Here is a 111851-nt window from a genome sequence, read left to right on the forward strand (position 1 = left end):
GGGCTCGAGCGCGGCGCGCTGGCGCTGCCGCTGCTCGGCTTCAACCTCGGCGTCGAGCTGGGCCAGTTGCTCGTCGTCGCGCTGCTGCTGCCGCTCGCCTTCCTTCTGCGCGAGACGCGCGCGTACCGGCTGGGCGCGGTGCGGCTGGGCTCGACGGCGATCGCGGCGCTGGCGGCGCTGTGGCTGGTGGAGCGGGCCTTCGACGTGAGCCTGCTGCCCGCCTGAGCCGCTGCGGCACGGTGGAACGGATGCGGCGCCCCGGTGACGAGCCCGGAGGCGGCGCGAGAGGCGCGTGCGAGGGCTGCACCGCTCGAGGGCAGCACCTGCTGGAAGCCCCGGCTCGGCCGGGAGCAGCGACGCGCGGATTCTTGCCTCGGAACAAGGTCAGGCCGTCCGGAAGTTCCTATCGTGGGTGCGGGCCTCGTCACCTTCGAAAACGGAACCCTCCATGACCGAACCCCTGCTGCCCCTCGTGTTCTCCTGCTCCGGCTGCTCGAACGTCGCGCAACTCGCCAACCGGTTCGCCGTGCGGCTCGACCGCGCGGGACTCGCCGAGATGTCCTGCATCGCCGGCATCGGCGGCGACGTGCCGAGCATCGTGCGCAAGGCCTTGCAGGCCGCCGAAGAAGGCCGGCCGGTGCTCGCGCTCGACGGCTGCGTGCTCGAGTGCACGCGCAACTGCCTGCTGCAGTCGGGCCTGCGGCCCACCGTGCATGTGCGGCTGCACGAGTGGGGCGTGCGCAAGGCCTACCACACCGACGTGCCGCCGGAGCAGGCGGAGCCGCTCTACGAGCGGCTCGTCGCCCAGGTGAGCTCGATGAGGACGACAGCCGGCGCCGCGCCGGCGGCCTCCCCGGGCTGCGGCAGCGCCGCGGACCGGCCCGCGGATCGCCGCTGCGCCGCCGGCGCCTGAGGCTCCCCAGCGGCGCGCCCCCCGCCCTGCCGGGGGGCTTGCACCGCGCTCAGCCGCACTGCCCCACGTAGCCGCAGGCGGTGCAGAAGTCGCAGCCGTCCTTCTGGATCATCGTGTCGTTGCCGCAGTCGGGGCAGCGCGCGCCCTGCATCAGTTGCGGCTGCGTCGTCGCGGCGGCGCGCTCGCGCGGGCGCTCGAGGATGCCCATCTCGCGCAGCGGGTAGCCCTTTTCGTCCAGCACGCCGAGCATCGCGTAGCGGTGGATGATCAGCCGCGCGAGGTAGGCCACCGTCGACGGCCAGGTCTGCTGGCGGCGCTCGCCGCGCTCGATGTCCGGCACGAAGGCCATGAAGTCACCGAGCGGCTCGGCGTAGTTCAGCAGCTTGCGCAGCTTCATGCCGATCCAGGCCGGGTCCATCACGCGCATGTCGAGCGACAGCAGCCGCGCCAGGCCGTCGAGCGCGCGCGGGTAGTTGCCCGACAGCCCCATCGAGTACGGGCGCGTGACGCTGCCGCCCTCGCCCCAGCCGTCGACGCCCTGCAGCGTGATCTCCTTGAGCGTGAGCGTGAAGCTCTCGCCGGTGCCGGGGTTCTCGACATCGACCGCCCACGCGAGCGTGCCGTCGGTGCCGGTGGTGGGCTCGTGCGGGCTGAACATCGCGTCGAGCACCGGGGTCGGGCCGCCCGCGTCGAGCGCGCCGAGCTGCTCGCATCGCCAGCGCACGACCTGCGCCAGCGCCGCGACCGCCCCGGGCACGCGGCGGCGCTCGCCGTGCGGCGGGAAGGGCATCTCGAAGCCGCGCTCCTCCGCCACCGTGGACAGGACCTCGAGCTTGCGGCGCAGCCAGGCGCTGTCGTTGGCGCGCATGTCCATCGACAGCGTCTTGGCCACCGCGCCGAGCCCGCGCGGCTGCTCGGTGCCGTTGACCCAGACCTCGAAGGGCAGCGGACGGCCCGGGCGCGGCGCGTCGCTCGCGAGGTCCATCGGCAGCTCGCCGACGAAGAGCGCGAAGGCGCCCGCCGGGTGCTCGACCATGAAGCTCCAGGCCATGTTGCCGCCGGGCAGCTCCGGGCGGCCCGGCCAGCGCAGCGAGGCCATCACCGGCGCGGGCAGCTGCGCGATCTCGAGCCGGCGGTTGAACTGCGGCAGCTCGAGCTGCTGCGGCTGCACGGCCGCGGCGGGCGTCGCCGGCGCCACCGACAGCACCGAGCCGAGCACGGTGTTGGGCCGGTAGGTCGCGAGGCCCTTGAGCCCGGCCTTCCAGGCCTCGGTGTAGAGCTCGCGGAAGTCCTCGAAGGGGTAGTCCGCCGGCACGTTGACGGTCTTGGAGATCGAGGTGTCGATGTACGGGGCGACCGCGGCGACCATGTCCTTGTGCGCGGCGGCGCTCATCTCGAGCGCGGTGACGAAGGCCGGCGGCAGCGGCGCGTCCGGCCCCTTCAGGTGGCGCCACAGCCGCCACGCGTGGTCCTCGACCGCGTGCTCCCGGAAGGTGCCGTCGGCCATGCGCTTCTTGCGCGTGTAGGTCCAGCTGAAGGCGGGCTCGATGCCGTTGGAGGCGTTGTCCGCGAAGGCGAGGCTGATCGTGCCGGTGGGCGCGATCGACAGCAGGTGCGAGTTGCGCAGGCCGTGCGCGCGGATGCGCTCCTTGAGCTCGGCCGGCAGGCGCGACGCGAAGCTGTTGCCGGCGAGGTACAGGTCGGCGTTGAAGAGCGGGAAGGCGCCGCGCTCGACGGCGAGGTCGACCGAGGCGTGGTAGGCCGCGTCGCGCATCGCCGCCGACAGGCGCGCCGCCATCGCGCGCGCCTCGGGCGTGTCGTAGCGCAGGTTCAGCATCACCAGCGCGTCGCCGAGGCCGGTGAAGCCGAGGCCGACGCGGCGCTTGCTGCGCGCCTCGTCCTGCTGCTGCGGCAGCGGCCAGTGCGTCACGTCGAGCACGTTGTCGAGCATGCGCACCGCGACCTTGCAGACCTCGGCGAAGCCCTCGAAGTCGAAGCCGGCGTCGGGCTCGAAGGGGCGCGTGACGAAGCGCGTCAGGTCCACCGAGCCGAGGCAGCAGCAGCCGTAGGGCGGCAGCGGCTGCTCGGCACAGTTGTGCACCACCAGGCCGTTGGCGTCGAAGGCGTGCACCTCGGCCACCGTGACGTCGTAGACCGGCTCGACGCCGCAGGGCTCGAGCGACGCGACGGTGGCGGTGAAGCGCTCGCGCGGCCCGGCCTCGCCGCTGCGGCCGCCGCCGCCGAGCAGCGCCGCGAGCCGCGCGGCCTTCGTGCCGTCCTCGAAGCCGATGCGCTCGGCGAAGACGCGCAGGTTGTCGCCGCCGACGACGAGCTCGTGCAGCCGGTGCGCGCCACTCGCGCCCGGCCCCGCGAGCGGCACGATGCGCGACGCGATGCCGAGCCGCAGCAGCAGGCGCTGCATCGCGCGCAGCAACTCCGTGTCGGTGCGCGCGAAGCGCACGCAGGCGCAGGAAGCGTCCCCGGGGCCCTGCACGCTGCCGTCCGCGTCGAACAGGCCGCGCAGCAGCCCGCTGCAGAAGTCGGACGAGGCCCCCTCCATCGCCGGCGTGATGGCGCGGCGCTCCGCGCGCAGGCCGAGCGCGAGCGCGAGCCGCCGAAGCGCCGCCGACTCCAGGCGGAACCCGGCGTGCCCGGCGCCGGCGTGTCGCCAGCCGGCGGCCTCGCCGCGGTGCGGCAGCAGCGCGAGCGCCTGCTCGGCCGCCTGCATCACGCCGTGCAGGCCCTCGTCGTCGTGGGCCGGCGCGCCGTTGGCGACCAGTCGCAGGCCCGGCGCGCGCAGCGACAGCACCGCCGCCTCGCCCCCGAGCCGGCCCTCGGCGAGCAGCAGCCCGAGCAGGTAGCCCTCGGCCTCGGTCAGCATGCCGTCCCAGCCGGCGAGTGCGCGGTGGTCGTGCAGAACGATCTCGTCGCCGGGACGCAGCTCGCCGGCCGGCGTCCAGGCGCTCTCGACCCGGTGGCGGGTCTTGCGCGTGACGCGCCGCACCGGGTGGTCGGCGGTCAGGCGCAGGCGCTGGCCCTCGTGCAGGCGCAGCTCGAACACCGGCTTCTCGCCGGTGGCGAAGAAGCCGTCGGACTCGGTCGGATAGGGCTTGCCGTCGACGATCGCCGTGAAGCGCCGCCCGACGAGCGAGGCCACCTGCCGCGCGCCGTCGGCCGTCATCACCCAGGTGTCGGCGGTGACGCAGGGGTTGGTGGCCTCGATCGTCTCGCAGTAGGAGAGGTTGTTGTCGCGGTTGATGCGGTCGAGGAACAGCACGCCGGGCTCGGCGTGGCCGTAGGTGGAGCGCATGATCTGGTCCCACAGCTCGCGTGCGCGCACGCGGCGGTAGACCCACAGGCCCGCGTCCTTGCCGCTGCCGCCCTTGCGGTAGGCGCCGGCCGCCTTCTGCCGCTCGCCCGGCTCGGCGCGGTGCACCAGCTCGATCTCGGCATCGGTCTCGACCGCGGCCATGAACGCATCGCTCACGCCCACCGAGATGTTGAAGTTGCTCAGCGCGCCGCTGTCCTTGGCGTGGATGAACTCCTCGATGTCCGGGTGGTCGCAGCGCAGCACGCCCATCTGCGCGCCGCGGCGCGCACCGGCGGACTCGACCGTCTCGCAGGAGCAGTCGAACACCTTCATGTAGCTCACCGGGCCGCTCGCGTGCGACTGCGTGCTGCGCACCCAGGCGCCGCGCGGGCGGATCGCGGAGAAGTCGTAGCCGACCCCGCCGCCGCGGCGCATCGTCTCGGCGGCCTCGCTGAGCGCGGTGTAGATGCCGGGGCGGCCGTCCTCGGGCAGCGCGATCGAGTCGCCCACCGGCTGCACGAAGCAGTTGATCAGCGTCGCGCTCAGCTCGGTCCCGGCCGCCGAGTTAATGCGCCCGGCCGGCACGAAACCGCGCTGCTGCGCGTCGAGGAAGCGCGCCTCCCACGCGGCACGCTGCGCCGGCGGCTCGGCGGCGGCGAGCGCGCGCGCGACGCGGCGGCGCACGTCGGTGACGCTGCCCTCCTCCCCCTTGGCGTATTTCTCGAGCAGCACCTCGCCGCTGATGGGCTGCGCAGGCAGCGTGGCCGCGCTCGCGTCACGGGCCGGATGCAGGGTTTCCTGGGTCATGCGTACTCCTCTCGGCGCCTTCGCGACGCCTGTGCATTGCATCGAAGGCGACAGGCTAGGCATCTGCCGGGAACGTGGGTTTGAGCGGCATCAGCCGCTCCCCCGGCATGAGCAGGGACCGTACCACGCGGCGGCAAGCGCCGCGCATCGGCCGGCCTCCGCGCGAGGAATCGGCGAGGCGGCACGGCACGGACGGCCGCGAGGAGGACGGGGCGCGGGCCGCGCCCCGCTCAGCGCCGCTGCAGCAGGACGCTGACGCGGCGCCAGAGCTGCCAGGCGCTGACCGCGCGCAGCAGCAGCTTGCCCATCGAGCGGCGCTGGCGCCAGGCGCCGGCGAGCAGCCCGCCGGCGGCGAGCCCGCCCGCCACGCGCGTGCCCTGCGGATGGCCGCGTGCCCAGTCCCGGAAGCCCGCGAACAGCGCGCGGGCGCGCTGCCAGCGCTGCCGCGCCCGCTGCACCGGCACGGCGGCGTCCGCGCACTGGCGCAGCAGCGTCTCGCGCAACTCGGCGCTGCGCAGGCGCAGGCGCTGCTTGCGCAGCGCGAGCTCGGTCTCACGGGCGCTCATGCAACCTCCGCAACGCCTCGGCGTCGGCGGCGAGCTCGGCGAGGCTGCCCGCCAGCAGCGGCGGCGCGTCCGCGAGCGGCCGGCGCGCCAGCCACAGCGCCGCGAGGCCGCCGGCGAGGAACAGCGAGCTCATCACGCCGAGCACCAGCAGCCGGTGGCTGTCCCACAGCAGCACCGTCAGGAACACCGCGAGGAAACCGAGCCCCATGCACAGCAGCAGCACCGCGGCCGTGCCCCAGCCGAGCACGGCCAGCAGCCGCAGCCGCCCCTCGTCGAGCTCGGTCGCGAGCAGCTCGAGGCGGGTGTGCAGCAGATCCAGCAGCGTGGCGCCGGCACCGCGCAGCGAAGCCCAGAAGCCGTCGCGCGGCGGCGCGGCGCCCTCGGCACGAGGCATCGGAGCGCGCCGTTCAGCGACGGCCGATCACCAGCCCGAGCAGCAGGCCGATGCCCGCGGCCGCGCCGATCGCCTTCCAGGGATGGTCGTGCACGTAGTCGTCGGTCACGTGCGCGGCGGCCTTCGCCTTGTGGACCACCGCGTCCTGCGCGTCGAGCAGGTTGTGCTTGGCCTGCGACAGCGTGGACTGCAGCTTGAAGCGCAGCTCGCTCATCTCGTCGCTCGCGCCGGACGCGGTGGCGCTGAGCAGCGCCTCGGCGTCGGACACCACGCGCTTGAGGTCGCCGACCAGGTTGTGGCGCTGTTCCATGCTCAAGTCAGACATTGCGTTCCCCTCTCCGTTTGAAAAATCTACACATGGCATAGGTTAGGCCCTGTGCCCCCGCTTCCGCCGGAAGTCCAGGGAAATCCAGGGTCTTCGGCGGCGTCGCCGCTGCAGGAGGCGAGTGCAGTGCAGCATCGCGAGGAAGCTGCGTCGCGCCTGCTGCCGGCGCAGCCGCCCTTCCGTGCCGGGAAGCCGCAGGCGGCAGGACACCCGGCCGGCCGGCAGGGCTCGCGGACCGCGAGGCCCGCCGGGACTCGTCCGTGCGGCTGTGCGGCGCGGCGCTGCGCCTCAGGACGCCGCGACGCGGCCGAGTTGCTCCACGTCAAGGATACGCACCGTGTAGCCCCTGACTTCGATCAAGTCCTTGTCGCTCAGGTGGCGCAGCACGCGCGAGAAGGTTTCCGGCGTGATCGCGAGCTGCGACGCGATCGAGCGCTTGCGCTCGCGCATCTCGACGACGGCGGTGCTGTGACCCGCAGACTCTCGGCGCAGCTCGGCGTGCTGCAGCAGCCAGGTGGCGCAGCGCGCCTCGGCGTCCTTCTGCATCAGTCCGAGCGTGCCCTCGGTCAGGTCTCGCACCCGGCCGGCGAGCACCGTCATCAGGCCGTGCGACAGCGTCGGGTGCGCCGCGACGCAGGGCAGCAGCCGCTCGAGCGGGAAGGCCCACAGCAGCGTCTCGCCCTTGGTCACCGCGTCCTCGATGTGCCCGCCGTGCAGCAGCGCGCTGGCCGCGTCGAGCCACTGCCCGGGCTCGGCCAGCCGGGTCTGCTGCGTCATGCGGCCGTCGTTGAGCGTGCCGAGCGCGACCTGCCCCGAGGCCACGAGCCACAGGTGCTGGGCCGTCTCGCGACGCTGGAACACCGGCGTGTTCGGCGGCAGCGCATGCTCGGTCGCCAGCAGCGCCAGCGCGTGCGCGGCGTCGCGCGGCACCCGCACCGGGCTCAGCGCGGCCTGCACGAGCGCGGTGCGGGCGTCCAGTGGAATGCTGCGTTCGGTCGCGGCATGCGCTGCCGGGCCCGACGGCCTTACCAATGGTCTGTCCAATACCGAGTTCAAGATCAGGTCTCCTCGCTGCGTTCCGGGGGGTTGGGGCCCTGCGACTCTCTCAGTCCGGGGCGAGCCGCGTATTGCGCTTTCTCAAAAATTGCAAAAGGTCAAGATTGACCTGCGTCAAGCAGGACGAAGCCCGCCGCCGGAAAATCGGCGCCGATGAGTTACGCCGCCTGGAAACACCTGCACGTGAGCGCCGTCGTGCTCAGCCTCGCGGGCTTCGTGCTGCGCGGCTGGTGGATGGCGAGCGGCTCGCCGATGCTCGGGCGGCGCTGGGTGCGCATCGTGCCGCACGTCGTCGACACGCTGCTGCTGGCGAGCGCGCTCGTGCTGCTGTCCTATTTCCTCGCCGCCGGGCTGCCGGCCTGGATCGTCGCGAAGATCGTCGGCCTGCTCGCCTACATCGCGCTCGGCACCGTCGCGCTCAGGCGCGGCCGCACGCGCGGGCTGCGCCTCGCCGCCTTCGCCGGCGCGCTGCTGGCGGCGGCCTACGTCGTCGGCGTGGCGCTGAGCAAGCACGTCGCCGGCCCGTTCGCGTTCGCGTTCGGCGCGGCATCCTGATGCTGCCGGGCTTCACCTCCCCGGCGGTCGGCTTCGACCAGCCCTTCGAGATGCTCGGCGCCTGCCACGAGCGGGTGCAGCGCAGCCTGCGGCTGCTCGCGCGGCTGATCGCGCACCTGCGCGAGAAGGGCTGCGACGCGGCGGCGCGCGATGCGGCGGCCGACGTGCTGCGCTACTTCGACGTGGCCGCGCCCCACCACCACGAGGACGAGGAGCGGCACGTGTTCCCGGTGCTGCTGGCGGCCGGCGACGCGGCGCTCGCCGACGCGGTGCGCCGCCTGCAGGCCGACCACGTCGAGATGACGCGGGCCTGGGCCGCGGCGCGCGAGCCGCTGCGGGCGCTCGCGTGCGGCGAAGCGACGGCCCTGGACGCCGACGAGGTGCGACGGCTGGAGCATTTCGGCGGCCTGTACGCGCAGCACATCCGCACCGAGGACGAGCAGGTCTATCCGGCCGCGCGCGCCCGGCTTGACGCCGCCGCGCTCGCCGCGATGGGCGGGGAGATGGCCGGGCGGCGCGGCGTGCGCCCTCCCGCACCGAAGCCCTGAGCACCGTCCCCGGCGCGGCGCCACGGCCTCACTGCAGCGGCGCGCCCGCCTCGAACCAGCGCCCGATCAGCCGGCGCTCCTCGTCCGTCATCTGCGTCGCGTTGTTCAGCGGCATCAGCTTCAGCACCACCGCCTGCTGGTGGATCGCCTGCGCTTGCCGGCCGATCAGCTCGGGCGTGTGCAGCGCGACGTTCTTGCTCTGCACCTGCGCGTTGTGACAGAGGGCGCAGCGCTGCTCGATCACCGCGCGCACCTCGGCGAAGGCCGGCGGCGCGACAGTCCCGGCAGCGGCACCGGCCGCACGGGGCGCGGGCGCGAGCCAGACCGCGACGCCGACCAGCAGCGCGACGCCCGCCAGCGCCCAGCCCCAGGGCGCCGGACGGCCGGCCACCGCGGTCTTGTGGCGCGCGACGAAGAAGTGCCGGATCAGCGCGCCCGCGAGCATCAGCAGCACCAGCACCAGCCAGTTGTGCGGCGCCTGGTAGAGGAAGCCGTAGTGGTTCGAGATCATCGTGAACAGCACCGGCAGCGTGAAGTAGGTGTTGTGCACGCTGCGCTGCTTGCCGCGGCGGCCGTGCACCGGGTCGACCGGCTGGCCCGCCTTCATCTGCGCGATCACCTTGCGCTGGCCCGGGATGATCCAGAAGAACACGTTGGCGCTCATCGCGGTGGCCATCATCGCGCCGACGAGCAGGAAGGCGGCGCGCCCGGCGAAGAGCTGGCAGGCGAGCCAGGACGAGAACACCACCACGGCGAACACCAGCGCGCCGACGATGGCATCGCCGTTCTTCCTCTCGCCGAGGAAGCGGCAGATCGCGTCGTAGACGAGCCAGAACGCGACGAGGAAGCCGAGCGCGGCATGCACGGCGGCGACCGGTGGCCAGTCGAACACGCTGCGGTCGACCAGGAAGCTGCCGGCCTGGAACAGGTAGAGCACCGTGAACAGCGCGAAGCCGGTCAGCCAGGTCGAGTAGCTCTCCCAGTAGAACCAGTGCAGGTGCGCCGGCAGCTTCGGCGGCGCGCCGAGGTACTTGGTCGGGTGGTAGAAGCCGCCGCCGTGCACCGCCCACAGCTCGCCCCCGACGCCGCGCGTGCGCAGGGCCGGGTCCTCGGGCGGCGTGAGGCTGTTGTCGAGCCAGACGAAGTAGAAGGAAGAGCCGATCCACGCGATCGCGACGATCACGTGCGCCCAGCGCAGCAGCAGGTTGGCCCAGTCGAGCAGGTAGTCCATCGCGGGTTCCGGGGCGCGGCGGCGGCGCCGCGCCAAGCAAGACACCCCTTACCACGGCGGGCTCTGTAAGGAGGGGACATCGCAGACCGGGGCGAGGCGCATCCCGGGCACCGCGGCGACGTGGAGAGAAAGTGTATACAGATTCACAGCGCGGTAGTGCGCGAGCGCCCTGCCGAAGCGGGGAAGCAACTCCGAGAGCCTTCGGGCCTCCCCCTCCAGGACTCACAGGAAAGCCCCAAATCGGTGCGTCGCCTGCACAATATTTGTGCACAACTGGCCCGCCTATGAGCCGATCTGCAACAGATTGAACGAATTGCCGGAAGTTGTCTGCAAAGCCGCGGGGCTTGGCGCAGGAAGGAAGGTACGCTGCCGGGCAGGACCGCGGCAGGAGGTCACGGCAGCGAGCACCTGCGGGGACAGCTGGCATGCAAAGTGTATACACCGCCGCATCTGCCCGATCCCGAATAACGAAAGGACTCCCGATGAACAAGCGCTCCCTCCTGAAAGCCGTCGCCGCGCTCGCCGCGGGTGCCGCGCTGGGCACCGCCCACGCGCAGGAAACCCCGATCCGATTCCAGCTCGACTGGCGCTTCGAGGGCCCGAGCGCCTTCTTCCTGCAGCCGGCCGCCAAGGGCTACTACAAGGCCGAGAAGCTCAACGTCACGATCGACGCCGGCAACGGCTCGGGCAACGCGGTCAACCGCGTCGCGTCCGGCACCTACGACATGGGCTTCGCGGACCTCGCGGCGCTGATGGAGTTCCACGCCAACAACCCGACCGCGCCGAACAAGCCCGTGGCGGTGATGATGGTCTACAACAACACGCCGGCGGCCGTGTTCTCGCTGAAGAAGACCGGCATCAAGAGCCCGGCGGACCTCGCCGGCAAGAAGCTCGGCGCGCCGGTGTTCGACGCCGGCCGCCGCGCCTTCCCCGTCTTCGCCAAGGCCAACAAGGTCGGCGACGTGACCTGGACCAGCATGGACCCGCCGCTGCGCGAGACGATGCTGATGCGCGGCGACGTCGACGCGATCACCGGCTTCTACTTCACGTCGCTGCTGAACCTCGAGGCGCGCGGCGTCAAGCCCGAGGACGTCAACGTGATGCTCTACCCGCAGCACGGCGTCAAGTTCTACGGCAACGCGATCATCGTCTCCGAGGACTTCCTGAAGAAGAACCCGGAGGCGGTGCGCGGCTTCCTGCGCGCCTTCACGAAGGGCGCCAAGGAGGTGATGGCCGACCCGAAGGGCGTGATCGCGGTGGTCAAGGAGCGTGACGGCCTCGTCAACGCCGCGCTCGAGGAGCGCCGCCTGCGGCTGTCGATCGACTCGGCCATCGCCACGGCCGACGCGCGCAGCGAGGGCTTCGGCAACGTCAGCGCGCCGCGCCTGGCGCTGATGGCGAGCCAGGTGGCCGACGCCTACGCGACCAAGGGCCGCGTCGACCCGGCGGCGATCTGGAACGGCAGCTTCCTGCCGACTGCCGCCGAGCGCAACGTGCTGCCCGCAGCGCGCCCCTGAGCGCGCCCGGCGCCGCCCCCGCGGGGGCGGCGGCCCGCCCGCCGCCCGCCCCCGCCTGCAGTACCCCAACCCCGAACCGCCTCGCCCGCACGGCGGGCGGTCAAGCCCACGCCATGTCAGCTTTCGTCGATTTCGACCGCGTCTGGCTCGCCTACAACGACGAGCTGCTCGCGAACAACCAGTTTGCGGTGGAGGACATCAGCCTGAAGGTCCAGGAGGGCGAGTTCATCGCCATCGTCGGTCCCTCGGGCTGCGGCAAGTCCACCTTCATGAAGCTCGCCACCGGCCTGAAGAAGCCCAGCCGGGGCACCGTCATCATCGGCGGCCAGGAGGTCACCGGGCCGCTCAAGATCACCGGCATGGCCTTCCAGGCGCCGTCGCTGCTGCCGTGGCGCACCACGCTCGACAACGTGCTGCTGCCGCTGGAGATCGTCGAGCCCTACCGCTCGAGCTTCAAGGCCAGGAAGGCCGAGTACCGCGACAAGGCGCGCGCGCTGCTCGCCAGCGTCGGCCTCGGCGGCTACGAGGACAAGTACCCCTGGCAGCTCTCGGGCGGCATGCAGCAGCGCGCCAGCATCTGCCGCGCGCTGATCCACGAGCCCAGGATGCTGCTGCTCGACGAGCCCTTCGGCGCGCTCGACGCCTTCACGCGCGAGGAGCTGTGGTGCACGCTGCGCGACCTGCAGGCGGCGCAGAAGTTCAACGTCATCCTCGTCACGCACGACCTGCGCGAGAGCGTCTTCCTCGCCGACACGGTCTACGTGATGAGCCGCAGCCCCGGCCGCTTCGTGGTGCGGCGCGAGATCGACCTGCCGCGCCCGCGCGACCTGGAAGTCACCTACACCCCCGCCTTCAGCGACATCGTGCACGAGCTGCGCGGCCACATCGGCGCGATTCGCAAGACCGGCAACGCGGAGATCGCGCAATGACGAAGAACAAGCAGATGGAGCGCTGGTCGCCGTGGCTGCTGCTGCTGGCGATCCTCGCGGTCTGGCAGGCGGTGTGCAGCGGCTTCGGCGTCTCGGAGTTCATCTTCCCGAGCCCGCTGCGCATCTGGGAGCAGTTCCTCGAGTACCGCGGCGAGATCCTCAAGCACTCCTGGCGCACCTTCTGGGTGACGATGCTCGGCTTCGGCCTGGCGATCGTCGTCGGCGTGCTGCTCGGCTTCGTCGTCGGCAGCTCGCGGCTCGCCTACGCGGCGATGTACCCGCTGATGACCGGCTTCAACGCGCTGCCCAAGGCCGCCTTCGTGCCGATCCTCGTCGTGTGGTTCGGCATCGGCGCCGGCCCGGCGGTGCTGACCGCCTTCCTGATCTCCTTCTTCCCGATCACGGTCAACATCGCCACGGGCCTCGCGACGCTCGAGCCCGAGCTCGAGGACGTGCTGCGCGTGCTGGGCGCGCGCCGCTGGGACGTGCTGATGAAGGTCGGCCTGCCACGCTCGATGCCGCACTTCTACGGCTCGCTGAAGGTCGCGATCACGCTCGCCTTCGTCGGCACCACCGTCTCCGAGATGAACGCCTCCAACGAGGGCATCGGCTACCTGCTGGTGTCGGCGGGCTCGTCGATGCAGATGGGCCTGGCCTTCGCCGGGCTGGTGGCGGTGGGCATCATGGCGATGGCGATGTACGAGTTCTTCGCGCTCGTCGAGAAGCGCACCACCGCCTGGGCGCACCGCGGCTCGCAGGCCGCCTGAAGCCGCCGCAAGCCCCCCGCTGCCGGCGGGCACCGCGTCCGCCACCGAGAATGGGGCGGCGGACGCGGGCGCGGAACTTGCCCGCGCGAACCGGAGGGGAGGCTTCAGGATGAGGTGGCGCAACGAGCACGAATGCCGGGATCGACCGGCCGGCGATCGCCGTCACCCGGGCCTGTCGACACGGCGAGGCCGATGAAGCCGGTCGGGACCTGGCTCGCCGAGGAGCCGGTGGTCGGCCCGGTGCAGCGCGGGCTCGCCACCATCCTGTGCGCGGTGCTGCTGCTGTCGGCGGCCTTCCTGACGCCGCACGCCGACCGGCCGCTGCCGCCGCTGCCGGGCTACATGACCGCCTTCTGCGCGGCGATGCTGGTGACCAACCTGCTGCTGGCCCTGCTGCTCTACAGCCGCGGCCACACCGAGGAGGACCCGGCCACGGTGCAGCTCGGCAGCGCCTACTTCTTCGTCGCGGCGATCTTCCTGCCGCTGGCGGCGGTGTTCCCGGACGCGATCGTGAACGGCTCGCTGCTCGGCACGCCGGCGAGCGCGGTCTGGGTCTGGTCGTTCTGGCACGCGGGCTTCGGGCTGGCGATCCTGCGCTATGCGCTGCGCGTGCGCCAGCCGCGCGGCGGCCCGACGCGGCTCGGGCGCGAGGTGCTCGCGGTGCTCGTGCTGGTCGCGCTGGCCACCGCGCTGTCGACGGTCTGGATGGAGCTGCTGCCGCCGGTGTTCGTCAACGGCCGCACCTTCTTCTCCGGTCCCGTCGAAGCGCTGCCCTGGGTGCTGCTGCTAATCGACGTGATTGCGCTGCTCGCCGTGGCGCGGCTGAAGGACCCGACGCCCGAGCAGCTCTGGCTCACCGTCGGCATGGCGGCCGCCTGCTTCGACGTCTGGCTCACCTTTCTCGGCAGCGACCGCTTCTCCCTCGGCTGGTACGTGGCCAAGCAGGGCAGCCTGTTCACGACGATGGCGGTGCTGCTGTCCTTCCTGCATGCGCTGGCGGTGCTCTACCGCCGGGTCTCGACCGCCAACCTGCTGCTCGCGCGCCTGGTCAACCAGGACGGGCTGACCGGCCTCGCCAACCGGCGCCGCTTCGATGAGGCGCTGGAGAACGAGTGGCGGCGCGCGCGGCGCGAGCGCCGCCCGCTGTCGCTGCTGATGCTCGACGTGGACCTGTTCAAGCGCTACAACGACCGCTACGGCCACCTCGGCGGCGACGAGTGCCTGAAGACGGTGGCCGAGGTGATCGCGCACTGCGTGCACCGGCCGGCCGACGTCGCGGCGCGCTACGGCGGCGAGGAGTTCGCGGTGATCCTGCCCGGCACGCCGCTGGCCGGCGCCTTCGAGCTCGCGCACCGCATCCGCGAGCGGCTGGCCGCCCAGGCCCTCCCGCATGCCGACGCGCCGCTCGGCCGCGTGACGGTGAGCATCGGCGTCGCGAGCCTGGTGCCGACCGGGCAGGACGCCGAGCAGCTGGTGCGGCTCGCGGACGCGGCGCTCTACCGCGCCAAGGCCGAGGGGCGCGACCGCGTGTGCGGCTCCGACCGCGCGAGCCCGGCGGCGCAATCGGCCTGAGAAGACGTGCGCGACCGCCCTGCCGGGCCGACAATCCGTGCAAGGTCCGGGCCAGGGGGCCCGCCACCTCCCGGGACACGACCGCCATGACCTCCGACACCTCCGCCCTGCTGATCCGCAACGCCGCGGCCCTCGTCACCGGCCTGCCCGGCGCCGCGATGCGCCACGACGTCGCCGCCCTTGGCGGCGACCTCCGCATCCGCGCGGGCAGCATCGAGGCCATCGGCCGGCTCGCGCCGCAGGCGGGCGAGCGCGTGATCGACGCGAGCGACTGCGTCGTGATGCCGGGCTGGGTCAACACCCACCACCACCTGTTCCAGAGCCTGCTCAAGGGCATCCCGGCCGGCATCGACCAGCCGCTGCCGGGCTGGCTCGCGGCGGTGCCCGACACCTTCCGGCGGCATTTCGACCAGGAGGCGCTGCTGCGGCTGGCGGCGCGCGTCGGCCTGGTCGAGCTGCTGCTGTCGGGCTGCACCACCGTCGCCGACCACCAGTACCACTACGGCCCGGGCCTGCCCTTCGACGTCTCGGCGGCGCTGTTCGACGAGGCCGCTCGGCTCGGCCTGCGCCTCGTGCTGTGCCGTGGCACGCAGACGCGGCGCGAGGACGAAGTCGAGGCGGCCGACACGCCGCCCGCCTGCCGGCCCGAGACGCTGGATCAGTTCCTCGCCTCGCTGGAGCACGACGTGCGGCGCTTCCACGACCCCGCGCCGCGCGCGATGCGGCGGCTGGTGAGCGCGCCCACCACGCCGAACTGGTCGGTGCCCAAGGAGCACCTGAAGCCGATCGCGCGCGAGGCGCGGCGCCTCGGGCTGCGGCTGCACAGTCACCTGTCGGAGACGGCCGACTACGTGAAGTGGGCGCGCGAGGTCCACGGCTGCACGCCGCTGGAGTTCGTCGAGCGCCACGAATGGGTCGGCCCGGACGTCTGGTACGCGCACATGGTGCACCTGAGCGACGCGGAGATCGCGCGCTGCGCCGAGACCGGCACCGGCACCGCGCACTGCCCGCAGAGCAACGCGCGGCTCGGCTCGGGCGTCGCGCCGGTGCCCAGGCTGCTCGCCGCCGGCGCGCCGGTGTCGCTGGCGGTGGACGGCGCGGCGTCGAACGAGGCGGCCGACATGCTCAGCGAGGCACATGCCGCCTGGCTCGTGCACCGAGCGGTCGGCGGCGCGGGCGCCATCACGGCCGAGCAGGTGATCGGCATCGGCACCGCCGGCGGCGGCCGCATGCTGGGGCTCGACGTCGGCACGCTCGCGCCCGGGGCGGCCGCCGACCTCGCGATCTACCGGCTCGACCGCCCGGGCCATTTCGGCCTGCACGACCCGGCGATGGCGCCAGTGCTCACGGGCGCCGCCACCCGCGTGCAGACCGTCGTCGTGCAGGGCCGCGTCGTGGTCGACGGCGGCGCGATCCCCGGGCTGGATCTGGACGAGCTGCGCCGCGACGCGGCGCGGGCGGTGCGGGCGCTGCAGGCGGCCGCCCGGACGTGAACGCGCCCCCGCCGCCCTGCCCTCCCTCCACCGGACACGAAGAGGACCTCCCGATGAGCTTCCGCCACCCCGACCCGACGCCCGCGCAGATGCAGCGCCTGCTGCGCCGCGCCAACGAGGTCGCGCGCCGCGCGATGTCGCTCGGCCGCCATCCCTTCGGCGCGATCCTGGTCGCGCCGGACCACGAGACGGTGCTCGCCGAGCAGGGCAACGTGGACAGCGTCAACCACGCCGAGGCGGTGCTGGCGCGCAACGCGGTGTCGAACCACGGCGCCGACTTCCTGTGGGACTGCACGCTCGTCACGACGGTCGAGCCCTGCTGCATGTGCGCCGGCACCCAGTACTGGGCGCACATCGGGCGGCTGGTCTACGGCATGAGCGAGCGGCGGCTGCTCGAGCTCACCGGCAACCACGCCGAGAACCCGACGCTCGACCTGCCCTGCCGCGAGGTGTTCGCGCGCGGCCAGAAGGCGGTGCGCGTCTGGGGACCGGTGAGCGAGGTCGAGGACGAGATCGCCGCGCTGCACCGCGACTTCTGGCGCACGCGCTGATCCGCCAGGAAGCGCGGCGCGCACGGCCGCCGGCTCAGCCCTTCTTCTGCGGCAGCTCGCGGCCTTCCCGCAGCGTCCAGACGACGAGCTGCGGGATCAGCACGCTCAGCGCGTGCTCGAAGGCCGGCAGCGCGGCCTGCGCCGTCTCGCCGAGCGCCGGCACCTCGACCACGAAGGGCTGGGCGTCGAGCACGCGGCCGCTGCGCGGGTCGAGCAGCCGGGCATGCAGCCGGACCGCGGCGCGCGCGGCGCCTCCGGCGTTCTCGATCTGGAAGTCGTGCAGGTCCATCGCCAGCGCGACGTCCGGGCTCAGCCCGGACGCGGGCGTGCCGACACCGATGATGCGCCCCGAGTTCTCGAAGCCGCGCACCACCAGGCTGCGCAGCAGCAGCGGCACCGGCTCGGGCCAGCGCGCATCCGGGTAGACCTTCACCACTCCCGCGACCGGCATCACCGCGATGTGCGTGCTGTCGAGCAGGTCGCTGGCCGAGGGCGTGTCCACCATCAGCTGCCAGCGCACCGGCGCCCCGGAGATCGCCGGCAGCACCGGCCGCGGCTGCAGCACCGCGAAAGGCTGGCGGCCGAGCGCCTGGCAGCCGCCGAGCGCGGCGAGCGGCAGCAGCGCGAGCGCGCCCGCCAGCCGGCGGCGCGTCGGCGCGGGACGGCTCGCCGCATTCCCGAAAGTCCTTGTCGTCATCGTCTCAGGCCCTCCTTGCCCGCACATCGACCGCCGCGGCCCGTCCTGGCGCATGCGTCGGCATGTCTCCTCTTCTCGCTCATTTGGGTCGGTACTCCTCCGGCCGGTCGCGGCCGAACAGCAGGTTGTCCGAGGCGCTGAGCCGGTCGCCCAGCTGGCGCACCACGCGCATCGTGTCGCGCAACTCGGACATCGCCGGCCCGAGCTGCCGCAGCCCCTGCTGCGCGGCGCTGTCGATCGCCCCGCGATTGTTCTCGATCAGCTGCTCGGCGGACGCCGCGACGCGCTCGAGCGAGGCCACCGAGCGCTCGGTGGTCGCCACGAGCCGCGTGATGTCCTCGCGCAGCAGCCGGTCGGTGGTGCCGGTGATGCGGTTGAGCGTCGCGAGCGTGGTGCGCATCTCGGCGGTCGCCGCCGAGAGCTGGCGCATCGTGGCGCCGAGCTCGTCGCGCTCGCCGGCCACCGTCGACGCCACCGCCTCGACATGCTCGAGCGTGCGCGAGACGCGATCCACGTTCTCGCGCGACAGCAGCTCGCCCAGCCGCAGCAGCGCCTGGTTGACGCTCAGCGCGATGTCCTCGCCCGAGTTCAGCAGCTTCGACAGCGCCGACGGGTCGGCGACGATCACCGGCACCTCCTTGGGGCTGCGGGCGGCCAGCAGCGGGCTCTGCGGCGAGCCGCCGGTGAGCTGGATGAAGGCGACGCCGGTGACGCCGAGCAGCGCCAGCCGTGCGCGCGTGTCGGTCTTGACCGGCGTGTCGCCGTCGAGGCGCACGCGCGCGACCACCTTGCGCGGGTCGTCCGCGGCGAGCTTCAGGCCCTCGACCTCGCCGACGGTGATGCCGTTGTACTGGACCATGCCGCCCCTGGACAGGCCGGTGACCGCCTCGGTGAACACGACGTCGTAGTGGTCGAAGCCGCGGTCGGCGTAGGCGCGCGTCAGCCACAGCACGAAGCCGAGGGCGAGCACCGCCACGCCGAGCGCGAAGGCGCCGATCACGACATGGTGGGCGCGTGTTTCCATGCTCAGATTGTCCCTGCAGTGGCGGGCGCGCCGAGCGCGGACTGCGCTGCCGCACGCCCGCGGGGACCCTGGAAGTACTCGCGCACCCAGGGGTCGTCGTGACGCTCGACGCGCGCCACCGTGTCGGCCACGAGCATGCGCCGCTGCGCGAGCACCGCGACGCGGTCGCAGACGGTGTAGATCGTGTCGAGGTCGTGCGTGACGATGAAGACCGTGACGCCGAGGCTGTCGCGCAGCGTGCGCACGAGCCGGTCGAAGGCGGCCGCGCCGATCGGGTCGAGCCCGGCGGTGGGCTCGTCGAGGAACAGCAGCTCGGGGTCGAGCGCCAGCGCGCGCGCCAGCGCCGCGCGCTTGACCATGCCGCCCGACAGCTGCGAGGGCAGCTTGCCGGCGGCCGCGGCCGGCAGGCCTGCGAGCGCGATCTTCAGCCCCGCGAGCCGCTCCAGCCAGGCCTCGGACAGGCGGTGGTGCTCGCGCAGCGGCACCATCACGTTCTCGGCCACCGTCAGCGACGAGAACAGCGCGCCGTTCTGGAACAGCACGCCGCAGCGCCGCTGCAGCGCCGCGCGTTCCGCGTCGCGGCGGCCGAGCACCTCCTCGCCGAAGACGCGGATGCTGCCGCCCGCCGGCTCGTTGAGCCCGACGATCGAGCGCATCAGCACCGACTTGCCGGTGCCCGAGCCGCCGACGACGCCCAGGATCTCGCCGCGGCGCACGTCGAGGTCCAGCCCCTCGTGCACCACCTGCGAGCCGAAGCGGTTGTGCAGGCCCCGCACCTCGATGATGTGGTCCGCGGGCCCGCTCACGGCTGCCTCCCCCGGCGCGGCGCCCTCATATGTCGAGCTCCAGGTAGAAGAGCGCGGCGAGCGCGTCGACCAGGATCACCGTGAAGATCGACTGCACGACGCTCGAGGTGGTGTGCGCACCGACCGACTCGGCGCTGCCCGAGACCTTGAAGCCCTCCAGACAGCCGATCGACGCGATCAGGAAGGCGAACACCGGCGCCTTGCTCATGCCGACCCAGAAGTGGTCGATCACGGTGGTGGCCTGGAAGCGCGAGACGAACAGCGCCGGCGAGATGTCGAGCGCGAGCATGCCGACGATCGCGCCGCCGAACACGCCCGCCATCATCGCGATGAAGGTCAGCAGCGGCATCGCGACGAGCAGCGCGAGCACGCGCGGCAGCGCCAGCACCTCGATCGGCGACAGGCCGAGCGTGCGGATCGCGTCGACCTCCTCGCGCGCCTTCATCGAGCCGATCTGCGCGGTGAAGGCGCTGCCGGAGCGCCCCGCGACCATGATCGCGGTCAGCAGCACGCCGAACTCGCGCAGGAAGGAGATGCCGAGCAGCTCGACCGTGAACACGGTGGCGCCGAACTCGCGCAGCACCGTCGCGCCGAGGAAGGCCACCACCGCGCCGATCGAGAAGCTCAGCAGCGCGACGATCGGCACCGCGTCGAGCCCGGCCTGCTCGATGTGGAACACGAGCGAGGTCACGCGCCAGCGGCGCGGCCGCGGCAGCGTGCGCGCGAGCGCCGAGAGGATCAGCCCGACGAAGCCGAGCAGCGCGAGCGTGTCGCGCACGAAGGTCGCCACCGCGCGGCCGGCATGGGCCAGCACGTCGGCAAGGCCGTTGGTCGGCGCGGCATGCGCGGGCGGCGTTTCGCCGGCGCGCGCCACCGCCGCGAGCAGCGCGCGCTGCGGCTCGCTCCACGAGCCGTCGGCGCCCTCGGGCGAGGCGCCGAGCTCGAGCAGCAGGCTCGCGCCGGCGGTGTCGAGGCGGCCGAGGCCGCGCGCGTCGATCGCCCGCGCCCCCGCGTCGCCCGGGGCGAGCGCGCGTGCCGCGCCGAGCAGCCGCGGCAGGTGGTCGAGCGTCCAGTCGCCGGCGACCACGAGCCGGTCGCCCGCGGCGCCGCGCTCGAGGCGGAGACTTCCGGGTTCGGACATCCGGTTAGCCTACCGCATTCGGCGTGCCGGCTGCGGTGCAGGTGCCCGCGGCCTCCCCGCGCCCCGGTGGGGCGGCGTGGTAGCGCCGCAACGGCGCGGAGATCAGGCGCAGTTCGCAGCCCGGCCCGCGCGCCGCGCCGCGGCGACGCGCGAGGGCGGGCGCTGCAGCAAGCCGCCGATCCACGCCGCGCAGTCCACCAGCGCGTCGAGGTCGACGCCGGTGTCGGCGCCGAGCCCGTGCAGCAGGTACACCACCTCCTCGGTCGCGACGTTGCCCGAGGCGCCCTTCGCATAGGGGCAGCCCCCGAGGCCCGCGACCGAGCTGTCGAAGGTGCGCAGCCCGAACTGGAAGGAGGCGTGGATGTTCGCGATCGCCATGCCCCAGGTGTCGTGGTAGTGGCCGGCGAGTTTCTCGACGGGCACGCGCTTCGCGACCGCCTCCAGCATCGCGAGGATCGTGCGCGGGTTGCCGACGCCGATCGTGTCGCCGAGCGAGACCTCGTGGCAGCCCAGCTCGAAGAGCCGCTGCGCGACCTCGGCGGTCCTCCCTGGATCGATCGCGCCCTCGTAGGGACAGCCGACCACGCAGGACACGTAGCCGCGCACGCGCACGCCGCGCTGCCTCGCGTCGAGCAGGATCGGCTCGAAGCGCGTGATCGATTCCTCGATCGAGCAGTTGATGTTCTTCTGCGAGAAGGCCTCGGAGGCCGCCGCGAACACCGCCACCTCCTTCGCGCCCGCCGCCACCGCCGCCTCGTAGCCCTTCATGTTGGGCGCGAGCACCGGGTAGTTCACACCGGGGAAGCGCTCGGCCGAGGGCAGCCCGGCCATGACCTCGGCGTGGTCGCCCATCTGCGGCACCCAATTCGGCGACACGAAGGCGGTGGCCTCGATGTCCCTGAGCCCCGCGGCGGCGAGCCGTTCGATCAGCTCGAGCTTGACCGCCGTCGGCACCGGCTGCTTCTCGTTCTGCAGCCCGTCGCGCGGCCCGACCTCGACGATGCGGACCTTTTCAGCCGCCGCGCTCATGCCTGCACCTCGAAGTCCACGAGATCGACGCCGTCCGTCACCTGGTCGCCCGGCGCGAAGTGGAAGGCCTTCACGAGGCCCTTCGCGGGGGCAGTGATCGTGTGCTCCATCTTCATCGCCTCCAGCACCAGCAGCGGCGCGCCCTTCTCGACCGTGCTGCCGGCCGATGCGACCAGCGCGATCACCTTGCCGGGCATCGGCGCCTTCAGGCCGCCGGCCGGGTCGTCGCCGGCGCCGCCGGCATGCAGCGGGTTGACGAGCACCACGCCCCAGGCGCCGCCCTCGAAGAAGACGTGCCTCTTCTCGCCGCTGATGACGACCGCCGCGCTGACGCGCCGCTCGCCGAGCTGCGCGTGGATGCGGCCGTTCTCGCCGAGCGTGCCGCGCACGAACAGGCGCTGCCCGCCGATCGACAGCTCGTGGCCGTCCTTCAGGTAGCTCACGCCGACCTGCTGCTGCAGCTCGCCGAGCCGCATCGACAGCGTGCGCTGCGCGCGTGCATTCAGCCGCCAGCCGTCGAGCCGGTTCCAGGGCGAGGCGGGCTGCGCGCTGTGCCGCCCGGCCGCCTCGGCGACCCGGGCCTCGCGCTGCAGTTCCGCCAGCGCCGCGAGCGCCCAGACCTCCTGCGGCACCTCGCGCCCTTGCGGGAACAGCACCGCCTGCTCGCGCTCGATCAGTGCGGTGTCGAGGTCCGCATTGGCGAACGCGGGCGCCGTGACGAGCCTCGACAGGAACTCGACGTTGTTGGCCACGCCCACGACGCGGTACTGCGCCAGCGCCGCGCGCATGCGCGCCAGCGCCCGCTCGCGGTCGAGGTCCCAGACGATGAGCTTGGCGATCATCGGGTCGTAGTGCGGCGTGATCTCGTCGCCCTGCTCGACGCCGGTGTCCACCCGCACGTGGTCGCTCTCGGGCGGGGGAGCCAGGTGCAGCAGCTTTCCCGTGGAGGGCAGGAAGCCCTTGTCGGGGTCCTCGGCGTAGATGCGGGCCTCGAGCGCATGGCCGTGGATCGCGAGCTGCTCCTGGCGCAGCGGCAGCGGCTCGCCGGCGGCGACGCGCAGCTGCCACTCGACGAGGTCGAGCCCGGTGATCATCTCCGTCACCGGGTGCTCGACCTGCAGCCGCGTGTTCATCTCCATGAAGTAGAAGGACCCGTCCTGGTTCGCGATGAACTCGACGGTGCCGGCACCGACGTAGCCGACCGCCTTCGCGGCCTCCACCGCCGCCCGGCCCATCGCGGCACGGCGCTCGGGCGTCATGCCGGGCGCCGGGGCTTCCTCGAGCACCTTCTGGTGGCGGCGCTGCACCGAGCAGTCACGCTCGAACAGGTAGACGCAGTGGCCCTGCGTGTCGCCGAAGACCTGGATCTCGATGTGGCGCGGGCGCAGCACGTACTTCTCGACCAGCACGTGGTCGGAGCCGAAGGCGTTGGCCGCCTCGCGCTGGCACGAGGCCAGCGCCGCCTCGAACTCGGCCGGCCTGTCGACGCGCCGCATGCCCTTGCCGCCGCCGCCGGCGCTGGCCTTGATCAGGACGGGATAGCCGATGCGCTCGGCCTCGGCCGCGAGGAAGGCCGGGTCCTGGTTGTCGCCGTGGTAGCCGGGCGTCAGCGGCACGCCGGCCTTCTCCATCAGCGCCTTCGCAGCGGACTTGGAGCCCATCGCGCGGATCGCCGAGGCCGGCGGACCGATGAAGACGATGCCGGCGCGCTCGCAGGCCTCGGCGAAGTCCTCGTTCTCGGACAGGAAGCCGTAGCCGGGATGGACGGCCTGCGCGCCGGTCTGGCGCGCGACCTCCAGGATCTTGTCGGCGACGAGGTAGGACTCGCGCGCGGCGGCCGGGCCGATCAGCACCGCCTCGTCGGCGAGGCGCACGTGGCGCGCGTTGGCGTCGGCCTCGGAATAGACGGCCACCGTGGCGATGCCCATGCGGCGCGCGGTCTTGATGACGCGGCAGGCGATTTCACCCCGATTGGCGATCAGGATCTTGTCAAACATGGCTCGTCTCCATCGGGCTGAAATCGCCTTCATGCGCCGCGCGCATCAGGCAATCTGGCTTCGCCGCAAGACCGGCTGCGCCGGCCTTGTCACCGCGGTTGGCGATCAGGATCTTCGTGAACATGCTCTGGTCTCCTTCAGCCCATCCAGCCCGGCGAGCGCTTTTCCAGGAAGGCGGCCAGGCCCTCCTTCGCCTCGGGTGTCGCGCGCAGCCGCGCGATGCGCTCGGCGGTGTCGAGCACCACCTCGTCGCCGACCGGCCGGTTCGCGACCGCGCGGATCAGGTCGGTGGCCGCCGCCTGCGACAGCGGCCCGCCGGCGAGCAGCGCGTCGACGATCTGCTGCACCGCGGCGTCGAGCGCCTCGGGCTCGACCACCTCGTGCGCGAGGCCGAGCTCGCGCGCGCGCGCCGCCGGGATGCGCTCTGCCGTCTGGAAGTAGCGGTAGGCCTGGCGCTCGCCGATGGCGCGGATCACGTAGGGGCTGATTGCCGCCGGGATCAGGCCGAACTTCACTTCCGAGGTCGCGAACACCGCGCGCTCGGAGGCGACGCAGATGTCGCAGGCCGACGCCAGGCCCATGCCGCCGCCCAGCGCGGCGCCGTGCACGCGCGCGACGGTCGGCTTGCGGCATTCGGACAGCGTGCGGAACAGCCCGGCGAGGTGGCGCGCGTCCGCCAGGTTCTCCTCGAAGGACGCCGCGCCCTGGCGCTGCATCCAGTTCAGGTCCGCGCCGGCCGAGAAGCTTTTTCCCCGGCCCGCGAGCACCAGCACGCGCGTGCCGGCGTCGGCGTCGAGCGCGCGCAAGGCGCCCGTGAGCTCGGCGATCAGCTGCTCGTCGAAGGCGTTGTGCAACTCCGGCCGGTTCATCCACAGCCAGATCACGCCGTGCGGGCGCTGCTCGATCTCGATGGTCTTGAAGTGCAGGGTCATGGCCGGCTCCTCACATGCGGAACACGCCGAACTTCGTCGGCTCGATCGGCGCGTTGAGCGAGGCCGACAGCGACAGCCCCAGCATGCGCCGCGTCTGCGCCGGGTCCACCACGCCGTCGTCCCACAGCCGCGCGGTGGCGTAGTAGGGATGGCCCTGGGCCTCGTACTGCTCGCGGATCGGAGACTTGAAGGCTTCCTCGTCCTCGCGGCTCCACGCGCCGCCCTTGGCCTCGATGCCGTCGCGCCGCACGGTCGCGAGCACGCTCGCGGCCTGCTCGCCGCCCATCACCGAGATGCGGCTGTTGGGCCACATCCAGAGGAACCTGGGCGAGTAGGCCCGGCCGCACATGCCGTAGTTGCCGGCGCCGAAGGAGCCGCCGATCAGCACCGTGATCTTGGGCACCTGCGCGGTCGCGACCGCGGTGACCATCTTCGCGCCGTCCTTGGCGATGCCGCCGTTCTCGTACTTGCGCCCGACCATGAAGCCGGTGATGTTCTGCAGGAACAAGAGCGGGATGCCCCTTTGAGCGCACAGCTCGATGAAGTGCGCGCCCTTCTGCGCCGACTCGCCGAACAGGATGCCGTTGTTGGCGACGATGCCCACCGGCATGCCGTAGAGGTGCGCGAAGCCGGTGACGAGCGTGGTGCCGTAACGGGCCTTGAACTCGTCGAAGCGCGAGCCGTCCACCACGCGCGCGATGATCTCGCGCACGTCGTAGGGCTTGCGGGTGTCGAGCGGGATGACGCCGTAGATCTCCTCCGGGTCATAGAGCGGCTCTTCCACGGGCTGCAGCGCCAGCTGCGAGGGCTTGCGGCGGTTGAGGTTGGCGACGATGCGCCGCGCGATGAAGAGCGCGTGGCTGTCGTTCTCGGCCAGGTGGTCCGCCACGCCCGAGACGCGCGTGTGCACGTCGCCGCCGCCGAGGTCCTCGGCGCTGACCACCTCGCCGGTCGCGGCCTTCACCAGCGGCGGGCCGCCGAGGAAGATCGTGCCCTGGTTCTTGACGATGATGGTCTCGTCGCTCATCGCCGGCACGTAGGCGCCGCCCGCGGTGCACGATCCCATCACCACGGCGATCTGCGGGATGCCCATCGCCGACAGGTTGGCCTGGTTGTAGAAGATGCGGCCGAAGTGGTCGCGGTCGGGGAAGACCTCGTCCTGCTTCGGCAGGAAGGCCCCGCCCGAGTCGACCAGGTAGATGCACGGCAGGTGGTTCTGCATCGCGATCTCCTGCGCGCGCAGGTGTTTCTTCACGGTCATCGGGTAGTAGGTGCCGCCCTTCACGGTGGCGTCGTTGGCGACCACCATGCACTCGACCCCCTGCACGCGGCCGATGCCGGCGATCACGCCGGCGGCCGGCGCCTCGTCGCCGTACATGCCGAAGGCGGCCATCTGGCCGATCTCGAGGAAGGGCGTGCCGGGGTCGAGCAGGTGGTCCACGCGCTCGCGCGGCAGCAGCTTGCCGCGGGCGACGTGCTTGGCGCGCGCGGCCTCGCCGCCGCCGAGCGCGACCTGCGCCGCCTTCGTGCGCAGGTCGTCCACCAGCGCGCGCATCTGCGCGGCGTTGGCGCGGAATTCCTCGCTGCGCGTGTTGATCTTGCTGGTCAGGGCTTGCATCGCGCGGTCCTTCAGTTCGTCTCTGCAAAGAGCTCGCGGCCGATCAGCATGCGGCGGATCTCGCTGGTGCCCGCACCGATCTCGTAGAGCTTGGCGTCGCGCCACAGGCGGCCCACCGGGTACTCGTTGGTGTAGCCCACACCGCCGAGCGCCTGGATCGCCTCGCCGGCCATCCAGGTCGCCTTCTCGGCCGAATACAGGATCGCGCCCGCGGCGTCCTTGCGCAGCGTGCGCGCATGGTCCGCCCGGTCGCAGGCCTGGCCGACCGCGTAGACGTAGGCGCGGCAGGCCTGGAAGGTGGTGTACATGTCGGCGAGCTTGCCCTGCATCAACTGGAACTCGCCGATGCTCTGGCCGAACTGTTTTCTCTCGTGCAGGTAGGGCACGACCACGTCGAGGCAAGCGGCCATGATGCCGAGCGGCCCGCCCGACAGCACCGCGCGCTCGTAGTCCAGCCCGCTCATCAGCACCTTCGCGCCGTTGCCCACGCCGCCGAGCACGTTCTCCTCGGGCACCTCGCAGTCCTCGAAGAAGAGCGGGTAGGTGTTGGAGCCGCGCATGCCGAGCTTGTCGAGGTGGGTGCCGTGCGTGAAGCCCTGGAAGCCCTTCTCGACGATGAAGGCCGTCATGCCGCGCGCGCCGGCGTTGACGTCGGTCTTCGCGTAGACGATCAGCGTGTCGGCGTCGCCGCCGTTGGTGATCCACATCTTGCTGCCGTTGAGCACGTAGCGGTCGCCTTTTTTATCCGCGCGCAGCTTCATGCTCACCACGTCGGAGCCGGCGTTGGGCTCGCTCATCGCCAGCGCCCCGACATGCTCGCCGCTCACGAGCTTCGGCAGGTACTTCGCCTTCTGCGCGGCATTGCCGTTGCGGTGGATCTGGTTGACGCACAGGTTGGAGTGCGCGCCGTAGGACAGGCCCACCGAGGCGCTGGCGCGGCTGATCTCCTCCATCGCCACCATGTGCGCGAGGTAGCCCATGTTGGTGCCGCCGTATTCCTCGGAGACCGTCATGCCGAGCACGCCGATCTCGCCCATCTTGCGCCACAGGTCGGCCGGGAACTCGTTGACACGGTCGATCTCGGCCGCGCGCGGCGCGATGTCGTTCTGCGCGAAGTCGCGCACCGCGTCGCGCAGCGCGGCGATGTCCTCGCCGAGCGGGAAGGAAAAGGTGGATTCGAACATGGCGGTCTCCTGCGGTCTTTGTCGTGGAGGGGAGGCGGGTCCCCGGACGGACTTGAGAACTACTCAGAAATCAGGGAAAACACCGGGACCGGAAGCCTTTTCGAAGCCGCGCCGGATCCCGCCCGTTTCCTCGATGCAGGAGAGAGCATAGGAGATGCCGGCAGGTGCCGCAAGCCGGAATTGAGAGATCCTCAACTCCGCGGTCGGCACGGGTAAGATCGCGGGCATGAGTTCGATCCGAAGCGAAGCGGCCTCTCGCGGGCCGGATCCCGACGAGACGCCGGTGCGCCGCCGCGCGCCGGCGAGCGCGAAGTCCGAGCAGCGCGTGCGCGACATCCTGCGCGCGAGCCGCGAGGTGTTCTCCGAGCGCGGCTACGAGCGCGCGACGACCACCGAGATCGCGCAGCGCCTCGGCGTGTCGGAGGCGACCGTCTTCACCTACTTCCGCGGCAAGCGCGAGCTGTGCGTGCGCGTGATCGGCGACTGGTACGACGAGATCATCGCGGCGATGGAGGGCGGCCTGCCGCGCGAGGCGCCGCTGCGCGCGCAGTTCGAGTTCATCGTGCGCACGCACCTGCGGCTGTTCCTGACCCATGGAAAGGGCATGTGCGCGCTGGTGCTGTCGGAGGGCCGCGCCAAGGGGCAGGAGCTCGGCGAGGCGGTGCAGCCGCTGCAGCGGCGCTACACCGCGCCGCTGATGGACCTGCTCGCGCGCGGGCAGGCCAGCGGCGAGATCCGCCGCGACGTGCCGCTGCGCCTCTTGCGCACGCTCGTGTTCGGCCCGATGGAGCACGTGCTGTGGGACGCGGTCGCGAGCGACAAGCCGGTGGACCTCGACGCGACGGCCGACGCGCTCGTGGGCGTGCTGTGGTTCACCGTGCAGGCGCCGGACGCGGAGCTCGCCGCGCTGCGGCGGCTGCGCGGCGAGGTGGCCGACGCGCTGCGGCGTGCGGGGCCGCCGGCCTGAGGCACGCGGGCCGAAGGCGGGGTTGTTCCCCGCGCAGGCTCAGAACCGCGGGCCCTGCTCGCCGCGCTCGTGGATCACGCTGGCACGGCCGACGATCAGCGGGTCGAGCGCGCCGATGCGGTCGAGGTCCTTCTTCGCGTAGGGCAGCTTGTGCAGCACGTAGCGCATCGCGCTCAGGCGCGCGCGCTTCTTGCAGTCCGACTTGATCACCGTCCACGGCGCCTCGGCGGTGTCCGTGTGGAAGAACATCGCCTCCTTGGCACGGGTGTAGTCGTCCCACTTGTCGAGCGAGGCCAGGTCCACGGGGCTGAGCTTCCACTGCTTGAGCGGGTGGGTCTGGCGCTCCTTGAATCGGCGGCGCTGCTCCTCGCGGCTGACCGAGAACCAGAACTTGATCAGCTGCACGCCGCTGTGCGCCAGCTGGCGCTCGAACTCGGGCGCTTGGCGCATGAACTCGATGTATTCCTCGTTGCTGCAGAAGCCCATCACGCGCTCGACGCCGGCGCGGTTGTACCAGCTGCGGTCGAACAGCACGATCTCGCCGGCGGTGGGCAGATGCTGCACATAGCGCTGGAAGTACCACTGGCCGCGCTCGACCTCGCTGGGCTTCTCCAGCGCGACGACGCGCGCGCCGCGCGGGTTGAGGTGCTCCATGAAGCGCTTGATCGTGCCGCCCTTGCCCGCGGCGTCGCGGCCCTCGAACAGGATCACGACGCGCTGGCCGGTCCTCTTGACCCAGGCCTGCAGCTTGAGCAGCTCGACCTGGAGCTGGTACTTCTGCTTCTCGTAGCTCTTGCGCGAGAGCCGGTTCAGATACGGGTAGGCGCCCTCGCGCCAGCCCGGCGCCAGCGTCTCGTCCGCAGGGCGGCCCCTGCCGCGGCGCACCGCCACCGGCTGCTCCAGCGCGTGCCGCAGCAGCGCCGCGTCGTCGGGTGAAGCACCCTCGAGCAGCGCCCGCAACGACTGCGCCACGTCCTTCAGGCTCGCGCCGCACTCGCGCGCGCGATCCAGCACATCCTGCGTGGCACTCAGCAGCACCTGCCGCGCGGCGTCGGCGGCCTTGTCCGACTCGTGGCGGGCGAGATCCGCCTCGGTGCGCGGCGGCTCGACGCGGGCTTGCGGGGCGACACGGCGCGAGCCGCGCGTGCGTGCCGTCCTCGGCTCCGGCGCCACGGCGGCCTCCGCACCGGCCCCGGCCTGCGCCGGCGGGTTCACGGTTTCGCTCATCGTCATCCCCCCTCTTCCCTGTCGTGGAACCGGGGCCGCCTCCTGCCGCAAGCGGGCCTTCCGGACAGGAAACGATGGTACCCGCCGCCCGGACGCGACACCTACCGGGGAATCACGACCGCCGTGTGACGGGCGGCGCAGCCGGCGTCAGCGCGCCTTGCGCGGTGCGGGGCGCCCGGCCGGCGACCCTCGCCCGGATCGGGCCGCTGCCGTGCCGTGCGCCGGCTTGCCCGTCGCCGCGCCGGTCTCGCGCGGCGGCAGCCCAGTGTGCTGCGTCAGCAGCCGGCCCTTCTTCGGCGCGACACCGCTGCCGCCGCGCGGCGCGGCCTCGGCCTTCGCGACCGTCGGCTTGGCCGCCTTCGCACCCGCGAGCGTCGAGTTCTTGCGCCGTGCGCTCTCGTAGCCGCCATCGCTCATCGGCTGCCAGGTCGGGATCAGGTGATGTTTTCCATTCCCGATCAGGTCGGCGCGGCCCATCTCCTTCAAGGCCTCGCGCAGCAGCGGCCAGTTGTTCGGGTCGTGGTAGCGCAGGAAGGCCTTGTGCAGGCGCCGCCGGCGCTCGCCGCGCACGATGTCCACCGCCTCGCTGTCGCGCGTGACCTTGCGCAGCGGGTTCTTGCCCGAGTGGTACATCGCGGTGGCGGTGGCCATCGGGCTCGGGTAGAAGGTCTGCACCTGGTCGGCGCGGAAGCCGTTGCGCTTGAGCCAGATCGCGAGGTTCATCATGTCCTCGTCGGTGGTGCCCGGGTGCGCCGCGATGAAGTAGGGAATCAGGTACTGCTTCTTGCCCGCCTCGGCGCTGAACTTCTCGAACAGCTGCTTGAAGCGGTCGTAGGTGCCGATGCCCGGCTTCATCATCTTCGACAGCGGCCCGCCCTCGGTGTGCTCGGGCGCGATCTTCAGGTAGCCGCCGACGTGGTGCGTCACCAGCTCCTTGATGTACTCGGGCGACTTGATCGCCAGGTCGTAGCGCAGGCCCGAGCCGATCAAGATCTTCTTGACGCCGGGCAGCGCCCGCGCGCGCCGGTACATCTTGATCAGCGGCCCGTGGTCGGTCAGCAGGTTCTGGCACACATCCGGGTAGACGCAGCTCGGCTTGCGGCAGGCGGCCTCGATCTCGGGGCTCTTGCAGCCGATGCGGTACATGTTCGCGGTCGGTCCGCCCAGGTCCGAGATCACGCCGGTGAAGCCCTTGACCTTGTCGCGGATCTCCTCGATCTCGCGGATCACCGAGTCCTCGCTGCGGCTCTGGATGATGCGGCCCTCGTGCTCGGTGATCGAGCAGAAGGTGCAGCCGCCGAAGCAGCCGCGCATGATGTTCACGCTGAAGCGGATCATTTCCCACGCGGGGATCTTGGTCGCACCCTCATGGCTGCCGTTCTCGTCGGCATAGGACGGGTGCGGCGCGCGCGCATACGGCAGGTCGAAGACGTGGTCCATCTCCGCGGTCGTCAGCGGGATCGGCGGCGGGTTGATCCACACGTCGCGGTCGCCGTGGCGCTGCGCCAGCGCGCGCGCGTTGCCGGGGTTGGTCTCCAGGTGCAGCACGCGGTTGGCGTGCGCGTAGAGCACCGGGTCGCTTTTCACCTGCTCGTAGTCCGGCAGCCGGATCACGCTCTTCTCGCGCGGCGGCATCTTGATCTTGCCGCTGGGCTTCGGAGCCGCCACGAAGTGGATCTTCTGGTAGCCGTCGGCGTCGGCCTTGGCCTCGCCGCCCTGCTCCTTCGCGCAAGTCTCTCCCTGGGCCTCGGCCTGCTCGCTCGTGGTCTGGTAGGGGTTGATGTGCGCGTCGATGCGCCCCGGCAGGTCCACCGAGCTGGAGTCGATCTCGAACCAGCCCGCGGCGCTCGGATCGTCGGTGCGGCGCATGAAGGCGGTGCCGCGCACGTCGGTGATGTGCTCCACCGGCTCGCGGCGCGCGAGGCGGTGCGCCACCTCGACCAGCGCGCGCTCGGCGTTGCCGTAGAGCAGCAGGTCGGCTTTGGAGTCGACCAGGATCGAGCGGCGCACCTTGTCCTGCCAGTAGTCGTAGTGCGCGATGCGGCGCAGCGAGGCCTCGATGCCGCCGAGCACGATCGGCACCTCGCTCCAGGCCTCCTTGCAGCGCTGCGCGTAGACGAGCGAGGCGCGGTCCGGGCGCTTGCCGCCCTCGCCGCCCGGCGTGTAGGCGTCGTCGCTGCGGATCTTGCGGTCCGCGGTGTAGCGGTTGATCATCGAGTCCATGTTCCCGGCGGTGACGCCGAAGAACAGGTTGGGCTTGCCCAGCGCCTTGAAGGCCTCGGCGCTGTGCCAGTCGGGCTGCGCGATGATGCCGACGCGAAAGCCCTGCGCCTCGAGCGTGCGGCCGATCACCGCCATGCCGAAGCTCGGATGGTCGACGTAGGCGTCGCCGGTGACGAGGATGATGTCGCAGGAATCCCAGCCGAGCGCGTCCATCTCGGCGCGGCTCATCGGCAGGAACTTGGCCGTGCCGAAGCGCTTGGCCCAGTAGGGCCGGTAGCCGGTCAGCGGCTTCGGTGCCTTCGGGGCGGCAACGGCGGGGGAAACGGTCAGTTCGGACATGGCGTGGGGGATGGCGCGGACAGCGCAGGAAGAGGGCAAAGCAACCCGCCATTGTCCCAGCATGCGCCGCCCCCTGTCGCGGGATGGACACAGGGGACCGCCCCGCCCCCCGGCGAAGGGCAGTCCACAGGTGGCGCCGACGGCGGCGGCAGGCGAATTCCCGCAATTCCCCGCGCAACCCGACGCGGCGTCGGTGTATGCACCGCAGCAGTGACTTTCGCGCGTTTTGCCCGCAGACTGCGCGGCTTCCGCCGGGCGGTTTCCCGAGAACCCGTCCGGCTCCTCACCCCGACTGCCGCCCGCCCGCGATGCGCTCCTTCCTTCTCGTGCTGCTGTCCGCCCTCTTCCTGAACGCGCAGGCCGTGCCGCTGGCGGACGCCCCAGGGGCGGCGGAGCGCTGGGCCGAGAGCTTCGCGGGCTTCGACGAGGCCGACCGGCGCGCGCCGCCGCCGAGCGGCGGCGTGCTGTTCGTCGGCAGCTCGTCGATCCGGATGTGGGACGGGCTGGAGGCGAGCTTCGGCGACGGGCCGCCGGTGATCAAGCGCGGCTTCGGCGGCTCGCAGATGGCCGACTGCGCGCGGCACCTCGAGCGGCTCGTCACGCGCTACCGGCCGCAGCAGGTCTTCGTCTACGCGGGCGAGAACGACCTCGCCGAGGGCCGCACGCCGCAGCAGGTGCTGGAGAGCTTCGCGTCCTTCGCCGACGGCGTGCAGCGCGCGCTGCCCGGCACGCGCATCGTCTACCTGTCGATCAAGCCCAGCCCGCTGCGCGAGGCGCTGCTGCCGCAGGTGCGCGAGGCGAACCGGCTGATCGAGCGCCACGTGGCGGCACGCCCGCACCTCGCCTACATCGACCTGCACACGCCGATGCTCGGCGCCGACGGCCGCCCCCGCGCGGAACTCTTCGGCGCGGACCGGCTGCACCTGAACGCTCAGGGCTACCGGCTCTGGCAGCAGCTCATCGCGGCGCACCTGCTCTGAGCGGCTCGACTGCCGGCGGCGCAGGCACCCTGCCCGCCCGTTTCCTGCCGCCGCGGCCCGCCTCGCTGGCCCGCGCCACCGCCCACAGCAGCGGAAAGCCCAGCGCCAGCAGCAGCGCGTCGGCCATCCAGCCGTGGTGCCACACCTTGCCCACCGTCGCCAGCGCCGCCACCACCAGCACCACATGCGCGCAGAACACCGGCAGCGCGGCGCGGCCCAGGGTCTCCAGCACCGGCAGGCGCAGCCAGGGCGCCGCAGCCGACACGCGCGGGCCGTAGTGCAGCGCGAGCACCAGCAGCGCCGCGAGGTTCAGCAGGCGCAGCGGCCCGAGCGTCCACTTCGAGAACAGCAGGTTCAGCCCCGCCTGGCCCGGGAAGGGTTCCTGCCCGAGCGCATGGCGCCATGCGAGCCCGACCGTCGCGACCAGCAGCGCCGCGAGCACGACCGGGCGGGGGAAGGACCGCGGCACGAGGGCAGGCTGCACGACGCCGCGCGCTCCGAGCCACAGCCCGAGCACCCACAGCCCCTGCCACGCGAGCGGCGAGAACGGCCCGCTGGCGCGGTGCGGGACCGGCAGCCCGAGGCCCTGCACCAGCAGCGCGTGCAGCGCGGCGCCGAGGCCGAACTGGGCCAGCAGCCACAGCCCGGCGCTCGCGGTGAGCACGCCGGCCCAGCCCTCGCGCAGCGCGAACGACAGCAGCGGCGCGCTCGCCAGCATGAACAGCACGTACAGCGGCAGGATGTCGAGCAGCGGCGGCTGGTAGAGCAGCGCGAGCCCCGCCGGCAGCGCGATCGCCGGCTCCTCCAGGAACCAGGCCGCCAGGTGCACGAGCTCGACGTGGAAGCGCCGCCCCTCCATCAGCAGCGCCGCCGCGAACAACCCGAGCAGCAGCGCGACGTGGCAGGCATAGAGCACCGCGGCGCGGTGCAGGAAGGCCCGGCGCATCGCCGGCAGGCCGTCGCGCTGCGCGCGGCGCACGTAGACCCGGCCCGTCATCCAGGCCGACAGCAGCACGAAGCCCTCCGCCGCCGAGACATGGCCGAAGGGCTGGCCTACCGCATCGGCGAGATGCGTCGGCAGGTGGGTGAGCGCCATCAGCACGAGCATCAGCCCGCGCAGCACGTCGAGTTCCCAGCGCCTGTTGTCCATGCCCCGCTTGTACTGCCGGGACTTAACGCTACTGAGGGCATGTGTGCGGGGACGTAACTGTTCGTTCCGCAGACGCTACGGCACGTTTCCGGTATCACGCCCCGTAGCGGAAAGCGCCAAGCTGGTGCGGAAACGGGAGCGCTATTCGCCCTGCAGCCCGTACTTGCGGATCTTGTCGGCGAGCGTGGTCTTGGGGATGCGCAGCGCCTTGGCGCTGCGCGCGATGTTGCCGCCCTGGCGCTGCAGCTCGGCGCGGATCAGGCCGCGCTCGAAGCCCTCGACGCTGTCGACCAGCGAGACGCCCTCGTCGCCGCCGCCAAGCTCGTCCGGCCCGGGCGCCGCGCCCGTCACGTCGTGGCGCACGCCGAGCACCAGGCAGTCGGCGACGTTGCGCAGCTCGCGCACGTTGCCCGGCCAGTCGTGCGCCATCAGGCGGTGCATCTGCTGCGCCGTCACCTCCGGCTGCGCGCGGCCGTAGCGGCTCGCGGCGAGCAGCATGAAGTGCTCGAGCAGCAGCGGGATGTCCTCGCGTCGCTCGCGCAGCGGCGGCAGCTCGATCGTCACCACGTTGAGCCGGTAGTAGAGGTCGGCGCGGAAGCCCCCCTGCCTCGCGCGCGCGAGCAAGTCGTCCTTGGTCGCCGCGACCACGCGCACGTCCACCGGCTGCGGCCGGTTCGAGCCGAGCCGCTCGACCACGCGCTCCTGCAGCACGCGCAAGAGCTTCACCTGCATGCCCATCGGCATGCTCTCGAGCTCGTCGAGGAAGAGCGTGCCGCCGTGCGCGTGCTCGATCTTGCCGACGCGGCGCTTGCTCGCGCCGGTGAAGGCGCCGGCCTCGTGGCCGAACAGCTCGCTGTCGAGCAGGTTGTCGGGCAGGCCGCCGCAGTTGAGCGCGACGAAAGGGGCGGTGCGGCGGCGCGACAGCTCGTGCAGCGCCTGGGCCACCACCTCCTTGCCGGTGCCGGTCTCGCCGTGCACCAGCACGTCCACCGGCGAATCCGCCACCTCGGCGACGAGGCGGCGCACGCGCTCGATCTGCGGCGAGCGGCCGACGAGCTTGCCCTCGACGCCCTCGCGCAGCGACAGCGCGCGGCGCAGCGACGCGACCTCCAGCGTCAGCGCGCGCTTCTCCAGCGCGCGGCGCACCACCTCGACGAGCTGCTCGGACGAGAAGGGCTTGGGAATGAAGTCGTAGGCGCCGCTGCGCATCGCCTCGACCGCCAGGCTCACGTCGCCGTGGCCGGTGATCATGATCGCGGGCAGGTCGGCGTCGAGCTCGCGGCAGCGCCGCACCAGCGTCAGCCCGTCGGCGCCGGGCAGGCGCATGTCGGTGACGAGCACGCCGGCGAAGCCGGGTTCCAGCAGGCGCTGCGCCGCCTCGGCGCTCGCGACCGCCTCGACGGCGATGCCGGCGAGCTGCAGCGCCTGCACGCAGCCGAGTTGCATGTGGGGGTCGTCCTCGACCAGCAGGACCGTCAGTTCGCGACTCATGATGCTTCGGGATTGTCGGGGGCGGCGGGCAGCCGCACCGTCAGGCGCGCGCCGCCCTCGGCACGGTTGGCGGCCTCGAGCTCGCCGCGGAAGTCGCGCACGATGTCGCGCGAGATCACGAGGCCGAGGCCGAGGCCCGCCCCGGCCGCCTTGGTGGTGAAGAAGGGCTCGAACAGGCGCGCGAGCGTCTGCTCCGAGAAGCCGCTGCCGCTGTCGAGCACGTCGATGCGCACGCGCGGCGCGGCGGCGGCCCCGTCGCCGTCCGCCGCGGGCTCGAGGTCCGCGCGCAGCGTCAGCACCTTGGCCGGCGCGTCGCGCATCGCGTCGAGCGCGTTGCCGATCAGGTTGATCAGCACCTGCTGCAGCCGGTTCGGGTCGCACCAGGCGAAGACGCGGCCGGCCTCGCAGCCGTTGCGCAGCTCGACCCGCTCCTTGCGCAGCCGCTGCTCGAACAGGAACAGCGCGCTCGCGGCGGCGTGCGCGACATCGCAGCGCACCGGGGTGGCCTGCGACTTGCGGGCGAAGGCCTTGAGCGGCTGGATGATGCCGCCCATCTGGTCGACGAGCCGCGCGACGATGCCGAGGTTGCCCGCCACGGCCTTCAGCTCGCCGCGGCGCAGGAACTCCTCGGCGTTGCCCGACAGCGTGCGGATCGCGCCGAGCGGCTGCGTCAGCTCGTGCGTGATGCCGGTGGCGAGCTGCCCGAGCACCGCGAGCTTGGCGGCCTGCACCAGCTCGTCCTGCGCCGCGCGCAGCGTCTGCTCGGCCTGCTCGCGCTCGGCCACCTCGCGGCGCAGCCGCGCGTTGGTCTCGCTGAGCGCGCGGGTGCGGCGCGCCACCTTCTGCTCCAGCCCCGCGTTGGCCTGCTCCAGCATGCGCTGCGCCTCCAGCCGCTGGCGCACGATGCTGCGCCGCTGCGCGAGGAAGAGCGCGAGCAGCAGCAGGAAGCCCGCGGCCAGCCCGGACAGCATGCCGTGCGCGAGCGCCTGGTTGCGCACGCCGCGCAGGTCAGTGAAGGTCAGCAGCCGCCAGTCCATGCCGTCGAGCGTGCGGCCGAGCAGCAGCATGTCGTGGCGCTGCAGCCGCTCGCGCGGCGGCACGCCGCCGCGCATCACGCCCTCGATCACCTGGCTGTCCTCGTCGACGTGCAGCTGCACCGGCAGCGGGAAGGGCGGGATGCGCAGCCCGTTGTAGAGCCGGTTGAGCTGCAGGTCGACGCGCCGCTCCACCGGCAGCTCGGCCAGCGCCGTGTAGCGCCACTGCGGCTCCGACGACAGGATCACCACCTGGTTGAGGTCGGCGAGCAGCGCCGGCGCGCCGAGCATCGCCCAGGCTTGGTCGACCGGCTGCAGCCCGATCTTGATCGCCGCGACGCCGATCACGCGCGCGCCGTCGCGGATCGGGTGCGAGACGAAGTAGCCGGGCTCGCCGTGGCGCACGCCGATCGCGAAGTGGCGCCCGACCCGCCCGGAGAGCGCGTCGAGGAAATAGGGCCGGAAGGACAGGTCCTCGCCGACGAGGCTGTCGTCGCCCTGGTCGGCGTTGCTCGACGCGAGCACCACGCCGCGCTCGTTGAGCACGAACACCGAGATGCTGCCGAGGTGGGCGTTGAGGCGGCGCAGGTAGGTGTTGGCCTCCTGCACGCGCTGCGGCCGGCGCGGGTCGCGCAGCAACGCCTGGATGTCCTGGTTGAGCTGCACCGTGGCCGGCACGTGCTCGAGCCGCTTGACGATGCCCTCGACCGCGGCGGCGAACAGGTCGAGCCGGTAATTGGCCTCGACGCGCAGCGCCGCGGTGGCCTGACGCTCGCTGAACAGGTAGCCGAGCGAGCCGCAGGCCGCCACCACGGCCAGCGCCGCGAGGCCGAGCGCGAGCCGCCGCACGAGCGGCTGCGGGCGCGACGGGGACGCGGCGGGGGTCGGGAGCGGGGCCATGCCGGATTCTGCCGCCGCCCCGCCGGGCGGCGCCGCGTCCGTCGGCGACAGCGGCAGCGCCGGCGTGCTCAATGTTGCAGGATCTTCGACAGGAAGTCCTTTGCGCGCGGCGAGCGCGCGTCGGGACGGCCGAAGAACTCGTCCTTGCTGCAGTCCTCGATGATGCGGCCGTGGTCCATGAAGATGATGCGGTCGCTGACCTTGCGCGCGAAGCCCATCTCGTGCGTGACGCACATCATCGTCATGCCCTCGTTGGCGAGCTGCACCATCACGTCGAGCACCTCGCCCACCATCTCGGGGTCCAGCGCCGAGGTCGGCTCGTCGAACAGCATCACGATCGGGTCCATCGACAGCGCGCGCGCGATCGCCACGCGCTGCTGCTGGCCGCCCGAGAGCTGCCCGGGGAACTTGTCCTTGTGCGCCATCAGCCCGACGCGCTCGAGCATCTTCAGCCCGCGCGTGCGCGCCTCGTCCTTGTTGCGCCCGAGCACCTTGATCTGCGCGAGCGTCAGGTTCTCCGTCACCGACAGGTGCGGGAACAGCTCGAAGTGCTGGAACACCATGCCGACGCGCGAGCGCAGCTTCGGCAGGTTGGTCTTCGGGCTCGTCACCGAGATGCCGTCGACGACGATCTCGCCCTTCTGGACGGGTTCGAGCGCGTTGACGGTCTTGATCAGCGTGGACTTGCCCGAGCCCGAGGGCCCGCACACCACCACCACCTCGCCCTTGGCGATCGAGGTCGTGCAATCGGTCAGCACCTGGAAGCTGCCGTACCACTTGGAAACGTTCTGGATGTCGATCATGGCGTGTGCGTCCTCAGCGGACGATGGCGATCCTGGCCTGCAGGCGCTTGACCAGCAGGGACAGGCTGAAACAGATGACGAAGTAGAGCACCGCGGCGACGAGGTAGGTCTCGACCGGGCGGCCGAAGTTCTTGCCCGCGACCTCGAAGCCCTTGAGCAGGTCGTAGGCGCCGATCGCGTAGACGAGCGAGGTGTCCTGGAACAGGATGATGGTCTGCGTCAGCAGCAGTGGCAGCATGTTGCGGAAGGCCTGCGGCAGCACGACGAGCTGCATGCTCTGGCGGTAGCTCATGCCCATGGCCTGGCTGGCCTGCACCTGGCCGCGCGGCACGCTCTGGATGCCCGCGCGCATGATCTCCGAGTAGTAGGCGGCCTCGAAGAGCGTGAAGGTGATGATGGCCGAGAGCTCCGTGCCCATCGAGCGGCCGAGCAGCAGCGGCACGAGCAGGAAGAACCACAGGATCACCATCACGAGCGGGACCGATCGCATCGTGTTGACGTAGGCGGCGGCCGGCAGCGCGAGCCAGGGCTTGCCTGAGAGGCGCATCAGCGCGAGCACGGTGCCGAGCACGATGCCGCCCGCCATCGCCACCAGCGTGAGCTGGATCGAGAACAGGAAGCCGCGCGAGACGTAGTCCACCAGCACGGGGCCGGTGAGGAAGGAGAAGTCGAGATTCATGGGTCGAGCCTCATTTCACAGCGCCGCCGAGCGCCATGCCCGGCACGCGCAGGCGGTGCTCCAGGAAGCTGGCCACGCGGTTGACCACCAGCGCCGACAGGAAGTAGAGCGCCGTCACCGCGAGGTAGATCTCGACGCCGCGCGAGGTCTCCTCCTGCGCCTGCATCGCGAACATCGTCAGCTCCGCGATGCTCACCGCGAAGGCGACCGCGGAGTTCTTGATGATGTTCATCGACTCGCTCGTCAGCGGCGGCACGACGATGCGCAGCGCCATCGGCAGCAGCACGTGGCGGTAGGTCTGCGGCAGCGTCAGGCCCATCGCGAGGCCGGCCATGCGCTGGCCGCGCGGCAGCGTCTGGATGCCGGCCCTCACCTGCTCGGACACGCGCGCCGACGTGAAGAAGCCCAGGGCGAACACCACCAGCACGAAGCTGGAGAGGCCCTGCAGCGCGGGGAAGAGCTGCGGCAGCACGTGGTACCACAGGAAGATCTGCACCAGCAGCGGAATGTTGCGGAAGAGCTCCGTCCAGGCGTTGCCGAACAGCACCCAGCCCTTGGAGGGCAGCGTGCGCGCGATGCCCACGAGCGTGCCGAGCGCGAGCGCCACGAGCAGCGCCAGCGCCGACACCGACAGCGTCCAGCCCCAGGCCGACATCAGCCAGTCGAGGTAGGTGATGTCGCCGTCCAGGCCGAAGCAGCCGGCGACCACCTCGCCCTCGAGCGTGCTCTTGCAGAAGACTTGCCAATCCCAGTTCGCCAAGTCCCGTCTCCTAAAGAATCACGGCCGCACGGCGGCAGGCCGGCGGCGCGGAAAAACCGCGCGGCGCCCGTGGCGCCGCGCTCCGGCAGGGCCGCCCGCGGGCGGCCCTGCGACGATCACTTCGCGTAGGCCTCGGCCGGGCGGTCGTTCGGCTGCGCCCAGGCGGCGCGGGTGGCGTCGTTCGGCGGCAGGCCGACGCGGGCGTTGGCCGGCGGGATCGGCTGCTCGAACCACTTGTTCCAGATCTTCGCGACCTCGCCGGACTTCATCATCGCGACGAGGCTGTCGTCCACGGCCTTCTTGAAGGCGGGGTCGTCGCGGCGCAGCATGATGCCGATCGGCTCGACCGACAGCACCTCGCCGACGATCCTGAAATCGGCCGGGTTCTTGGCGCGGGCGATGTTGCCCGCGAGGATCGAGCCGTCCATCACGAAGGCGTCGGCGCGCCCGGACTCGAGCAGCAGGAAGCTGTCGGCGTGGTCCTTGCCGAAGATCTCGTCGAAGTTCACGCCGCCGGCGCGCTCGTGGCGGCGCAGCAGCTGCACCGAGGTCGTGCCGGTGGTGGTGGCGACCTTCTTGCCGTTGAGCTGGGCGATCGACGTGATGCCGGAATTGGCCTTCACCGCGATGCGCACCTCCTCGACGAAGGTGGTGACCGCGAAGGCCACGTCCTTCTGGCGCGTGGCGTTGTTGGTGGTCGAGCCGCACTCGATGTCCACCGTGCCGTTCTGCACCAGCGGGATGCGGTTCTGCGAGGTCACCGGCTGGTACTTCACGTTCAGCGAGGCGAGGCCGAGCTGGCGCTGCACGTCGGCGAGCACGCGCTCGCACAGCTCGACGTGGTAGCCCACGAACTTGCCGTTGCCCAGCGTGTAGGACAGCGCGCCGGACGATTCGCGCACGCCCATCGTCACGCTGCCGCTGTCCTTGATCTTCTTGAGCGTGTCGGCCTGCGCCGCCGTCGTGCCGAGCGCCATCAGCGCGGCCATCAGCCACATCGACTTCTTGTTCATGTCGTGTTCCTTGTGCGGAAAGGGAAAGGAAGGGAAAGAGGGAGAGCTCAGTACTCGAGGAAGATGCGCTGCATCTCGCGCGCGTCGGCGCCGCGGGCGAGCGCGAGCGCGGCGAGGATGCGGGCCTTCTGCGGGTTCAGGTCGTGAGCCACGACCCAGTCGTACTCGTCGTCGGGCTGCTCGGCGTTGCGCAGCACGAAGCCGCCGCCGGCCACGCGCGCCGAGCGCACGATCTGCACGCCCTGCGCGCGCAGCTCGCGCAGCGCCGGCACCACCTGGCGCGCCACCGAGCCGTTGCCGGTGCCGGCGTGGACCAGCGCCTTGGCGCCCTGCGCGGCGAGCGCGCGGTAGGCGGCGTCGCCGGCGTTGCCGTGGCCGTAGGCGATGCCCACCGGCGGCAGCGCCTTGATCGCGTCGATGCCGAACTCCGAGTTCAGCGTGTGGCGCTTGACCGGCGCGCGGAACCAGTAGGTGCGGCCTTCCACCACCATGCCGAGCGCGCCCCAGGGGCTCTTGAAGGCCTCGGTGCGGATGTTGACGGCCTTCGTGACGTCGCGGCCGGTGAAGATCTCGTCGTTCATCACCGCGAGCACGCCCTTGCCGCGCGCGCTCTTGTCGGCGGCGGTGGCCACCGCGTTGTAGAGGTTGAGCGCGCCGTCGGCCGACAGCGCGGTGCCCGGGCGCATCGAGCCGACCACCACCACCGGCTTGTCGGTCGGCACGACCAGGTTCAGGAAGAAGGCGGTCTCCTCCAGCGTGTCGGTGCCGTGCGTGACGACGATGCCGTCGACGTCGTCCTGCTTCGCCAGCGCCGCGACGCGGCGGCCGAGCTGCAGCAGGTGCTCGTCGGTGAAGCTCTCCGACGCGATCTGGAACACCTGCTCGCCGCGCACCGCGGCGAGCTTGCCGATCTCGGGGATGCCGGCGATCAGCTTGTCCACCGGCACCTTGGCGGCCTGGTAGGTGGCGCTGTTGGCGGCGGTGGCGCCGGCGCCGGCGATCGTGCCGCCGGTGGCGAGGATCACCACCTTCGGCAGGGATTGCGCGTGGACCGCGCAGGCCAGCGCCAGGCCGGCCATCGCGGCGGCCAGCGTTCGGGCGAGTTTCATCATCTCGGTTCTACTTTCCGTTGTCTTCGGAGGGAAGGGGACCGGCGCCGTCGCGCGGCCCGGCAGCTTGCGGCGCCGCGCCGTCCCCGTCGGGCGGCGCGGCGCGGTGCTTCACGCGGCGCGCTTCATCCGAGCGGCCTGTCGTTGGGCTTGCGGTAGAGCTCGAGCAGCGCCTCGGAGGGCGGCCAGTTCAGGTTCAGGCCCTTCGGGGGGATCGGCCGCTGGAACCACTTCGCGTAGATCCTCTGCGCCTCGCCCGAGCGCATCAGGCGCTCGAGGCCGCGGTCCACCACCTGCTTGAAGGCCGTGTCGCCGCGGCGCATCATGCAGCCGTAGACCTCGGAGGACATCGGCGTGCCGACCACCACCCAGTCCTCGGGTCGGCTCGCCTTGGCGCGCTCGCCGTAGAGCAGCGCGTCGTCCATCATGAAGGCCTGCGCGCGGCCGGCCTCGAGCAGCTTGAAGGACTCGCCGTGGTCGCGTGCCGTGACGATCTGCAGACGGCCGCCCTGCCGCTCGTCGAAGGTGCGCAGCAGCCGCTCGGAGGTGGTGCCGGCGGTCACGACGACGGTCTTGCCGCCGAGGTCGGCGAAGTCGCGGATGCCGGAGTCGCGGCGCACCAGCAGCCGCGTGCCGACGACGAAGATCGAGGTCGAGAAGGCCACCTGGCGGGCGCGCTCGGCGTTGTGCGTGGTCGAGCCGCACTCCAGGTCCACGGTGCCGTTCTGCACCAGCGGGATGCGGTTCTGCGCCGTCACCGGCACGAGCCGGATGGTGAGCGCCGGCAGCTTCAACTCGGCCTTGACCGTGTCGAGCACGCGCAGCATCAGCTCGTGCGAGTAGCCCACCACCTGGTTCTTCTGGTCGTAGTAGGAGAAGGGCACCGACTGCTCGCGGTGGCCGAGATTGATCGTGCCGGTCTGCGCGATGCGATCGAGCGTGCCGATGTCCTGCGCGCAGGCGAGCGGCGCGGCCAGCAGGCCGAGGCCGGCCAGCAGCCACTCGCGGACACGGTTGATCATGGCGTCTTCTCCTGATGCGACGGGGGAGCTGCCCGGACCGCGCATCGAGGGGCGCCGGGCGGCAGGCTCCCCCCTATTGCAGGGGGCGTGCCAGGCATCCGCCTTGCCGGGGCCGCTCGCAAGTCCTTGATTCCACTCAAGCCCCCCGGCAGCGCCGGGCCGCAAGGGACGGAAAACCGACGCCCGCCGGCAGGGGAACGGACGGATTTCCGTCCGCGGCCGGGATCCCGCGCGGGGGGAGCGCCGCGTGCCGGCGGCCCGATACACTGCGCGCTTCGCCGTATCCGGGGCCGGGCGCCCCCTGAAAAACGATGGGCTGGCACGGTCACCTGCATCTCCACTACCGCCGCGACGAGGCGCGCACCGTCGCGCGCCACCGCCACGACGGGCCGCTGCGCGTGCTCGCGAGCCTCTACCCCGAGGCGCCCGAGGTCTGCCACCAGGTGCTGGTGCACCCGCCCGGCGGCATCGTCGGCGGCGACCGGCTCGACATCGACGTGGCGCTCGACGCCGGCAGCCATGCGCTCGTCACGACGCCGGGCGCGACGCGCTTCTACCGCAGCGCCGGCAGCGACGCGCTGCAGCAGCTCGCGGCGCGCGTCGGCGACGGCGCGCGGCTCGAATGGCTGCCGCTCGAGAACATCGTCTACCGCGGCGCGCAGGCCGAGAACCGCATGCGCTTCGAGCTGGCGCCGGGCGGGGAGATGATCGGCTGGGACGTGCTCGCGCTCGGCCTGCCGGCCTCGGGCGAGGCCTTCGACCGCGGCCGCTTCGTGCAGCAGCTGGAGATCCCCGGGCGCTGGCTCGAGCGCGGCGTGATCGACGGGGCGGACGGCGCGCTGCTCGACTCGCCGCTCGGCTGGGCCGGGCACCGGGTGCTGGCGACGCTGTGGTTCGCGGCCGGCGGGCCGCTTGCGCGCGAGCGCCGCGACGCGCTGCTCGACACGGCGCGCGAGCTGGCGCAGGCGCACCCGCTCGCGGCGACGGCCGGCGTCACGGCGCCTCACGACGGCATCGTCGTGCTGCGCGCACTCGCGCCGCGCGTCGAGCCGGTGATGGAGTTGCTGACGCAGGTCTGGGCGCGCTGGCGCGAGACGGCCTGGCAGTTGCCGGCCTGCGCGCCGCGCGTGTGGCGCACCTGAGAACGCACCGGGGGCGGGCGCCCCGCGCATCGCGCGGGCCGCACCGCCCCCGTCAGTCAGATCCGGCGTCGCGACGCCGGCGCCCTGCTCACTCCGGCGTGATGCCAGCGGACTTGACTGCCTTGGCCCACTTCAGCGTCTCCTTGGCCGCGAACAGCCCCAGCTCGTCCGGCGAGCCGGTGCCGAGCTCGAAGCCGGAAGGCGCGAGCTTCTCGCGTGCCGCGGGTTCGGCCAGCGCGCGCTGCACGCTGCGGTTGAGGCGCTGGATGATCTCGGGCGGCGTGCCGGCAGGCGCGTAGAGCGCGAACCAGGCGGTCATCTCGAAGCCCGGCACGACGGTGGACATCGGCGGCACGCCCGGCAGCATCGGGTGCTCGCGCGACGAGGTCACTGCCAGCGCCTTGAGCTTGCCGGCCTTCACCTGCGGCACCGCGTTCGCGGTGTCGGCGAAGACCAGCTGGATCGTGTTGCCGATCGTGTCCATGATCGCCGGCGGCACGCCCTTGTAGGGCACGTGCACCATGTCGAGCTTGTTGGCCGAGACCAGCGCGTGGCCCGGGATCAGGCTGCCGCTCGAGCCCGAGCCCCAGGAGTACTTGCCGGGGTTCTTCTGGATGAGCGCGACCAGCTCCTGCGGCTTCGCCGCCGGCAGCTGCGGGTTCACGAGCATCACGAAGGGAATCTGCGCCAGGCGCGAGACCGGTGCGAAGTCCTTGATCGGATCGTAGGGCAGGCGCCGGTACAGGGAGGCGTTGGCGGCGTGCGTGGTGCTCGTGGCCACCAGCAGCGTGTAGCCGTCGGGCGCGGCCTTGGCGGCGGCGGCGGTGCCGATCGAGCCGTTGGCGCCCGCCTTGTTGTCGATCACGAAGGGCTGCTTCAGCTCCTTCTGCAACTGCTCGCCGAGCACGCGCGCGAGCTGGTCGGTCGCGCTGCCCGCCGGGAAGGGCACGACCAGCGTCACGCTCTTCTGCGGCCAGGCCTCGCCGGCCGGTGCGGCGCCGACGGCGCTCATCGCGCCGCCGAGCAGCGCGGGAAGAAGGAGTCGCGCGAAGCGGCGCAGCGGGTTCGGGGTCAAGGTCGTCTCCTCGAAGGTTCGGGTGGGGCGCCATTCTAGGAAGCGGCGGAGGCTTCTGTCGGCGCGGGCCGAATCCGGCCCGGCCCCGCCGATCCGTCCGCTTCAGGCCGCCCGGCTCCCCGCGGACGGCGCAAGCGTCGGGCGCGCCCACGCGGGCGCCGGACGAGGCGCCTGCTCGCGCCCCTCCGCGAAGGCCGCGGAAAGCGAATGCACCGCCGCGGCCGGGTCTGGCGCCTGCGTGATCGCGGTGATCACCGCCGCGCTGGCCGCGCCGCAGCGCGCCGCCTCGCGCACGCGCGCCTCGTTCATGCCGGCGATGCCGACCACCGGCACCGGCAGCAGCCGGGACCAGTAGGCGAGGTTGCCCTCGCCCTGCGGAATCCACGGCATGTCCTTGCTGGCGGTCGCATGGATCGGGCCGCAGGCGAGGTAGCTCGGCCGCAAGGCCCAGGCGCGGCAAACCTCCCAGTAGCTGTGCGTGCTGACGCCCAGCCGCAGCCCGGCGTCGCGGATCGCGGCGAGGTCGGCCGTCGCGAGGTCTTCCTGGCCGAGGTGCACGCCGTAGGCGCCGTGCTCGATCGCGAGCCGCCAGTGGTCGTTGACGAAGAACTGCGCGCCCGCCGCGCGGCTGGCCTCGACGCAGCGGCGGATGTCCTCCGACAGCCCCGCCGCGTCGGGCGACTTCACGCGCAGCTGCAGCGTGCGCACGCCCAGCTCCAGCAATCTGAACACCCAGTCGGCGCTGTCGACCACCGCGTAGAGCCCGAGCGCCGGGTCGGCGAGCGGCGCGAAGCCGCAGGGCGCCGCCGCGCCGCCGGGCAGGTCGAGATGGGGCAGGTTCTCCAGCCGCTGCGCGAAGCCCGCGGCCGCGCGAACCGGCCCGGCGCCCTGCCCCGCCGCGTCGCCGCGGCGCAGCGCCTCGGCGGTGCCCATCTTCGCCAGCACCAGCGCCTCGGCCGCGACGAAGCCGTGCGCGAGCGCCGCCGCCGCCAGCGCCGCGAAGGTGCAGCCGCTGCCGTGGTGGTGCGGCGTGTCGATGCGCGGCAGGCGCAGGGCGCCGCTGGCGTGCCGCGTGACGATCCAGTCCGCCGACTCCGTCCCGCCCGCGTCACCGCCGGTGACGGCGACCGCCGCGCCGCACGAGCGGTGCAGCACGTCGGCCGCATCGCGCGGCGACAGCACGGCGCCGCCGAGCAACGCGGCCGCCTCGGCCTGGTTGGGCGTGAGCAGCGTGGCGCGCGGCAGCAGCCACTCGCGGTAGGCGGCGACCAGCGCCTCGTCGGCGAAGGCCGCACCGGTGGTGGAGCGCAGCACCGGGTCGACCACCAGCGCCACGGGGCCGCGCTCGCGCAGCGCGTCCACGTGGCGTGCGAGCGTGCGGACGTTCTCGACGCTGCCGAGCAGCCCGGTCTTGATCGCGCGCGGCGGCAGGTCCCCGGCGAGCGCCGCGAGCTGCGCATCGAGCAGCTCCGCCGAGACCGGCTCCACCCGCGTCACCGCCACCGAGTTCTGCGCGGTGATGGCCGCGACCGCGGTGCAGCCGTGGGTGTGAAAAGCGTCGAAGGCGCGCAGGTCGGCCTGCAGGCCGGCGCCGCCGCCGCTGTCGGAGCCGGCCACGCTCCAGACGATCGGCCGGTTTTCAGAAGCGCTCACAGCACGAAGGGCCGGCCGGTCACCGGCGTGCTGGCCACGGCCATGTCCTGCGGTGCGAGCAACCCGGCCTCGAAGCCGAGCCGCCCGGCCTCGATCGCAAGCCCGAAGGCGCGCGCCATCTTCACCGGGTCCGCCGACTGCGCCACCGCCGAATTCAGCAGCACCGCGTCGAAGCCGAGCTCCATCGCCTGCGCCGCGTGCGAGGGCGCGCCGATGCCGGCGTCCACCACCAGCGGCACGCCGGGCAGCCGCGCGCGCAGCGTGCGCAGCGCCCAGGGATTGATCAGGCCCTGGCCCGAGCCGATCGGCGCTCCCCAGGGCATCAGGATGCGGCACCCGGCGTCGAGCAGCCGCTGGCAGCTCACGAGATCGTCGGTGCAGTAGGGGAAGACCTCGAAGCCGTCCTTGACGAGCTGCGACGCCGCATCGAGCAGCTCGAAGGGGTCGGGCTGCAGCGTCTGCTCGTCGCCCACCACCTCGAGCTTGATCCAGTTCGTGCCGAGCAGCTCGCGCGCCATGTGCGCGAGCGTGACCGCCTCGCGCGCGCTGCGGCAGCCGGCGGTGTTGGGCAGCAGCCTCGCGCCGCTGGCCCGGATGATGCCGATGAAGCCGTTGTCGCCGCTGGCCGAGGCGAGCTGGCGGCGCAGGCCGACGGTGACGACCTCGGCGCCCGAGGCGGCGATCGCGTCGGCCAGCACCTGCGGCGAGGGATAGCCGGCAGTGCCGAGGAAGAAGCGGCTGGAGAGCACCGCGTCCGCGATCTGGAAAGAGGACATCTCAGCCTCCGACGATGGGTTGGAAACACAGCACCTGGTCGCCCTCGGCGAGCAGGCGCGCGCCGCGCTGGCCGCGCGGCACGAACTCGCCATTGACGGCGGTGGCCTGCGCCTCGGGCGGCTGGCCGAGCGCGGCGATCAGGTCGGCGAGCGTGCTGCCGGCCGGCATCGCGCGCGGCTCGCCGTTGACGTGGACGGTGACGAGCGATTCGATGGTGGCGCTCATGAAGCGAGCTCCTCGGACGGATGAAGATCCTGCAGCCCGGCGAGCGCGCGCTCGACCAGCGCCGGCGCGATCAGCCAGCCGTGGCGGAACAGGCCGTTGATGCGCAGCAGGCCCGGCGCGCGCTCGACGCGCGGCAGGTTGTCGGGCAGCGCGGGGCGCAGGTTGCTCTCGCTGTGCACGACGCGCGCCTCGGCGAGCGCCGGCAGCACGCTGTGCGCGGCGGCAAGCAGCTCCACGGTCGTGCGCAAGCTCACCGGCGAGCGGTCCTCGCTCTCGATTTCACTCGCACCGACGACGATCAGGTCGCCGGGGCGCGGCACGAGGTAGACACGGTGGCGCGGGTGCAGCAGCCGCGCCGGGCGGCCGAGCCGCAGGCCGGGCGCGTGCAGCCAGAACACCTCGCCGCGCACGCCCCGCATCGGCAGTGCGGGCTTGGCGCCCGTGCCGCGCACGTCGATCGCGAGGTCGAAGCGCCGGTCGTCGAGCCGGCCGGATTCCACCGCCTCGACCGCATGGCCCCAGTGCCACTGCACGCCCGCGAGCGTGCCGGCGGCAGCGAGCGCGGCCATCGCCTGCACGGTGTGGATCTGGCCCTCGCCGTCGAGCAGCCAGCCGAGCAGGCCGCGCGCGAGCTCGGGTTCCTCGTCCTTCAGCCAGGTCGCGTCGAGCGTCCTCGGCGGTGTCGGCGCGGCGCGCTGCGCGAGCAGCGCCAGCAGCCGCTGCGCGCTGCCGCGATCGGAGGGGTGCGCGAGCAGCAGGCTGCCGCGCTGCGCGAAGTGGACAGGCAGGCCGGTGGCGGCCGTCAGCGCCTCGACATGCTGCGGCCACAGCTCCAGCGAGCGCCAGCCGAGCGCGGCGACGTCCGCATCGGCGCATTCGAGCTCCGCGAGCGGGCTCAGCATGCCGGCGGCGGTGAAGCCGGCGGCATGGTGGAAGGCGGCCGCCTCACCGGGTTCGCCGGAATCCGGGCTGCCGTGCGCGCCGAGGCCGCTCGTCATGCGGCCCTGCGCGGGCTGCGGCCCCGGCGCCGGGTCGAAGACCTCGACGCGGTGCCCGCCCGACGCGAGCCGCCACGCGAGCAGCCGCCCGAGCAGCCCCGCGCCGGCGATGCCGATGTGCAGGCCGCCCATGACTCAGCCCTGCTTGCCGGCGTCAACGGCCTGCGGCTGGATCGGGATGTAGATCTCGCCGCCGCCGGCGCGGAACTCGGCGCTCTTGGCGGCCATGCCGGCCTCGATCTCGCCCGCCTCCTTCTGCGCCGCGTACTCGCGCACCTCCTGCGTGATCTTCATCGAGCAGAACTTCGGGCCGCACATCGAGCAGAAGTGCGCCACCTTGCTCGAATCCTTGGGCAGCGTCTCGTCGTGGAAGTCGCGCGCAGTCTCGGGATCGAGGCCGAGGTTGAACTGGTCCTGCCAGCGGAACTCGAAGCGCGCCTTGGACAGCGCCTCGTCGCGGGCGCGCGAGCCGGGGTGGCCCTTGGCGATGTTGGCGGCGTGCGCCGCGATCTTGTAGGCGATGATGCCCTGCTTGACGTCGTCGCGGTCGGGCAGGCCCAGGTGCTCCTTCGGGGTCACGTAGCACAGCATCGCGGTGCCCATCCAGCCGATCATCGCCGCGCCGATCGCGCTGGCGATGTGGTCGTAGCCGGGGGCGATGTCGATCGTCAGCGGCCCGAGCGTGTAGAACGGCGCCTCGTGGCAGTGCTTGATCTGCTCGTCCATGTTGGCCTGGATCATGTGCATCGGCACGTGGCCCGGGCCCTCGATCATGGTCTGCACGTCGTGCTTCCACGCGATCTGCGTCAGCTCGCCGAGCGTGCGCAGCTCGGCGAACTGCGCCTCGTCGTTGGCGTCGGCGCCCGAGCCGGGGCGCAGGCCGTCGCCGAGCGAGAAGCTCACGTCGTAGGCCTTCATGATCTCGCAGATTTCCTCGAAGTGCGTGTAGAGGAAGTTCTCCTTGTGGTGCGCGATGCACCACTTGGCGAGGATCGAGCCGCCGCGCGAGACGATGCCGGTGCGGCGCTTGGCGGTCAGGTGGATGAAGGGCAGGCGCAGGCCCGCGTGGATGGTGAAGTAGTCGACGCCCTGCTCGGCCTGCTCGATCAGCGTGTCGCGGTAGATCTCCCAGGTGAGGTCCTCGGCCACGCCGCCGACCTTCTCGAGCGCCTGGTAGATCGGGACGGTGCCGATCGGCACCGGCGAGTTGCGCACGATCCAGTCGCGCGTGGTATGGATGTTGCGGCCGGTGGAGAGGTCCATCACGTTGTCGGCGCCCCAGCGGATCGCCCACACGAGCTTCTCCACTTCCTCCTCGATGCTCGACGTGACGGCCGAGTTGCCGATGTTGGCGTTGATCTTGACGAGGAAGTTGCGGCCGATCGCCATCGGCTCCACTTCGGTGTGGTTGATGTTGGCCGGGATGATCGCCCGGCCGCGCGCCACCTCGTCGCGCACGAACTCGGGCGTGATGATGTCGGGGATGCGCGCGCCCATGGCGTTGCCGCGCAGGCGCTGCTCGCGCTCGGCGTCGCTCAGGTACTCCTTCATCCACTCGCGCTTGCCGTTCTCGCGGATCGCGACGAACTCCATCTCGGGCGTGACGATGCCGCGGCGGGCGTAGTGCATCTGCGTGACGTTGCCGCCGGCCTTGGCGCGGCGCGGCTGGCGCTGCAGCGCGGCGGCCTCGGCGCGGAGTTGGGCGATGCGCTCGCGAGCCTGGTCGTTCTGGCGGTCCTCGTGCTTGATGCCGTCGTCGAGGGCCTGGGCGACGCGGCCCTCGTAGCGCTCGGTGTCGCCGCGCGCCTCGATCCAGGCGCTGCGCACGTCCGGCAGGCCGCGGCGCACGTCGATCTGCGCGCTCGGGTCGGTGTAGGGGCCGGAGGTGTCGTAGAGGGAAATCTGCTCGCCGTTGGTCAGCAGAACCTCGCGCATCGGCACGCTGACGCCGGGCTGCGAGCCGGCGACATGGATCTTGCGCGAGGCGGGAAAGGGCTCGCGGGTGAGCGTGAGCAGTTGGGCCAGCTTGTCGGGCGCGTTCATCGGCGGGGCTCCTTCGGGGGAAATGCGGTGCTCCGAAGGTCGGCCCCTTGCGCCCTGAGGCGGGCCAGGACGGCCCGCGGGAGGGAATGAGGGAACGGACGGCTCTTCTTCCGCCGGTATGAACCGGTTCAAGTTCGCGGGTTCGGCTTCACCATCTCAGCCCACACCATGTGGACACCCCGGAGCGGTGCGCAGTGTCGCGCCGCCGCTTGCCTGCCGTCAAGCCCCCCGGGGAGCCCCGGGCATCACAGATACAGCGCTTACACGCCGTTCCCGGTCTGTTGCGGCCGCACTCGGCCCGATCTGTACCGGTCGGAGGCCGCGGCGCAGTGCAAGAATGGGGTTCACGGAGAACCACTCATGGACAGCGCCCAGCCCCTGTACCTGCAACTCGCCGAACGCATCGGCGCGCTGGTGCGGACGGGCGCGCTCAAGCGCGGCGACCGCCTCACCTCGGTGCGCGAGATGGCGCGCCAGCAGTCAGTCTCGACCTCCACGGTGCTGCAGGCCTACCGGCACCTGGAGGACGCGCGGCTGATCGAGGCGCGGCCGAAGTCGGGCTACTTCGTCGCGGCCACGCGGGCCTCGCGCGCGCCGGTGCCCGAGCCGGACCTGACGCAGCCGCCGATCGACTCGAACTCGGTGGACGTGAGCTGGATGGCCGAGCGGGTGTTCGCCGCCGCCACCGACCCGGGCTACATCTCCTTCGGCGCCGCCTGCCCGAGCGGCGAGCTGTTCCAGCTCGACCGGCTGCACCGTGCCGTCACGCGCGCCGCGCAGCGCCACCGCGCCTCGCTCGGCCGCTACCCCTTCGCGCCCGGCATCGAGCCGCTGCGCGAGGCGGTGGCGCGGCGCGCGCTCGGCATGGGCTGCCAGCTCGACCCGCGCAACCTGCTGATCACCAACGGCTGCCTCGAGTCGATCAGCCTGTGCCTGCGCGCGGTGACCCAGCCCGGCGACATCGTCGCGCTCGAGTCGCCCACCTACTTCGGCTTCCTGCAGATCCTCGAGAGCCTGCACCTGCGCGCGCTCGAGATCCCGACCCATCCGCGCACCGGGCTGTCGATCCCGGCGCTCGAGTTCGCGCTCGACACGCAGCCGGTCAAGGCGGTGCTCGCGGTGCCGACGCTGTCCAACCCGATCGGCGCGACGATGCCGCTGGCCGAGCGCCGCCAGCTGGCCCGCCTGATGAGCCAACGAGGCATCCCGCTGATCGAGGACGTGCTCTACAACGACCTGCACGGCCGCGAGGGCCGCCGCGCGGTGAAGTCCTTCGACACCGAGGGCCACGTGATGATCTGCGGCTCGTTCTCGAAGACGGTGGCGCCCGGCATCCGGCTCGGCTGGGTCGAGGCCGGGCGCTGGACCGCGCAGGTGCGCCGGCTCAAGGCCGCGCTCGCCGGCGGCCACACCGAGCTGATCGAGCTCGCGATGGCCGAGGTCCTTTCCACGCCCGGTTACGAGCCGATGCTGCGCCAGCTGCGCACGACGATCGACGCGCGCGTCGAGGAGGCGCGGCGCCTCGTCGGCGAGAGCTTCCCGGCCGGCACGCGCGTCACCGACCCGGCCGGCGGCTTCATCCTGTGGGCGGAGCTGCCGCCCGAGGTGAGCTCGGTCGAGCTGTTCCAGGCCTGCCTGCGCGAGCGCATCTGCATCGCGCCCGGGCCGCTGTTCACCGCGACGCCGCGCTACCGCAACTGCGTGCGCCTGGGCCTCGGCGGCGCCTGGGGCGACGTGCAGAAGGACGCGCTGCGGCGCGTCGGCGCGATCGCGCAGGCGATGCTGAAGTCGGCGCGGCGCAGCGTGGAGTGCGCTGCCTGAACCCCGCCGGTGCGGGCGGGCCCCGATTCCGGGGGCGTGCACTCGTGATACGCTTCGCGGGCTTTCAGGTGCTCATCCGCCGCATTCCACGGACGGAGAGTTAAACGGGAAACCGGTGCGCGCCGCGTCCACGGACGCGCGCAATGCCGGTGCTGCCCCCGCAACGGTCGGCAAGCCACAGACCAGCCACACAGCCACTGGGTGCCCAGCACCCGGGAAGGCGCTGGTCCTGGGAACGCTTTCGCGCTCCCGGCTTGCGAGCCCGGATACCGGCCTGGAGATGTTGGTGCTGGCGCTGCGGAGGGCAATGCCGGGTCCGTGACCGGCTGCCGTTGCGCCCGTCCGACCCGCCCCTCCTCCCGCCCGCATCGCCCTGTGGTCATCGCCGCACGTGGGGTGCGGCCCGGAGGAACTCTTGTCCCGATCTGCCCGTGGCGACACGGCGAGCCTGCCGCGTGCCGCACGCCCCTCGCATGCATGCGTCCTGCCGGCCGCCCCTGCTCCGCAGCGGGCCGACGCACTGCCGCGTCGGCGCCCGCCTTCCGCGCCCCCCGCTCGCCTCGCCGACCGCCTCGACCTGCCCCGTTCGTGCAGCCGCGTCCCGTGCCGCGCCATCGCGCGCCGGCGCAAGGCGCACGCCGCTTTCCCCGCAGTCCCACCCCTTTCCCACCGATCCTGACAGGAGCTCTCCATGCACATCGAACCCGGCCTGTTGTCGCAAGCCAAGATCCTCGCCGCCGGCGTCGCCGCCTCGGGCCTCTATGCTGCCTATGCGCCGCAGTTGCTGAAGGCGCCCGCGCAGTGGCTGCGCACGCTGCTGGCGGCCGCCGCCTTCACGCTGCTGATGCAGTCCTGGTCGCTGCCGGTGGGCCCGTCGGAGCTGCACCTCGTCGGCGCGATGCCGATCTACCTCGCCTTCGGCTTCCTGCCCACCCTCTTCGGCTTCGGCCTCGGCCTGCTCGCGCAGGGCCTGCTGTTCGAGCCGCAGGACCTCGCGCACCTGGCGGTCAACGCGCTGACGCTCGCGGTGCCGCTGGTCGCGCTGCACGCCACGCTGGGCCAGCGCATCCAGCGCCTGAGCGTCGCCAACGTCCTGAAGCTCGACGCCGCCTACTACGCCGGCGTCACCGCGATGGTCGGCTTCTGGCTGCTGAACGGCATGGTGGCGACGCCGGTGGCCGAGTGGGCGCAGTTCGCCGGCGCCTACCTCGCCGTCGCCGCCGTCGAGCCGTTCGTGACGCTGGCGGTGCTGGCGCTGGTCACCCGCGCGCGCCGCACCCGCGTCGGCGCGCTGTGCTTCGCCGCCCGCGGATGAACGACGTGACGAACGCCGCCGACGCGCGCCGGCCGGGCACCGTCTGGTTCGTCGGCGCCGGCCCGGGCGACCCGGACCTGATCACAGTGAAGGGCCGCGCGCTGATCGAGCGCGCCGGCGCGGTGCTCTTCGCCGGCTCGCTGGTCAGCGAGGCCGCGACGCGCTGGGCGCCGCCGGGCTGCGAGATCGCCGACTCGAAGGACATGACGCACGAGCAGATCGTCGCGTGGCTGATCGATCAGGCCTCGCGCCACGAGACGGTGGTGCGGCTGCAGACGGGCGATCCGGCGCTCTACGGCACGCTCACCGAGGCGGTGCAGCCGCTCGACGCCGCGGGCATCCCCGTCGCGGTGGTGCCGGGCGTGTCCTCGGCGCTCGCGTCGGCCGCCGCCGCGGTCGAGAGCCTGACGCTGCCCGAGGTGACGCAGAGCGTGATCCTCACCCGCGTCGAGGGCCGCACGCCGATGCCCGAGGGCGAGTCGCTGGAAGAACTCGCCCGCCACCACTGCACGCTGTGCATCTTTCTCTCCATCACGCTGCTGCACAAGGTGACGGCGGCGCTCGAATCTGCCGGCTGGTCGCCCGACGCGCCCATCCTCGTCGTGCACAAGGCCAGCTGGCCGGGCGAGGAAAAGATCATCCGCGGCACGCTCGCCGACATCCGCGCCCGGGTGCGCGAGGCCAAGGTGGTGAGCCAGTCGATGATCATCGCCAGCCCCGCGCTCGGCGCGCGCCACTGGCCCGAGCTGAAGAAATCCAAGCTCTACGACGCGGCCTTCACGCACCGCTTCCGCCGCGCGAGCGCCCCCAGCGCAAGCACCCCCACCGAGGAAACCCCATGACCGACACCATCCTGCTCGTGGGCCACGGCTCGCGCGAGACCTCGGGCAACGCCGAGATCGAGACCTTCGCCGACCAGTGGCGCACGAAGCACCCCGACTGGCGCATCGAGGTCTGCTTCATCGAGTTCGCCGAGGTGATGCTCGACGCGGGGCTCGCGCGCGCGGCGGCCGGCTCGCGCCGCGTGCTCGTCGTGCCGCTGATCCTCAACGCCGCGGGCCACGTGAAGATGGAGATCCCCGAGCACATCGAGGAAGCGCGCGCCGCGCACCCGGGCGTGGAATTCCTCTACGCGCCGCACCTCACCGCCTGCGACCCGATCCTCTCCATATTGAAACGCCGGCTGAGAAAGGCGATGGCCAGCCTCGACATGCCCGACCCGACCACCACCGGCGTGGTGCTGCTCGGCCGCGGCTCCTCGGACCGGCAGGCCAACGGCGAGGTCGCGAAGATGGCGCGCTGGCTGATGGAGGAGAGCGACCACGAGCTGGTGGACATCGCCTTCACCGGCATCACCTGGCCGCGGCTGGAGCGCGCGGTGCAGCGCCAGGTGCAGCTCGGCATGACGCAGGTCGTCGTGCTGCCCTACTACCTCTTCACCGGCACGCTGATCCAGCGCATCGGCCGTCAGGTCGAGAACCTGAAGCAGCAGTACCCGCAGGTGCGCTTCGCGAGCAGCAGCTACTTCGGCTTCGAGCCCGAGATTTTCAGTTTGCTCGACGAGCGCGTGAACGCGCTGCGTGCGGGCAAGGCCGGCGCCGCGATGGAGTGCGACGGCTGCAAGTTCCGCGAGTTCGCGCAGGAGCACGGGCTGGGGCACCACCATCACGGCGACGAGCATGCGCATGGCCCCGCCCACGCCCCTGCCCATGTTCACGTCCATGCGCCCGCAGCCCCTGCGCACGGCGCGGCGGCCTGCGGAGCAGCCGCCGCGTGCGGCCACGCCGGTCCCGGCTGCGGGCACGGGCACGATCACGCGCATGACCACGATCACGACCACGCGCACCCTCACGCCCCCGCCACCGCATGAGCACGCCCGCCCTCCCCGCCGCGGTTGACACCGCGGCCAACACCGTCACCGAGCAGCTCACCGCCGCCGGCCGCGCGATCGAGCACGACTCCTTCGCGGTCATCGACCGCGAGGTCGGACCGCACCGCTACGACGCCGGGCAGTGGCCGGTGGTGCGGCGCATGATCCATGCCAACGCCGACTTCGACTTCAACGGCCTGACCGACTTCCACCCGCAGGCGGTCGAGGCCGGCATCGCCGCGATCCTGCGGCGCGGCACGCCCGTCGTCGCCGACGTCGAGATGATCTGCGTCGGGCTGTCGGCGCCGCGCCTCGCGCACTTCGGCATGAGCACGCACCAGTACATCAGCGACGCCGACGTGATCGCCGACGCGCGTGCGCAGGACACGACGCGCGCGGTGCAGGCGATGCGCAAGGCACACCGGCTCGGCAGACTCGACGGCGCGATCGTCGGCATCGGCAATGCGCCGACGGCGCTGATCGAGCTGGTGCGGCTGATCCGCGAGGAGGGCGCGCGCCCGGCGCTGGTGGTCGGCATGCCGGTCGGCTTCGTGTCGGCGGCCGAATCGAAGGACCTGATGGCCGAGGTCGCCGAGGTGCCGTGGATCGTGATCCGCGGCCGCAAGGGCGGCTCGACGCTGGTGGTCGCGGCGATCCACGCGCTGCTGGGCCTGGCCGAGGCGCGCGAGAAGCAGGTCGAGGCGGCCGTGCGGGAGCCCGCGCGGCCATGATGGAGAAGACGCAGCGCAAGGGCACGCGCACCGGCTTCACGACCGGCGCCTGCTCGGCCGCCGCGGCACGCGCCGCCGCGCTCGGGCTGGTGAGCGGGCGGGTGCCGGACGCCGTGGACTGCCTGCTGCCCAACGGCCAGACGGTGCGCTTCGCGGTGGCGGACGGCCGCTGCGACGGCACGCATGCGCACGCGATGGTGATCAAGGACGCCGGGGACGATCCGGACTGCACCGACGGCGCGCACCTGACCGCCGACCTGCGGCTGCTGCCCGAGCGGCCCGGCGAGGTGCTGCTCAAGGGCGGCGAAGGCGTGGGCACCGTGACGCTGCCCGGCCTCGGGCTCGAGGTGGGCGGCCCGGCCATCAACCCGGTGCCCCGGCGCAACATCGAGGACAACGTGCGGGCCGCCGCCGCGCCGCTGCTCGACGACGCGGGGCTGGAGGTGACGATCTCGGTGCCGCAGGGCATCGAGATGGCGAAGAAGACGCTCAACGCGCGGCTCGGCATCCTCGGCGGCATCTCCATCCTCGGCACCACCGGCATCGTCAAGCCCTACTCCACCGCCGCCTACCGGGCCAGCGTGGTGCAGGGCGTCGAGGTCGCCGCCACCCAGGGCCACGGCACCGTGGTGCTGACCACCGGCGGGCGCACCGAGAAGTTCGTGATGCAGGAGCTCGCGCACCTGCCGCCGCCGTGCTTCGTGCAGATGGGCGACTTCCTGCGCTACGCGCTCGACACCGCGGTGCAGCACGGCCTCCGGCAGGTCGTGATCGGCGCGATGGTCGGCAAGCTCACGAAGATCGCGCAGGGCGAGACGATCACGCACGCCAACCGCGCCGAGGTGGACACCGGGCTGCTGGCGGAACTCGCCACCGGCATCGGCGTGCCCGCCGAGGTCTGCGCCGAGATCGCCGCCGCCGAGACCGCGCGCTTCGCGAGCGAGCGCATCGAGGCACTCGGTCTTTCACATGCTTTTCACCATGCCCTCGCGCAGCGCGCGATCCGCACCGTGACCCAGCGCTATCCCGGCCGTTTCCACATGCGCGTGCTGGTCTGCGATTTCGACGGCCGCAAGATCGCCGAGGCTTCCTCCGATGACTGAAGAACACCAAGACACCCGCCCGCCGCGCTGCCGCATCGTCGGCGTGCTCGACGACGGCGCGGCGAGCCTCGGCCAGGCAGCGCGCTCGGCGCTCGCGCAGGCCGACCTCGTGATCGGCGCGCCGCGCACGCTCGCGCTGCTCGAACGCGACATCTCCCCCGAGGCCGAGAAGCGCGAGCTCGGCGCGCTCGCCGCGGTGGTCGAGGGCGTGCGCGAGGCGCAGATGCGCGGCCTGCGCTGCGTCGTGCTCGCCACCGGCGACCCGCTGTGCCACGGCATCGCCGCCTACCTCGCCTCGCGCCTGTGCCTCGACGCGATCGAGGTGCTGCCCAACGTCTCGACGATCCAGCTCGCCTGCGCGCGCGTCGGCATGAGCTGGCAGGACCTGAGGATCGTCTCGATCCACGCGAAGGACGCGGGCGAATGGAGCGTCGGCGCCGACGCGCGCCACGGCCTCTACGCGCTGGCGCAGGCGCTGCGCCACAACGACCGCCTCGCGGTGCTGACCAGCCCCTTCAACACGCCCCAGCGCATCGCGCGGCTGCTGCTCGCCGAGGGCCTGGCCGGCGACTTCCGCATGGCGGTGGCCGAGCGGCTGTGCCAGCCGCAGGAGCGCATCCGCGCGGACCTCGACATCGCCGAGGCTGCGGAGACCGACTTCGCCGACCCGAACGTGGTGCTGCTGTGGCGCGACGCGCCGCGGCCGCGCCCGGTGCGCTTCGGCCTGCCCGACGCGGCGTATGAACAGCGCCAGCCCGACAAGGGCCTGATCACGAAGTGCGAGGTACGCGCGGTGTCGCTCGCGCGGCTGCAACTGCGCGAGGACAGCGTCGTCTGGGACATCGGCGCCGGCTCCGGCTCGGTGGGCCTGGAGGCGGCGCGCCTGTGCCCCCAAGGCCATGTGTACGCGATCGAGAAGAACGCGGACGACGTGGCGATCGCGGGCCGCAACCGCACGGCCTTCGGCTTGAGCAACCACACGCTGCTGCACGGCAAGGCGCCCGAGGGCCTGGAGCAGTGGCCCGACCCGGACGCGGTCTTCGTCGGCGGCTCGGGCGGCGAGCTCGCCGACTTGATCGCGCTGTGCCTGCGCCGGCTCAAACCCGGCGGCTGGCTGGTGATGAACTTCGTGACCCTGGAGAACCTCGCCGCCGCGACCGTGGCGCTGAAGGCCGCGGGCGTCGTCTGGGACGTGCTGCAGCTGCAGGCCGCGCGCAGCAAGCCCATCCTGCACATGCACCGCATGGCGGCCGAGAACCCGGTGTGGATCGTCTGCGCGCAGGCCGGCGCGAACTCCGAAGGAGACCCCGCATGAACACCCCACCGCTCGGCCGCCTCTACGGGGTGTCGCTCGGCCCCGGCGACCCGGAGCTGATGACGCGGCGCGCCTGGGCGCTGCTGCAGCGCAGCGACATGGTCTGGACCTGGCCGGTGCGCAGCACGAAGTCCGAGAGTTACGCGCTCGACATCGCGACGCGCGCCGGGCTCGTGCCGCCCGCGCGCCACGCCGCGCTGCTGTTCCCGATGACGCACGACGCCGAGAAGCTCGCGCGCCACTGGCTGCGCGCGGCCGAGACGGTGCTGGAGCTGCTGCAGGGCGGGCAGGACGTGCTCTTCCTGGTGGAGGGCGACGCCTCGACCTTCGCGACCTTCGGCTACCTCGCGCGCACGCTGCGCGGCCTCGCCCCCGAGGTGGAGGTCGAGGTGGTGCCGGGAGTGACCTCCTTCATCGCGTCCTGCGCCGAGCTGCGGTGGCCGCTCGCCGAGCAGGACGACACGGTCGCGATCGTGCCGGCGGCCTACGGCGTCGGCATGGTCGAGCGGCTGCTCGACGACTTCGACACGCTGGTGCTGATGAAGGTGAAACCGCTGCTCGACGACCTGATCGGGCTGCTGGAGCGCCGCGGCCTGATCGAGCACACCTGCTTCGTCGAGAAGGCCGGCTCGCCCGTCGAGCGCGTGGTGCGCGACGTGCGCACGCTGCGCGGCGAGAAGGTGAACTACCTGTCCCTGCTGATCGTAAAGAACCCGGCGCGCGTGCGCGGCGAGCGCGTCAAGGGCTGCAAGAAGAAGACGAGCGAGCCGGCAGTGGCCGGGGAAGAGGAAATCCATGAGTGAGAACCACGGCAGCCCGGTGCGCGTCGCGCTGGTCGCGATCACGAAGCACGGCGCGCAGCAGGCAGCGCAGCTTGCGCGCGCGCTGCCGCAGGCGGCGATCTGCAGCGCGGCGAAGTTCGCGCCGGCCTTCGAGGGCCTGCCCAACCAGCTTCGCTCTTACGAGGGCGCGCTGCGCGACGAGATCGGACCCCTCTTCGAAGCCTACGACCAAATCGTGTTCTTCGTCTCGCTCGGCGCGGTGGTGCGGCTGATCGCGCCGCACCTGAAATCGAAGGACGAGGACCCGGGCGTGATCGTCGTGGACGACGCCGGCCAGTTCGTGATTCCCGTGCTGTCGGGCCATGTCGGCGGCGCCAACGCGATGGCCGAGCAGGTCGCGGCGCTGATGCGAGCCACGCCGGTGCTGACCACCGCGTCGGACGTCGGCAAGACGATTCCGGTGGACATCCTCGGCCGCGAGCTCGGCTGGCGCGTCGAGGCGCCGAAGCTCAACGTCACGCGCGTGTCGGCCCATGTCGTCAACGGCGAGCCGATCGCCGTGGTGCAGGAGGCGGGCAGCCCGCACTGGTGGACCCGCCCCACCCCGCTGCCCGCCAACATCCATCTTTTCAACAGCTTCGCCGACGTGGACCTCGGCCGCTTCGCGGCGGTGCTGTGGATCACGCACGCCGAGATCGACGCGGCGCGCTGGCAGCAGCTGCACGAGCGGCTGGTGGTCTACCGCCCGCCGCAGGAAGCCGCCGCATGAGCGCACGCCTCCCCGGCGTCGCGCTCGGCATCGGCTGCGACCGCGGCACGCCGCTCGCGACGCTGCAGGCCGCGCTCGACGAGGCGCTCGCACTTGCAAATCTCACCCGCGCCGACGTGCGCGCGCTCGCGAGCATCACCCTCAAGGCCGACGAGGCCGGGCTGCTCGCGCTCGCGCAAGCGCACGGCTGGCCGATCACCTTCTACCCCGCCGAGCAGCTCGCCGAGGTGCCGGTGCCGAACCCGTCGGAGACCGTGCGCCGCCACACCGGCACGCCCTCGGTGTCCGAGGCCGCGGCGCTGCTCGCAGCCGGCGCCGGCATCGACGCGCTGCTGGTCGAGAAACACCGCCACCGCGGCCCAGACGGCCGCAACGCCACCGTCTCCATCGCAAGGATTCCCCATGACTGACTCTTCCGGCGCCGTCTCCGGAGCCCCCGCCACCGCCCCGCTCGGCAAGATCATGCTGGTCGGCATCGGCCCCGGCAGCACCGAGCACATGACGCAGCGCGCCCGCGACGCGATCGCCGAGGCCGACACCATCATCGGCTACGTCACCTACATCAAGCTCGTCGCCGACCTGATCGGGGGCAAGGAGGTGATCCGCAAGTCGATGACGGAAGAACTCGACCGCGCGATCGAGGCCTACGAGCGCGCCAAGGCCGGCAAGAAGGTGGCGCTGGTCTCCTCGGGCGATGCCGGCGTCTACGGCATGGCGGGCCCCACCTACGAGGTGCTGTTCCAGGCCGGCTGGACGCCCGACTCGGGCATCGAGGTCGAGATCGTGCCCGGGGCGTCGGCGCTCAACAGCTGCGCGGCGCTGGTCGGCGCACCGCTCACGCACGACTTCTGCGCGATCTCGCTGTCGGACCTGCTCACGCCCTGGCCGGTGATCGCGCGCCGGCTCGACGCGGCGGCCGCCGCCGACTTCGTCGTCGCGCTCTACAACCCCAAGAGCGGGCGGCGCACGCGCCAGATCGTCGAGGCGCAGCGCCTGTTTCTGCGCCACCGCCGCGCCGACACGCCGGTGGCCATCGTGAAATCCGCCTACCGGCGGCGCGAGCGCATCGAGTTCACGACGCTCGACCGCATGGCCGAGGCCGACATCGGCATGCTGTCCACGGTGCTGATCGGCAACAGCAACACCTTCGTGCGCGAGGGCCGCATGGTCACGCCGCGCGGCTACGCGAACAAGTACGAGCTCGACAACGGCGGCGCGACGCGCGAGGGCGAGAAGCGCGGCCGCTCGCTCTCGACCGGCCTGCTCGGCTGGATCGAGGGCCTGCGCGAGGACCTGGCCGCCGGCGAGAGCCTCGCGGCGCTGGCCGAGCGCCACCGCCTGCCCGCCGACTACCTGGAGGCGGTGCTCGCCGACACCGACACTGGCGAGGACACGCCATCGACCGAGGAAGCGGGAGCCGAGGCGTGAGCGTGGCTGAAAAACCGAAGATCGGCGCCTACCGCCGCCACCTGCTGGTCTGCACCGGCCCGCGCTGCACGCAGGCGGGCGAGTCGCAGGCGCTGTTCGACAGCCTGGGCGAGAAGTTCAAGGCCGCGGGGCTGAACGACGGCGAGCTGCGCGTGAAGCGCAGCCGCGTGAGCTGCTTCGCCGCCTGCAAGGGCGGCCCGGTGATGTGCGTGCAGCCCGACGGCACCTGGTACTACGACGTGACCCCCGCGAACATGGACCGCATCATCGCCGAGCACCTCGTGGGCGGGCGGCCGGTGCAGGAGCTGGTCTTCCACCAGGGGCCGGGCGGCTGCGGCGGGGACTGAATCCCGCCCCCGCTCAGATCGACATCAGCTGCCGCACGCCGTCGGCTTCCATGTCGCGGCCGTGGCCGCGGCGGATCACCTCGCCGCGCTCCATCACGAGGTACTGGTCGGCGAGCTCCGCCGCGAAGTCGTAGTACTGCTCGACCAGCACGATCGCCATGCGGTCCTTGCCCGTGCCGTCCAGGCCCTCGTCCGCGAGGCGCCGGATCACGCGGCCGATGTCCTTGATGATGCTCGGCTGGATGCCCTCGGTCGGCTCGTCGAGCACGAGCAGCTTCGGGCCCGCGGCGAGTGCCCGCGCGATCGCGAGCTGCTGCTGCTGCCCGCCCGAGAGGTCGCCGCCGCGGCGGTGCAACATCTGCTTCAGGACCGGAAACAGCTCGAAGAGCTGCGGCGGGATCGGCGTGCTGCCGCTCTTGTAGGCCAGGCCCATGCGCAGGTTCTCCTCGACCGTGAGCCGGCCGAAGATCTCGCGGCCCTGCGGCACGTAGCCCACGCCCTTCCTGACGCGCTCGTAGGGGCTGTCGCGCGTGATGTCGCCGCCGTCGAGTTTCACCGTGCCGGTCTTCACCGGCACCACGCCCATCAGGCTCTTGAGCAGCGTCGTCTTGCCGACGCCATTGCGGCCGAGGATCACGGTGACCTCGCCGGCCCTCGCGTCCAGGCTCACGTTGCGCAGGATGTGCGAGCCGCCGTAGTACTGGTTGATGCCTTCGATCTTCAGCATGTCGTGCTCCTTCAGCGGCCCAGGTAGACCTCGACGACCTTCTCGTTCGCCTGCACGTCGGCCAGGCGCCCCTCGGCCAGCACGCTGCCCTCGTGCAGCACCGTGACGGTCTTGTGCCCCTCGGTGAGCTGGTCGACGAACTTCATGTCGTGCTCGACCACCACCAGCGAGTGCTTGCCCTCCAGCGCCAGGAAGAGCTCGGCGGTGCGCTCGGTCTCCTCGTCGGTCATGCCGGCCACGGGTTCGTCCAGCAGCAGCAGCTTCGGGTCCTGCATCAGCAGCATGCCGATCTCGAGCCACTGCTTCTGGCCATGGCTCAGCAGGCCCGCGGTGCGCTGCGCCTCGTGCTTCAGGTGGATCAGCTGCAGCGTCTCGCCGATGCGGTCGAGCTGCTCGCCGGAGAGCCGGAAGAAGAGCGATGCGCGCACGCCCCGGTCGGCCTTGAGCGCGAGCTCCAGGTTCTCGAACACGGTCAGCTGCTCGTAGACGGTGGGCTTCTGGAACTTGCGGCCGATGCCGATCTGCGCGATCTCGTTCTCGCGCAGGCGCAGCAGGTCGATGGTCGAGCCGAAGAAGGCCTGGCCCGCGTCGGGCCGGGTCTTGCCGGTGATGACGTCCATCATCGTGGTCTTGCCTGCGCCGTTCGGGCCGATGATGCAGCGCAGCTCGCCGGCGCCGATGTTGAGGCTGAGCTTGTTGAGCGCGCGAAAGCCGTCGAAGCTGACCGTGATGTCGTCGAGGTAGAGGATCGCGCCGTGAGCCACGTCCAGCTCGCCCGGCCGCACCACGCGTCCGTAGCTCGCGCCGGAGGCGCCGGTGGAGGCCGCCTTCCTGCGCTCGTGCTCGGCCAGCGCCTGCGCGCCGGCCTCCATCAGGTCGGGCGTCATGCGTGCTCCTCCTTCTTGAACTTGCGGAACAGGCCGACGATGCCCTGCGGCAGAAACAGCGTCACCGCGATGAAGAGCGCGCCGAGGAAGTAGAGCCAGAACTCGGGAAACGCCACCGTGAACCAGCTCTTGGCGCCGTTGACGAAGAAGGCGCCGACGATCGGGCCGATCAGCGTCGCGCGCCCGCCCACCGCCGCCCACACCGCGATCTCGATGCCCGCGGCCGGCGACATCTCGCCCGGGTTGATGATGCCGACCTGCGGCACGTACAGCGCGCCGGCGATGCCGCACATCACGGCCGAGAGCGTCCAGATCGACAGCTTGTACCAGAGCGGGTCGTAGCCGGTGAACATCACGCGGCTTTCGGCGTCGCGGATCGCCTGCAGCACGCGGCCGTACTTGCTGTTGACGATCCAGCGCGCCATCAGGAAGAAGCCGATCAGGGTCAGGCCGGTGAGCACGAACAGCGTCATGCGCATCGACGGCGTGGCCAGTGGCAGGTCGAGGATGCGCTTGAAGTCGGTGAAGCCGTTGTTGCCGCCGAAGCCGGTCTCGTTGCGGAAGAACAGCAGCATCGCCGCATAGGTCAGCGCCTGCGTGATGATCGAGAAGTACACCCCCTTGATGCGCGAGCGGAAGGCGAAGAAGCCGAACACGAAGGCGAGCAGGCCCGGCACCAGCACCACGAGCAGCATCTGCCCCAGGAAGGAGTCGCTCAGGGCCCAGTGCCAGGGCAGCTCCTTCCAGTCGAGGAAGACCATGAAGTCCGGCAGGGCCGAGCCGTAGTTGCCGTCGGCGCCGATCTGGCGCATCAGGTACATGCCCATCGCGTAGCCGCCGAGCGCGAAGAACAGGCCGTGGCCGAGCGACAGGATGCCGGTGTAGCCCCAGATCAGGTCCATCGCGAGCGCGGCGATCGCGTAGCACATGATCTTGCCGACGAGCGTGACGTGGTAGTCGCTGAGGTGCAGCGCGCTGCCGGCCGGCACCGCGAGGTTCAGCAGCGGCACCAGCACCGTGACGGTGACGAGGGCGGCGAGCAGGCCGCTCCAGCTCTTCGGGCCGAGCAGCAGGCCGCGGCGCGGGCGCAGCGGGACGGGGGACGTGAGAACGGCGCTCATGCGGCGGCTCCTGGTGGGGAAACGGCGAAGGCCGGGAAAAACGGGAGGGGGTGCTTCGTCATGCTTCGGCGCTCCGGCCCTTCATCGCGAACAGTCCCTGCGGCCGCTTCTGGATGAAGGCGACGATCAGCACCAGCACGGTGATCTTCGCGAGCACCGCACCCGACCAGCCCTCCAGCAGCTTGTTGATCAGCCCGAGGCCCATCGCGGCGTAGACGGTGCCGGCGAGCTGGCCGACGCCGCCGGTGACGACCACCATGAAGGAGTCGACGATGTAGCCCTGGCCGAGGTCGGGGCCGACGTTGCCGACCTGCGACAGCGCGCAGCCCGCGAGGCCCGCGATGCCGGCGCCGAGCGCGAAGGCATAGGTGTCGACCCGCGCGGTGTTGACGCCGACGCAGGAGGCCATGCGGCGGTTCTGCGTCACGCCGCGCACGAACAGGCCCAGCCGCGTGCGCGAGATCAGCAGCGCGACGCCGACGAGCACCAGGGCCGCGAAGGCAAGGATCGCGATGCGGTTGTAGGGCAGCGTCAGGTTGCTCATCACCTGCACGCCGCCGCTGAGCCAGGACGGGTTCTCGACCTGCACGTTCTGCGCGCCGAAGATCGAGCGCACCGCCTGGATCAGGATCAGGCTGATGCCCCAGGTCGCGAGCAGCGTCTCGAGCGGCCGCCCGTACAGCCAGCGGATCACGCTGCGCTCCAGCGCCGCGCCGACGAGCGCCGCGGCGAGGAAGGACGCGGGGATGGCCGCGACGACGTACCAGTCGAACAGGCCCGGCAGGTGCTCGCGGAACAGCACCTGCACGAGGTAGGTGGCGTAGGCGCCGATCATCATCAGCTCGCCGTGCGCCATGTTGATCACGCCCATCAGGCCGTAGGTGATCGCGAGGCCGAGCGCCACGAGCAGCAGGATCGAGCCGAGGCTCGCGCCGCTGAAGAGCAGGCCGAGCCGGTCGCCCCAGGCCAGGCGCGACTCGACCGCGGCGAGCGACTTCTTCAGCTGCGCCCGCACGGCCGCATCGGTCTCGGCGTCCTCCGCGAGGCGCTCGAGCAGCAACGTGCGCGTCGAGGTCTCGCTGCTGGCGGCGAGCGCCCGCGCGGCCTCGAGCCGGCGCGTGGCCTCGGGCGCGGAGAGCAGCAGCGCCTCGCGCATCTGCTCCAGCTGCGCCCGCAGGCGGGAGTCGGTCTCGGTACGCAGGGCCTTCTCGATCGCCGGCAGCAGGCCCGCGTCGAGGTTCTCGCGCAGGTTCGCGACCGCCTGCGCGCGCTCGGCCCGGTCGGCGGAGAAGAGCTTGAGCGCGGCGAGCGCCGCCTCGATCTCGCGGCGCATGCGGTTGCTGTTGACGACCTCCTCGGCATCGGTCGGCAGCGCGGTCTCGGCGCCGCTCGCCGCGTCGGTGACGCGCGCGCCGCGCACGATCAGCACGCGCTCGCCCGCGACGCGGACCTCGTCGGCGAGCAGCGACTCGAGGAAGGGTTGCAGGCTCGCGTCGGCGCTGGCGGCGGCGGACTGCAGCGCCGCGATGCGCTCGTCGTTGTCGCCCGCGGCGATGGCCAGCGCCTGCGCGGGCGTGAAGGCGCGCGCGGGCAGCGCGGCCAGCAGCGCCAGCGCGGCGGCGAGCAGCGGAAGGAGGATGCGCAGGTGTCGGTTCACGGGTGGATCCCGGGGCCGGCCCTTCCGGGACGGCCCGCCAGTCGGTGAAGGCTTGCGCCTGCCGCGATGCGGCGCGGCAGGCGCAAGCCCGGGAGGGAAGCGGATTCAGCCGGCCGGCCCGTGGGGGCCGGCGGGCCTCGGCGCGAGGGTCAGAGCGACTTCTCGGGCACGTCCTTCTTCTTGTCGTTGCCGGGGATGTAGGGGCTCCAGGGGTTGGCGCGCACCGGGCCCTTGGTCTTCCAGACCACGTTGAACTGGCCGTCGGCCTTCACTTCGCCGATGAACACCGGCTTGTGCAGGTGGTGGTTCTTCTCGTCCATCTTGGCGAGGAAGCCGCTCGGCGCCTGGAAGGTCTGGCCGGCCATCGCCGCGATCACCTTGTCGGTCTCGGTGCTCTTGGCCTTCTCGACCGCCTGCTTCCACATGTGGATGCCGATGTAGGTGGCCTCCATCGGGTCGTTGGTCAGCGGCTTGTCCTTGTGGCCGGCGATGTTCTTCGCCTTCGCGTACGCGGCCCACTTCTTGATGAACTCGTCGTTGGCCGGGTTCTTGACCGACATGAAGTAGTTCCACGCAGCGAGGTGGCCGACGAGCGGCTTGGTGTCGACGCCGCGCAGCTCCTCCTCGCCGACCGAGAAGGCCACCACCGGCACGTCGGTGGCCTTCAGGCCCTGGTTGCCCAGCTCCTTGTAGAAGGGCACGTTCGAGTCGCCGTTGATGGTCGAGATCACCGCGGTCTTCTTCCCCGCAGCGGCAAACTTCTTGATGTTGCCGATGATGGTCTGGTAGTCGCTGTGGCCGAAGGGGGTGTAGGCCTCCATGATGTCGGCATCGGCGACGCCCTTGGACTTCAGGAACGCCCGCAGGATCTTGTTCGTCGTGCGCGGATAGACGTAGTCGGTGCCGAGCAGCACGAAGCGCTTGGCGCTGCCGCCGTCCTTGCTCATCAGGTATTCCACCGCGGGGATGGCCTGCTGGTTGGGCGCGGCGCCGGTGTAGAACACGTTCTTGCTGAGCTCCTCGCCCTCGTACTGCACCGGGTAGAACAGCAGGCCGTTGAGCTCCTCGAACACCGGCAGCACCGACTTGCGGCTGACCGAGGTCCAGCAGCCGAAGGTCACCGCCACCTTGTCCTGGCTGATGAGCTGCTTGGCCTTCTCGGCGAACAGCGGCCAGTTCGAGGCCGGGTCGACCACCACGGGCTCCAGCTTCTTGCCCATCACGCCGCCCTTGGCGTTGATCTCGTCGATCGCCATCAGCGCCACGTCCTTGAGCACCGTCTCGGAGATCGCCATCGTGCCAGACAGCGAATGCAGGATGCCGACCTTGATGGTGTCGGCGGCCAAGGCCTGCGAGCCGAAGGACAGCGCGGCGACGCCGAGGGCCACGGCGCTGAGGGACTTGCCGAAATGGCGGCGGGAAGAGTTCATGGAAGGGCGCTCCTGGGTGTGTCGGGTGAGGAAACCTCGGCCTTCGGCAGACCTCCTGTTGCAGGTCTTGCCGGGCACACACGCAGGTTACGGAGCCCCTCTGTTCCGACCAATACGCCGGATGGCGTAGGTCGGCGCCGCCGCGGGCGGCAGGGGGACTTCAGCCCGCCACGTCCGGGCGCAGCTGCCGCACCCGCTCCATCGCCCGGCCGGCCGCCGCGGTGCGCGTCTCGACGCCGAGCTTGGCGAACACGTGCTCCAGGTGCTTCTTCACGGTGGCCGGGCTCATGCCGAGGATGTCGCCGATGTCGCGGTTGATCTTGCCCTTGGCGACCCAGTAGAGCACCTCGGCCTCGCGCGCGGTGAGCCGGAAGGCGGCGCCGAGCGCCTCGATCAGCGCCGCGTCCGAGCTCTCGCGCATCACGATCAGCCACTCGTCGTCGCCGCTTTGCTCGTGCAGCCGGAAGATCAGGCGCCGGGCCCCCTGCACGATGGTGAGCGGCGGCGGCTCGGTGGCCGTCGCCGCGGCCTGCGCCGCATGCGTCTGCAGCCAGTCAAGCACCGCGGCCGGCGTCAGCGGCGCCTCGGTGCCGAAATAGTCGTGCAGCAGCCGCCGCGCCAGCGGCGTGTGCCACACCAGCCGGCCGTCGCTCGCGCGGATCGTGATCGTCGCGTGGCCGAAGGCGTCGAGCGCATTGCGCGCCTGCCGCGCCTGCCGCGCACCTTGCATGTGCGCAGCGATGCGGGCAAGCACCTCGGTGGTGCGCACCGGTTTGGTGACATAGTCGACGCCGCCGGCGGCGAAGGCCGCGACGACATGCTCGGTCTCGGTCAGCCCGGTCATGAAGACGATCGGGATGTGCGCGGTGAGGGGATCGCCCTTGAGGCGGCGCGCGACCTCGAAGCCGTCGAGGCCCGGCATCACCGCGTCGAGCAGCACGATGTCGGGCCGCGCCTGCGCGGCGCGCTGCAGCGCGCTCGTGCCGTCGGTGGCGACGAGCACGGTGTAGCCCGACTCGTCGAGCGCGTCGTGCAGCACCGCGAGGTTGTCGGGCACGTCGTCGACGATCAGCACCACGGGGGCGCTGCCGCGTTCAGGGAGTCGGTTCGTCGGCATGGCGGGCGCGGCGCAGCAGGAGCGCGATGGTGTCGAACTGGAACTGGCGCGCGAGGCCGCGCAGCTGCGCCGCGAACGCGGCGCTCTCGGGCTCGGCGGCCTCGATGTCGTCGAGTTTCTTCATGATGCCGCGAAGGTAGCCGAGTTCGACCAGTTCGGCGAGCGCGCGCAGATGGGGCTCGGACGGCGCCCGCAGTTGCGGCGCGGCCGGCGCGGCGGCTGCGGCCGGTGCCGCCGCGGGCGCCTCGATCCACTGCAGCGCGAGGCGCCGGCCGAGCCAGTCGAGCAGCTCGGCCACGCGCACCGGCTTGACGAAGAAGTCCTCCGGCGCGATGCCGGCGTCGTTGTCCAGGCCCTTGTCGAAGGCGTTGGCCGACACGATCGCCGCCGGCGCCTCGCTCGCGCGTTCGCGGCGGATCGTGCGCAGCGTCTCCCAGCCGTCGATGCCCGGCATCGCGAGGTCCATCAGGATCGCGTGCGGCTCGAGCCCGTCGCGCAGCAGCGCCAGCGCCTCGTGCCCCGAGGCCGCCTGCGCGATCTCGAAGCCGAGCGGCTGCAGCACGCTCACGAGCAGGCCGCGGTCGGCCTCCTCGTTGTCCACCACCAGGATGCGCCGGCGCGCGCCGGCGTAGCCCGCGCGCGCGCGGCGCGCCGGGCCCGGCGCCGGCATCGCGAGGCGGGTGCCGGGCAGGTAGAGCTTGACCGCGAAGCAGGTGCCGACGCCCGGCGTGCTGCGCACCGTCATCTCCCCGCCCATCAGGTCGGTGAGCATCTTCGCGATCGTGAGCCCGAGCCCGGTGCTGCCGGCCGGCGCGCCGGTCGCGGCCGAGCCGCGCACGAAGGGCTCGAAGATGCGCGCGAGTTCCTCCGGGCCCATGCCGGGGCCGGAGTCCTCGATCTCGAAGCGCGCCATCTCGCCCGAGTAGTGCAGCCGGAACAGCACCTGCCCCTCGCTCGTGAACTTGACCGCGTTGCCGAGCACGTTGATCAGGATCTGGCGCAGCCGCCGCTCGTCGGCGCGCACCGCCTCGGGCGGCGTGCCGGTGAAGGCATGCCGGAAGGCGATCCCCTTGGCCGCCGCCTGCTGCTCGAACAGGCGCACGAGCTCGTGCAGGCAGTCGACGAAGCGCATCGGCCGCACCTCGAGCGCGAGCTTGCCGCTCTCGATGCGCGCGATGTCGAGCGTGCCCTCGATCAGCGACAGCAGGTGGTCGCCGCCGCGGCGGATCACGCGCACCGCCTGGCGGCGGTGGGCCGGCATCGCCTCGTCCTCGTCGAGCAGCTGCGCGTAGCCGAGGATGCTGTTGAGCGGCGTGCGCAGCTCGTGGCTGATCGTGGAGATGTAGCGGCTCTTGGCCTGGTTGGCCGCGTCGGCGGCGCGCTTGGCCTGCTGCAGCTGCTCGTCGGTGCGGCGGTGCGACTCGATCTCGCGCATCAGCAGGTGCGTCTGCCGGTTCGACTCCTCCTGCGCCACCTCGCGGCTGCGCAGCGTCAGCACCAGCCACCATGCGAAGGTGCCCGCCACCAGCAGCAGCGCGGCGTAGGCCTTCACGAAGCCCGTCTTCAGCGGCCCGGCCAGCGCCTCGCCGGCCTCGCCGAGCGCGCGCAGCTCCTGGTCGTAGAGCAGCGCGAACAGCAGCGCGAGCAGCGGCGCGATCGCCGCCATCAGCAGCAGGTAGTGGCCGAGCCCGGTGTCGAGGTAGGGCTGCATGCGGCGCGGCAGCAGGCGCGCGAGCAGCGCGCTCCATTGCGCCGACAGCCGCGCCTCGGGCTTGCACAGGTCGTGGCAGCGCGCGTCGAGCGTGCAGCACAGCGAGCAGATGAAACCCTGGTAGGCGGGGCAGTGCGCCATGTCGCCCGCGTCGTAGTCGCGCTCGCAGACGGTGCAGCGGCGCAGGCCGTAGCGGCCCTCGGGCGGCGGCTCCTGCGCCGCGGCGGCGCCGGCAGGCCGCGCCGGCGGCATCGGCTGGCGCGCGAGGTAGTAGCGCCCCCCGGTGGCCCAGGCGATCAGCGGCGACGCGACGAAGGCGGTGACGAGCGCGATCAGCGCCGAGAAGGCCTGTGCCGTCGCGCCGAAGAAGCCCAGGTGCGCGGCCACCGACAGCAGCGAGGCGATGCCCATCGCGCCGACGCCGACCGGGTTGACGTCCCACAGGTGCGCGCGCTTGAACTCGATGCCGCGCGGCGACAGGCCCAGCGGCTTGTTGACGACGAGGTCGGCGACGACGGCCATCATCCACGAGATCGCGATGTTCGAGTACAGCCCGAGCACGCGGCCGAGCGCCTGGAACACGTCGAGCTCCATCAGCACCAGCGCGATGAGGATGTTGAAGAGCATCCACACCACGCGGCCCGGGTGGTGGTGCGTGAGGCGCGAGAAGAAGTTCGACCACGCGAGCGAGCCCGCGTAGGCGTTCGTGACGTTGATCTTCAGCTGCGACACGACCACGAACAGCGCGGTGGCCGCGACCGCCCAGCCGAGGTTCGGGAAGACGTACTCCCACGCGGCGAGGTACATCTGGTTCGGGTCCACCGCGCGCGCCACCGGCACCAGGTGGCTGATCGCGAGGTAGGCGAGCAGCGCGCCGCCGAGCATCTTGACGACGCCGAGCACCACCCAGCCCGGCCCGCCGATCAGCACCGCGGTCCACCAGCGGGCGCGGTTCGCGGCCGTGCGCTCGGGCATGAAGCGCAGGTAGTCGGCCTGCTCGCCCATCTGCGTGATCAGCGCGATGCCGACCGTCATCGCGGCGCCGAACAGGCGCAGGTCGAACACCCCGCCCTGCCCGCCCTCGCCCGGATAGCCGGCCAGCCGCGCGACGAGGCCCGGGTCCTCGCGCAGCACGAAGACGTAGGGCACGACCAGCAGCACGAGCCACAGCGGCTGCGTCCAGACCTGCAGCCGGCTGATGGTCGAGACGCCGTGCGTGACGAGCGGGATCACCACCAGCGCGCACAGCAGGTAGCCGAGCGCGGGCGGCACGTCGAAGGCCAGCTCGAGCGCGTAGGCCATGATGGCCGCCTCGAGCGCGAAGAAGATGAAGGTGAAGCTCGCGTAGATCAGCGAGGTGATGGTCGAGCCGATGTAGCCGAAGCCGGCGCCGCGCGTGAGCAGGTCCATGTCGACGCCGTGGCGCGCCGCGTAGACGCTGATCGGCAGCCCCGCGAGGAAGATCAAGAGGCCGGTGGCGACGATGGCCAGCGCGGCATTGACGAAGCCGTACTGCACCAGCAGCGTCGCGCCGACCGCCTCGAGCACGAGGAAGGACGCGGCGCCGAAGGCGGTGTTGGCCACGCGCAGCTCGGACCAGCGGCGGAAGGAGCGCGGCGTGAAGCGCAGCGCGTAGTCCTCCATCGTCTCGCGCGCGACCCAGGCGTTGTAGTCGCGCCGCACCTTGACGACGCGCTGCACCGCGTCCTCGGGCGCGACGGGCTCGGTGCGCGGCGGCTGCCAGGAAGAGGACGAGGGTGGGGTCGGGAGGGGATCGGAAGAGGACATGCGCAAGGAAAGGCGTTCGGGCGCGGTCGGCCGCGCCCCCGCCCCCGTACGCAAGCCCTGCGCCAGCCCCGGGGCACCGTTCACCCGGCGGGGCCGGGCCGCCGGGCAACGTTCAGGCCGGGTCGAGCGGCGGCATGTTCGGCGGCAGCTGCACCGGCCGCGCGCGCCAGATCTCCTGCGCGTACTGCGCGATCGTGCGGTCCGACGAGAAGGGCCCCATGCCGGCGACGTTGAGCAACGCCTTGCGCGTCCACGCGTCCGCGTCGCGGTAGAGCGCGTCGACGCGCTGCTGCGTCTCGACGTAGCTCTCGTAGTCGGCGAGCAGCAGGTAGTGGTCGCCCCAGTTCACGAGCACGTCGTAGATCTGCTGGAAGCGGCCCGGCTCCTCGGGGCTGAAGAGGCCGTCGCGGATCGCGTCGAGCGCGGCGCGCAGCGCCGGGTTGCCCTCGTAGATCGCGCGCGGCTGGTAGCCCGAGGCGCGGATGTCGGCCACCTGCTCCGTGGTGTTGCCGAAGATGAAGATGTTGTCGGCGCCGACGTTCTGGAGGATCTCGACGTTGGCGCCGTCGAGCGTGCCGATCGTGAGCGCGCCGCCGAGCGAGAGCTTCATGTTGCCGGTGCCCGAAGCCTCGGTGCCGGCGGTGGAGATCTGCTCCGACAGGTCGGCCGCCGGGATGATCAGCTCGGCCAGGCTCACGCTGTAGTTCGGGATGAACACCACCTTCAGCCGGTCGCCGACGCGCGGGTCGTTGTTCACGGTGCGCGCGACGTCGTTGATCAGCTTGATGACGAGCTTGGCCATGTGGTAGGCCGAGGCCGCCTTGCCGGAGAACACCACCACGCGCGGTACCCAGTCGGCCTGCGGCTCGGCGAGGATGCTCTGGTAGCGCGTCACGACGTGCAGCACGTTGAGCAGCTGGCGCTTGTACTCGTGGATGCGCTTGACCTGCACGTCGAAGAGCGCGTCCGGGTTCAGCGTCACGCCGAGGTGCTGCTGCACGTACTGCGCGAGCCGCTCCTTGTTCTCGCGCTTGACGCGGCGGAAGGCGCCGCGGAAGGCCGCGTCGTCGAGCGAGCTGCGCAGCCCGGCGAGCTGGTCGAGGTTGCGCCGCCAGCCGCGGCCGATGCGCTCGTCGAGCAGCGCGGCCAGGCCCGGGTTGGCCTGCGAGAGCCATCTGCGGGGCGTGACGCCGTTGGTCTTGTTGTTGAAGCGCTCCGGGAAGAGCCTGGCGAAGTCGGCGAAGATCGACTGCTTCATCAGCTCCGAGTGCAGCTCCGAGACGCCGTTGACCGAGTGGCTCGCGAGCACCGCGAGGTAGGCCATGCGCACGCGGCGCTCGCCGTGCTCGTCGACGAGCGACAGGCGCTGCATCAGCCCGATGTCGTGGCCGAGCTTGTCGGTGACGACGCGCAGGAAGCGCGCGTTGATGTCGAAGATGATGCGCAGGTGGCGCGGAAGCACGCGCCCGAGCATGTCCACCGGCCAGGTCTCGAGCGCCTCGTGCATCAGCGTGTGGTTGGTGTAGCTGAAGACGCGCTGCACCAGCGCCCAGGCGTGGTCGAAGTCCTGCCCGTGCTCGTCGACCAGCAGCCGCATCAGCTCGGGGATCGCGAGCACCGGGTGCGTGTCGTTGAGGTGGATGCTGACCTTCTCGGGCAGCTGCTCGAAGCCGGTGTGCGTGCGCAGGTAGCGGCGCAGCAGGTCCTGCAGGCTGGCCGAGACGAAGAAGTACTCCTGGCGCAGGCGCAGCTCGCGTCCCGACAGCGTCGAGTCGTCCGGGTAGAGCACGCGCGAGACGTTCTCCGAGTGGTTCTTGCTCTCGACCGCGCCGAAGTAGTTGCCCTGGTTGAAGGCCCTGAGGTCGATCTCCTCGGTGGCCTTGGCCGACCACAGCCGCAGCGTGTTGGTGGCCTCGGTGCCGTAGCCGGGGATGATGGTGTCGTAGGCCATCGCCAGCACGTCGTCGGTGCCGACCCAGCGCAGCTTCTCGCCCTGCTGCTCGACGTGGCCGCCGAAGCGCACGCGGTACTGCACCTCGGGCCGCGGGAACTCCCAGGGGTTGCCGTGCGTGAGCCAGTAGTCCGGCGCCTCGACCTGGCGGCCGTCGATGATCTGCTGGCGGAACATGCCGTATTCGTAGCGGATGCCGTAGCCGAAGCCCGGGATGCCGAGCGTCGCCATCGAGTCGAGGAAGCAGGCCGCCAGGCGCCCCAGGCCGCCGTTGCCGAGCGCCGCGTCGGGCTCCAGGTCGACGAGGCCCGTCATGTCCACGTCGAGCTCGGCGAGCGCCTGCCGCACGGTGGGCATCATCTCGAGCGCGAGCAGCGCGTTGGAGAAGGTGCGCCCGATCAGGAACTCCATCGACAGGTAGTAGACGCGCTTGACGTCCTGCGCGTACTGCGCGCGCGTGGTCTTCATCCAGCGCTCGACGAGGCGGTCGCGCACCGCGTAGGCGGTGGCGTGCAGCCAGTCCTCGGGGCGCGCCGACACCGGGTCCTTGCCGACGGTGTACATCAGCTTGTTCGAGATCGCGCGCTTGAGCGCGGCGACGTCGCGCAGCGCGGGGTCGTACTGGTGTTCGAATTGGCTGAGATCGATCAAGGGTCACTCCCGCAAGGACGGCATCAGAGGATTTGGCGGTAGAGCGCGGCGTACTGCGCCGCGGCGGCGTCCCAGTCGAACGCCTGCCGCATCGCGTTGCGCTGCACCCGCTGCCACCACGCCGGCTCGTGGTACAGCGCGAAGGCGCGGCGCATGGCGGCCATATACGGCTCGAAGGCGAAGTCGCCGAAGACGAAACCGGTGGCGCGGCCCTCCATGACGTCCTCCAGCGTGGAGTCGTTCACGGTGTCGGCCAGGCCGCCGACGCGGCGCACCAGCGGCAGGCTCCCGTACTTCAGCCCGTAGAGCTGCGTCAGCCCGCAGGGCTCGAAGCGCGAGGGCACGAGCATCACGTCGGCACCGGCGTAGATGCGGTGCGACAGCGCCTCGTCGTAGCCGAGGCGCACCGCGACCGAGCGCGGCGTCGCGCCCGCCGCGTGGCGGAACGCCGCCTCCAGCGCCGCGTCGCCGCTGCCGAGCACGAGCAGCTGCCCGCCGCGCGCGAGCAGCCCGGGCAGCCCGTCGAGCACGAGCTGCAGGCCCTTCTGCTCAGTGAGGCGGCTGACCACCGCGAACAGCGGCGCGTCGGCGGCCGGCGCGAGCCCGAACTCGCGCTGCAGCGCCGCCTTGCACGCCGCCTTGCCCGAGAGGTCCTCGACGTCGTAGCGCGCCGGGATCAGCGCGTCGGTGGCCGGGTTCCACACCGTGTCGTCGACGCCGTTGAGGATGCCCGAGAGCTCGTGCCGGCGCGAGCGCAGCAGGCCGTCGAGCCCGCAGCCCTGCTCGGGCGTCTGGATCTCGCGCGCGTAGCTGGGGCTCACCGTCGTGAGCCGGTCGGCGTAGAACAGGCCCGCCTTCAGGAAGCCGAGCTGGCCGTGGAACTCCAGCCCGTCCATGCGGAAGAAGTCGCCGGGCAGCGCCAGCTCGCCGAAGTGGTGCGCCGCGAACATGCCCTGGTAGGCGAGGTTGTGCACCGTGAAGACGCTCGCCGCGACGCGGCGCCCGAGCGACTGCGCCGCCGCGCGCAGGTAGGCGGGCGCCAGCCCCGCGTGCCAGTCGTGCGCATGCACGAGCTCGGCCCGCCAGTAGGGGTCCAGGCCCTGCGCGAGCTGCGCCGCGAGCCAGCCGAGCAGCGCGAAGCGGCGGTGGTTGTCGCCGTAGGGGTTCTGCGCCGCGTCGGCGTAGGGGTTGCCGGGGCGGTCGTAGAGCTGCGGGGCGTCGATCACGTAGACGCCGACGCCGCCGCCCGGCGCCGGCATCGCCTGGTGCAGCAGCGCGGCCGTGCCCCAGGGCGTGTCGAGGCGCGCCACCGTCTGCAGCGCGCCCAGCCCGGCGCGGATCGCCGGGAAGCCGGGCAGCAGCACGCGCGCCTCGCAACCGTGGCGCGCAAGCGCCGCCGGCAGCGCGCCGCTCACGTCGGCGAGGCCGCCGGTCTTGAGCAGCGGCGCCATCTCGGCGCAGACATGCAGCACCCGCATCGGAGCCGCAGCGCTCACAGCTTCTCCAGCATCGGGCGCGTCACCAGCACGATGCCGTTCTCGGTGCGCTCGAAGCGCTGCGCGTCGAGCGCCGGATCCTCGCCGATCACGGTGCCCTCGGGAATCTCGCAGCCGCGGTCGATCACGACGCGGCGCAGCCGGCAGCGCCGCCCGATCGTCACCTGCGGCAGGATCACCGCCTGATCGATCTCGCAGAAGGAGTGCACGCGCACGTTGGAGAACAGCACCGAGTTCGACACGTTGGAGCCCGAGACGATGCAGCCGCCCGAGACCATGGTGTTGAAGGTGGAGCCGTTCTGGCCGTTGCGGTCGTGCGTGAACTTGGCCGGCGGCAGCTGCTCCTGGTAGGTCCAGATCGGCCAGTCGCGGTCGTAGATGTCGAGCTCGGGCGTGGTCGACGCCAGGTCGAGGTTGGCGGCCCAGAAGGCGTCGACCGTACCGACGTCGCGCCAGTAGTCCTTCGCTTCGGTGGCGGACTTCACGCACGACATCGAGAACGGGTGCGCCACCGCCTGCCCCTCGCGCACCGCGCGCGGCACGATGTCCTTGCCGAAGTCGTGCGCCGAGTCCGGGTTCGCGATGTCCTCCTCCAGCAGCCGGTAGAGGTAGTCGGCCTGGAAGATGTAGATGCCCATGCTGGCGAGCGCGGTGTCGGGGCGGCCCGGCATCGACGGCGGGTTGGCCGGCTTCTCGACGAAGTCGGTGACGTTGCGGTCGGCGTCGATCGCCATCACGCCGAAGGCGGTGGCCTCCTCGCGCGGCACCTCGATGCAGCCGACCGTGCAGCCCTTGCCGAGCCGCACGTGGTCCAGCAGCATGATGCTGTAGTCCATCTTGTAGATGTGGTCGCCGGCGAGCACGACGATGTACTCCGGCGGCGTGGTCGAGTTGCGGATGATGTCGAGGTTCTGGTAGACGGCGTCGGCGGTGCCGCGGTACCAGTGCTCCTCGTCGATGCGCTGCTGCGCCGGCAGCAGGTCGACGAACTCGTTCATCTCGTTGCGCAGGAAGCTCCAGCCGCGCTGCAGGTGGCGCAGCAGCGAGTGCGACTTGTACTGCGTCACGACGCCGATGCGGCGCAGCCCGGAGTTCAGGCAGTTGGACAGCGCGAAGTCGATGATGCGGAACTTGCCGCCGAAGTAGACCGCGGGCTTGGCGCGCCGGTCGGTGAGCTGCTTCAGCCGCGAGCCCCGCCCGCCGGCGAGGACGAGGGCGAGCGTGCGGCGCGTGATCTGGCGGGTCTGGCTGCTGGAGTGGGCTTGCATGAGGGGAGTCTCCTCTGTGGGTTCTGTACGGCTGGAGGATTCGTCGTTCAGGGGCGGCCGGCCGGGCCGCTCCCGGGCGCGCCCGGCGGCTGCGACAGCGCGAGCAGCAGGGTGTGCGGCGGCAGCAGGAGCTCGCCCCCGCGCCAGGCGCCCGGCGCCGGCTCGCCGCGCGCGTCGCCGCTGTCGAAGGCGGGCTGCCAAGCGGCGCCGGACGGCGGCGCGGGGGGCCGCAGGCGCACCTCGTGCGCGGACGGGTTGACGAGCAGCAGCGCCAGCGCGCCGTTTGCGGGCGCCTGCGGCGCGAGCCGGATCATCAGCGCGCCCTCGTCGTGGCGCTCCCAGTCGCCGTCGCGCAGCGGCTCGCCCCGGGGCGAGAGCCACTCGACGTCGGCGACGCCCCCCGGCTCCGGCGTGCCGGCGAGCCAGCGCGCCGGGCGCAGCGCGGCATGGTCGCGGCGCAGCGCGATCAGGCGCGCGACGCAGGCGCACAGGTCTGCGTCGGCGCGCGCCCAGTCGAGCCAGGTGGTCTCGTTGTCCTGGCAGTAGGCGTTGTTGTTGCCCCGCTGGCTGTGGCCGATCTCGTCGCCGGCGAGCAGCATCGGCGTGCCCTGCGACAGCAGCAGCGTCGCGAGCAGCGCGCGCTGCAGCCGCGCGCGCAGCGCCAGCACCGCCGGGTCGTCGCTCGGCCCCTCGACGCCGCAGTTCCAGCTGTGGTTGTGCGCGTGGCCGTCGCGGTTGTGCTCGCCGTTGGGCTCGTTGTGGCGGCGCTCGTAGCTGACGAGGTCGCGCAGCGTGAAGCCGTCGTGCGCGGTGACGAAGTTGACGCTCGCGCCGGGCGCGCGCGCGCGGCGGTGGAAGCTTGCGCTCGAGCCCGCGAAGCGCTGCGCGAAGGCGCCGCGCGTCGCGTCGCGGTCGATGCCGTGGTGCAGCCACTGGCTGCGCATCGTGTCGCGGTAGCGGTCGTTCCACTCCAGCCAGCCGGCCGGGAAGCTGCCGAGCTGGTAGCCGCCGGGGCCGCAGTCCCAGGGCTCGGCGATCCACTTCACGCGCGCGAGCACCGGGTCGGACTGCAGCGCGGCGAAGAAGCCGGCGGCGCGCGAGAAGTGCCCGTCCTCGCCGCGCCCGAGGATGGGCGCGAGGTCGAAGCGGAAGCCGTCGACGTGCATCTCCTCGACCCAGTGGCGCAGCGAGTCGATCACCAGCTGCACGACGCGCGGCTCGCCGAGGTTGAGCACGTTGCCGCAGCCGCTCCAGTTCACGTAGAGCGCCGGGTCGGCCGGGTCGAGCCGGTAGTACTGCGCGTTGCCGATGCCGCGGAAGGACAGCGTCGGCCCCAGCTCGTCGGTCTCGGCGGTGTGGTTGTAGACCACGTCGAGCACCACCTCCAGCCCGCGCGCGTGCAGCGCGCGCACCATCTCGCGGAACTCCGAGCGCGGCGTCGTGCCGGGCCGTCCGCTCCAGTAGCGCGTCTCGGGTGCGAAGAAGGCGATGCTCGAGTAGCCCCAGTAGTTCGACAGGCCGAGCTGCTGCAGCCGCGCCTCGTCGGCGCGGTGGTGCACCGGCAGCAGGCTCAGCGTCGTCACGCCCAGGCCCTGCAGGTGGTCGAGCAGCGCCGGGTGCGCGAGGCCGGCGTACGTGCCGCGCAGCGCCTCGGGCACGCCGGGATGCAGTGCGCTCGCGCCCTTCACGTGCAGCTCGTAGATCACCATCCGCTCGCGCGGCACGCCGGGCGCGCGGTCGCCGCCCCAGTCGAAGGGCTCGTCGACCACGCGCGCCTTCAGCGCCACCGCGGCGTTGTCGCGCGCGTCGGGACGGCGCCGGTCCTGCGGGTCGTGGCCGAGGTAGAGCGACAGGTCGCCGCCGTAGCGGCCGACCACCTCCCGCGCATACGGGTCGAGCAGGACCTTGGCCGGGTTGAAGCGCAGGCCGCGCTGCGGCGCCCAGGGGCCGTGGACCCGGTAGCCGTAGACCAGCCCCGGCGCGCCGCCGTCGAGCCGGCCGTGCCAGACGCCCTCGCTGCAGCCCGGCAGCGGCAGCCGCGCGCGCTCCTCGCGCCCCGCGTCGTCGAACAGGCACAACTCGACCGCGGTGGCCTCGGGCGCCCACAGCGCGAAGTTGATGCCACCGGGCTCGGGCGTGGCGCCGAGCGGGTGCGCGCGGCCGGGCTGCAGCGGGGGGAAGGCGTCCATCACGTCAGTCCATCGGCGCGAGCATCAGCGTCGCCAGCGGCGGCAGCGTCAGCACGATCGACTGCCCACGACCGTGCGCCGGCTCGGGGCGGGCCTCGAGCACGCCGTTGCCGACGCCGCTGCCGCCGTAGACCGCGGCGTCGGTATTGATGACCTCGCGCCAGCGACCGCCGCCCGGCACGCCGAGGCGCCAGCCCTCGCGCGGCACCGGGGTGAAGTTGCTGACGACGATGACGCTGCGGCCCTCGCGGTCCCACCGCGCGAAGGCGAGCACCGAGTGCTCTGCGTCCTCGTGCGACAGCCACTCGAAGCCCTGCGGCTCGCAGTCGAGGGCGTGCAGCGCCGGGAAGTGGCGGTAGACGTTGTTGAGGTCGCGCACCAACCGGCGCACGCCCTCGTGCCTCGGCTGCCCGGCGAGCTCCCACTGCAGCGCCGCGTCGGACTTCCACTCGTCCCACTGCGCGAACTCGCAGCCCATGAACAGCAGCTTCTTGCCCGGGTGGCCCCACATCCAGCCGTAGTAGGCGCGCAGGTTGGCGAAGCGCTGCCAGTCGTCGCCCGGCATCTTGCGGATGAGGGAGCCCTTGCCGTGCACCACCTCGTCGTGCGAGAGCGGCAGCACGAAGTTCTCGCTGAAGGCGTACATCAGCGAGAAGCGCATGCGGTCGTGGTGGTACTTGCGGTGCACCGGGTCCTGCGCCATGTAGGCCAGCGTGTCGTGCATCCAGCCCATGTTCCACTTGTAGTGGAAGCCGAGGCCTCCGCCGCGCAGGTCGTCCGTGGGCGGGCGGCTCACGCCGGGGAAGGCGGTCGACTCCTCGGCGATCGTCACCGCCTCCGGCCGCGTGACGCCGACCACGTGGTTCATGCGCCGCAGGAAGTCGATCGCCTCGAGGTTCTCGCGCCCGCCGAACTGGTTCGGCACCCACTCGCCCTCGCGGCGGCTGTAGTCGCGGTAGAGCATCGACGCGACCGCGTCCACGCGCAGCCCGTCGACGCCGAAGCGCTCGATCCAGTACAGCGCATTGCCGACCAGGAAGTTGCGGACCTCGCTGCGGCCGAAGTTGTAGATCAGCGTGTTCCAGTCCTGGTGGAAGCCCTCGCGCGGGTCGGCGTGCTCGAAGAGCGGCGTGCCGTCGAAGCGCGCCAGCGCGTGCGCGTCCTCCGGGAAGTGGCCCGGCACCCAGTCGAGGATCACGCCGAGGCCGGCCGCATGCGCCGCCTCGACGAAGGCGCGGAAGTCCTCGGGCGTGCCGAAGCGCGCGGTGGGCGCGTACAGGCCCGTGGGCTGGTAGCCCCAGGACGCGTCGAAGGGGTGCTCGTGCACCGGCAGCAGCTCCAGGTGCGTGAAGCCGAGGTCGCGCGCGTAGGGCACGAGCTGCTCGGCGAGCTCGCGGTACGTCAGCCAGCCGCCGTCGCCGTGGCGCCGCCAGGAGCCGAGGTGCACCTCGTAGATGCTCACCGGCGCGTCGAGCGCGTTGGCGCGCCGGCGCTCCTCGCTGCCGGCGCGCCCGGCGGGCAGACGCTGCACCACCGACGCGGTCCTGGGCCGCAGCTCGGCGCGGAAGGCGAAGGGATCGGCCTTGAGCAGCACCCGGCCGTCGGCGGCGAGGATCTCGTACTTGTAGAGGTCGCCCGGGCCGACCTGCGGCAGGAATATCTCCCACACGCCGCACTCGAGGCGCAGGCGCATCATGTGGCGGCGGCCGTCCCACTGGTTGAAGCCGCCGACCACCGAGACGCGGCGCGCGTTCGGCGCCCAGACCGCGAAGCGCGTGCCGGCGACGCCGTCGACCACCACCGGATGCGCGCCGAGCTGCTCATAGGGCCGGTGGTGCGTGCCTTCGGCCAGCAGCCAGGCGTCCATCTCGTTGAGCAGCGGGGGGAAGCGGTAGGGGTCCTCGATGTCGCTGCTGTGATCGCCCCAGTTCACGCGCAGCCGGTAGCCGAGGCGGTTGCGCCGCCGCGGCATCGCGCCCTCGAACACCGCGCTGTCGCCGAGGCGCTCGAGCGGCGCCAGGCGCCGGCCGGTGCGGTCGTCGACCACCTCGACGGCGTGCGCGCCCGGCAGCAGCGCGCGCACCACCAGCGCGCCCTCCTTGCCGTGCGGCCCCAGCACCCCGAAGGGGTCGCCGTGGGTGGCCGCCATCAGCGCCCCGATCTCTTCATCGCTCAGCATGTTTTCCAGTCGTCCGTGGCGGCGCGCGCGCCGCCGAGAAAGGTCAGGCACCTGCGGCGGGTGCGGACGCCCCGGTGTCGGGTCCGGCCGCCTCGTCGAACTCGCCGAAGAAGGCGCCGAAGGGCGGCAGGCTCATCGTGTCGCCAGCAAGGCGCGCGCCGGCCAGCGGCGCGTCGGGCAGCAGCGCGACGCTGCCGGCCCGCCAGCGCGCCGGCAGCGGCAGCCGCTGCGCGGCCGGGCCGAGGTTGAAGGCGAGCGCCAGCGTGCGCCCGTCCCCGGCGTGCGGCCGGCGCTCGAACAGCAGCAGCGGCTCGGGGGCGTCGACGAAGCGCAGGCCTCCGGTGCGCAGCGCCGGGCGGCCGCGCCGCCACGCGAGGAAGGCGCGTGCGAAGTGCAGCATCGACTGCGCATCGGCCTCCTGCGCGTCGACCGCCAGCGGCAGCTGCTCGGGCGACAGCGGCAGCCAGGGCTCGGCGCCCGGCAGGGTGAAGCCGCCCTGCGGGTCGGCGGCCGTCCAGGGCATCGGCGTGCGGCAGCCGTCGCGGCCCTTGAACTCAGGCCAGAAGGCCATGCCGTAGGGGTCCTGCAGCCGCTCGTAGGGCACGTCGGCCTCGGGCAGGCCGAGCTCCTCGCCCTGGTAGACGCAGACGCTGCCGCGCAGGCTCAGGAGCATCGCCCACAGCAGCCGCGTCTGCCGCAGGTCCGGCGCCGGTGCGCCCGCGGGCGCCCAGCGCGTGGCGACGCGCGGCACGTCGTGGTTCGACAGCGCCCAGCAGCCCCAGCCGCCGGTGCGCTCGAGCTCGGCTTCCAGCCCCCCGACCTGCTCGCGGATGTGCGCGGCCGAGCCGTCGCGCGTCAGCAGGCTGAAGCTGTAGGCCATGTGCAGGCGCTTGCCGCGCTCGGTGTAGGCGGCCATGATCGGCGGCGCGTGCTCGTCGCCGACCTCGCCGATGCTCGCCGCGCCGTACTCGTCGAGCACCGCGCGCAGCCGCTCCAGGAAGGCGAGGTTCTCGGGCCGGCTCTTGTCGTAGAGGTGGCGCTGCATCGCGTAGGGGTTGTCGGCCTGCACGGTGCTGACCTTGCCGCCCGCCTCGGCCGGCGGGTTGCTGCGCAGCTGCGCGTCGTGGAACTGGTGGTTGCTCGCGTCGAAGCGGAAGCCGTCGACGCCGCGCTCGCACCAGAAGCGCACCTCGTCGAGCAGCTGCCGCTGCACTTCCGGCTTATGAAAATTCAGGTCCGGCTGCGAGACGAGGAAGCTGTGCAGGTAGTACTGGCGCCGCCGCGAGTCCCACTGCCAGGCGCTGCCGCCGAACACCGACAGCCAGTTGTTCGGCGGCGTGCCGTCGGGCTGCGGATCGGCCCAGACGTACCAGTCGGCCTTTTCATTCGTGCGGCTGGCGCGGCTCTGCCGGAACCAGTCGTGCTGGTCGGAGGTGTGCGAGAGCACCTGGTCGATCATCACCTTGAGCCCGAGCGCATGCGCCTTCGCGATCACGCGGTCGAAGTCGGCGAGCGTGCCGAAGATCGGGTCCACGTCGCGGTAGTCGGCGACGTCGTAGCCGAAGTCCTTCATCGGCGAGCGGAAGAAGGGCGAGACCCAGATCGCGTCGGCGCCGAGCCGCGCCACATGCTCGAGCCGGGCCTCGATGCCCGGCAGGTCGCCGATGCCGTCGCCGTTACTGTCCATGAAGCTGCGCGGGTAGATCTGGTAGATCACCGCGCCGCGCCACCATTCGCTGCTGCTGTCGTTCTTCATCGTGGGCAGGATGCGCCTCCCGCTGCGCCTTGGGTCATGAGGGGTCGTCGCGACTCCTCGGACAGGTGCAGCAACTGTGCCACCCTGACACATCCCTCGGCAAGCCGGACCGCGCTGTGCCCGCGCACGCCGCCCTCTTCTGGTGCATCTACTGGCACCAGACTTGCTCATGCTCCCGCTCGACCGAAACGCGCCCTGATCGGGTGCATGCCCGAAGCCGGAGACGCCTCACCCATGGAACTGACCCCCCGCGAGAAGGACAAGCTGCTGATCTTCACCGCCGCGCTGCTCGCCGAGCGCCGCAAGGCGCGCGGCCTGAAGCTGAACTACCCGGAGGCGGTGGCGCTGATCAGCGCCGCGATCATGGAAGGCGCGCGCGACGGCAGGACGGTCGCGCAGCTGATGAGCGAGGGCCGCGAGGTGCTCACGCGCGCCGACGTGATGGAGGGCATCGCCGAGATGATTCCCGAGATCCAGGTCGAGGCCACCTTCCCCGACGGCACCAAGTTGGTGACCGTGCATCAGCCGATCGCCTGATCCCCGCCCTTCCCCGTCCCAACGCACCAGAACAGAGCATGAAAAAGATTCTCGCCGCGCCCCTCCTCGCCTGCCTGTCCCTCGCCGCGCACGCCCATGGCGGCCACGGCCTGCCGGGCGAGGCCCACTGGCATGCCACCGACAGCCTCGGCTGGATCGTGGTCGCCGCGCTCGCGGCCGGCGCCGTCTGGTTCTCGCGGAGGAAGTGATGATCCCGGGCGAACTGTTCACCGACGGCGCGGACCATGCGCTCAACCCGGGCCGCCGCACCGTGACGCTGGTGGTCGAGAACCGCGGCGACCGGCCGATCCAGGTCGGCTCGCACTACCACTTTGCCGAGACCAACGGCGCGCTCGGCTTCGACCGCGAGGCCGCACGCGGCATGCGGCTGAACATCGCCTCGGGCACCGCGGTGCGCTTCGAGCCGGGCCAGCAGCGCACGGTCGAACTCGTCGATTACGCCGGCGAGCGCCAGGTCTGGGGCTTCCGCGGCCTCGTGCAGGGAGCGCTGTGATGAGCAGGATCGGAAGACGCGCCTACGCCGAGATGTTCGGCCCGACCGTGGGCGACCGCGTGCGCCTGGCCGACACGGACCTCGTCATCGAGGTCGAGCAGGACTACACCCTGCGGGCCGGCGGCTATGGCGAGGAGGTGAAGTTCGGCGGCGGCAAGACGATCCGCGACGGCATGGGCCAGGGCCAGCGACCCAACGGCCCCGGCGCGGCCGACGCGGTGGACTGCGTGATCACGAGCGCGCTGATCGTCGACCACTGGGGCATCGTGAAGGCCGACATCGGCATCCGCGGCTCGCGCATCGCGAAGATCGGCAAGGCCGGCAACCCGGACGTGCAGCCGGGCGTGGACATCGTGATCGGCCCGGGCACCGAGATCGTCGCGGGCGAAGGCATGATCGTCACTGCCGGCGGCATCGACAGCCACATCCACTTCATCTGCCCGCAGCAGATCGAGGAGGCGCTGGCCTCGGGCGTCACGACGATGCTCGGCGGCGGCACCGGCCCGGCCACCGGGACGTTCGCCACCACCTGCACCCCCGGCCCCGAGAACATCTCGCGCATGCTGCAGGCGGCCGAGGCCTTCCCGATGAACCTCGGCTTCTTCGGCAAGGGCAACGCGAGCCGCCCCGACGCGCTGCGCCAGCAGGTCGAGGCGGGCGTGATGGGCATGAAGCTGCACGAGGACTGGGGCACCACGCCCTCGGCGATCGACACGTGTCTCTCGGTGGCCGAGGAGACCGACATCCAGGTCGCGATCCACACCGACACGCTGAATGAATCCGGCTTCGTCGAGGACACGATCGCCGCCTTCAAGGGCCGCACCATCCACACCTTCCACACCGAGGGTGCGGGCGGCGGCCATGCGCCGGACATATTGAGGGTGGTCGGCGAGGACAACGTGCTGCCCTCCTCCACCAACCCGACGCGGCCCTACACCGTCAACACCGTCGACGAGCACCTCGACATGCTGATGGTGTGCCACCACCTCGACGCCAGCATCGCCGAGGACCTGGCCTTCGCCGAGAGCCGCATCCGCCGCGAGACGATCGCCGCCGAGGACATCCTGCACGACCTGGGCGCCATCAGCATGTTCTCGTCCGACAGCCAGGCCATGGGCCGCGTCGGCGAGGTGATCCTGCGCTGCTGGCAGACCGCGCACAAGATGAAGCAGCAGCGCGGGCCGCTGCCGGGCGACGGCGCGCGCAACGACAACGCGCGGGTGAAACGCTACGTCGCAAAGCTCGCGATCAACCCGGCGCTCGCGCAGGGCATCGCGCACGAGGTCGGCAGCATCGAGGAAGGCAAGTGGGCCGACCTCGTGCTGTGGAAGCCGGCCTTCTTCGGCGTGAAGCCCTCGATCGTGATGAAGGGCGGCTTCATCGCACTGGCGGCGATGGGCGACCCGAACGCGAGCATCCCGACGCCGCAGCCGGTGCACTACCGGCCGATGTTCGGCGCCTTCGGCGGCGCGACCGCCCGCACCTCGCTCACCTTCCTGAGCCAGGCAGCGGTGGACGGGGGCGTGCCCGAGCGGCTCGGCCTGCGCAAGGCGGTCTCCGCGGTGCGGGGCTGCCGCAGCGTGAGGAAGTCCGACATGGTGCTCAACGGCTACGCGCCGAAGATGGAGATCGACGCCCAGACCTACGAGGTGCGCGCCGACGGGCAGCTGCTCGCCTGCGAGCCGGCGACGGTGCTGCCGATGGCGCAGCGCTATTTCCTGTTCTGACGCAGCGGCATCCGGCGACCCGGTTGACCCCGAGCGGGTCGCCGGGCATCGTCACGCCCTTCGCATCGAACTTCCCTTCACGCCCATGCTGACGATCAACAAACTCCTGCCCCGGGGCCGCGGCCTCTCCAGCGTGCTCCTCAAGCGCGCCGCGACGGTCGAGCTCGACTGGGACGTGCGCCAGAAGAGCCGCTTCGACGCCACCGACAGCCAGGGCCGCGCGCTCGGCGTGTTCCTGCCGCGCGGCAGCGTGGTGCGCGGCGGCGACGTGCTGGTGGCCGAGGACGGCTCGCTCGTGGTCGTGAAGGCCGCGCCGCAGCCGGTGCTGGTGGTGCGCCACTGCGCCTCGCACGGCTCGCCCTTCGACCTGATGCGCGCGGCCTACCACCTCGGCAACCGCCACGTGCAACTCGAGCTGCAGCCCGACCGCCTGCTGCTCGAACCCGACCATGTTCTGGCCGACATGCTGCGCCAGATGCACCTCGAGGTCTCGGAGGAGCGCTCGGCCTTCGAGCCCGAGGGCGGCGCCTACGGCGCGGCCGGCGGCGGACACGGCCACTCGCATGGGCATTCGCACGAACATGCGCACACCCACGCGCAGGGCGCTGCGCACGAGCACGGCCCGGGCTGCGGGCACGACCATGCGCACGCGCCCTCCGTGGCCTACGCCGCAGCCCCCCCGGCACCGCGCGGCAAGCCGCTGGGCATCGCGGTGAGCTCCGCGCCGGCGCCGCACGTGCACGGTCCCCACTGCTCGCACGGGCACGATCACTGATGCCGCGCGTGCTGGAGGCCGAGCGGCCCTTGACGGGTGCGGCGCTGCTGCAGCTGATGTGGCTCGCGTCGCCGTCGCTGCCGGTGGGCGGCTTCAGCTACTCCGAGGGGCTGGAGGCGGCGGTCGAGTCCGCCCGGGTGGCGAACGAGGCGCAGGCGCGCGACTGGCTGCGCGCGCAGCTCGCGCTGAGCCTCGCGCGCTGCGACCTGGCGGTCGTGGCGCGCGCCTTCGCCGCCTGGCGGCGCGGCGACTTCGCACGCGTCACGGAACTCAACGACTGGATCGTGCAGACGCGCGAGACCAGCGAGCTGCGGCTGCAGGCCGAGCAGATGGGCCGCTCGCTGGCGGAATGGCTCAAGAACGGCAGCTCGGGCAGCGACCCCCGCATCGCGCGGCTCGCCGCGCTGAAGCCGGCGCCGACCTGGCCGGTGGCCTTCGCGCTCGCCGCCGCGCTCACGCCCGCGGCGCCGCGCGAGGCGCTGTTCAGCTTCGCCTTCGGCTGGGCCGAGAACATGGTGCAGGCGGCGATCAAGGCGGTGCCGCTCGGCCAGAGCGCCGGGCAGCGCATCCTCTCGTCGCTCAGCGAGGCAATTCCCGGCGCGGTCGACGCGGCGCTCGCGCTCGCCGACGGCGAGCGCCAGGCCTTCACGCCGATGCTCGCCATCCTGTCGGCGCAGCACGAGACCCAGTACTCGCGGCTGTTCCGCTCCTGAACCCCTTTTCCACTTCCCCTGACCTTCCATGACCTCTGCCCTGCACTCCATCCCCGGCCGCACCAAGAAACTGCCCCCGCTGCGCGTGGGCGTCGGCGGGCCGGTCGGCTCCGGCAAGACCACCCTCGTCGAGATGCTGTGCAAGGCGATGCGCGAGAAATGGGACCTGGTGGTCGTCACCAACGACATCTACACCAAGGAGGACCAGCGCCTGCTGACGGTGGCTGGCGCCCTGGACCCCGAGCGCATCATGGGCGTGGAGACCGGGGGCTGTCCGCACACCGCTATCCGCGAGGACGCGTCGATCAACCTCGAGGCGGTGGACCGGATGCTGAGCAAATTTCCCGACGCCGACATCGTCTTCATCGAGTCGGGCGGCGACAACCTGGCCGCCACCTTCAGCCCGGAGCTGTCGGATTTGACGATCTACGTCATCGACGTCGCGGCGGGTGAAAAGATCCCGCGCAAGGGCGGCCCCGGCATCACGAAGAGCGACCTGTTCGTGATCAACAAGACCGACCTCGCGCCGCACGTGGGCGCGGACCTGGCAGTCATGGAGTCGGACACGAAGCGCATGCGCCCGACCCGGCCCTTCGTGATGACGAACCTGAAGACGCGCGAGGGGCTGGCGCAGGTGATCGACTTCATCGAGACGCGCGGCATGCTGCGCGGCTGATCCCCGGCAGCGCAAGGGAAAGCAAAAGGCCCGCGCTCGGCGGGCCCTTGCGAGGATCGGCCCTCCGGGGCCGGTCTCCGCTTCAGCGCCAGTCCGGGCCGAGGGAGCGCAGCGCCTGCACCGCGCCCGCGCCGATCGACGCGCCGAAGCGCTTGGCAAGCCGCTCGGCGACGTTCTCGCGCGGCGTGTAGTCGATCACCTCCTCGGCCTTGACCACCTCGCGCGCGACGAAGTCGAGCGTGCCGTACTTGTCCACCAGCCCCATGTCCACCGCCTGCTGGCCGTTCCAGAACAGGCCGGAGAAGGTCTCGGGCGTCTCCTTCAGGCGCTCGCCGCGGCCCTGCTTGACCACGTCGATGAACTGCTGGTGGATCTGGTTCAGCATCGTCTGCGCCAGCGCCTTCTCGGTCGGCGGCATCGGCTGGAAGGGATCGAGGAAGCCCTTGTGCTCGCCGGCGGTCAGCAGCCGGCGCTCGACGCCGAGCTTGTCCATCAGCCCGGTGAAGCCGAAGCCGTCCATCAGCACACCGATCGAGCCGACGATCGAGGCCTTGTTCACGTAGATCTCGTCGGCCGCCACCGCGATGTAGTAGGCGCCGGAGGCGCAGACCTCCTCGACCACCGCGTAGACGCGCTTGCCGTGCAGCGCCTTGAGGCGGCGGATCTCGTCGTTGATGATGCCCGCCTGCACCGGGCTGCCGCCGGGCGAGTTGAAGCGCAGCACCACCGCCTGCGCGCCCGGGTCCTCGAAGGCGCTGCGCAGCGCCGGCATCAGGTTCTCGGCGCTCGCCTCGGCCTCTGCCGCGATCTCGCCGCGCACTTCGACCAGCGCGGTGTGCGGGCCGCTCGGCGCGGTGGACGCGCTGCGCTGCGAGAACAGCATGTAGACCAGGACCGCCGCCAGCACCAGCCAGGACAGGCGCATGAACAGCCGCCAGCGGCGCTCGCGGCGGCGCTCGGCGAGGTAGTCGCGCGCGATGCCGGCCAGCAGCCCGGCGTCGGCGGCGGACAGCGCGACGGTGCCGGAGGCCGCGGCGCGCGGCTCGCGGTCTTCGCCCGGGCGGTCCGGATCTTCAGGGGGGGTCGTCATGGAGCTTCGGTCGGTGGATGGAGGTCGGGATCGCGGCGGCAGCGCGCCTTCACGCGGCCGCGGCAGCCGGCGGCTGCACATCCTGCGAAGGATACCAATACACCTGCCCCCCGCTCTCGTCGACGGTCACCCTGATCAGGCGGCTGCCGCGGCAGGGGCCGCCGACGCAGCGCCCGGTGGCCGGCTCGTAGAGCGCACCGTGGATCGAGCAGACGATCCACTCCCGCTCCGCGTCGAGGAACTCGCCCGGCTGCCAGTCCATCTCGGCCGGCACGTGCGCGCAGCGGTTCACGTAGGCGACCGGGCGGCCGTCGAAGCGCAGCACGAAGGCGCGCGCCGCCTGTCCCCACAGCCGCACGTCGAAGAGCTCGGCGCGGCCGCGCTCGGCGAGCGCCTCGCTCGGGCACAGCGGGATGCCGGGAACGGACGGGGAGTTGCCCGGGGGCGCGGCCTCAGGCATGGCGCAGCAGCCAGTCGTGCAGCTCGCCGGTGGAATGCGCGACGAAGCGCGGCCCGAAGGCATGGAAGGCCTCGGGCTCGTGCGCGCCGTAGCTGACCGCCACGCTCGCGGTGCCGGCATTGGCCGCCATCTGCAGGTCGTGCGTCGTGTCGCCGATCATCAGCGTGCGCTCGGGCGCGGCGCCGAACTCGCGCATCAGCTCCTCGAGCATCTGCGGATGCGGCTTGGAGCGCGTCTCGTCGGCGGTGCGCGTGCCGTCGAACAGGCCGCGCAGCTGCACCGTATGCAGCGCCTCGTCGAGCCCGCGGCGCGACTTGCCGGTGGCGACGGCGAGCCAGTGGTGGCGGTCCTTGAGCGCGTGCAGCATCGGCAGCACGCCCGCGAACAGCGTCACCGCGTGCTGGCGGTCGAAGTAGTGGTGGCGGTAGCGCTGCACCAGCTCCGGGTAGCGCTCCTCCGCCAGGCCCGGCACCGCGTGGCGCAGCGCCTCGTGCAGGCTCATGCCGATCACGTAGGCGGCCTGCCGGTCGTCCGGCACCGGCGCCTCCAGGTCGGCGCAAGCCGCCTGGATGCACTGCACGATCAGCGCGGTCGAATCGAACAGCGTGCCGTCCCAGTCGAACACGATCAGGTCGAAGGCTTGCGGTCGGGTCGGGGTCGTCATCGTCGGGGGCTTTCTGCGGACAGGGCGGCAAGGGCCGCGAGCAGCGCCTCGCACTCGGGCGGCAATGGTGCCTGCAATTCGATCGTCTCGCCGCTGGCGGGATGCTCGAAGCGCAGCCGCCGCGCATGCAGGAACATGCGCTCGAAGCGGCAGCCGGGCACCGCGTCGCCGCGCGCCAGCGCCTTGTTCAGCGCGAAGTCGCCGTACTTCTCGTCGCCGGCGATCGCATGACCCTCGTGCGCGAGGTGCACGCGGATCTGGTGCGTGCGCCCGGTCTTGATCGTGACGTCGAGCAGCGTGTAGCCCGGGTAGCTGCGCAGCGGCTGCACCAGCGTGATCGAGCGCCGGCCCTCGTCGTGGTCTTCCGACACCGCGCGCACGCGCCGCTCGCCCTCGGCCGTCAGGTACTTGTGCAGCGCCACGTCGATCACCTTGCGGCCCGCCGGCCAGGCCCCGAGCACCAGCGCGGCGTAGGTCTTGCCGGTCTCGCGGTTGCGGAACTGTTCCTGCAGCGCGGTCAGCGCCGAGCGCTTCTTCGCGATCAGCAGCAGCCCCGAGGTCTCCTTGTCGAGCCGGTGCACGAGCTCGAGGAAGCGCGCCTCGGGCCGCGCCTGGCGCAGCTGCTCGATCACGCCGAAGCTCACGCCCGAGCCGCCGTGCACCGCCACGCCCGCGGGCTTGTTGACCGCGATCAGGTGCTCGTCCTCGAACAGCACCGGGAACTCGCGCGCCGGCGCGGGCACGGTGCCCGCCCGATCGGGCAGTCGCACCGGCGGCACGCGCACCTCGTCGCCGGCCTCGACGCGCGTGTCCGCCGCCGCACGGCCCTTGTTCACCCGCACCTCGCCGGAGCGGATGATGCGGTAGACGTGCGTCTTCGGCACGCCCTTGAGGTTCTTGAGCAGGAAGTTGTCGAGCCGCTGCCCGGCCGAGCCCTCGTCGACCGCGAGGTGCTGCACCGCCGGCAGCACCGCGGCGGCCGGTGCCGGGGCCGGTGCCGGCGCGGGCCGCTTCGCGGCGGGGGCTTCGGCCCGGGCGGGGGCGGCGCGCGAAGCCTTGCGCGCCGGGATGGTGGCCGGCTTGCGGGCGGGACGCGGCGATCCGTCCGGATTTTCCCGTGGGCCGCTGCGGCCGGAGCGGGATTTCGCCCCTATAATGCGATGCACCACGTTTGTGCTGTAAGTGTTTGATTTTCAAGAGTTTACCCGCCGGGCGCCGAATCGCGCCGGGGAACACCGGCAGCAACAGCGTGGCGAGCGTGGCAGTTCGCCTGCAATTCAGGGCTCCTGCCGCGCCACAAACGGTGATGCAACGCACGCCGCCGGCCGCGGGCCGCTTCCCAAGGTGAAGCGGCAGCCTGCCGGGCGGCTTGCGGCAGAGCAAACGTAGAACGAACCCGAACACAAGGTTTTCGGCTGCATGCCGGAACCGCCCGGGCCGACTCGGTCCCCGGCAGGTGCCTGCATGCAGCCCGCGTCAAGTGACCCCGCGGATGCTGGCCCTTCTCCCCTCCACCGACCTGATTGCCGCGCCGGCCGTCGTGCCGCTGCGCCCGGGCGCCGTGGACCGCCGCGCGCGCTCTCGCGCCGGCCGCGGGGGGGCATGGGCCGGTCCTCCCCGGACGGCCGTCACGGCCGCCCTGCTCTTTTCATCCGCAGCAGTCCCTCACTTCACGCACGCGCCAACGCGGCCGCGCTGAGCCCCCTCGCGGGGGCTTGCGGCTGTCCAGGGCGATTCCTTCCGGCTCCTCCACGTTTCTCGTGCATCGATGGGTCGCCCCGGTTCCGCGGAACCGGCGGCGGCATTTGATGTGCCGGCGGCCTGCGCGGTCGCGGCATGAGGAGTGCATATGAAACGCATGCTGATCAACGCGACGCAGCAGGAAGAGCGTCGCCTCGCGATCGTCGACGGCCAGAAGCTGCTCGACTTCGAGACCGAGATCGAGGGCCGCGAGCAGCGCAAGGGCAACATCTACAAGGCCGTCGTCACGCGCGTCGAGCCCTCGCTCGAGGCCTGCTTCGTCGACTACGGCGAGGACCGCCACGGCTTCCTGCCCTTCAAGGAAATCTCGCGCCAGTACTTCAAGGAAGGCGCCGACGTCCGCAACGCGAAGATCGCCGACGTGATCCGCGAGGGCCAGGAACTGCTGGTCCAGGTGGAAAAGGAAGAGCGCGGCAACAAGGGCGCCGCACTCACCACCTTCATCTCGCTGGCCGGCCGCTACCTGGTGCTGATGCCCAACAACCCGCGCGGCGGCGGCGTGTCGCGCCGCATCGAGGGCGAGGATCGCGAGGAGCTGAAGGAAAACCTCGACCAGCTCGACTACCCCAAGGGCATGAGCCTGATCGCCCGCACCGCCGGCATCGGGCGGTCGGTGGCCGAGCTGCAGTGGGACCTCAACTACATGTTGAAGCTCTGGACCGCGATCGACGAGGCGTCGCGGGCCGGCAAGGGCGCCTTCCTGATCTACCAGGAGTCGTCGCTCGTGATCCGCGCGATCCGCGACTACTTCACCGCCGACATCGGCGAGATCCTGATCGACACCGACGACGTCTACGAGCAGGCGCAGCAGTTCATGAACCACGTGATGCCCGACCAGGGCCATCGCGTGAAGCGCTACCGCGACGACGCGCCGCTGTTCTCCCGCTTCCAGATCGAGCACCAGATCGAGACCGCGTTCGCGCGCACCGTGACGCTGCCCTCGGGCGGCGCGATCGTGATCGACCACACCGAGGCGCTGGTCTCGATCGACGTCAACTCGGCGCGCGCCACGCGCGGCGGCGACATCGAGGAGACCGCCACCCGCACCAACCTGGAAGCCGCCGACGAGATCGCGCGCCAGATGCGGCTGCGCGACCTCGGCGGCCTGATCGTCGTGGACTTCATCGACATGGAGGAGTCCAAGAACCGCCGCGAGGTCGAGACGCGCCTGCGCGACGCGCTGCGCCAGGACCGCGCCCGCGTGCAGTTCAGCTCGATCTCCAAGTTCGGCCTGCTCGAGCTCTCGCGCCAGCGCCTGCGCCCGGCCCTGAGCGAAGGCAGCCACATCACCTGCCCGCGCTGCAACGGCACCGGCCACATCCGCGACACGGAATCGTCGGCGCTGCAGATCCTGCGCATGGTGCAGGAGGAGGCGATGAAGGAGAACACCGCCGCGGTGCACGTGCAGGTGCCGGTGGAGGTCACCTCCTTCCTGCTCAACGAGAAGCGCACCGAGATCACCAAGATCGAGCTCAAGCAGCGCGTGACCGTGCTGCTGGTGCCCAACAAGCACCTGGACACGCCCAACTACAAGCTCGAGCGCCTGCGCCACGACGACCCGCGCCTGGAGAACCTGCAGGCGAGCTACACGATGATCGAGGAGCCCGACGACGAGGTCTCGATCAGCCGCCGCGAGAAGACCAAGGCCAAGCAGGAGCCGGTCATCAAGGGCATCCTGCCCGAGCAGCCGGCCCCGGTCGCCGCCCCGGCCCCCGCGCCCGCCCCGGTGGCGGCCCCGGCGCCGGTGGCTGCCGCGCCCGTCGCGGCTCCCGCGCCGGCCGCCGCCCCGCAGAGCAGCGGCGGCTTCTTCGGCTGGGTGCGCAAGCTCTTCGGCGGTGCTCAGACGGCGCCCGAGGAAGTCGCACCGGCACCGGTCGCGGCGCCGATGCCGGCCGCTCCGGCCCCGGCGCGCGAGGCGCGCGAAGGCCAGCAGCGCCGCAACGAGCGCGGCGAGCGCGGCGAGCGGGGCGAACGTGGCGAGGGCCGCCGCGGCAACCGGGACACCGGCCGCGACGCACAGCGTGACGGTCGCCGCAACGGCCGCGACAGCCAGCGCGACGGCCAGGCGGCACGCGAGGCGGCACGCGAGGCGCGCCGCGGCGAGCGGGTTGAGGCCGAGAACGCCGAGTTCACCGCGCGCGCCGAGGCCCCGGTGCGCAAGGAGCGCGAGCCGCGCGAGAACCGCGAACCGCGCGGCGAGCAGCGCGACAACCGCGAGAACCGCGAGAACCGCGACAGCCGCGAGGCCCGTGGCGAGCAGCGCCGCGGCCCGCGCCAGGAACGCGCCGAGCGCCCCGCGGCGCCCGCCCCGGCGGTCGACGAGATCCTGGCCGCCGACACCGCGCTGGCCGCGAACGCCGCCGAGCCCGCCTTCGTCGATTCGGTGCCGAACGGTGAAAGCGCCGACGCGCAGGCCGAGCGCGAGAACCGCCGCCGCCGCCGTGGCGGCCGTGCCCGCCGCGAGCGCGACGCGCTGACCGGCGAGGTGCTGGAAGCCGGCGCGGTCAACGGCGAGGAGCCGGTGCAGGCGAGGGACGAGGCCGCTGCGGTCGAGACGCTGCCGGTGGCCGAGCCGGTGACGGCACGCACCGCCGCCCTCCCCGAAGCGGCCCCGGTCGAGGCGCCGCCGGTTTCGGCGGCCTCCCCCGAGCCGGAAAGCGCCTTCGCTGCGGAGAGCGTGACGAACGGCGAAGCGCCGGCAGCCGCCGAGGGCGAAGGCAACCGCCGCCGCGGCCGCGGCCGCGAGCGCATCCGCCGCGAGCGTGAAACCGAAGCGCCGGCTGTGGCGGAAGAAGCCGCCACGGACGCGGTCGAGGCCGCCACCGTCCCGGCCGTGATCGCGGAGACGCCGACCTTCGCGGTCGAGGCGCCGGCGATCGAGCCCGAGGCCGCAGCAGCCCCGTCCGCAGCGGCAGCGCTGCCCGAGGCGGCAGCCGCCGAGCCCGCGGCCGTCGCGCCGAGCCCGGCCGCCGCCCGCTTCGAGCTGCCGGTGGAGCAACTCGAGAGCATTGCGCGCGAGGCTGGCCTGGAGTGGGTGCAGTCGGACGCCGAGCGCGTGCGCGCCGCGCTCGAGGCGATCGCCAACGAGCCCAGGCCCGTGCACGTGCCGCGCGAGCCCAAGCCGGTCGTGCTGATCGACGAGGGCCCGCTGGTGCTGGTCGAGACGCGCCGCGACCTGGCGCAGATCCAGTTGCCCTTCGAGGCAGCGGCCGCGCCCGAGGCGCGCCCTGCCGCGCAGGATCCGGAGCAGGCGCTGGAGCAGGCGCCGGAACAGGAAGCCGCGCCGACCCACACCACCGCGGCAGCGGCGGTGGTCGCCCAGACCCAGGCCTGACGGCCGGGCGGCCCGAAAGAAAAAGCGCCCCGGGGGAACCCGGGGCGCTTTTTTCATGTCGGCTCGAAAGGCAGCGGGGGCTCAGCCCGGCAAGCGGTCGAGCGCCTGCAGGTACAGCGGGTGGTGCATCAGCTCGTCCCAGGTCAGTGGCGCGGTCTGCGGCAGCAGGTCGATGCGGCGCGCCTCGCTGTCGGGGCTCGGCTCCCAGCGGCCGTCCGCCTGCGCCGCGGCCAAGCCGTCCAGCAGCTCGTCGACCGGCGCGCCGCCGTTCAGGCTCTGGTTGCACAGCAGCACCATGTCGCAGCCGGCGGCCAGCGCGGCGATCGCGCCCTCCACCGTCGAGCCGGCGACCTTGGCGCCCTCCATGCTGAGGTCGTCGCTGAAGATCGCGCCGGTGAAGCCGAGCCGCCCGCGCAGGATCTCCTGCAGCCAGCGCGCGCTGAAGCCCGCCGGCGCGGCGTCGACCTTCGGGTAGATCACGTGCGCCGGCATCACCGAGGACAGCGCGTTGCCGAGCCAGCCGTAGGGCAGCGCGTCGTCGGCGAGGATGCTTTTCAGCGAGCGCTTGTCCACCGGCACGTCCACGTGCGAGTCGGCCGCGACGAAGCCGTGGCCGGGGAAGTGCTTGCCGCAGTTGTGCATGCCCGCGAGCAGCAGGCCGTGCATCAGGCTCTTGGCGAGCACGGTGGCCACGCGCGCATCCCGGTGGAAGGCGCGGTCGCCGATCACGCTCGAGGGGCCGTGGTCGAGGTCGAGCACCGGCGTGAAGCTCAGGTCCACGCCGCAGGCGCGCAGCTCCGATGCGAGCACGTAGCCGCAGGCGGTGGCGGCGTCCTGCGCCTGCATCGCCCCGGTGCCCTGCGGGCCCTTGCCGTCGTCCATCCACATCTCGCCGAGCCGGCGCATCGGCGGCAGGTGCGTGAAGCCGTCGGTGCGGAAGCGCTGCACGCGCCCGCCCTCGTGGTCGACGCAGACCAGCATGTCCGGGCGGATCGACCTGATCTCGGCGGTGAGTTCGGTGAGCTGGCGGCGGCTCTCCCAGTTGCGGCCGAACAGGATCAGGCCGCCCGTGAGCGGGTGGCGCAGGCGCCGCCGGTCGTCGTCGTCGAGCGCGAGGCCGGCGATGTCGAGCACCACCGGGGCGTGCAGCAGGCCGCCTTCGTCTTTCATGTTCTTCTCTCTCTCAGGGTTGGTCGCCGCCGGCAAGGCGCTCCACCACCACGAAGCTCGCGGCGTGGTCACCCTCGTCGGTCAGCGTGACATGCGCGCGCAGGCCCTGCGCGGCGAACCAGCGCGCCAGCTCGCCGTGCAGCACGATGTGCGGCTGGCCGCTGGCCTGGTTCAGGATCTCGCAGTCGCTCCAGCGCATCGGCAGGCGCATGCCCAGGCCGATCGCCTTCGAGAAGGCCTCCTTGGCCGAGAAGCGGGTCGCGAGGTAGCGCAGCCCGCGCGTCTCGGAGCGCGCGCGGCGCGCCCGGAAGACCTGCAGCTCGGCGGGCCCGAGCACCTTCTGCGCGAAGCGCTCGCCGCGGCGCGCGAGCGTGTCCGCGACGCGTCGCACGTCGCACAGGTCGGTGCCGATGCCGTGGATCATGGCGGCGGATCAGTCGCGCGTGCGGGCGCGCACGATCTCGGCCTTGAAGTCGGCGATCGCCTGGCGCAGGCCGACGAAGACCGCATGGCCGACGAGCGCATGGCCGATGTGCAACTCCTCGACCTCGGGCAGCGCGGCGATCGCCGCGGCGCTGCTCTGCATCGGGTGCGGGGCCGGGCGGTCCCAGACCGCGAGGCCGTGGCCGGCGTTGGTCTGCAGGCCGAGCGAGCGGCCGATCCTCAGGCCCGCCCTGATGCGGTCGAGCTCGGCGGCCATCGCGGCGCTGTCCTGGTCCCACCAGGCGTTCGCGAAGGCGCCGGTGTGCAGCTCGATGCAGGGCGCGCCGGCGCGCGCCGCGGCGTCGATCTGCGCCGGGTCGGCGCCGATGAAGAGCGAGACGCGGCAGCCGGCGGCGGCGAGCCGCGTGCAGGCGTCCTTCACCCGCTCGAACTGGCCGAGCACGTCCAGGCCGCCCTCGGTCGTGACCTCCTGGCGGCGCTCGGGCACCAGGCACACATGCTCGGGCCGCACGCGCTCGATGATGCCGAGCATCTCGTCGGTGACGGCGGCCTCGAAGTTCAGCGGCACGTGCATCGCCTCCTTCAGCCGCTCGACGTCCTCGTCGCGGATGTGGCGCCGGTCCTCGCGCAGGTGGAAGGTGATGATGTCGGCGCCGGCCTCGACGGCGAGCTGCGCCGCCGCGACCGGGTCGGGGAAGCGACCGCCGCGCGCGTTGCGCAGCGTCGCGACGTGGTCGATGTTGACGCCCAGCAGCGCGGCGGGGTGCGAGGTGAGTTGGGTGGCGGCGAAGTTCATTTCTGCACGAGTTCCATCATCAGCTGCCGGGTGCGCAGCTGGGGCGAGCCGAGATGATAGTGAAGCACCGCGCGCAGCGCGCCTTTCAGCTCGGGCAGCGCGCTCGCGCAGGCCTGCTGCAGCGCGGCGAGCGACTCGCCGCCGAGCGCCTCCTCGAGCGCCAGCAGCGTCTCGCCGCGCAGCGTGGCCTCGCCGCCGCTCGCCCGCAGCACCCCCGCCTCGCCCTCGAGCCGGTAGCGCTGCGCCGGCAGCAGCGGGCGCTGCGTGAGGGTCTCGACCGAGAGCTCGGGCAGCACGCCGATGCCGCGCAGCAGCGTCAGCTCGAAGGCGCGCAGCGCCGCCTGCACCGCGCCGTCGTCGCCGAGCGCGAGGCTCGGCAGGGTCTGCGCGTAGGCGTCGAAGAGCCCGGGATGCGGGTCGTCGCGCGCGAGCAGCTTCATCAGCAGCTCGTTGAGGTAGAAGCCGGTGAGCAGCGCGGCGCCGGTCAGCATCGCCGGCCCCCCGCCCCAGTCGGCGCCGCGCAGGGTGTGCACCTCGGCGTCGCCGACGGTGTAGCTCGCCAGCAGCCTCTGGAAGGGCAGCAGCACCGGGCGCAGCTGCGAGTACGGCCGCTTGGCGCCCTTGGCGACCACCGCCACGCGGCCGTGGGCGCGCGTGAAGAGGTCGAGGATCAGGCTCGACTCGCTCCAGTCATAGCGGTGCAGCACGTAGGCCGGCTCGGCGCTGACGCGCGTGAGGGGCCTGCGGCTGCTGGAGCGGCGCGTCGCCATGCGACGCCGTCACTCGTAGCCGTAGGAGCGCAGCCGCTGCTCGTCGTCGGCCCAGCCGGAGCGCACCTTGACCCACAGCTCGAGGAAGACCTTGCAGTCCATCAGCTTCTCGAGCTCCTGGCGGGCCTCGGTGCCGATGCGCTTGAGCCGCTCGCCGCCGTCGCCGATCACCATGCCCTTGTGGCCGTCGCGCTCGACGATGATGGTCGCGGCGATCTTGCGCAGCCGGCCCTCCTCCTCGAACTTGTCGATCACGACGGTGGAGGTGTAGGGCAGCTCGTCGCCGGTGAGGCGGAACAGCTTCTCGCGCACGATCTCGCTGGCGAGGAAGCGGTCGCTGCGGTCGGTCAGCGCCTCGGCGTCGTAGAACCAGCCCTGCTCGGGCAGGTAGGGCCGCACGACCTGCAGCAGGCGCTGGATGTCGTCCGGGCGCTTGGCCGTCATCGGCACGAACTCGGCGAAGGGATGGCGCTCCTGCATGCTCTTGAGCCAGGGCGCGACGTCGCCGCGGCGGTGCACCTGGTCGAGCTTGTTGGCCACCAGCAGCACCGGCTTGCCCTCCATGCCCGGGCCCTGCAGCACCGACAGCACCTTCGCGTCGTCGAGCCCGAAGCGGCCGGCCTCGACGACGAACAGGATCACGTCCACGTCGCCGACCGAGGCGAGCACGGTGCGGTTGAGGTTGCGGTTGAGCGCGTTGCCGTGGCGGGTCTGGAAGCCGGGCGTGTCGACGAAGACGTACTGCGTGTCCTCGTGCGTGCGGATGCCGGTGATGCGGTGGCGGGTGGTCTGCGCCTTGCGCGAGGTGATGCTGACCTTCTGGCCGACCAGCGCGTTGAGCAGCGTGCTCTTGCCGACGTTGGGCCGGCCGACGATCGCGATCAGGCCGCAGCGCTGCGCCGCGGACTCGGGCGCGGTCTTGCGGCCGAAGAAGGCGTCGATCGCGTCGGTGCCGCCGCCGGCGGAGGCCGCCGGCACGGGTTCTTCGGGAGACGACGGTTGCGCCGGTTGCTCGGCGGGGGGCTGGGATGCGTTCACGGTAGGAAATCCATCGCGGCGGGGGCCGCAAATGCGCGCGGCGCTCAGCGGCCGGACGCTTTCAGTTTAGCGAGCAGGACTTGTGCCGCCTTCTGCTCCGCGGCGCGGCGCGAGGGGCCTTCGCCGCTCTCGGTGAGGCCGAGCGCGGGCACGCTGCAGTTCACGACGAAGACCTGCTGGTGGGCGCTGCCGCGCGTGGCGGCGATCGTGTAGCTCGGCACCGGCAGGCGCCGGCCCTGCAGCCATTCCTGCAGCTCGGTCTTGGCATCCTTGGCGCGGCTCTGCAGGTCCGGCTGCTCGACGAGCGGCTGGAACAGCCGCCGCACCAGCGCCTCGGCGGGCTCGAAACCGCCGTCGAGGAAGATCGCGCCGATGACCGCCTCGAGCGCGTCGGCGAGGATCGACGGGCGCCGGGCGCCGCCGCTGCGCGCCTCGCCCTCGCCGAGCCGCAGGAAGGACGGCAGCTCCAGCGTCAGCGCGACGCGGTGCAGCGAGTCCTGGCGCACGAGGTTGGCCCGCACCCGCGACAGGTCGCCCTCGTCGGAGCCGCCGAAGCGCTCGTACAGCAGCCCGGCGATCGCCAGGCTCAGCACCGAGTCGCCGAGGAACTCGAGCCGCTCGTTGTGGTCGGCGCCGAAGCTGCGGTGCGTCAGCGCGCGCGCGAGCAGCGCCGGCTGGCGGAACGCGTAGCCGAGGCGGCGCTCGAGCGCGGCGATCTCGCTCACGGCCGCTGGCGGCGGGCGAGGCCGGCCGTCACGGACCGCAGGCCGCTGTCCGCGACGATCACTTCGACTTGCCCTCGTACTTGATCAGCAGGAAGGCCGGCCCGAACAGCGGCACCTGCTTGTCGTAGGCGAAGCTCACGACCACCTTGTCGTTGACCTTGGTGATCTGCAGGTCCTGCGCGGACACGGAGGTGATCGAGTACTCGATCTGCTTCTGCTTCTCGAAGGCGGCGCGGATCTCGGGCACCGTGGAGCCGCCCTCGTTCGCGACCTTGTTGACGGTGCGCAGGATCGTCCAGTACTCGTTGACGGTCGGGAAGACGCGCAGCGCGATCAGGCCGACGAAGGCGATCGCCACGCCCCACGCCAGCAGCGAGAGCATCGTGAGGCCGCGCTGCGTCGCGGGCCGGGCCGTTGCATGCGGGCGGCGGCCGCCTTGTTCCTTCATGAAGCTGCTCCCCTGTGTCCGGTTCATTGGAAACTGCCGATGCGTGTGAAGTCGCGGAAATTCATCCAGACGAAGAAGGCGCGCCCGACGATGTTCTGGTCGGGCACGAAGCCCCAGAAGCGCGAATCCTCGGAATTGTCGCGGTTGTCGCCCATCACGAAGTAGTGGCCCTCGGGCACCTTGCAGCGCACGCCCTCGGCGTTGTAGCTGCAGCTGTCCTTGTGCGGGAAGGGATAGGTGGCCAGCACGAAGGGCGGGCGGTCGGCGTTGGTCAGGATGCGGTGCTCGCGGCCGTCGAACTGCTCGGCGAACTGCTGCGCGTAGCGCTGGCCGTCCTCGTCGTAGAACTCCGGCAGCGGCCGCATCGGCACCGGCTTGCCGTTGAGGTAGAGGCGCTTGTCGACGTAGGCCACCTCGTCACCGGGCAGGGCGACGACGCGCTTGATGTAGTCGATGCTCGGGTTGCGCGGGTAGCGGAACACGATCACGTCGCCGCGCTCGGGCGTGTTGTTCTCGACGATCTTGGTGTTGAGCACCGGCAGCCGCACGCCGTAGTGGTACTTGTTCACCAGGATCAGGTCGCCGACGAGCAGCGTGGGCACCATCGAGCCCGAGGGGATCTTGAACGGCTCGAACAGGAAGGAGCGCAGCAGGAACACCGCCAGGATCACCGGGAAGAGGCCCGCGGTCCAGTCCAGCCACCAGGGCTGCATCAGCAACCGCTCGCGCACCTTGGCCGGCTCCTCGCCGTCGGCCTGGCGGATGCCCTGGCGCGCGAGCTCCTGCTTGCGCGCCGCGATCTGCGCGGCCGCCTGGCGTGCCGCGCGCTCGCGGCGGCGCTTGAAGAAGAACTGCTCGGCGAGCCAGTAGACGAAGGTGACGAGCGTGAGAACGAACAGCAGCAGCGAGAAGTTGCCGCTCCAGTGGCCCAGGTACCAGCCGGTCAGGTAGGCGATCAGGCAGGCGTACAGAACCCCGGTGAGTTTTCCCATCGACGATCCAGAGAGTTGTGGAGGAGGACGCAGAGCCATCTCAGTCGTCGACCTGCAGGATCGCGAGGAAAGCCTCCTGCGGCACCTCCACCGTGCCGATCTGCTTCATGCGCTTCTTGCCGGCCTTCTGCTTTTCGAGCAGCTTGCGCTTGCGGCTGATGTCGCCGCCGTAGCATTTTGCCAGCACGTTCTTGCGCATCGCCTTGATGTTCTCGCGCGCGATGATGTTCGCGCCGATGGCTGCCTGGATCGCGACGTCGTACATCTGGCGCGGGATCTGCTCGCGCATCTTGGCCGCGACCGCGCGGCCGCGGTACTGGCTCTGCGCGCGGTGCACGATGATCGACAGCGCATCGACCCGGTCGCCGTTGATCAGGATGTCGACCTTCACGACGTCCGAGGCGCGGTACTCCTTGAACTCGTAGTCCATCGACGCGTAGCCGCGCGACACCGACTTCAGCTTGTCGAAGAAGTCGAGCACGATCTCCGCGAGCGGCATCTCGTAGGTGAGCATGACCTGGCGGCCGTGGTAGGCCATCTCGATCTGCACGCCGCGCTTCTGGTTGGCGAGCGTCATGACCGGGCCGACGTAGTCCTGCGGCATGTACAGGTGCACCGTGACGATCGGCTCGCGGATCTCGCGGATGCGGCCGAGGTCGGGCATCTTCGACGGGTTCTCGACCTCGATGACGCTGCCGTCGCCGAGCTCGACCTCGTAGACCACGCTCGGCGCGGTGGTGATCAGGTCCTGGTCGAACTCGCGCTCGAGCCGCTCCTGCACGATCTCCATGTGCAGCAGGCCCAGGAAGCCGCAGCGGAAGCCGAAGCCGAGCGCCTGCGACACCTCGGGCTCGTAGCGCAGCGAGGAGTCGTTGAGCTTCAGCTTCTCCAGCGCGTCGCGCAGCTGGTCGTACTCGCTCGCCTCGGTCGGGTAGAGCCCGGCGAAGACCTGCGGCTGGATCTCCTTGAAGCCCGGCAGCGCCTCGGAGGCGGGGCCGGCGTTGTTCGGCAGCTTCTTCTCGAGCGTGATCGTGTCGCCGACCTTGGCCGCCTGCAGCTCCTTGATGCCGGCGATGACGAAGCCCACCTCGCCGGCCTTGAGCACCTGCCGGTCCACCGACTTCGGCGTGAACACGCCCAGGTGCTCGGCCGGGTAGACGGCGTTGGAGGCCATCATGCGGATGCGCTCGCCCTTCCTGAGCTCGCCGTCGACCACGCGCACCAGCATCACGACGCCGACGTAGTTGTCGAACCAGGAGTCGATGATCATCGCGCGCAGCGGGCCGTCCGGATTGCCGCGCGGCGGCGGCATGCGGGTGATGACGGCCTCGAGGATGTCGTCGATGCCCATGCCGGTCTTGGCCGAGCACGGAATGCCGTCGGTCGCGTCGATGCCGATGACGTCCTCGATCTCCTCCTTGGCGCGATCGGGGTCGGCCTGCGGCAGGTCCATCTTGTTGAGCACGGGGACGACCTCGACGCCGAGCTCGATCGCGGTGTAGCAGTTCGCCACCGTCTGGGCTTCCACGCCCTGGCTGGCGTCGACCACCAGCAGCGCGCCTTCGCAGGCCGACAGCGAGCGGCTCACCTCGTACGAGAAGTCGACGTGCCCCGGCGTGTCGATCAAGTTCAGGTTGTAGGTCTTGCCGTCCCTGGCCGTGTACTGCAGGGCGGCGGTCTGCGCCTTGATCGTGATGCCGCGCTCGCGCTCGATGTCCATCGAGTCGAGCACCTGCGCTTCCATCTCGCGGTCGCTCAGGCCCCCGCAGCGCTGGATCAGACGGTCCGCCAGCGTGGACTTGCCGTGATCGATGTGGGCGATGATGGAGAAGTTGCGGATGTGGTCCATGGACTCAGTACTGCCCGGCACCGGTGCCGGAGTCGCAGCGGCTTGCGGCCGCTGCCGAGGAGGCTCGTGCGCTGCACAGTGGTGCCGCGGGGGCGCTGCGGCGCGCCCCGAGCCGGACTAAAAAAAAGGCGCGTCGAATCGAGGACGCGCCTACCAACAAAAACGTATGGCAACTGCTTTGTTGGACCTTCATTGTAGCCAGAACACCCCCCCGGAAAACGGCCCTCAAGCCGCCCGGGAAGGGCATTGCGCCGCCGAAATCCCCTCTTGCCCACAAATTATCCACAAGGCGCTGTGGATTGCGGTCGGAAGAGGAGCTCTCCTGGCGCGCTTGCGCAGGAGGCCGGATGCGGGGCGCGATTGTAGCGAAATCGGCGGCGCTCCCGGCTGCCGGGAGCGGGTTTATCAACAGGCCGGCGGCAGGACCGCCGGCGGTGCCGCGAAGCCGATTTCCCGAATTCCGCCGAAAGACCCGGCGCTGCGCTGGGTTGCGGTCGATCACCGTGCGGAGGCGGCGGCTCGCGGCCGCCGCCCGCCGCTCAGCGGCCGTTGCCGTTCGGGCGGATCACGACGTACTGCGCCCACTCGCCGCGGCGCACCAGCAGGTTGACCGGGCGGCTCTTGTCGAGCTTGGAGACCACGGCCTCGAACTGGCGCACGTCGCCGATCTCGGTGTTGGCGATGGCGACGATGATGTCGTCCTCGCGCAGGCCCGCGCGCGCGGCCGGGCCGTCGGCGACCTCGACGCGCACGCCGCCCTTGATCTTCAGCTCCCGCTTCTGCGCCTCGGTCAGCTCGCCGACCTGCAGTCCGAGCGCCTGCGCCACGCCGCCAGCGGGCTTGGGCCGGCTCTCGGGCGCCGGCGTGCGTGCGGCCTGCTGCTCGGGCTCGATCTCGGCCACCGTCACCGTCAGGTCGCGGTAGCCGCCGCGACGGAACACCTGCATCGTCGAGCGGCTGCCCGGCTTGGTGTTGCCGACGATGCGCGGCAGCTCGCCGGCACGCTCGACCGTCTTGCCGTCGAAGCGCGTGATGATGTCGCCGGCCTCCACGCCCGCGCGCTCGGCCGGACCGCCCGGCTCGACGCTGCGCACCAGCGCGCCGATCGGCTTGCCGAGGCCGATCGACTCCGCCACCTCCTTGGTGACCTGGTCGATCTGCACGCCGATGCGGCCGCGGATCACGCGCCCGCTGACGCGCAGCTGCTCGGCCACGCGCATCGCCTCGTCGATCGGGATCGCGAAGGAGATGCCCATGAAGCCGCCGGAGCGGCTGTAGATCTGGCTGTTGATGCCGACCACCTCGCCGCGCAGGTTCAGCAGCGGGCCGCCCGAGTTGCCGGGGTTCACCGCCACGTCGGTCTGGATGAAGGGCAGGTAGTCGCCGGTGTCGCGCGCCTTGGCGCTGACGATGCCGGCGGTGACCGAGTTGTCCAGCCCGAAGGGCGAGCCGATCGCGAGGACCCATTCGCCGACCTTGAGCCGGCTCACGTCGCCGATCTTCACCGTCGGCAGGCCGGTGGCCTCGATCTTCAGCACCGCGACGTCGGTGCGCTTGTCGGCGCCGACGACGCGCGCCTTGAACTCGCGCTTGTCGGTCAGCGCGATGATCACCTCGTCGGCGCCCTCGACCACGTGCGCGTTCGTCATCACGAAGCCGTCGGCGCTCAGGATGAAGCCGGAGCCGACGCCGCGGGGCACTGCCTCCTCCTCGCCGCCGCGCGGGCCGTTGCGCCGCGGGTCCTGGCGCGGGTCCTGTCGGGGATCCTGGCGCGGGTCCGGCCGGGGCGAGGGCTGGCCCGGCAGCGGCATGCCGAAGAAGCGCCGGAAGAACTCCTCCATCTCCGGGTCGATCTGGCTGCCGTTCGGCCCCCGCACGCCCTGGCGCACGCGCTCGGTGGTGCGGATGTTCACGACGGCCGGGCCGGTGCGCTCGACCAGTTCGGTGAAGTCGGGCAGGACCTGCGTGGAGGCGGCCTGCGCCTGCGCGGCGCCGAGCGGCAGGAAGCCGCCCAGGAGTCCGGCGACGGCCACGGCGGCCAGGAGCCCCCGGCGCGATGCGGACAGCGCGGAAGCGGTGCGTTCAAACACGGTCATCACTCACCTCGTTCTTGTATCGCGGCGCCTTGCACGCCGCACTTTCGCCAGGGAGCGCTGCCCGCTCAGGGCTTGCGCTCCAGTCCCTGCACCAGGGTGCGCAGCGTCAGCGCCGGCACCTCGCCGACCGCGGTGACCCACCAGTCGCCGCGGCGCTGCGTCAGGGTCTGCGTCGCGCCCAGGCCGGCCAGCATCTCCTTGCGGTGCACGGCGGCATTGAAGGGCTCGACGAAGATCGATACATGCGCCAGCCCGTCGGAGAAGATGGTCTGGAGCAGCTGGGGGGACGAGGACGGCGAAGGGTCGGGTTCGCCCGGTGTCAGGTCCATCGTACGCTTGACGCTGCTGACATGCCGGAAGCCGGGCACACGCTGGCGGTACTGCCAGCCCTCGCTCTCGTAGCTCGTCTTGCTCATCACCGGCCGCTCGACGCGGTAGCCCTCGAGCTTCCTCATCGGCTGCGTGACGTTCTCGGGCTGGAACTTCACGCCGATCGAGACCTCCGAGAAGGCCGAGGACTCCAGCACCTCGCCGTTCTCGGCCAGCACCTCGGCGCGCAGCAGCAGGCCGCTGCCCTTCTCCGACCAGAGCCGGTAGCCGAAGCGGTAGCCGTCGCGGGGCTTGAGCAGCAGCACGCGGGCCTCGTGGCCGGCGACGCGCTCGGGCGGCTGCTGGCGCACCTCGTAGTGCTCGAGGACGCGGTCGCCGTCGTTGAGCAGCAGCCCCGGGAAGGTGTTGAGCGTCTCGCGCAGCTCGACGAGCGCGGTGCGGCTGTCGGGCCAGAAGGTGTGCACGAGGTTGTTGTGGCGGAAGACGCGGCGCGGCTGGCCATCGAGCGACTCGATGCGCTCGAACTGGTTGATGCCGTCGCAGTAGTGCGCGATGCGCGCGCTCGCGACCTTGCCGCCGGAGCTGACGACGAAGGTGCCCTGGAAATTCTTCTGCCGCGCCGCCTCGTGGATGCGCAGCAGCCACTGCCGCACCTCGGCCCGGTCGAGCGCGACGCCCTCCCCCTCGGCGGCACGGGCCCCAAAGGCGAGCAGCGACGACAGCAGCACGAAGCCGAGCCAGCGGCCCAGGCAGCGAAGGAAGGGCATCGGAATCCTCAACGCTGCGGACCCTCGTAGGTCGCGCTGCGCAGGAAGCCCGAGGGCACGCCGAGCGCCGAGCTGCCGCCGAACTGCTTGTGCGCCGCGAGGTACTGCTCGAGCCGGGCGTCGCGCACGAGCATGGCGTTGGCGCCCGGCGCGGGCGGCTGGGCCGCGACCAGGGGCCGCGTCACTGCCGCTGCAGGCGCCTGCACGAGCGTCGCGCCCGAGGGCAGGGCCTGCAGCGCGCCGCCGGAGCCTCCGCCCGGCAGGCCGGTCATGACCGCGACGCCCGCCACCACCATCACGCCGGCTGCCGCCGCAAGCGGCGCGCGCCAGCCGCGGCGCCGCGCGCCCTGCCCGGCGGCGATCGCGGGCTGGACCGCTACCGCCGGGGCGGCCTCATCCCGCGCCGCGGGCGCGATCACGACCGGCTCGTCGGCGAGGCGCTCGCGCAGCCGCGCGAGGAACTCGTCGTCCCGCCCCCGGCCGGCGAGCTCGTCGGAACGCATCACGTCGCCGATCAGGTGGTAGACATGCCAGGACTCGAGCGTCTCGGCCCAGTCCGGCCCCGATCCGCGGCCGGCGGCCATCATCTGCTGCAGTTCGGCGGGATAACCCTCGCCGTCGACGAAGGTGGACAGGCGCTCGCGCGCCTGCTCGCTCATTCCCGTGGACATCGACATCTCAAACTCCTGTCCTCACCAGCGCTTGCCCTCGCGCGTGTCCAGCAAGGGGCGCAAGCGCTGCGCGATCGCTTCCCGGGCCCGGAAGATGCGCGAGCGCACCGTCCCGATCGGGCAGTTCATCACGTCCGAAATCTCCTCGTAGCTCAGCCCCTCGATCTCGCGCAGCGTGATCGCCTGGCGCAGATCCTCGGACAGAGCCTCGATCGCCGCGTTGACGGTGGCCGCGATCTCCTTGCTGGCCAGCACCGCCTCGGGCGTTTCGCCATCACTTAGTTCGTTCTCGACGCGGGAAGTTTCATCCTCGTCGCCGGCGAGCGCGAGCGCCGACTCGGAGACGAGCGGGTCGCGCCTCAATTCGGCCAGCGCCTTCTTCGCGGTGTTGACCGCGATGCGGTAGAGCCAGGTGTAGAAGGCGCTCTCGCCGCGGAACTGCGGCAGCGCGCGGTAGGCGCGGATGAAGGTTTCCTGCGCGATGTCCTGGACCAGGTCCTGGTCGCGCACCATGCGGCCGATCAGCCGCTCGATCTTGCGCTGGTACTTGACCACCAGCAGCTCGAAGGCCTTCTGGTCGCCGCGCTTGACGCGCTCAATCAGCAGGACATCGGCGTCAGCGCTCATTCAATGCGTGAAAGGGGGAGGGTCGCCGTGGCGGGGTGCCGCGGGCGTCGGGGAATATACCGCACAGCGCAAGGCATGCCAGTGCGCGGCATGGGAACGGCGCGCGAGCGCGATCCAGCGACCATGCCACGGCAGGCGCGACGCGGAAGGCTGCAGGCGCAGCAGCATCCAGCCGCCGAGATCCGCGACCACGCCGAGGCGGCCGCTGCACGCCTGCGCCTGACCCTCGGCCGCATCGCGCCAGTGCCAGTCCCGCCCGTCCCAGCGCAGCAGCAGGGTCCGCGAGGCCAGCGCCGGCAGCGCGGCGAACAGCGGCAGGCACAGCAGCAGCGCCGCCGCGCGCCAGCCCGGCGCAGGGATGCTTGCCGCGAAGACCCAGCCCAGCAGCGCCGCCAGCGCGGCGGCGCCCAGCGCCGCGACCGCCGCCCGCCAGCCGCGCTCGGGCGCGACCGTCAGTTCGAGGGCGGGGGCCGCGCGCATGCCGCGCCGCGATCGGTCGGTGGCCGCTCAGCCGCTCAGACCCGCTTGAAGACCAGCGAGCCGTTGGTGCCGCCGAAGCCGAAGTTGTTCTTCAGCGCGACGTCGATCCTCGTCTCCCGCGCCGTGTTGGCGCAGTAGTCCAGGTCGCACTCGGGATCCTGGTTGAAGATGTTGATCGTCGGGGGCGAGATCTGGTGATGCACCGCGAGCACCGTGAACACCGACTCGATGCCGCCGGCGCCGCCGAGCAGGTGGCCGGTCATCGACTTGGTCGAGTTCACCACCAGCTTCTTCGCGTGCTCGCCGAAGGCGAGCTTGATCGCGTTGGTCTCGTTGACGTCGCCCAGCGGCGTCGAGGTGCCGTGCGCGTTGAGGTAGTGCACCTGGTCGGGCGACACGCCGGCATTGCGCAGCGCCGCGAGCATCGAGCGCTTGGGGCCGTCGACGTTCGGCGCCGTCATGTGGAAGGCGTCGGCGCTCATGCCGAAGCCGCCGAGCTCGGCGTAGATCTTCGCGCCGCGCTTCTTCGCGTGCTCGTACTCCTCGAGCACCAGCACGCCCGCGCCCTCGCCGAGCACGAAGCCGTCGCGGTCCTTGTCCCAGGGGCGAGAGGCCGTCTTCGGGTCGTCGTTGCGGGTGGACAGCGCGCGCGCCGCGGCGAAGCCGCCGACGCCCAGCGGCGAGACGGTCGCCTCGGCGCCGCCGGCGATCATCACGTCGGCGTCGCCGTACTCGATGAGCCGGCCGGCCTCGCCGATGCAGTGCAGGCCGGTGGTGCAGGCGGTGACGATCGCCAGGTTCGGGCCCTTGAAGCCGCACTGGATCGACACGTGGCCCGAGATCATGTTGATGATCGAGGCCGGGACGAAGAAGGGCGAGATGCGGCGCGGGCCGCGCTCGAGCAGGTCCTTCTGGGTGTTCTCGATCATCGGCAGGCCGCCGATGCCCGAGCCCACGATGCAGCCGATGCGCTCGGCGAAGGCCTCGTCGAGCGCCTCGCCGGTGGGCAGGCCGGCATCACGCACCGCCTGCATGGACGCCGCCAATCCGTAGTGGATGAAGGTGTCCATGTGGCGGGCTTCCTTGCCCGGGATGTAGTCCTCGATGTTGAAGCCCTTCACCTCGCCGGCGAACTTGCAGGCGAAGGCCGATGCATCGAACTTCGTGATGGCATCGATGCCGGACTTTCCAGCGACAAGGTTGGACCAGGACTCGGCGACGGTGTTGCCCACGGGGCTCACGCAGCCAAGACCGGTAACGACAACGCGGCGACGGGTCATACGGTTCGAGGAATGTCTGAATGGGGGTTGGGTACTGCACCGAAGGGCTCAGCCCTTCGGTCGCGGGCGCTCGGCCCGCTGCCGCCGATCAAGCCTTCTGGTGCTTGAGGGCGTAGTCGATCGCCAGCTGGACGGTGGTGATCTTCTCGGCCTCTTCGTCGGGGATCTCGATGCCGAACTCGTCTTCCAGCGCCATCACGAGTTCGACGGTGTCCAGCGAATCCGCGCCCAGATCGGCAACGAAAGCCTTCTCGTTGGTGACTTCGGCTTCGGCCACGCCGAGTTGCTCGGCAATGATCTTCTTGACGCGTGCTTCGATATCGCTCATGACTCCTCCAGGAGGGTTTCAATAACTAACAGAACAGCCCGTGATTTTACGACCTCGGCGAATCCACCCTGGGAGGTCGCAACCGGACGGACTCCAACCGGCCGGCCGCGCGTCCGGGACTCTCGCCCCGGCGCGCCGCCTGTTTCAGTTCATGTACATGCCGCCGTTGACGTGCATCTCGGTGCCGGTGATGTAGCCGGCCTGCGGCGAGGCGAGGAAGGCCACCGCGTGCGCGATGTCCTCGGGGCTGCCGAGCTTGCCCAGCGGGATCTGCTGCAAGAGCGCCGCCTTCTGCGCGTCGGGCAGGACTTCCGTCATGTCGGTGGCGATGAAGCCCGGGGCGACGCAGTTGACCGTGATGCCGCGGCTGCCGAGCTCGCGCGCGAGCGAGCGGGTCAGGCCCGCCACGCCCGCCTTCGCGGCGGCGTAGTTGGCCTGGCCGGCGTTGCCGCTGGCGCCCACCACCGAGGTGATGTTGACGATGCGGCCGTGGCGCTGCTTCATCATCGGGCGGATCGCGGCACGGCTGGTGCGGAACACCGCCTTCAGGTTGGTGTCGAGCACCGCGTCCCAGTCCTCGTCCTTCATGCGCATCGACAGCGTGTCGCGCGTGATGCCGGCGTTGTTGACCAGCACGTGCAGCGCGCCGAACTCCTTGACGATGCCGTCGATCGCCGCATCGACGCCCGCGGCGTCGTTGACGTTCAGGCACAGGCCGCGGCAGCCGTCGAAGCCCGAGAGCGCTTCCGTGATCGCCTGTGCGCCGGACTCGGTCGTCGCGGTGCCGATCACCTTCAGGCCGCGGCGG

The 111851-nt window shown here is 71.7% G+C and carries 100 protein-coding genes and 2 riboswitches (1 of these 102 running past the window's edge); of the genes, 33 read left to right on the forward strand and 67 right to left on the reverse strand.

Annotated elements, in window-relative coordinates:
* Positions 1–225: HupE/UreJ family protein (locus D3A59_RS04205; RefSeq protein WP_205665115.1), on the forward strand; the 225-nt coding region annotated here is incomplete at its 5' end.
* A gap of 223 nt (positions 226–448) precedes the next feature.
* Positions 449–913: a putative zinc-binding protein gene (locus D3A59_RS04210; protein ID WP_119153652.1), complete on the forward strand. Its 465-nt coding sequence runs from the start codon at positions 449–451 to the stop codon at positions 911–913.
* 49 nt (positions 914–962) lie between these two features.
* Here the strand turns inward: D3A59_RS04210 and D3A59_RS04220 are convergent, their stop codons facing one another.
* From D3A59_RS04220 to D3A59_RS04240, 5 genes are all read right to left on the reverse strand, one after another.
* Positions 963–5030: an LAGLIDADG family homing endonuclease gene (locus D3A59_RS04220; protein ID WP_119153653.1), complete on the reverse strand. Its 4068-nt coding sequence runs from the start codon at positions 5028–5030 to the stop codon at positions 963–965.
* Positions 5031–5260: 230 nt separating this feature from the next.
* Entirely contained in the window at positions 5261–5596 is a 336-nt protein-coding gene (locus tag D3A59_RS04225) for a hypothetical protein (RefSeq protein WP_119153654.1), read from the reverse strand.
* Positions 5583–5990 carry a phage holin family protein gene (locus tag D3A59_RS04230; RefSeq protein ID WP_119153655.1) on the reverse strand — a complete coding sequence of 136 codons (408 nt, stop codon included), beginning with the start codon at positions 5988–5990 and terminating at the stop codon, positions 5583–5585. Before D3A59_RS04230 ends, D3A59_RS04225 begins: the two co-directional genes overlap by 14 nt.
* Positions 5991–6003: 13 nt before the next feature.
* Entirely contained in the window at positions 6004–6315 is a 312-nt protein-coding gene (locus tag D3A59_RS04235) for an ElaB/YgaM/YqjD family protein (RefSeq protein WP_119153656.1), read from the reverse strand.
* Between the two features lie 288 nt (positions 6316–6603).
* On the reverse strand, positions 6604–7371 hold the full coding sequence (locus tag D3A59_RS04240; protein WP_119153657.1) for a Crp/Fnr family transcriptional regulator: 768 nt from the start codon (positions 7369–7371) through the stop codon (positions 6604–6606).
* Between the two features lie 153 nt (positions 7372–7524).
* Between D3A59_RS04240 and D3A59_RS04245 the strand changes: the two genes are divergently transcribed.
* Together D3A59_RS04245 and D3A59_RS04250 are read left to right on the forward strand one after the other, a co-directional pair.
* Positions 7525–7926, forward strand: coding sequence for a SirB2 family protein (locus D3A59_RS04245; RefSeq protein ID WP_119153658.1), 402 nt, complete (start codon positions 7525–7527; stop codon positions 7924–7926).
* The gene (locus D3A59_RS04250) at positions 7926–8474 is read left to right on the forward strand and encodes a hemerythrin domain-containing protein (protein ID WP_119153659.1); all 549 of its coding nucleotides are present in this window, start codon (positions 7926–7928) and stop codon (positions 8472–8474) included. Before D3A59_RS04245 ends, D3A59_RS04250 begins: the two co-directional genes overlap by 1 nt.
* 28 nt (positions 8475–8502) lie before the next feature.
* Here the strand turns inward: D3A59_RS04250 and D3A59_RS04255 are convergent, their stop codons facing one another.
* Positions 8503–9705 carry a urate hydroxylase PuuD gene (locus D3A59_RS04255; protein ID WP_119153660.1) on the reverse strand — a complete coding sequence of 401 codons (1203 nt, stop codon included), beginning with the start codon at positions 9703–9705 and terminating at the stop codon, positions 8503–8505.
* Positions 9706–10187: 482 nt separating this feature from the next.
* Here D3A59_RS04255 and D3A59_RS04260 point away from each other — a divergent pair, with 482 nt between their 5' ends.
* From D3A59_RS04260 to D3A59_RS04285, 6 genes are all read left to right on the forward strand, one after another.
* Complete coding sequence (locus D3A59_RS04260) at positions 10188–11222, forward strand: ABC transporter substrate-binding protein (RefSeq protein WP_119153661.1); 1035 nt, start codon at positions 10188–10190, stop codon at positions 11220–11222.
* Positions 11223–11335: 113 nt separating this feature from the next.
* Positions 11336–12151 carry an ABC transporter ATP-binding protein gene (locus D3A59_RS04265; RefSeq protein ID WP_119153662.1) on the forward strand — a complete coding sequence of 272 codons (816 nt, stop codon included), beginning with the start codon at positions 11336–11338 and terminating at the stop codon, positions 12149–12151.
* Positions 12148–12918, forward strand: coding sequence for an ABC transporter permease (locus D3A59_RS04270; RefSeq protein WP_119153663.1), 771 nt, complete (start codon positions 12148–12150; stop codon positions 12916–12918). The genes D3A59_RS04265 and D3A59_RS04270 overlap by 4 nt, the downstream gene beginning before the upstream one ends.
* Positions 12919–13110: 192 nt before the next feature.
* The gene (locus D3A59_RS04275; RefSeq protein WP_170162298.1) at positions 13111–14490 is read left to right on the forward strand and encodes a GGDEF domain-containing protein; all 1380 of its coding nucleotides are present in this window, start codon (positions 13111–13113) and stop codon (positions 14488–14490) included.
* A gap of 86 nt (positions 14491–14576) precedes the next feature.
* Positions 14577–15983, forward strand: a complete 1407-nt coding sequence (locus D3A59_RS04280; protein WP_119153665.1) for an amidohydrolase family protein — start codon at positions 14577–14579, stop codon at positions 15981–15983.
* A 53-nt stretch (positions 15984–16036) separates the two neighbouring features.
* On the forward strand, positions 16037–16534 hold the full coding sequence (locus D3A59_RS04285) for a nucleoside deaminase (RefSeq protein ID WP_240635935.1): 498 nt from the start codon (positions 16037–16039) through the stop codon (positions 16532–16534).
* A gap of 34 nt (positions 16535–16568) precedes the next feature.
* Here D3A59_RS04285 and D3A59_RS04290 read toward each other — a convergent pair whose 3' ends face one another.
* From D3A59_RS04290 to D3A59_RS04330, 10 genes are all read right to left on the reverse strand, one after another.
* The gene (locus D3A59_RS04290; RefSeq protein WP_119153666.1) at positions 16569–17231 is read right to left on the reverse strand and encodes an ABC-type transport auxiliary lipoprotein family protein; all 663 of its coding nucleotides are present in this window, start codon (positions 17229–17231) and stop codon (positions 16569–16571) included.
* 79 nt (positions 17232–17310) lie between these two features.
* Positions 17311–18255, reverse strand: coding sequence for an MlaD family protein (locus D3A59_RS04295; protein ID WP_119153667.1), 945 nt, complete (start codon positions 18253–18255; stop codon positions 17311–17313).
* A 2-nt stretch (positions 18256–18257) separates the two neighbouring features.
* Entirely contained in the window at positions 18258–19061 is an 804-nt protein-coding gene (locus tag D3A59_RS04300) for an ABC transporter ATP-binding protein (protein WP_119153668.1), read from the reverse strand.
* 25 nt (positions 19062–19086) lie between these two features.
* On the reverse strand, positions 19087–20202 hold the full coding sequence (locus tag D3A59_RS04305) for an ABC transporter permease (RefSeq protein ID WP_119153669.1): 1116 nt from the start codon (positions 20200–20202) through the stop codon (positions 19087–19089).
* A 102-nt stretch (positions 20203–20304) separates the two neighbouring features.
* Complete coding sequence (locus D3A59_RS04310; RefSeq protein ID WP_119153670.1) at positions 20305–21231, reverse strand: hydroxymethylglutaryl-CoA lyase; 927 nt, start codon at positions 21229–21231, stop codon at positions 20305–20307.
* Entirely contained in the window at positions 21228–23228 is a 2001-nt protein-coding gene (locus tag D3A59_RS04315) for an acetyl/propionyl/methylcrotonyl-CoA carboxylase subunit alpha (protein WP_119153671.1), read from the reverse strand. Before D3A59_RS04315 ends, D3A59_RS04310 begins: the two co-directional genes overlap by 4 nt.
* Entirely contained in the window at positions 23221–23352 is a 132-nt protein-coding gene (locus tag D3A59_RS26635) for a hypothetical protein (protein WP_272868046.1), read from the reverse strand. Before D3A59_RS26635 ends, D3A59_RS04315 begins: the two co-directional genes overlap by 8 nt.
* Before the next feature lie 13 nt (positions 23353–23365).
* Positions 23366–24160, reverse strand: coding sequence for an enoyl-CoA hydratase/isomerase family protein (locus D3A59_RS04320; protein ID WP_205665116.1), 795 nt, complete (start codon positions 24158–24160; stop codon positions 23366–23368).
* A gap of 10 nt (positions 24161–24170) precedes the next feature.
* On the reverse strand, positions 24171–25778 hold the full coding sequence (locus tag D3A59_RS04325) for a carboxyl transferase domain-containing protein (RefSeq protein ID WP_119153672.1): 1608 nt from the start codon (positions 25776–25778) through the stop codon (positions 24171–24173).
* A gap of 11 nt (positions 25779–25789) precedes the next feature.
* A complete protein-coding gene (locus D3A59_RS04330) occupies positions 25790–26962 on the reverse strand; it encodes an isovaleryl-CoA dehydrogenase (RefSeq protein ID WP_119153673.1) in 1173 nt (390 codons plus the stop codon).
* 226 nt (positions 26963–27188) lie between these two features.
* Here D3A59_RS04330 and D3A59_RS04335 point away from each other — a divergent pair, with 226 nt between their 5' ends.
* Positions 27189–27929, forward strand: coding sequence for a TetR/AcrR family transcriptional regulator (locus D3A59_RS04335; protein ID WP_119153674.1), 741 nt, complete (start codon positions 27189–27191; stop codon positions 27927–27929).
* A 39-nt stretch (positions 27930–27968) separates the two neighbouring features.
* Here D3A59_RS04335 and ppk2 read toward each other — a convergent pair whose 3' ends face one another.
* Complete coding sequence (ppk2, locus tag D3A59_RS04340; protein ID WP_240635936.1) at positions 27969–29162, reverse strand: polyphosphate kinase 2; 1194 nt, start codon at positions 29160–29162, stop codon at positions 27969–27971.
* Between the two features lie 141 nt (positions 29163–29303).
* Positions 29304–31718: a YgiQ family radical SAM protein gene (locus D3A59_RS04345; RefSeq protein WP_119153675.1), complete on the reverse strand. Its 2415-nt coding sequence runs from the start codon at positions 31716–31718 to the stop codon at positions 29304–29306.
* Positions 31719–32026: 308 nt separating this feature from the next.
* Between D3A59_RS04345 and D3A59_RS04350 the strand changes: the two genes are divergently transcribed.
* Positions 32027–32698, forward strand: coding sequence for an SGNH/GDSL hydrolase family protein (locus D3A59_RS04350; protein ID WP_119153676.1), 672 nt, complete (start codon positions 32027–32029; stop codon positions 32696–32698).
* Here D3A59_RS04350 and opgC read toward each other — a convergent pair.
* The 9 genes from opgC to D3A59_RS04395 form a co-directional block, all read right to left on the reverse strand.
* Positions 32676–33848, reverse strand: a complete 1173-nt coding sequence (gene opgC / locus D3A59_RS04355) for an OpgC domain-containing protein (RefSeq protein ID WP_119153677.1) — start codon at positions 33846–33848, stop codon at positions 32676–32678. The two genes, D3A59_RS04350 and opgC, sit on opposite strands and share 23 nt — an antisense overlap.
* A 141-nt stretch (positions 33849–33989) precedes the next feature.
* Positions 33990–35339, reverse strand: a complete 1350-nt coding sequence (locus tag D3A59_RS04360) for a sigma-54-dependent transcriptional regulator (protein ID WP_119153678.1) — start codon at positions 35337–35339, stop codon at positions 33990–33992.
* Positions 35336–37273 (reverse strand): ATP-binding protein, encoded by a 1938-nt coding sequence (locus D3A59_RS04365; protein ID WP_119153929.1) that lies wholly within the window; start codon positions 37271–37273, stop codon positions 35336–35338. The genes D3A59_RS04360 and D3A59_RS04365 overlap by 4 nt, the downstream gene beginning before the upstream one ends.
* A gap of 68 nt (positions 37274–37341) precedes the next feature.
* Positions 37342–38076, reverse strand: a complete 735-nt coding sequence (locus D3A59_RS04370) for an amino acid ABC transporter ATP-binding protein (protein ID WP_119153679.1) — start codon at positions 38074–38076, stop codon at positions 37342–37344.
* A gap of 13 nt (positions 38077–38089) precedes the next feature.
* Positions 38090–38755, reverse strand: coding sequence for an amino acid ABC transporter permease (locus D3A59_RS04375; protein ID WP_119153680.1), 666 nt, complete (start codon positions 38753–38755; stop codon positions 38090–38092).
* A gap of 10 nt (positions 38756–38765) precedes the next feature.
* Complete coding sequence (locus tag D3A59_RS04380) at positions 38766–39515, reverse strand: amino acid ABC transporter permease (protein ID WP_119153681.1); 750 nt, start codon at positions 39513–39515, stop codon at positions 38766–38768.
* A 116-nt stretch (positions 39516–39631) separates the two neighbouring features.
* The gene (locus tag D3A59_RS04385; protein ID WP_119153682.1) at positions 39632–40528 is read right to left on the reverse strand and encodes an amino acid ABC transporter substrate-binding protein; all 897 of its coding nucleotides are present in this window, start codon (positions 40526–40528) and stop codon (positions 39632–39634) included.
* Positions 40529–40575: 47 nt separating this feature from the next.
* Positions 40576–41637, reverse strand: a complete 1062-nt coding sequence (locus tag D3A59_RS04390; RefSeq protein WP_419187233.1) for an asparaginase — start codon at positions 41635–41637, stop codon at positions 40576–40578.
* Positions 41638–41762: 125 nt separating this feature from the next.
* Positions 41763–42659, reverse strand: coding sequence for a glutamate/aspartate ABC transporter substrate-binding protein (locus tag D3A59_RS04395; RefSeq protein WP_119153684.1), 897 nt, complete (start codon positions 42657–42659; stop codon positions 41763–41765).
* A 311-nt stretch (positions 42660–42970) separates the two neighbouring features.
* Here D3A59_RS04395 and D3A59_RS04400 point away from each other — a divergent pair, with 311 nt between their 5' ends.
* Complete coding sequence (locus D3A59_RS04400; protein WP_119153685.1) at positions 42971–43801, forward strand: urease accessory protein UreD; 831 nt, start codon at positions 42971–42973, stop codon at positions 43799–43801.
* 88 nt (positions 43802–43889) lie between these two features.
* On the opposite strand, the gene D3A59_RS04405 is transcribed toward D3A59_RS04400, so the two are convergent.
* From D3A59_RS04405 to thiC, 6 genes are all read right to left on the reverse strand, one after another.
* Entirely contained in the window at positions 43890–44876 is a 987-nt protein-coding gene (locus tag D3A59_RS04405; protein WP_240635937.1) for a Bug family tripartite tricarboxylate transporter substrate binding protein, read from the reverse strand.
* A 102-nt stretch (positions 44877–44978) separates the two neighbouring features.
* The gene (gene thiD, locus D3A59_RS04410) at positions 44979–46529 is read right to left on the reverse strand and encodes a bifunctional hydroxymethylpyrimidine kinase/phosphomethylpyrimidine kinase (protein ID WP_119153686.1); all 1551 of its coding nucleotides are present in this window, start codon (positions 46527–46529) and stop codon (positions 44979–44981) included.
* A complete protein-coding gene (locus D3A59_RS04415) occupies positions 46526–47305 on the reverse strand; it encodes a thiazole synthase (protein ID WP_119153687.1) in 780 nt (259 codons plus the stop codon). The genes thiD and D3A59_RS04415 overlap by 4 nt, the downstream gene beginning before the upstream one ends.
* 1 nt (position 47306) lies before the next feature.
* Positions 47307–47531, reverse strand: coding sequence for a sulfur carrier protein ThiS (thiS, locus tag D3A59_RS04420; protein WP_119153688.1), 225 nt, complete (start codon positions 47529–47531; stop codon positions 47307–47309).
* Positions 47528–48661 (reverse strand): FAD-dependent oxidoreductase, encoded by a 1134-nt coding sequence (locus tag D3A59_RS04425; protein ID WP_205665117.1) that lies wholly within the window; start codon positions 48659–48661, stop codon positions 47528–47530. Before D3A59_RS04425 ends, thiS begins: the two co-directional genes overlap by 4 nt.
* A 3-nt stretch (positions 48662–48664) precedes the next feature.
* On the reverse strand, positions 48665–50572 hold the full coding sequence (thiC, locus tag D3A59_RS04430) for a phosphomethylpyrimidine synthase ThiC (protein WP_119153689.1): 1908 nt from the start codon (positions 50570–50572) through the stop codon (positions 48665–48667).
* Between the two features lie 88 nt (positions 50573–50660).
* Positions 50661–50764, reverse strand: a riboswitch (TPP riboswitch).
* 168 nt (positions 50765–50932) lie between these two features.
* Between thiC and D3A59_RS04435 the strand changes: the two genes are divergently transcribed.
* The 12 genes from D3A59_RS04435 (at position 50933) to D3A59_RS04490 (ending at position 62053) form a co-directional block, all read left to right on the forward strand.
* Positions 50933–52393 carry an aminotransferase-like domain-containing protein gene (locus D3A59_RS04435; protein ID WP_119153690.1) on the forward strand — a complete coding sequence of 487 codons (1461 nt, stop codon included), beginning with the start codon at positions 50933–50935 and terminating at the stop codon, positions 52391–52393.
* Between the two features lie 49 nt (positions 52394–52442).
* A riboswitch (cobalamin riboswitch) is annotated at positions 52443–52685 on the forward strand.
* A 399-nt stretch (positions 52686–53084) separates the two neighbouring features.
* Complete coding sequence (locus D3A59_RS04440) at positions 53085–53708, forward strand: energy-coupling factor ABC transporter permease (protein WP_119153691.1); 624 nt, start codon at positions 53085–53087, stop codon at positions 53706–53708.
* On the forward strand, positions 53705–54550 hold the full coding sequence (gene cobM / locus D3A59_RS04445; protein WP_119153692.1) for a precorrin-4 C(11)-methyltransferase: 846 nt from the start codon (positions 53705–53707) through the stop codon (positions 54548–54550). The genes D3A59_RS04440 and cobM overlap by 4 nt, the downstream gene beginning before the upstream one ends.
* Positions 54547–55578, forward strand: coding sequence for a sirohydrochlorin chelatase (locus D3A59_RS04450; RefSeq protein ID WP_119153693.1), 1032 nt, complete (start codon positions 54547–54549; stop codon positions 55576–55578). The genes cobM and D3A59_RS04450 overlap by 4 nt, the downstream gene beginning before the upstream one ends.
* Positions 55575–56309, forward strand: a complete 735-nt coding sequence (locus D3A59_RS04455; protein WP_119153694.1) for a precorrin-8X methylmutase — start codon at positions 55575–55577, stop codon at positions 56307–56309. The genes D3A59_RS04450 and D3A59_RS04455 overlap by 4 nt, the downstream gene beginning before the upstream one ends.
* Positions 56306–57412: a cobalt-precorrin-5B (C(1))-methyltransferase gene (locus tag D3A59_RS04460; RefSeq protein ID WP_119153695.1), complete on the forward strand. Its 1107-nt coding sequence runs from the start codon at positions 56306–56308 to the stop codon at positions 57410–57412. Before D3A59_RS04455 ends, D3A59_RS04460 begins: the two co-directional genes overlap by 4 nt.
* A complete protein-coding gene (gene cbiE / locus D3A59_RS04465) occupies positions 57405–58727 on the forward strand; it encodes a precorrin-6y C5,15-methyltransferase (decarboxylating) subunit CbiE (RefSeq protein WP_119153696.1) in 1323 nt (440 codons plus the stop codon). Before D3A59_RS04460 ends, cbiE begins: the two co-directional genes overlap by 8 nt.
* The gene (cobI, locus tag D3A59_RS04470; protein ID WP_119153697.1) at positions 58724–59530 is read left to right on the forward strand and encodes a precorrin-2 C(20)-methyltransferase; all 807 of its coding nucleotides are present in this window, start codon (positions 58724–58726) and stop codon (positions 59528–59530) included. Before cbiE ends, cobI begins: the two co-directional genes overlap by 4 nt.
* Positions 59523–60278 (forward strand): cobalamin biosynthesis central domain-containing protein, encoded by a 756-nt coding sequence (locus tag D3A59_RS04475; protein ID WP_119153698.1) that lies wholly within the window; start codon positions 59523–59525, stop codon positions 60276–60278. Before cobI ends, D3A59_RS04475 begins: the two co-directional genes overlap by 8 nt.
* Complete coding sequence (locus D3A59_RS04480) at positions 60275–60688, forward strand: cobalamin biosynthesis protein (RefSeq protein ID WP_119153699.1); 414 nt, start codon at positions 60275–60277, stop codon at positions 60686–60688. Before D3A59_RS04475 ends, D3A59_RS04480 begins: the two co-directional genes overlap by 4 nt.
* The gene (gene cobJ / locus D3A59_RS04485; protein ID WP_240635938.1) at positions 60681–61706 is read left to right on the forward strand and encodes a precorrin-3B C(17)-methyltransferase; all 1026 of its coding nucleotides are present in this window, start codon (positions 60681–60683) and stop codon (positions 61704–61706) included. The genes D3A59_RS04480 and cobJ overlap by 8 nt, the downstream gene beginning before the upstream one ends.
* Positions 61703–62053, forward strand: coding sequence for a (2Fe-2S) ferredoxin domain-containing protein (locus tag D3A59_RS04490; RefSeq protein WP_119153701.1), 351 nt, complete (start codon positions 61703–61705; stop codon positions 62051–62053). Before cobJ ends, D3A59_RS04490 begins: the two co-directional genes overlap by 4 nt.
* Before the next feature lie 13 nt (positions 62054–62066).
* Here D3A59_RS04490 and urtE read toward each other — a convergent pair whose 3' ends face one another.
* From urtE to D3A59_RS04555, 13 genes are all read right to left on the reverse strand, one after another.
* Positions 62067–62780, reverse strand: coding sequence for an urea ABC transporter ATP-binding subunit UrtE (urtE, locus tag D3A59_RS04495; protein ID WP_119153702.1), 714 nt, complete (start codon positions 62778–62780; stop codon positions 62067–62069).
* A gap of 11 nt (positions 62781–62791) precedes the next feature.
* Entirely contained in the window at positions 62792–63667 is an 876-nt protein-coding gene (urtD, locus tag D3A59_RS04500) for an urea ABC transporter ATP-binding protein UrtD (RefSeq protein ID WP_119153703.1), read from the reverse strand.
* A complete protein-coding gene (urtC, locus tag D3A59_RS04505; protein WP_119153704.1) occupies positions 63664–64788 on the reverse strand; it encodes an urea ABC transporter permease subunit UrtC in 1125 nt (374 codons plus the stop codon). Before urtC ends, urtD begins: the two co-directional genes overlap by 4 nt.
* A gap of 58 nt (positions 64789–64846) precedes the next feature.
* On the reverse strand, positions 64847–66445 hold the full coding sequence (gene urtB, locus D3A59_RS04510) for an urea ABC transporter permease subunit UrtB (protein ID WP_419187234.1): 1599 nt from the start codon (positions 66443–66445) through the stop codon (positions 64847–64849).
* A 149-nt stretch (positions 66446–66594) separates the two neighbouring features.
* Positions 66595–67875, reverse strand: a complete 1281-nt coding sequence (gene urtA, locus D3A59_RS04515; RefSeq protein WP_119153705.1) for an urea ABC transporter substrate-binding protein — start codon at positions 67873–67875, stop codon at positions 66595–66597.
* A gap of 160 nt (positions 67876–68035) precedes the next feature.
* Complete coding sequence (locus tag D3A59_RS04520; protein ID WP_119153706.1) at positions 68036–68992, reverse strand: response regulator; 957 nt, start codon at positions 68990–68992, stop codon at positions 68036–68038.
* Positions 68970–72491: a hybrid sensor histidine kinase/response regulator gene (locus D3A59_RS04525; protein WP_119153707.1), complete on the reverse strand. Its 3522-nt coding sequence runs from the start codon at positions 72489–72491 to the stop codon at positions 68970–68972. Before D3A59_RS04525 ends, D3A59_RS04520 begins: the two co-directional genes overlap by 23 nt.
* A gap of 112 nt (positions 72492–72603) precedes the next feature.
* Positions 72604–75090, reverse strand: a complete 2487-nt coding sequence (locus tag D3A59_RS04530; protein WP_119153933.1) for a glycogen/starch/alpha-glucan phosphorylase — start codon at positions 75088–75090, stop codon at positions 72604–72606.
* Between the two features lie 26 nt (positions 75091–75116).
* On the reverse strand, positions 75117–76571 hold the full coding sequence (gene glgA, locus D3A59_RS04535) for a glycogen synthase GlgA (protein WP_119153708.1): 1455 nt from the start codon (positions 76569–76571) through the stop codon (positions 75117–75119).
* Between the two features lie 14 nt (positions 76572–76585).
* Positions 76586–77857: a glucose-1-phosphate adenylyltransferase gene (gene glgC, locus D3A59_RS04540; protein WP_119153709.1), complete on the reverse strand. Its 1272-nt coding sequence runs from the start codon at positions 77855–77857 to the stop codon at positions 76586–76588.
* Between the two features lie 47 nt (positions 77858–77904).
* The gene (gene glgX, locus D3A59_RS04545; RefSeq protein ID WP_119153710.1) at positions 77905–80046 is read right to left on the reverse strand and encodes a glycogen debranching protein GlgX; all 2142 of its coding nucleotides are present in this window, start codon (positions 80044–80046) and stop codon (positions 77905–77907) included.
* A gap of 4 nt (positions 80047–80050) precedes the next feature.
* A complete protein-coding gene (gene glgB / locus D3A59_RS04550) occupies positions 80051–82225 on the reverse strand; it encodes a 1,4-alpha-glucan branching protein GlgB (protein WP_119153711.1) in 2175 nt (724 codons plus the stop codon).
* Between the two features lie 43 nt (positions 82226–82268).
* The gene (locus D3A59_RS04555) at positions 82269–83981 is read right to left on the reverse strand and encodes an alpha-glucosidase (protein ID WP_119153712.1); all 1713 of its coding nucleotides are present in this window, start codon (positions 83979–83981) and stop codon (positions 82269–82271) included.
* 234 nt (positions 83982–84215) lie between these two features.
* Between D3A59_RS04555 and D3A59_RS04560 the strand changes: the two genes are divergently transcribed.
* From D3A59_RS04560 to ureG, 7 genes are all read left to right on the forward strand, one after another.
* Positions 84216–84518, forward strand: a complete 303-nt coding sequence (locus D3A59_RS04560) for an urease subunit gamma (RefSeq protein WP_119153713.1) — start codon at positions 84216–84218, stop codon at positions 84516–84518.
* A gap of 38 nt (positions 84519–84556) precedes the next feature.
* Positions 84557–84727 carry a hypothetical protein gene (locus D3A59_RS25245; protein WP_157991406.1) on the forward strand — a complete coding sequence of 57 codons (171 nt, stop codon included), beginning with the start codon at positions 84557–84559 and terminating at the stop codon, positions 84725–84727.
* Positions 84727–85032, forward strand: coding sequence for an urease subunit beta (locus D3A59_RS04565; protein ID WP_119153714.1), 306 nt, complete (start codon positions 84727–84729; stop codon positions 85030–85032). Before D3A59_RS25245 ends, D3A59_RS04565 begins: the two co-directional genes overlap by 1 nt.
* Positions 85032–86759: an urease subunit alpha gene (gene ureC / locus D3A59_RS04570; RefSeq protein ID WP_119153715.1), complete on the forward strand. Its 1728-nt coding sequence runs from the start codon at positions 85032–85034 to the stop codon at positions 86757–86759. The genes D3A59_RS04565 and ureC overlap by 1 nt, the downstream gene beginning before the upstream one ends.
* 85 nt (positions 86760–86844) lie before the next feature.
* The gene (ureE, locus tag D3A59_RS04575; RefSeq protein WP_119153716.1) at positions 86845–87534 is read left to right on the forward strand and encodes an urease accessory protein UreE; all 690 of its coding nucleotides are present in this window, start codon (positions 86845–86847) and stop codon (positions 87532–87534) included.
* Positions 87534–88247, forward strand: coding sequence for an urease accessory protein UreF (locus D3A59_RS04580; protein ID WP_119153717.1), 714 nt, complete (start codon positions 87534–87536; stop codon positions 88245–88247). The genes ureE and D3A59_RS04580 overlap by 1 nt, the downstream gene beginning before the upstream one ends.
* A 28-nt stretch (positions 88248–88275) precedes the next feature.
* A complete protein-coding gene (gene ureG, locus D3A59_RS04585; protein WP_119153718.1) occupies positions 88276–88923 on the forward strand; it encodes an urease accessory protein UreG in 648 nt (215 codons plus the stop codon).
* An 82-nt stretch (positions 88924–89005) separates the two neighbouring features.
* On the opposite strand, the gene D3A59_RS04590 is transcribed toward ureG, so the two are convergent.
* From D3A59_RS04590 to D3A59_RS04605, 4 genes are read right to left on the reverse strand one after another with little or no spacing between them, the layout of a single operon-like run.
* Positions 89006–90013, reverse strand: coding sequence for a S49 family peptidase (locus tag D3A59_RS04590; protein WP_119153719.1), 1008 nt, complete (start codon positions 90011–90013; stop codon positions 89006–89008).
* A 49-nt stretch (positions 90014–90062) separates the two neighbouring features.
* Positions 90063–90473, reverse strand: coding sequence for a Rieske (2Fe-2S) protein (locus tag D3A59_RS04595; RefSeq protein ID WP_119153720.1), 411 nt, complete (start codon positions 90471–90473; stop codon positions 90063–90065).
* Positions 90466–91137, reverse strand: a complete 672-nt coding sequence (locus D3A59_RS04600) for an HAD family hydrolase (protein ID WP_119153721.1) — start codon at positions 91135–91137, stop codon at positions 90466–90468. The genes D3A59_RS04595 and D3A59_RS04600 overlap by 8 nt, the downstream gene beginning before the upstream one ends.
* Positions 91134–92096: an RluA family pseudouridine synthase gene (locus D3A59_RS04605; protein ID WP_119153722.1), complete on the reverse strand. Its 963-nt coding sequence runs from the start codon at positions 92094–92096 to the stop codon at positions 91134–91136. Before D3A59_RS04605 ends, D3A59_RS04600 begins: the two co-directional genes overlap by 4 nt.
* A gap of 890 nt (positions 92097–92986) precedes the next feature.
* Here D3A59_RS04605 and D3A59_RS04615 point away from each other — a divergent pair.
* Positions 92987–96232, forward strand: coding sequence for an Rne/Rng family ribonuclease (locus D3A59_RS04615; protein WP_119153724.1), 3246 nt, complete (start codon positions 92987–92989; stop codon positions 96230–96232).
* A gap of 81 nt (positions 96233–96313) precedes the next feature.
* Here the strand turns inward: D3A59_RS04615 and nagZ are convergent, their stop codons facing one another.
* The 17 genes from nagZ to fabG form a co-directional block, all read right to left on the reverse strand.
* Positions 96314–97402: a beta-N-acetylhexosaminidase gene (gene nagZ, locus D3A59_RS04620; protein WP_119153725.1), complete on the reverse strand. Its 1089-nt coding sequence runs from the start codon at positions 97400–97402 to the stop codon at positions 96314–96316.
* 13 nt (positions 97403–97415) lie between these two features.
* A complete protein-coding gene (gene acpS, locus D3A59_RS04625; RefSeq protein ID WP_119153726.1) occupies positions 97416–97826 on the reverse strand; it encodes a holo-ACP synthase in 411 nt (136 codons plus the stop codon).
* Between the two features lie 9 nt (positions 97827–97835).
* On the reverse strand, positions 97836–98642 hold the full coding sequence (locus D3A59_RS04630) for a pyridoxine 5'-phosphate synthase (protein ID WP_119153727.1): 807 nt from the start codon (positions 98640–98642) through the stop codon (positions 97836–97838).
* Positions 98639–99412, reverse strand: coding sequence for a DNA repair protein RecO (gene recO, locus D3A59_RS04635; protein WP_119153728.1), 774 nt, complete (start codon positions 99410–99412; stop codon positions 98639–98641). The genes D3A59_RS04630 and recO overlap by 4 nt, the downstream gene beginning before the upstream one ends.
* 9 nt (positions 99413–99421) lie before the next feature.
* Positions 99422–100450, reverse strand: a complete 1029-nt coding sequence (gene era / locus D3A59_RS04640) for a GTPase Era (RefSeq protein ID WP_119153729.1) — start codon at positions 100448–100450, stop codon at positions 99422–99424.
* A gap of 44 nt (positions 100451–100494) precedes the next feature.
* Complete coding sequence (rnc, locus tag D3A59_RS04645) at positions 100495–101175, reverse strand: ribonuclease III (protein ID WP_119153730.1); 681 nt, start codon at positions 101173–101175, stop codon at positions 100495–100497.
* A 58-nt stretch (positions 101176–101233) separates the two neighbouring features.
* On the reverse strand, positions 101234–101623 hold the full coding sequence (locus D3A59_RS04650) for a DUF4845 domain-containing protein (protein WP_119153731.1): 390 nt from the start codon (positions 101621–101623) through the stop codon (positions 101234–101236).
* A 23-nt stretch (positions 101624–101646) separates the two neighbouring features.
* Positions 101647–102615: a signal peptidase I gene (gene lepB, locus D3A59_RS04655; RefSeq protein ID WP_119153732.1), complete on the reverse strand. Its 969-nt coding sequence runs from the start codon at positions 102613–102615 to the stop codon at positions 101647–101649.
* 40 nt (positions 102616–102655) lie between these two features.
* Positions 102656–104464 (reverse strand): translation elongation factor 4, encoded by a 1809-nt coding sequence (lepA, locus tag D3A59_RS04660; protein ID WP_119153733.1) that lies wholly within the window; start codon positions 104462–104464, stop codon positions 102656–102658.
* A gap of 539 nt (positions 104465–105003) precedes the next feature.
* The gene (locus D3A59_RS04665) at positions 105004–106560 is read right to left on the reverse strand and encodes a DegQ family serine endoprotease (RefSeq protein ID WP_119153734.1); all 1557 of its coding nucleotides are present in this window, start codon (positions 106558–106560) and stop codon (positions 105004–105006) included.
* A 65-nt stretch (positions 106561–106625) separates the two neighbouring features.
* Positions 106626–107657, reverse strand: a complete 1032-nt coding sequence (locus D3A59_RS04670) for a MucB/RseB C-terminal domain-containing protein (RefSeq protein ID WP_119153735.1) — start codon at positions 107655–107657, stop codon at positions 106626–106628.
* Positions 107658–107665: 8 nt separating this feature from the next.
* Complete coding sequence (locus D3A59_RS04675; protein WP_119153736.1) at positions 107666–108334, reverse strand: sigma-E factor negative regulatory protein; 669 nt, start codon at positions 108332–108334, stop codon at positions 107666–107668.
* A gap of 15 nt (positions 108335–108349) precedes the next feature.
* Positions 108350–108955 (reverse strand): RNA polymerase sigma factor RpoE, encoded by a 606-nt coding sequence (rpoE, locus tag D3A59_RS04680; RefSeq protein ID WP_119153737.1) that lies wholly within the window; start codon positions 108953–108955, stop codon positions 108350–108352.
* A complete protein-coding gene (locus tag D3A59_RS04685; protein WP_119153738.1) occupies positions 108956–109435 on the reverse strand; it encodes a hypothetical protein in 480 nt (159 codons plus the stop codon). It abuts the gene before it with no gap.
* Between the two features lie 35 nt (positions 109436–109470).
* Positions 109471–110715 carry a beta-ketoacyl-ACP synthase II gene (fabF, locus tag D3A59_RS04690; protein WP_119153739.1) on the reverse strand — a complete coding sequence of 415 codons (1245 nt, stop codon included), beginning with the start codon at positions 110713–110715 and terminating at the stop codon, positions 109471–109473.
* Positions 110716–110803: 88 nt separating this feature from the next.
* Positions 110804–111043, reverse strand: a complete 240-nt coding sequence (gene acpP, locus D3A59_RS04695; protein WP_104299861.1) for an acyl carrier protein — start codon at positions 111041–111043, stop codon at positions 110804–110806.
* Positions 111044–111187: 144 nt separating this feature from the next.
* Positions 111188–111851, reverse strand: partial view of a 3-oxoacyl-ACP reductase FabG gene (gene fabG / locus D3A59_RS04700; RefSeq protein ID WP_119153740.1) — the 3' portion only. The gene runs 89 nt beyond the window's last position; only the last 664 of its 753 coding nucleotides appear in the window; the start codon falls outside the window, past its right edge; the stop codon is at positions 111188–111190.

It is taken from the genome of Caldimonas tepidiphila (genome assembly GCF_003569765.1).
GTDB lineage: Bacteria > Pseudomonadota > Gammaproteobacteria > Burkholderiales > Burkholderiaceae_C > Caldimonas > Caldimonas tepidiphila.

What these genes read in the sequence shown, in the direction of transcription:
- D3A59_RS04210 (WP_119153652.1), top strand. Translation starts at nt 449, where the DNA reads ATGACCGAACCCCTGCTGCCCCTCGTGTTCTCCTGCTCCGGCTGCTCG.
- D3A59_RS04220 (WP_119153653.1), bottom strand. Translation starts at nt 5,030, where the DNA reads ATGACCCAGGAAACCCTGCATCCGGCCCGTGACGCGAGCGCGGCCACG.
- D3A59_RS04225 (WP_119153654.1), bottom strand. Translation starts at nt 5,596, where the DNA reads ATGAGCGCCCGTGAGACCGAGCTCGCGCTGCGCAAGCAGCGCCTGCGC.
- D3A59_RS04230 (WP_119153655.1), bottom strand. Translation starts at nt 5,990, where the DNA reads ATGCCTCGTGCCGAGGGCGCCGCGCCGCCGCGCGACGGCTTCTGGGCT.
- D3A59_RS04235 (WP_119153656.1), bottom strand. Translation starts at nt 6,315, where the DNA reads ATGTCTGACTTGAGCATGGAACAGCGCCACAACCTGGTCGGCGACCTC.
- D3A59_RS04245 (WP_119153658.1), top strand. Translation starts at nt 7,525, where the DNA reads ATGAGTTACGCCGCCTGGAAACACCTGCACGTGAGCGCCGTCGTGCTC.
- D3A59_RS04250 (WP_119153659.1), top strand. Translation starts at nt 7,926, where the DNA reads ATGCTGCCGGGCTTCACCTCCCCGGCGGTCGGCTTCGACCAGCCCTTC.
- D3A59_RS04255 (WP_119153660.1), bottom strand. Translation starts at nt 9,705, where the DNA reads ATGGACTACCTGCTCGACTGGGCCAACCTGCTGCTGCGCTGGGCGCAC.
- D3A59_RS04260 (WP_119153661.1), top strand. Translation starts at nt 10,188, where the DNA reads ATGAACAAGCGCTCCCTCCTGAAAGCCGTCGCCGCGCTCGCCGCGGGT.
- D3A59_RS04265 (WP_119153662.1), top strand. Translation starts at nt 11,336, where the DNA reads ATGTCAGCTTTCGTCGATTTCGACCGCGTCTGGCTCGCCTACAACGAC.
- D3A59_RS04270 (WP_119153663.1), top strand. Translation starts at nt 12,148, where the DNA reads ATGACGAAGAACAAGCAGATGGAGCGCTGGTCGCCGTGGCTGCTGCTG.
- D3A59_RS04275 (WP_170162298.1), top strand. Translation starts at nt 13,111, where the DNA reads ATGAAGCCGGTCGGGACCTGGCTCGCCGAGGAGCCGGTGGTCGGCCCG.
- D3A59_RS04280 (WP_119153665.1), top strand. Translation starts at nt 14,577, where the DNA reads ATGACCTCCGACACCTCCGCCCTGCTGATCCGCAACGCCGCGGCCCTC.
- D3A59_RS04285 (WP_240635935.1), top strand. Translation starts at nt 16,037, where the DNA reads ATGAGCTTCCGCCACCCCGACCCGACGCCCGCGCAGATGCAGCGCCTG.
- D3A59_RS04290 (WP_119153666.1), bottom strand. Translation starts at nt 17,231, where the DNA reads ATGACGACAAGGACTTTCGGGAATGCGGCGAGCCGTCCCGCGCCGACG.
- D3A59_RS04295 (WP_119153667.1), bottom strand. Translation starts at nt 18,255, where the DNA reads ATGGAAACACGCGCCCACCATGTCGTGATCGGCGCCTTCGCGCTCGGC.
- D3A59_RS04305 (WP_119153669.1), bottom strand. Translation starts at nt 20,202, where the DNA reads ATGTCCGAACCCGGAAGTCTCCGCCTCGAGCGCGGCGCCGCGGGCGAC.
- D3A59_RS04310 (WP_119153670.1), bottom strand. Translation starts at nt 21,231, where the DNA reads ATGAGCGCGGCGGCTGAAAAGGTCCGCATCGTCGAGGTCGGGCCGCGC.
- D3A59_RS04315 (WP_119153671.1), bottom strand. Translation starts at nt 23,228, where the DNA reads ATGTTTGACAAGATCCTGATCGCCAATCGGGGTGAAATCGCCTGCCGC.
- D3A59_RS26635 (WP_272868046.1), bottom strand. Translation starts at nt 23,352, where the DNA reads ATGTTCACGAAGATCCTGATCGCCAACCGCGGTGACAAGGCCGGCGCA.
- D3A59_RS04320 (WP_205665116.1), bottom strand. Translation starts at nt 24,160, where the DNA reads ATGACCCTGCACTTCAAGACCATCGAGATCGAGCAGCGCCCGCACGGC.
- D3A59_RS04325 (WP_119153672.1), bottom strand. Translation starts at nt 25,778, where the DNA reads ATGCAAGCCCTGACCAGCAAGATCAACACGCGCAGCGAGGAATTCCGC.
- D3A59_RS04330 (WP_119153673.1), bottom strand. Translation starts at nt 26,962, where the DNA reads ATGTTCGAATCCACCTTTTCCTTCCCGCTCGGCGAGGACATCGCCGCG.
- D3A59_RS04335 (WP_119153674.1), top strand. Translation starts at nt 27,189, where the DNA reads ATGAGTTCGATCCGAAGCGAAGCGGCCTCTCGCGGGCCGGATCCCGAC.
- ppk2 (WP_240635936.1), bottom strand. Translation starts at nt 29,162, where the DNA reads ATGACGATGAGCGAAACCGTGAACCCGCCGGCGCAGGCCGGGGCCGGT.
- D3A59_RS04345 (WP_119153675.1), bottom strand. Translation starts at nt 31,718, where the DNA reads ATGTCCGAACTGACCGTTTCCCCCGCCGTTGCCGCCCCGAAGGCACCG.
- D3A59_RS04350 (WP_119153676.1), top strand. Translation starts at nt 32,027, where the DNA reads ATGCGCTCCTTCCTTCTCGTGCTGCTGTCCGCCCTCTTCCTGAACGCG.
- opgC (WP_119153677.1), bottom strand. Translation starts at nt 33,848, where the DNA reads ATGGACAACAGGCGCTGGGAACTCGACGTGCTGCGCGGGCTGATGCTC.
- D3A59_RS04360 (WP_119153678.1), bottom strand. Translation starts at nt 35,339, where the DNA reads ATGAGTCGCGAACTGACGGTCCTGCTGGTCGAGGACGACCCCCACATG.
- D3A59_RS04365 (WP_119153929.1), bottom strand. Translation starts at nt 37,273, where the DNA reads ATGGCCCCGCTCCCGACCCCCGCCGCGTCCCCGTCGCGCCCGCAGCCG.
- D3A59_RS04370 (WP_119153679.1), bottom strand. Translation starts at nt 38,076, where the DNA reads ATGATCGACATCCAGAACGTTTCCAAGTGGTACGGCAGCTTCCAGGTG.
- D3A59_RS04375 (WP_119153680.1), bottom strand. Translation starts at nt 38,755, where the DNA reads ATGAATCTCGACTTCTCCTTCCTCACCGGCCCCGTGCTGGTGGACTAC.
- D3A59_RS04385 (WP_119153682.1), bottom strand. Translation starts at nt 40,528, where the DNA reads ATGAACAAGAAGTCGATGTGGCTGATGGCCGCGCTGATGGCGCTCGGC.
- D3A59_RS04390 (WP_419187233.1), bottom strand. Translation starts at nt 41,637, where the DNA reads ATGAAACTCGCCCGAACGCTGGCCGCCGCGATGGCCGGCCTGGCGCTG.
- D3A59_RS04395 (WP_119153684.1), bottom strand. Translation starts at nt 42,659, where the DNA reads ATGATCAACCGTGTCCGCGAGTGGCTGCTGGCCGGCCTCGGCCTGCTG.
- D3A59_RS04400 (WP_119153685.1), top strand. Translation starts at nt 42,971, where the DNA reads ATGGGCTGGCACGGTCACCTGCATCTCCACTACCGCCGCGACGAGGCG.
- D3A59_RS04415 (WP_119153687.1), bottom strand. Translation starts at nt 47,305, where the DNA reads ATGTCCTCTTTCCAGATCGCGGACGCGGTGCTCTCCAGCCGCTTCTTC.
- thiS (WP_119153688.1), bottom strand. Translation starts at nt 47,531, where the DNA reads ATGAGCGCCACCATCGAATCGCTCGTCACCGTCCACGTCAACGGCGAG.
- D3A59_RS04425 (WP_205665117.1), bottom strand. Translation starts at nt 48,661, where the DNA reads ATGGGCGGCCTGCACATCGGCATCGCCGGCGCGGGGCTGCTCGGGCGG.
- thiC (WP_119153689.1), bottom strand. Translation starts at nt 50,572, where the DNA reads ATGAACGCGCCCGACAAGCTGGCCCAACTGCTCACGCTCACCCGCGAG.
- D3A59_RS04435 (WP_119153690.1), top strand. Translation starts at nt 50,933, where the DNA reads ATGGACAGCGCCCAGCCCCTGTACCTGCAACTCGCCGAACGCATCGGC.
- D3A59_RS04440 (WP_119153691.1), top strand. Translation starts at nt 53,085, where the DNA reads ATGCACATCGAACCCGGCCTGTTGTCGCAAGCCAAGATCCTCGCCGCC.
- cobM (WP_119153692.1), top strand. Translation starts at nt 53,705, where the DNA reads ATGAACGACGTGACGAACGCCGCCGACGCGCGCCGGCCGGGCACCGTC.
- D3A59_RS04450 (WP_119153693.1), top strand. Translation starts at nt 54,547, where the DNA reads ATGACCGACACCATCCTGCTCGTGGGCCACGGCTCGCGCGAGACCTCG.
- D3A59_RS04455 (WP_119153694.1), top strand. Translation starts at nt 55,575, where the DNA reads ATGAGCACGCCCGCCCTCCCCGCCGCGGTTGACACCGCGGCCAACACC.
- D3A59_RS04460 (WP_119153695.1), top strand. Translation starts at nt 56,306, where the DNA reads ATGATGGAGAAGACGCAGCGCAAGGGCACGCGCACCGGCTTCACGACC.
- cbiE (WP_119153696.1), top strand. Translation starts at nt 57,405, where the DNA reads ATGACTGAAGAACACCAAGACACCCGCCCGCCGCGCTGCCGCATCGTC.
- cobI (WP_119153697.1), top strand. Translation starts at nt 58,724, where the DNA reads ATGAACACCCCACCGCTCGGCCGCCTCTACGGGGTGTCGCTCGGCCCC.
- D3A59_RS04475 (WP_119153698.1), top strand. Translation starts at nt 59,523, where the DNA reads ATGAGTGAGAACCACGGCAGCCCGGTGCGCGTCGCGCTGGTCGCGATC.
- D3A59_RS04480 (WP_119153699.1), top strand. Translation starts at nt 60,275, where the DNA reads ATGAGCGCACGCCTCCCCGGCGTCGCGCTCGGCATCGGCTGCGACCGC.
- cobJ (WP_240635938.1), top strand. Translation starts at nt 60,681, where the DNA reads ATGACTGACTCTTCCGGCGCCGTCTCCGGAGCCCCCGCCACCGCCCCG.
- urtE (WP_119153702.1), bottom strand. Translation starts at nt 62,780, where the DNA reads ATGCTGAAGATCGAAGGCATCAACCAGTACTACGGCGGCTCGCACATC.
- urtD (WP_119153703.1), bottom strand. Translation starts at nt 63,667, where the DNA reads ATGACGCCCGACCTGATGGAGGCCGGCGCGCAGGCGCTGGCCGAGCAC.
- urtC (WP_119153704.1), bottom strand. Translation starts at nt 64,788, where the DNA reads ATGAGCGCCGTTCTCACGTCCCCCGTCCCGCTGCGCCCGCGCCGCGGC.
- urtA (WP_119153705.1), bottom strand. Translation starts at nt 67,875, where the DNA reads ATGAACTCTTCCCGCCGCCATTTCGGCAAGTCCCTCAGCGCCGTGGCC.
- D3A59_RS04520 (WP_119153706.1), bottom strand. Translation starts at nt 68,992, where the DNA reads ATGCCGACGAACCGACTCCCTGAACGCGGCAGCGCCCCCGTGGTGCTG.
- D3A59_RS04525 (WP_119153707.1), bottom strand. Translation starts at nt 72,491, where the DNA reads ATGTCCTCTTCCGATCCCCTCCCGACCCCACCCTCGTCCTCTTCCTGG.
- glgA (WP_119153708.1), bottom strand. Translation starts at nt 76,571, where the DNA reads ATGCGGGTGCTGCATGTCTGCGCCGAGATGGCGCCGCTGCTCAAGACC.
- glgC (WP_119153709.1), bottom strand. Translation starts at nt 77,857, where the DNA reads ATGCAAGCCCACTCCAGCAGCCAGACCCGCCAGATCACGCGCCGCACG.
- glgX (WP_119153710.1), bottom strand. Translation starts at nt 80,046, where the DNA reads ATGGACGCCTTCCCCCCGCTGCAGCCCGGCCGCGCGCACCCGCTCGGC.
- glgB (WP_119153711.1), bottom strand. Translation starts at nt 82,225, where the DNA reads ATGCTGAGCGATGAAGAGATCGGGGCGCTGATGGCGGCCACCCACGGC.
- D3A59_RS04555 (WP_119153712.1), bottom strand. Translation starts at nt 83,981, where the DNA reads ATGAAGAACGACAGCAGCAGCGAATGGTGGCGCGGCGCGGTGATCTAC.
- D3A59_RS04560 (WP_119153713.1), top strand. Translation starts at nt 84,216, where the DNA reads ATGGAACTGACCCCCCGCGAGAAGGACAAGCTGCTGATCTTCACCGCC.
- D3A59_RS25245 (WP_157991406.1), top strand. Translation starts at nt 84,557, where the DNA reads ATGAAAAAGATTCTCGCCGCGCCCCTCCTCGCCTGCCTGTCCCTCGCC.
- D3A59_RS04565 (WP_119153714.1), top strand. Translation starts at nt 84,727, where the DNA reads ATGATCCCGGGCGAACTGTTCACCGACGGCGCGGACCATGCGCTCAAC.
- ureC (WP_119153715.1), top strand. Translation starts at nt 85,032, where the DNA reads ATGAGCAGGATCGGAAGACGCGCCTACGCCGAGATGTTCGGCCCGACC.
- ureE (WP_119153716.1), top strand. Translation starts at nt 86,845, where the DNA reads ATGCTGACGATCAACAAACTCCTGCCCCGGGGCCGCGGCCTCTCCAGC.
- D3A59_RS04580 (WP_119153717.1), top strand. Translation starts at nt 87,534, where the DNA reads ATGCCGCGCGTGCTGGAGGCCGAGCGGCCCTTGACGGGTGCGGCGCTG.
- ureG (WP_119153718.1), top strand. Translation starts at nt 88,276, where the DNA reads ATGACCTCTGCCCTGCACTCCATCCCCGGCCGCACCAAGAAACTGCCC.
- D3A59_RS04590 (WP_119153719.1), bottom strand. Translation starts at nt 90,013, where the DNA reads ATGACGACCCCCCCTGAAGATCCGGACCGCCCGGGCGAAGACCGCGAG.
- D3A59_RS04595 (WP_119153720.1), bottom strand. Translation starts at nt 90,473, where the DNA reads ATGCCTGAGGCCGCGCCCCCGGGCAACTCCCCGTCCGTTCCCGGCATC.
- D3A59_RS04600 (WP_119153721.1), bottom strand. Translation starts at nt 91,137, where the DNA reads ATGACGACCCCGACCCGACCGCAAGCCTTCGACCTGATCGTGTTCGAC.
- D3A59_RS04615 (WP_119153724.1), top strand. Translation starts at nt 92,987, where the DNA reads ATGAAACGCATGCTGATCAACGCGACGCAGCAGGAAGAGCGTCGCCTC.
- nagZ (WP_119153725.1), bottom strand. Translation starts at nt 97,402, where the DNA reads ATGAAAGACGAAGGCGGCCTGCTGCACGCCCCGGTGGTGCTCGACATC.
- acpS (WP_119153726.1), bottom strand. Translation starts at nt 97,826, where the DNA reads ATGATCCACGGCATCGGCACCGACCTGTGCGACGTGCGACGCGTCGCG.
- D3A59_RS04630 (WP_119153727.1), bottom strand. Translation starts at nt 98,642, where the DNA reads ATGAACTTCGCCGCCACCCAACTCACCTCGCACCCCGCCGCGCTGCTG.
- recO (WP_119153728.1), bottom strand. Translation starts at nt 99,412, where the DNA reads ATGGCGACGCGCCGCTCCAGCAGCCGCAGGCCCCTCACGCGCGTCAGC.
- D3A59_RS04650 (WP_119153731.1), bottom strand. Translation starts at nt 101,623, where the DNA reads ATGAAGGAACAAGGCGGCCGCCGCCCGCATGCAACGGCCCGGCCCGCG.
- lepB (WP_119153732.1), bottom strand. Translation starts at nt 102,615, where the DNA reads ATGGGAAAACTCACCGGGGTTCTGTACGCCTGCCTGATCGCCTACCTG.
- lepA (WP_119153733.1), bottom strand. Translation starts at nt 104,464, where the DNA reads ATGGACCACATCCGCAACTTCTCCATCATCGCCCACATCGATCACGGC.
- D3A59_RS04665 (WP_119153734.1), bottom strand. Translation starts at nt 106,560, where the DNA reads ATGACCGTGTTTGAACGCACCGCTTCCGCGCTGTCCGCATCGCGCCGG.
- D3A59_RS04670 (WP_119153735.1), bottom strand. Translation starts at nt 107,657, where the DNA reads ATGCCCTTCCTTCGCTGCCTGGGCCGCTGGCTCGGCTTCGTGCTGCTG.
- D3A59_RS04675 (WP_119153736.1), bottom strand. Translation starts at nt 108,334, where the DNA reads ATGTCGATGTCCACGGGAATGAGCGAGCAGGCGCGCGAGCGCCTGTCC.
- rpoE (WP_119153737.1), bottom strand. Translation starts at nt 108,955, where the DNA reads ATGAGCGCTGACGCCGATGTCCTGCTGATTGAGCGCGTCAAGCGCGGC.
- D3A59_RS04685 (WP_119153738.1), bottom strand. Translation starts at nt 109,435, where the DNA reads ATGCGCGCGGCCCCCGCCCTCGAACTGACGGTCGCGCCCGAGCGCGGC.
- fabF (WP_119153739.1), bottom strand. Translation starts at nt 110,715, where the DNA reads ATGACCCGTCGCCGCGTTGTCGTTACCGGTCTTGGCTGCGTGAGCCCC.
- acpP (WP_104299861.1), bottom strand. Translation starts at nt 111,043, where the DNA reads ATGAGCGATATCGAAGCACGCGTCAAGAAGATCATTGCCGAGCAACTC.